Source organism: Actinoplanes sp. NPDC049118 (assembly GCF_040648555.1).
Taxonomy (GTDB): domain Bacteria; phylum Actinomycetota; class Actinomycetes; order Mycobacteriales; family Micromonosporaceae; genus Actinoplanes.
Genome location: NZ_JBEZDY010000001.1, coordinates 76,601 through 188,553, shown reverse-complemented (window position 1 = coordinate 188,553; position 111,953 = coordinate 76,601). Strand labels below are relative to the sequence as shown.

The 111,953-nt window shown below is 72.1% G+C and carries 99 protein-coding genes and 1 pseudogene; 48 read left to right on the top strand and 52 right to left on the bottom strand.

Features of this window, described 5'->3' with window-relative positions; genetic code table 11:
• Positions 1-72: 72 nt before the first annotated feature.
• The 3 genes from AB0B58_RS00810 to AB0B58_RS00800 all read right to left on the bottom strand — a co-directional run bounded on the left by AB0B58_RS00810 (position 73) and on the right by AB0B58_RS00800 (position 3,524).
• Positions 73-783: a YcnI family protein gene (locus AB0B58_RS00810; protein WP_360215219.1), complete on the bottom strand. Its 711-nt coding sequence runs from the start codon at positions 781-783 to the stop codon at positions 73-75.
• Positions 784-1,562: 779 nt separating this feature from the next.
• The gene (locus AB0B58_RS00805) at positions 1,563-2,357 is read right to left on the bottom strand and encodes a L,D-transpeptidase (RefSeq protein WP_360215216.1); all 795 of its coding nucleotides are present in this window, start codon (positions 2,355-2,357) and stop codon (positions 1,563-1,565) included.
• A 156-nt stretch (positions 2,358-2,513) separates the two neighbouring features.
• Complete coding sequence (locus AB0B58_RS00800) at positions 2,514-3,524, bottom strand: LacI family DNA-binding transcriptional regulator (protein ID WP_360215213.1); 1,011 nt, start codon at positions 3,522-3,524, stop codon at positions 2,514-2,516.
• Between the two features lie 122 nt (positions 3,525-3,646).
• Here AB0B58_RS00800 and AB0B58_RS00795 point away from each other — a divergent pair, with 122 nt between their 5' ends.
• From AB0B58_RS00795 to AB0B58_RS00775, 5 genes and pseudogenes are all read left to right on the top strand, one after another.
• A complete protein-coding gene (locus tag AB0B58_RS00795; RefSeq protein ID WP_360215210.1) occupies positions 3,647-4,813 on the top strand; it encodes a Gfo/Idh/MocA family oxidoreductase in 1,167 nt (388 codons plus the stop codon).
• 20 nt (positions 4,814-4,833) lie between these two features.
• Positions 4,834-5,838 carry a sugar phosphate isomerase/epimerase gene (locus AB0B58_RS00790; protein WP_360215207.1) on the top strand — a complete coding sequence of 335 codons (1,005 nt, stop codon included), beginning with the start codon at positions 4,834-4,836 and terminating at the stop codon, positions 5,836-5,838.
• Between the two features lie 19 nt (positions 5,839-5,857).
• Positions 5,858-6,067, top strand: a pseudogene (locus AB0B58_RS00785) (Gfo/Idh/MocA family oxidoreductase); the annotation flags it as partial.
• A gap of 37 nt (positions 6,068-6,104) precedes the next feature.
• Positions 6,105-6,842, top strand: coding sequence for a Gfo/Idh/MocA family oxidoreductase (locus AB0B58_RS00780; protein ID WP_360215204.1), 738 nt, complete (start codon positions 6,105-6,107; stop codon positions 6,840-6,842).
• Positions 6,843-7,421: 579 nt separating this feature from the next.
• A complete protein-coding gene (locus tag AB0B58_RS00775; RefSeq protein WP_360215201.1) occupies positions 7,422-8,960 on the top strand; it encodes an OmpA family protein in 1,539 nt (512 codons plus the stop codon).
• A gap of 46 nt (positions 8,961-9,006) precedes the next feature.
• Here the strand turns inward: AB0B58_RS00775 and AB0B58_RS00770 are convergent, their stop codons facing one another.
• The 11 genes from AB0B58_RS00770 to iolC all read right to left on the bottom strand — a co-directional run bounded on the left by AB0B58_RS00770 (position 9,007) and on the right by iolC (position 20,879).
• Positions 9,007-9,870, bottom strand: coding sequence for a sugar phosphate isomerase/epimerase (locus AB0B58_RS00770; protein ID WP_360215198.1), 864 nt, complete (start codon positions 9,868-9,870; stop codon positions 9,007-9,009).
• Positions 9,867-10,895, bottom strand: coding sequence for a Gfo/Idh/MocA family oxidoreductase (locus AB0B58_RS00765; protein WP_360215195.1), 1,029 nt, complete (start codon positions 10,893-10,895; stop codon positions 9,867-9,869). Before AB0B58_RS00765 ends, AB0B58_RS00770 begins: the two co-directional genes overlap by 4 nt.
• A complete protein-coding gene (locus AB0B58_RS00760) occupies positions 10,892-11,800 on the bottom strand; it encodes a TIM barrel protein (protein ID WP_360215192.1) in 909 nt (302 codons plus the stop codon). Before AB0B58_RS00760 ends, AB0B58_RS00765 begins: the two co-directional genes overlap by 4 nt.
• On the bottom strand, positions 11,797-12,663 hold the full coding sequence (locus tag AB0B58_RS00755) for an ATP-binding cassette domain-containing protein (RefSeq protein WP_360215189.1): 867 nt from the start codon (positions 12,661-12,663) through the stop codon (positions 11,797-11,799). Before AB0B58_RS00755 ends, AB0B58_RS00760 begins: the two co-directional genes overlap by 4 nt.
• Entirely contained in the window at positions 12,660-13,715 is a 1,056-nt protein-coding gene (locus AB0B58_RS00750; protein ID WP_360215186.1) for an ABC transporter permease, read from the bottom strand. The genes AB0B58_RS00755 and AB0B58_RS00750 overlap by 4 nt, the downstream gene beginning before the upstream one ends.
• Positions 13,716-13,778: 63 nt before the next feature.
• Positions 13,779-14,756, bottom strand: coding sequence for a substrate-binding domain-containing protein (locus tag AB0B58_RS00745; protein ID WP_360215183.1), 978 nt, complete (start codon positions 14,754-14,756; stop codon positions 13,779-13,781).
• Between the two features lie 64 nt (positions 14,757-14,820).
• A complete protein-coding gene (locus tag AB0B58_RS00740; RefSeq protein WP_360215180.1) occupies positions 14,821-16,317 on the bottom strand; it encodes a CoA-acylating methylmalonate-semialdehyde dehydrogenase in 1,497 nt (498 codons plus the stop codon).
• Between the two features lie 12 nt (positions 16,318-16,329).
• Complete coding sequence (gene iolD, locus AB0B58_RS00735; protein WP_360215177.1) at positions 16,330-18,189, bottom strand: 3D-(3,5/4)-trihydroxycyclohexane-1,2-dione acylhydrolase (decyclizing); 1,860 nt, start codon at positions 18,187-18,189, stop codon at positions 16,330-16,332.
• The gene (gene iolB / locus AB0B58_RS00730) at positions 18,186-19,061 is read right to left on the bottom strand and encodes a 5-deoxy-glucuronate isomerase (RefSeq protein ID WP_360215174.1); all 876 of its coding nucleotides are present in this window, start codon (positions 19,059-19,061) and stop codon (positions 18,186-18,188) included. The genes iolD and iolB overlap by 4 nt, the downstream gene beginning before the upstream one ends.
• The gene (locus tag AB0B58_RS00725) at positions 19,058-19,927 is read right to left on the bottom strand and encodes an aldolase (protein ID WP_360215171.1); all 870 of its coding nucleotides are present in this window, start codon (positions 19,925-19,927) and stop codon (positions 19,058-19,060) included. The genes iolB and AB0B58_RS00725 overlap by 4 nt, the downstream gene beginning before the upstream one ends.
• A complete protein-coding gene (iolC, locus tag AB0B58_RS00720) occupies positions 19,920-20,879 on the bottom strand; it encodes a 5-dehydro-2-deoxygluconokinase (RefSeq protein WP_360215168.1) in 960 nt (319 codons plus the stop codon). Before iolC ends, AB0B58_RS00725 begins: the two co-directional genes overlap by 8 nt.
• Positions 20,880-21,122: 243 nt before the next feature.
• Here iolC and AB0B58_RS00715 point away from each other — a divergent pair, with 243 nt between their 5' ends.
• Positions 21,123-21,854 (top strand): GntR family transcriptional regulator, encoded by a 732-nt coding sequence (locus AB0B58_RS00715; protein WP_360215165.1) that lies wholly within the window; start codon positions 21,123-21,125, stop codon positions 21,852-21,854.
• 423 nt (positions 21,855-22,277) lie between these two features.
• Complete coding sequence (locus tag AB0B58_RS00710; RefSeq protein ID WP_360215162.1) at positions 22,278-23,099, top strand: hypothetical protein; 822 nt, start codon at positions 22,278-22,280, stop codon at positions 23,097-23,099.
• Between the two features lie 34 nt (positions 23,100-23,133).
• Here the strand turns inward: AB0B58_RS00710 and AB0B58_RS00705 are convergent, their stop codons facing one another.
• Positions 23,134-23,757, bottom strand: coding sequence for a hypothetical protein (locus tag AB0B58_RS00705; RefSeq protein ID WP_360215159.1), 624 nt, complete (start codon positions 23,755-23,757; stop codon positions 23,134-23,136).
• 82 nt (positions 23,758-23,839) lie between these two features.
• Here AB0B58_RS00705 and AB0B58_RS00700 point away from each other — a divergent pair, with 82 nt between their 5' ends.
• Positions 23,840-24,430 (top strand): HAD family phosphatase, encoded by a 591-nt coding sequence (locus AB0B58_RS00700; protein WP_360215156.1) that lies wholly within the window; start codon positions 23,840-23,842, stop codon positions 24,428-24,430.
• A gap of 64 nt (positions 24,431-24,494) precedes the next feature.
• Here AB0B58_RS00700 and AB0B58_RS00695 read toward each other — a convergent pair whose 3' ends face one another.
• The 3 genes from AB0B58_RS00695 to AB0B58_RS00685 are packed head-to-tail and all read right to left on the bottom strand — an operon-like array spanning position 24,495 to position 27,252.
• The gene (locus AB0B58_RS00695; protein WP_360215153.1) at positions 24,495-25,082 is read right to left on the bottom strand and encodes a GNAT family N-acetyltransferase; all 588 of its coding nucleotides are present in this window, start codon (positions 25,080-25,082) and stop codon (positions 24,495-24,497) included.
• Positions 25,079-26,584, bottom strand: a complete 1,506-nt coding sequence (locus AB0B58_RS00690) for an APC family permease (RefSeq protein ID WP_360215150.1) — start codon at positions 26,582-26,584, stop codon at positions 25,079-25,081. The genes AB0B58_RS00695 and AB0B58_RS00690 overlap by 4 nt, the downstream gene beginning before the upstream one ends.
• A 20-nt stretch (positions 26,585-26,604) precedes the next feature.
• Positions 26,605-27,252: a GPP34 family phosphoprotein gene (locus AB0B58_RS00685; protein ID WP_360215147.1), complete on the bottom strand. Its 648-nt coding sequence runs from the start codon at positions 27,250-27,252 to the stop codon at positions 26,605-26,607.
• Between the two features lie 336 nt (positions 27,253-27,588).
• Here AB0B58_RS00685 and AB0B58_RS00680 point away from each other — a divergent pair, with 336 nt between their 5' ends.
• The 4 genes from AB0B58_RS00680 to AB0B58_RS00665 all read left to right on the top strand — a co-directional run bounded on the left by AB0B58_RS00680 (position 27,589) and on the right by AB0B58_RS00665 (position 32,070).
• A complete protein-coding gene (locus AB0B58_RS00680) occupies positions 27,589-28,884 on the top strand; it encodes a DUF1800 family protein (RefSeq protein ID WP_360215144.1) in 1,296 nt (431 codons plus the stop codon).
• Between the two features lie 14 nt (positions 28,885-28,898).
• Positions 28,899-30,122 (top strand): DUF1501 domain-containing protein, encoded by a 1,224-nt coding sequence (locus AB0B58_RS00675; RefSeq protein WP_360215141.1) that lies wholly within the window; start codon positions 28,899-28,901, stop codon positions 30,120-30,122.
• A 70-nt stretch (positions 30,123-30,192) separates the two neighbouring features.
• On the top strand, positions 30,193-30,954 hold the full coding sequence (locus tag AB0B58_RS00670; protein ID WP_360216206.1) for a class III extradiol ring-cleavage dioxygenase: 762 nt from the start codon (positions 30,193-30,195) through the stop codon (positions 30,952-30,954).
• A 117-nt stretch (positions 30,955-31,071) separates the two neighbouring features.
• Positions 31,072-32,070 (top strand): TerC/Alx family metal homeostasis membrane protein, encoded by a 999-nt coding sequence (locus tag AB0B58_RS00665; protein ID WP_360215138.1) that lies wholly within the window; start codon positions 31,072-31,074, stop codon positions 32,068-32,070.
• Positions 32,071-32,128: 58 nt separating this feature from the next.
• On the opposite strand, the gene AB0B58_RS00660 is transcribed toward AB0B58_RS00665, so the two are convergent.
• The 4 genes from AB0B58_RS00660 to AB0B58_RS00645 all read right to left on the bottom strand — a co-directional run bounded on the left by AB0B58_RS00660 (position 32,129) and on the right by AB0B58_RS00645 (position 38,668).
• Entirely contained in the window at positions 32,129-32,374 is a 246-nt protein-coding gene (locus AB0B58_RS00660; protein WP_360215135.1) for a hypothetical protein, read from the bottom strand.
• A gap of 256 nt (positions 32,375-32,630) precedes the next feature.
• Positions 32,631-34,856, bottom strand: coding sequence for a M4 family metallopeptidase (locus tag AB0B58_RS00655; RefSeq protein WP_360215132.1), 2,226 nt, complete (start codon positions 34,854-34,856; stop codon positions 32,631-32,633).
• Between the two features lie 89 nt (positions 34,857-34,945).
• Entirely contained in the window at positions 34,946-37,732 is a 2,787-nt protein-coding gene (locus AB0B58_RS00650; protein WP_360215129.1) for a LuxR family transcriptional regulator, read from the bottom strand.
• Positions 37,733-38,149: 417 nt separating this feature from the next.
• A complete protein-coding gene (locus AB0B58_RS00645) occupies positions 38,150-38,668 on the bottom strand; it encodes a hypothetical protein (RefSeq protein ID WP_360215126.1) in 519 nt (172 codons plus the stop codon).
• A 225-nt stretch (positions 38,669-38,893) separates the two neighbouring features.
• Between AB0B58_RS00645 and AB0B58_RS00640 the strand changes: the two genes are divergently transcribed.
• The 9 genes from AB0B58_RS00640 (at position 38,894) to AB0B58_RS00600 (ending at position 48,561) form a co-directional block, all read left to right on the top strand.
• Positions 38,894-39,883 carry a LacI family DNA-binding transcriptional regulator gene (locus AB0B58_RS00640; RefSeq protein ID WP_360215123.1) on the top strand — a complete coding sequence of 330 codons (990 nt, stop codon included), beginning with the start codon at positions 38,894-38,896 and terminating at the stop codon, positions 39,881-39,883.
• Between the two features lie 27 nt (positions 39,884-39,910).
• A complete protein-coding gene (locus AB0B58_RS00635) occupies positions 39,911-41,125 on the top strand; it encodes an extracellular solute-binding protein (RefSeq protein ID WP_360215120.1) in 1,215 nt (404 codons plus the stop codon).
• Positions 41,122-42,192: an ABC transporter ATP-binding protein gene (locus tag AB0B58_RS00630; RefSeq protein ID WP_360215117.1), complete on the top strand. Its 1,071-nt coding sequence runs from the start codon at positions 41,122-41,124 to the stop codon at positions 42,190-42,192. The genes AB0B58_RS00635 and AB0B58_RS00630 overlap by 4 nt, the downstream gene beginning before the upstream one ends.
• Positions 42,189-43,082, top strand: a complete 894-nt coding sequence (locus AB0B58_RS00625) for an ABC transporter permease subunit (RefSeq protein ID WP_360215114.1) — start codon at positions 42,189-42,191, stop codon at positions 43,080-43,082. Before AB0B58_RS00630 ends, AB0B58_RS00625 begins: the two co-directional genes overlap by 4 nt.
• Positions 43,082-43,921, top strand: coding sequence for an ABC transporter permease subunit (locus AB0B58_RS00620; protein ID WP_360215111.1), 840 nt, complete (start codon positions 43,082-43,084; stop codon positions 43,919-43,921). Before AB0B58_RS00625 ends, AB0B58_RS00620 begins: the two co-directional genes overlap by 1 nt.
• A gap of 1 nt (position 43,922) precedes the next feature.
• Positions 43,923-45,131 carry a D-mannonate dehydratase ManD gene (manD, locus tag AB0B58_RS00615; protein WP_360216203.1) on the top strand — a complete coding sequence of 403 codons (1,209 nt, stop codon included), beginning with the start codon at positions 43,923-43,925 and terminating at the stop codon, positions 45,129-45,131.
• A 97-nt stretch (positions 45,132-45,228) separates the two neighbouring features.
• A complete protein-coding gene (locus AB0B58_RS00610; RefSeq protein ID WP_360215108.1) occupies positions 45,229-46,839 on the top strand; it encodes a methyl-accepting chemotaxis protein in 1,611 nt (536 codons plus the stop codon).
• 500 nt (positions 46,840-47,339) lie between these two features.
• Positions 47,340-47,843, top strand: a complete 504-nt coding sequence (locus AB0B58_RS00605; protein WP_360215105.1) for a sigma-70 family RNA polymerase sigma factor — start codon at positions 47,340-47,342, stop codon at positions 47,841-47,843.
• A 1-nt stretch (position 47,844) separates the two neighbouring features.
• Complete coding sequence (locus AB0B58_RS00600) at positions 47,845-48,561, top strand: hypothetical protein (RefSeq protein ID WP_360215103.1); 717 nt, start codon at positions 47,845-47,847, stop codon at positions 48,559-48,561.
• Positions 48,562-48,631: 70 nt separating this feature from the next.
• Here AB0B58_RS00600 and AB0B58_RS00595 read toward each other — a convergent pair whose 3' ends face one another.
• The gene (locus AB0B58_RS00595) at positions 48,632-49,405 is read right to left on the bottom strand and encodes a maleylpyruvate isomerase family mycothiol-dependent enzyme (protein WP_360215100.1); all 774 of its coding nucleotides are present in this window, start codon (positions 49,403-49,405) and stop codon (positions 48,632-48,634) included.
• A 369-nt stretch (positions 49,406-49,774) separates the two neighbouring features.
• On the opposite strand from AB0B58_RS00595, the gene AB0B58_RS00590 reads away from it, so the two are divergent.
• Positions 49,775-50,419, top strand: a complete 645-nt coding sequence (locus tag AB0B58_RS00590) for a DUF1062 domain-containing protein (protein WP_360215097.1) — start codon at positions 49,775-49,777, stop codon at positions 50,417-50,419.
• 95 nt (positions 50,420-50,514) lie between these two features.
• On the opposite strand, the gene AB0B58_RS00585 is transcribed toward AB0B58_RS00590, so the two are convergent.
• The 4 genes from AB0B58_RS00585 to AB0B58_RS00570 all read right to left on the bottom strand — a co-directional run bounded on the left by AB0B58_RS00585 (position 50,515) and on the right by AB0B58_RS00570 (position 54,771).
• Positions 50,515-51,078, bottom strand: a complete 564-nt coding sequence (locus AB0B58_RS00585) for a histidine phosphatase family protein (RefSeq protein ID WP_360215094.1) — start codon at positions 51,076-51,078, stop codon at positions 50,515-50,517.
• Between the two features lie 35 nt (positions 51,079-51,113).
• Positions 51,114-51,725, bottom strand: a complete 612-nt coding sequence (locus tag AB0B58_RS00580) for an FMN reductase (protein WP_360215091.1) — start codon at positions 51,723-51,725, stop codon at positions 51,114-51,116.
• Positions 51,722-52,834, bottom strand: coding sequence for an LLM class flavin-dependent oxidoreductase (locus AB0B58_RS00575; RefSeq protein WP_360215088.1), 1,113 nt, complete (start codon positions 52,832-52,834; stop codon positions 51,722-51,724). Before AB0B58_RS00575 ends, AB0B58_RS00580 begins: the two co-directional genes overlap by 4 nt.
• A gap of 110 nt (positions 52,835-52,944) precedes the next feature.
• On the bottom strand, positions 52,945-54,771 hold the full coding sequence (locus AB0B58_RS00570) for a glycoside hydrolase family 76 protein (protein WP_360215085.1): 1,827 nt from the start codon (positions 54,769-54,771) through the stop codon (positions 52,945-52,947).
• Between the two features lie 157 nt (positions 54,772-54,928).
• Between AB0B58_RS00570 and AB0B58_RS00565 the strand changes: the two genes are divergently transcribed.
• On the top strand, positions 54,929-55,891 hold the full coding sequence (locus AB0B58_RS00565) for a hypothetical protein (RefSeq protein ID WP_360215082.1): 963 nt from the start codon (positions 54,929-54,931) through the stop codon (positions 55,889-55,891).
• 8 nt (positions 55,892-55,899) lie between these two features.
• Here the strand turns inward: AB0B58_RS00565 and AB0B58_RS00560 are convergent, their stop codons facing one another.
• From AB0B58_RS00560 to AB0B58_RS00545, 4 genes are all read right to left on the bottom strand, one after another.
• On the bottom strand, positions 55,900-56,853 hold the full coding sequence (locus AB0B58_RS00560) for an FAD-dependent oxidoreductase (protein WP_360215079.1): 954 nt from the start codon (positions 56,851-56,853) through the stop codon (positions 55,900-55,902).
• A gap of 56 nt (positions 56,854-56,909) precedes the next feature.
• A complete protein-coding gene (locus AB0B58_RS00555; protein WP_360215076.1) occupies positions 56,910-58,766 on the bottom strand; it encodes an SCO2524 family protein in 1,857 nt (618 codons plus the stop codon).
• Between the two features lie 2 nt (positions 58,767-58,768).
• Positions 58,769-59,572, bottom strand: coding sequence for an SCO2525 family SAM-dependent methyltransferase (locus tag AB0B58_RS00550; protein ID WP_360215073.1), 804 nt, complete (start codon positions 59,570-59,572; stop codon positions 58,769-58,771).
• Positions 59,573-59,776: 204 nt separating this feature from the next.
• Positions 59,777-61,135 (bottom strand): carbohydrate-binding protein, encoded by a 1,359-nt coding sequence (locus AB0B58_RS00545; protein ID WP_360215070.1) that lies wholly within the window; start codon positions 61,133-61,135, stop codon positions 59,777-59,779.
• A gap of 348 nt (positions 61,136-61,483) precedes the next feature.
• On the opposite strand from AB0B58_RS00545, the gene AB0B58_RS00540 reads away from it, so the two are divergent.
• The 4 genes from AB0B58_RS00540 to AB0B58_RS00525 are packed head-to-tail and all read left to right on the top strand — an operon-like array spanning position 61,484 to position 66,011.
• The gene (locus AB0B58_RS00540) at positions 61,484-62,257 is read left to right on the top strand and encodes an SCO2525 family SAM-dependent methyltransferase (protein ID WP_360215067.1); all 774 of its coding nucleotides are present in this window, start codon (positions 61,484-61,486) and stop codon (positions 62,255-62,257) included.
• Positions 62,258-62,290: 33 nt separating this feature from the next.
• A complete protein-coding gene (locus AB0B58_RS00535) occupies positions 62,291-64,138 on the top strand; it encodes an SCO2524 family protein (RefSeq protein ID WP_360215064.1) in 1,848 nt (615 codons plus the stop codon).
• Positions 64,139-64,140: 2 nt separating this feature from the next.
• Entirely contained in the window at positions 64,141-65,058 is a 918-nt protein-coding gene (locus tag AB0B58_RS00530; protein WP_360215061.1) for an SCO2523 family variant P-loop protein, read from the top strand.
• Complete coding sequence (locus AB0B58_RS00525) at positions 65,055-66,011, top strand: SCO2522 family protein (protein WP_360215058.1); 957 nt, start codon at positions 65,055-65,057, stop codon at positions 66,009-66,011. The genes AB0B58_RS00530 and AB0B58_RS00525 overlap by 4 nt, the downstream gene beginning before the upstream one ends.
• Here AB0B58_RS00525 and AB0B58_RS00520 read toward each other — a convergent pair.
• Positions 65,996-66,262, bottom strand: a complete 267-nt coding sequence (locus AB0B58_RS00520) for a hypothetical protein (RefSeq protein WP_360215055.1) — start codon at positions 66,260-66,262, stop codon at positions 65,996-65,998. The genes AB0B58_RS00525 and AB0B58_RS00520 overlap by 16 nt on opposite strands.
• 108 nt (positions 66,263-66,370) lie before the next feature.
• On the bottom strand, positions 66,371-67,303 hold the full coding sequence (locus AB0B58_RS00515) for an SCO2521 family protein (protein ID WP_360215052.1): 933 nt from the start codon (positions 67,301-67,303) through the stop codon (positions 66,371-66,373).
• Positions 67,304-67,418: 115 nt separating this feature from the next.
• Between AB0B58_RS00515 and AB0B58_RS00510 the strand changes: the two genes are divergently transcribed.
• Entirely contained in the window at positions 67,419-68,372 is a 954-nt protein-coding gene (locus tag AB0B58_RS00510; RefSeq protein ID WP_360215049.1) for an FAD-dependent oxidoreductase, read from the top strand.
• A gap of 112 nt (positions 68,373-68,484) precedes the next feature.
• Entirely contained in the window at positions 68,485-69,360 is an 876-nt protein-coding gene (locus tag AB0B58_RS00505) for an SCO6745 family protein (RefSeq protein ID WP_360215046.1), read from the top strand.
• 7 nt (positions 69,361-69,367) lie between these two features.
• Here the strand turns inward: AB0B58_RS00505 and AB0B58_RS00500 are convergent, their stop codons facing one another.
• From AB0B58_RS00500 to AB0B58_RS00490, 3 genes are all read right to left on the bottom strand, one after another.
• Positions 69,368-70,462 carry a winged helix DNA-binding domain-containing protein gene (locus tag AB0B58_RS00500; protein WP_360215043.1) on the bottom strand — a complete coding sequence of 365 codons (1,095 nt, stop codon included), beginning with the start codon at positions 70,460-70,462 and terminating at the stop codon, positions 69,368-69,370.
• Positions 70,463-70,535: 73 nt separating this feature from the next.
• Positions 70,536-72,167 (bottom strand): glucose-6-phosphate isomerase, encoded by a 1,632-nt coding sequence (pgi, locus tag AB0B58_RS00495; RefSeq protein ID WP_360215040.1) that lies wholly within the window; start codon positions 72,165-72,167, stop codon positions 70,536-70,538.
• Between the two features lie 79 nt (positions 72,168-72,246).
• Positions 72,247-72,621, bottom strand: a complete 375-nt coding sequence (locus AB0B58_RS00490) for a DoxX family protein (protein ID WP_360215037.1) — start codon at positions 72,619-72,621, stop codon at positions 72,247-72,249.
• Positions 72,622-72,721: 100 nt separating this feature from the next.
• Between AB0B58_RS00490 and AB0B58_RS00485 the strand changes: the two genes are divergently transcribed.
• Positions 72,722-73,183, top strand: coding sequence for a MarR family transcriptional regulator (locus tag AB0B58_RS00485; RefSeq protein WP_360215034.1), 462 nt, complete (start codon positions 72,722-72,724; stop codon positions 73,181-73,183).
• Between the two features lie 25 nt (positions 73,184-73,208).
• Here AB0B58_RS00485 and AB0B58_RS00480 read toward each other — a convergent pair whose 3' ends face one another.
• Complete coding sequence (locus tag AB0B58_RS00480) at positions 73,209-74,867, bottom strand: FAD-binding dehydrogenase (protein ID WP_360215031.1); 1,659 nt, start codon at positions 74,865-74,867, stop codon at positions 73,209-73,211.
• A gap of 83 nt (positions 74,868-74,950) precedes the next feature.
• On the opposite strand from AB0B58_RS00480, the gene AB0B58_RS00475 reads away from it, so the two are divergent.
• On the top strand, positions 74,951-76,111 hold the full coding sequence (locus AB0B58_RS00475) for a helix-turn-helix domain-containing protein (protein ID WP_360215028.1): 1,161 nt from the start codon (positions 74,951-74,953) through the stop codon (positions 76,109-76,111).
• Here AB0B58_RS00475 and AB0B58_RS00470 read toward each other — a convergent pair.
• Positions 76,108-76,818 (bottom strand): DUF1775 domain-containing protein, encoded by a 711-nt coding sequence (locus tag AB0B58_RS00470; protein ID WP_360215025.1) that lies wholly within the window; start codon positions 76,816-76,818, stop codon positions 76,108-76,110. The genes AB0B58_RS00475 and AB0B58_RS00470 overlap by 4 nt on opposite strands.
• Positions 76,819-76,906: 88 nt before the next feature.
• The gene (locus AB0B58_RS00465) at positions 76,907-78,814 is read right to left on the bottom strand and encodes a discoidin domain-containing protein (RefSeq protein WP_360215022.1); all 1,908 of its coding nucleotides are present in this window, start codon (positions 78,812-78,814) and stop codon (positions 76,907-76,909) included.
• 121 nt (positions 78,815-78,935) lie between these two features.
• Between AB0B58_RS00465 and AB0B58_RS00460 the strand changes: the two genes are divergently transcribed.
• The 3 genes from AB0B58_RS00460 (at position 78,936) to AB0B58_RS00450 (ending at position 84,128) form a co-directional block, all read left to right on the top strand.
• Positions 78,936-79,982 (top strand): substrate-binding domain-containing protein, encoded by a 1,047-nt coding sequence (locus AB0B58_RS00460; protein ID WP_360215019.1) that lies wholly within the window; start codon positions 78,936-78,938, stop codon positions 79,980-79,982.
• The gene (locus tag AB0B58_RS00455; RefSeq protein WP_360215016.1) at positions 79,979-81,022 is read left to right on the top strand and encodes a Gfo/Idh/MocA family oxidoreductase; all 1,044 of its coding nucleotides are present in this window, start codon (positions 79,979-79,981) and stop codon (positions 81,020-81,022) included. Before AB0B58_RS00460 ends, AB0B58_RS00455 begins: the two co-directional genes overlap by 4 nt.
• Before the next feature lie 91 nt (positions 81,023-81,113).
• On the top strand, positions 81,114-84,128 hold the full coding sequence (locus AB0B58_RS00450) for a bifunctional diguanylate cyclase/phosphodiesterase (protein WP_360215013.1): 3,015 nt from the start codon (positions 81,114-81,116) through the stop codon (positions 84,126-84,128).
• Positions 84,129-84,732: 604 nt separating this feature from the next.
• On the opposite strand, the gene AB0B58_RS00445 is transcribed toward AB0B58_RS00450, so the two are convergent.
• Positions 84,733-84,954, bottom strand: a complete 222-nt coding sequence (locus AB0B58_RS00445) for a hypothetical protein (RefSeq protein ID WP_360215010.1) — start codon at positions 84,952-84,954, stop codon at positions 84,733-84,735.
• A gap of 649 nt (positions 84,955-85,603) precedes the next feature.
• Here AB0B58_RS00445 and AB0B58_RS00440 point away from each other — a divergent pair.
• Genes AB0B58_RS00440 through AB0B58_RS00430 form a run of 3 tightly spaced genes read left to right on the top strand, consistent with a single transcriptional unit; the run spans position 85,604 to position 88,584 of the window.
• On the top strand, positions 85,604-86,587 hold the full coding sequence (locus AB0B58_RS00440) for a hypothetical protein (RefSeq protein WP_360215007.1): 984 nt from the start codon (positions 85,604-85,606) through the stop codon (positions 86,585-86,587).
• Positions 86,584-87,123 carry an ATP-binding protein gene (locus AB0B58_RS00435; RefSeq protein WP_360215004.1) on the top strand — a complete coding sequence of 180 codons (540 nt, stop codon included), beginning with the start codon at positions 86,584-86,586 and terminating at the stop codon, positions 87,121-87,123. The genes AB0B58_RS00440 and AB0B58_RS00435 overlap by 4 nt, the downstream gene beginning before the upstream one ends.
• Before the next feature lie 18 nt (positions 87,124-87,141).
• Complete coding sequence (locus AB0B58_RS00430) at positions 87,142-88,584, top strand: ASCH domain-containing protein (RefSeq protein ID WP_360215001.1); 1,443 nt, start codon at positions 87,142-87,144, stop codon at positions 88,582-88,584.
• Between the two features lie 320 nt (positions 88,585-88,904).
• On the opposite strand, the gene AB0B58_RS00425 is transcribed toward AB0B58_RS00430, so the two are convergent.
• The gene (locus AB0B58_RS00425; RefSeq protein WP_360214998.1) at positions 88,905-89,375 is read right to left on the bottom strand and encodes a hypothetical protein; all 471 of its coding nucleotides are present in this window, start codon (positions 89,373-89,375) and stop codon (positions 88,905-88,907) included.
• A gap of 26 nt (positions 89,376-89,401) precedes the next feature.
• Between AB0B58_RS00425 and AB0B58_RS00420 the strand changes: the two genes are divergently transcribed.
• A complete protein-coding gene (locus tag AB0B58_RS00420) occupies positions 89,402-90,073 on the top strand; it encodes a GNAT family N-acetyltransferase (protein WP_360214995.1) in 672 nt (223 codons plus the stop codon).
• On the opposite strand, the gene AB0B58_RS00415 is transcribed toward AB0B58_RS00420, so the two are convergent.
• The gene (locus tag AB0B58_RS00415; protein ID WP_360214992.1) at positions 90,070-90,381 is read right to left on the bottom strand and encodes an acyl-CoA dehydrogenase family protein; all 312 of its coding nucleotides are present in this window, start codon (positions 90,379-90,381) and stop codon (positions 90,070-90,072) included. The two genes, AB0B58_RS00420 and AB0B58_RS00415, sit on opposite strands and share 4 nt — an antisense overlap.
• 198 nt (positions 90,382-90,579) lie before the next feature.
• Here AB0B58_RS00415 and AB0B58_RS00410 point away from each other — a divergent pair, with 198 nt between their 5' ends.
• Genes AB0B58_RS00410 through AB0B58_RS00400 form a run of 3 tightly spaced genes read left to right on the top strand, consistent with a single transcriptional unit; the run spans position 90,580 to position 93,382 of the window.
• Entirely contained in the window at positions 90,580-91,599 is a 1,020-nt protein-coding gene (locus tag AB0B58_RS00410; RefSeq protein WP_360216200.1) for a permease, read from the top strand.
• Positions 91,596-92,306 (top strand): TIGR03943 family putative permease subunit, encoded by a 711-nt coding sequence (locus tag AB0B58_RS00405; protein ID WP_360214989.1) that lies wholly within the window; start codon positions 91,596-91,598, stop codon positions 92,304-92,306. Before AB0B58_RS00410 ends, AB0B58_RS00405 begins: the two co-directional genes overlap by 4 nt.
• Complete coding sequence (locus AB0B58_RS00400; RefSeq protein WP_360214986.1) at positions 92,303-93,382, top strand: hypothetical protein; 1,080 nt, start codon at positions 92,303-92,305, stop codon at positions 93,380-93,382. Before AB0B58_RS00405 ends, AB0B58_RS00400 begins: the two co-directional genes overlap by 4 nt.
• A 25-nt stretch (positions 93,383-93,407) precedes the next feature.
• Here AB0B58_RS00400 and AB0B58_RS00395 read toward each other — a convergent pair whose 3' ends face one another.
• Complete coding sequence (locus AB0B58_RS00395) at positions 93,408-95,504, bottom strand: PhoX family phosphatase (RefSeq protein ID WP_360214983.1); 2,097 nt, start codon at positions 95,502-95,504, stop codon at positions 93,408-93,410.
• 158 nt (positions 95,505-95,662) lie between these two features.
• On the opposite strand from AB0B58_RS00395, the gene AB0B58_RS00390 reads away from it, so the two are divergent.
• Positions 95,663-96,181 carry a SigE family RNA polymerase sigma factor gene (locus AB0B58_RS00390; protein WP_360214980.1) on the top strand — a complete coding sequence of 173 codons (519 nt, stop codon included), beginning with the start codon at positions 95,663-95,665 and terminating at the stop codon, positions 96,179-96,181.
• Entirely contained in the window at positions 96,178-97,458 is a 1,281-nt protein-coding gene (locus AB0B58_RS00385) for a hypothetical protein (protein ID WP_360214977.1), read from the top strand. The genes AB0B58_RS00390 and AB0B58_RS00385 overlap by 4 nt, the downstream gene beginning before the upstream one ends.
• A gap of 14 nt (positions 97,459-97,472) precedes the next feature.
• On the opposite strand, the gene AB0B58_RS00380 is transcribed toward AB0B58_RS00385, so the two are convergent.
• Positions 97,473-98,402 carry an FAD-dependent oxidoreductase gene (locus tag AB0B58_RS00380; protein ID WP_360214974.1) on the bottom strand — a complete coding sequence of 310 codons (930 nt, stop codon included), beginning with the start codon at positions 98,400-98,402 and terminating at the stop codon, positions 97,473-97,475.
• A gap of 77 nt (positions 98,403-98,479) precedes the next feature.
• Here AB0B58_RS00380 and AB0B58_RS00375 point away from each other — a divergent pair, with 77 nt between their 5' ends.
• Together AB0B58_RS00375 and AB0B58_RS00370 are read left to right on the top strand one after the other, a co-directional pair.
• Positions 98,480-98,770 (top strand): YiaA/YiaB family inner membrane protein, encoded by a 291-nt coding sequence (locus AB0B58_RS00375; protein WP_360214971.1) that lies wholly within the window; start codon positions 98,480-98,482, stop codon positions 98,768-98,770.
• Between the two features lie 84 nt (positions 98,771-98,854).
• Positions 98,855-100,516: a DEAD/DEAH box helicase gene (locus AB0B58_RS00370; RefSeq protein ID WP_360214968.1), complete on the top strand. Its 1,662-nt coding sequence runs from the start codon at positions 98,855-98,857 to the stop codon at positions 100,514-100,516.
• On the opposite strand, the gene AB0B58_RS00365 is transcribed toward AB0B58_RS00370, so the two are convergent.
• A complete protein-coding gene (locus tag AB0B58_RS00365; protein ID WP_360214965.1) occupies positions 100,504-100,914 on the bottom strand; it encodes a DUF1810 domain-containing protein in 411 nt (136 codons plus the stop codon). The genes AB0B58_RS00370 and AB0B58_RS00365 overlap by 13 nt on opposite strands.
• Before the next feature lie 37 nt (positions 100,915-100,951).
• The gene (gene glgX, locus AB0B58_RS00360; protein WP_360214962.1) at positions 100,952-103,060 is read right to left on the bottom strand and encodes a glycogen debranching protein GlgX; all 2,109 of its coding nucleotides are present in this window, start codon (positions 103,058-103,060) and stop codon (positions 100,952-100,954) included.
• A gap of 130 nt (positions 103,061-103,190) precedes the next feature.
• Here glgX and AB0B58_RS00355 point away from each other — a divergent pair, with 130 nt between their 5' ends.
• Both AB0B58_RS00355 and AB0B58_RS00350 read left to right on the top strand, forming a co-directional pair.
• Entirely contained in the window at positions 103,191-103,526 is a 336-nt protein-coding gene (locus AB0B58_RS00355) for a metalloregulator ArsR/SmtB family transcription factor (protein WP_360214959.1), read from the top strand.
• The gene (locus AB0B58_RS00350) at positions 103,523-103,984 is read left to right on the top strand and encodes an SRPBCC domain-containing protein (RefSeq protein ID WP_360214956.1); all 462 of its coding nucleotides are present in this window, start codon (positions 103,523-103,525) and stop codon (positions 103,982-103,984) included. Before AB0B58_RS00355 ends, AB0B58_RS00350 begins: the two co-directional genes overlap by 4 nt.
• A 22-nt stretch (positions 103,985-104,006) precedes the next feature.
• Here the strand turns inward: AB0B58_RS00350 and fliQ are convergent, their stop codons facing one another.
• From fliQ to AB0B58_RS00335, 3 genes are all read right to left on the bottom strand, one after another.
• On the bottom strand, positions 104,007-104,276 hold the full coding sequence (gene fliQ, locus AB0B58_RS00345) for a flagellar biosynthesis protein FliQ (protein ID WP_360214953.1): 270 nt from the start codon (positions 104,274-104,276) through the stop codon (positions 104,007-104,009).
• A 98-nt stretch (positions 104,277-104,374) separates the two neighbouring features.
• A complete protein-coding gene (locus AB0B58_RS00340) occupies positions 104,375-105,103 on the bottom strand; it encodes a hypothetical protein (protein ID WP_360214950.1) in 729 nt (242 codons plus the stop codon).
• Entirely contained in the window at positions 105,096-105,659 is a 564-nt protein-coding gene (locus tag AB0B58_RS00335; RefSeq protein WP_360216197.1) for an RNA polymerase sigma factor, read from the bottom strand. The genes AB0B58_RS00340 and AB0B58_RS00335 overlap by 8 nt, the downstream gene beginning before the upstream one ends.
• 112 nt (positions 105,660-105,771) lie before the next feature.
• On the opposite strand from AB0B58_RS00335, the gene AB0B58_RS00330 reads away from it, so the two are divergent.
• Positions 105,772-106,983 (top strand): hypothetical protein, encoded by a 1,212-nt coding sequence (locus tag AB0B58_RS00330; RefSeq protein ID WP_360214947.1) that lies wholly within the window; start codon positions 105,772-105,774, stop codon positions 106,981-106,983.
• Positions 106,984-107,003: 20 nt separating this feature from the next.
• Here the strand turns inward: AB0B58_RS00330 and AB0B58_RS00325 are convergent, their stop codons facing one another.
• From AB0B58_RS00325 to AB0B58_RS00315, 3 genes are all read right to left on the bottom strand, one after another.
• Positions 107,004-108,959, bottom strand: coding sequence for a GGDEF domain-containing protein (locus tag AB0B58_RS00325; RefSeq protein WP_360214944.1), 1,956 nt, complete (start codon positions 108,957-108,959; stop codon positions 107,004-107,006).
• 212 nt (positions 108,960-109,171) lie between these two features.
• On the bottom strand, positions 109,172-110,845 hold the full coding sequence (locus AB0B58_RS00320) for a cellulase family glycosylhydrolase (RefSeq protein WP_360214941.1): 1,674 nt from the start codon (positions 110,843-110,845) through the stop codon (positions 109,172-109,174).
• A gap of 90 nt (positions 110,846-110,935) precedes the next feature.
• Positions 110,936-111,337, bottom strand: coding sequence for an NUDIX domain-containing protein (locus AB0B58_RS00315; RefSeq protein WP_360214938.1), 402 nt, complete (start codon positions 111,335-111,337; stop codon positions 110,936-110,938).
• Positions 111,338-111,953 lie beyond the last annotated feature (616 nt).

Here is a 111,953-nt window from a genome sequence, read left to right as displayed (position 1 = left end):
GGGCGCGCGGGTAATCCCGGCGGGCGCTGCCGCCGCGTCGCGGCAGCGCCCGCCGGGTTACCCGATCGTCGCCTACTCCGCCTTCGCCGCGCCGGCAGCGCTCCGGCGGTAAGCGAGCAGGCCGAGCACCAGGGCGGCCAGGCCGAGCGCGATGCCGACCACCCCGACCCAGGTCCCGTTGCCGTCGGCCTCGGCCTCCGCGGGGGCGGGCGCCTCGGCGGGCGCACCCGCGGCGGCGTGCGTGTCGGTGCCCGCGGTGAGCTTCAGAACGGGCGCGGGCTTCTCCGGCTCGGTGCCGTCGGTGGTGGGCTCGTCGATCCAGCGCACCACGGTGCCGTCGGAGTAGGTCTGCAGCGCCTTGAAGACCACCTGCGGCACCTGCGGCAGCGGCCCGAGCGAGACGTCGAACTCCTGGAACTGCCCGGGCTTGATCGCGGCGTCCCCGGTCGCGGTCCAGGTGATCTTCGAGACGGCCTCGTTGAGCTGCGTACCGTGCGCCTCGATGGGCTTGGCCAGCTTCGCCTTCTCGGCCACCATGGTCCACCCGGCCACCGGCTTGAGCGACACCGACGCGAACGGGGTGTCGATAGGCAGGTTGACCTCGACCTTGACGGTGTTGGTGTCGTCGCTCTCGTTCGGTACCCGGAAAGTGACCTTGGTGTGGCCGCCCTGAACGGCCGTGTTCGGATTCACCGTGACGTGCGCGGCCGCGGGCCCCGCGAGGGCGAGCGTGAACGCGGCGACCATCCCGGCCACCACGGCCGAACGCTTCAACAGGGACATCGAAAACCTTCCAGATCAAACCCGGCCGGGGCGCCGGGCACGGTCATTGGTCGCTGCCCGTCCCACAAAAGTTCCAGCCATTCCGGTACGGCCCCAGCGCCCGGTGAGCGGCGTCCGCTCCACCGCGACGAGGCCGAACCGCGAGCCAACCACGCGGCGAGCCACCCACGCGCCCAGCCTGAGCGCCGCCAGCCAACCACGCCCCGCCGGGCCACCAGTCCCGCAGGGCCACGAGCCTCCCGCGCACCCTCAGCCACGCAGCGCCGCCGCGAGCCACCCACGCCCCGGCCGCCCGCGCCGCGGAACCGCCCACGCACCCATCCACACAGGGCCGCGGGGCCATCCACGCCGCGGCTACCCACACCCGACCATCCACGCCCCGCAGCCACCCACGCGCCCATCCACGCAGGGCCCAGGCCACCCCACGCCCCAGCCACCCACGCCGCGGAACCGCCCACGCACCCATCCACGCAGTGCCGCGGGCCACCCGGCCCCCGGAGCCACTCACGCCCATCCACGCAGGTCCGCGAGCCACCCGAGCCCTCGGCCACCCGCGCCGCGGAACCGCCCACGCCGCCAGCCGCCCGCGCCGCAGAGCCACCCACCGCCCATCCGCGCAGGTCCGCGAGCACTCACGCCCCCAGCCACCCGCGCTGCGGAGCCACCACCCCCAGCCACGCAGCGCCGCGACGACCGCGTCCCCAGCCGGCCCGCGCCGCGGAGCCAACCCGCCCCGATCCACCCGCGCCGCGGACCGGCCGGGCGTGGCGCCAGGCCGCTCAGTCGACGACCGTTACGGGGGTTCCCGGGGTGATGTGGCGCAACAGCTGGCGCTGGCCCGCCGGCGGCATCCGGATGCACCCGTTGGAGATGCTGCGGCCGAACGCGTCCTCGCTGCGCCAGCCGTGCACCCCGGTGTGCGCGCCACGCAGGGACCAGGCGACCGCGTCCCGGTCCTCGGGCACCGACCCGAGAACCAGGGCGTCCAGCCCGGCGTAGGCGCCGCCGCGGGTGCCCGTCGCGCCCAGCACGAAGGTGCGCCCCAGCGGGGTGGGCGTCGCGGCCGCGCCCGTGGCGACGGTCCAGCTCGCCTGCCGCACGCCGTCGCGGAACCAGGTCAGCTCGTGCGCTCTGCGCCGCACCACCAGATGGTCGCGCAGCGTCCGGGCGGACCATCCGTGCGGCGGCAGCCAGCCCATCCGCCGGTTCGCCGTGGGCATCAGCACCGCCACCCAGCCGGATCGCCGCGAGACGACCGGCAAAACCACCTCCAGCCCGCTGATCTCCGGCGGGAGGATGGCCCGCGGCCGGCCGCCGGGGGCGTCGTAGACGACGACCTTCCCGGCGGGATGCACGCCCGTGTCGGACAGCCGGCCGGTGTCCGCCGGCAGGCCCCGCGGCCCCGTCACGTAGTCGATCACCGGCAGCCCGGGCGGCGCTGGCGCGGCCGGCGGAATCTCGAGAACCGCGGGGCGCGCCGGTACACGCTTCCAGACCGCGGCGGACGGTAACGACACCGGCACCGCCACGACGGACGCGGCGAGAACGGTCAGACAGGCCCACGTCCAGCGCATCCGCAACACGCTAGTGACGGCGGGCGCGCCAACCCGCCCGACTTCACCCGCCGTTACCGGATTGAAGGAATTCCGGCGGTTGACGTGCGGTATGCACCATCCCGCGCGTACCCGGGAGTTCCGCCGCCCGGCGGCGCGGCGGTGCACGCCGGCCCGTCACGACGGGGCCACGGGGGACGCCCGAGCGGTGCTTCCGCGCACGACCAGGCGCGGGTTGAGCACCACCTCCATGCGCTGGCTCCGGCCCTCGTCCAGCCGCTGCACCGCGGCGAGCACCGCGTGCTCGGCCTGGGCCGCCGGGTCCTGGTTGACCGTCGTCAGGTCGATGTGTGCGAGGCGCGCGAGCGTGCTGTCGTCGTACCCGATGACTGAGATCTGCCCGGGCACGTCCAGGCCGGCGCGCAGGAACGCGTCCATGAGGCCGACGGCGCAGCGGTCGTTGGAGGCCACGACGGCCGACGGCCGGTCGTGGCCGGCCGCGAGCAGGCGGCCCGCGCGCATCCCGCCCTCCTCGGTGTGGTCGCCGGGCACGATCCTGATCTCGTCGGCGAGTCCCGCGCGGCGCATGCCGTCGCGGTATCCGCGCCGCCGCGCGGCGGACACGACACCGCGGCCGCCGTCGACGAACGCGATGCGCCGGTGACCGAGACCGATCAGATGACTGAGCGCCTCAGACACCCCGATGTGATCGGCCGAACGGACCACGTCGACGTCGCCGACCGCGACGCGACGGCCGATCGACACCACCGGGACCTGCGCGGCGAGCGCGGCGAGCCGCTGATCCGCGGCGTCCGGGCCGAGCAAGAGCATTGCCTCGCAGCGGAAGTCGAGCAGCGTCTCCACCGCCCGGTCCTCATCGCGGTGCCGGGTGAGCGTGGAGAGCACCACCTCGTAGCCGATCCGGTCGGCCTCGGCCTGGATCTCCTCCACCAGCTCGGCGTGGAAGGCGCTGCGGATGTCGAGCATGACGCCGAGCAGGTGCCGGCGTCTGCGGGCCAGCAGACTCGCCGTGCGGTCGGCACGGTAACCCAGCTCGGCGGCCGCCTCGAGCACGCGGCGGCGGGTCTCCGCACTCGGGCCCGGCGCGCCGCGCAGCACCAGCGAGACCGACGCGGTGGAGACGCCGACGCGTGCGGCCACGTCATCGAGCCGGGGTCTTTGATCCACTACAGAACCTCCGCCGACACCCTTGACACAAAACGAGATCGACTCGGATAGTACTCGAAGTTAAAGCGCTTTAAAAACCCCCGACCGCAACTCCGCTCCCCCACAGCCGGAGGTCCTCGCACATGGCACATCCGTCCCTCGGCGTAGCCGTCATCGGTGCCGGCATGGTCGGCCGCGCCCACGCCAACGCCTACCGAAACGCCGCCACCGTCTTCGAGGCGGGCCCGGCGCCGCGCCTCGTCGCCATCGCCGACGTGCACGAGCCCTTCGCGGCCGACGCCGCCCGGCGCTACGGCTACTCCCGCGCCGAGACCGACTGGCGCGCCGTCATCGACGCGCCCGACATCGACGCTGTCAGCGTCGCCGTCGCCAACAGCCTGCACCGCGAGATCGTCGAGGCGGCGCTGGCGGCCGGCAAGCACGTCCTCTGCGAGAAGCCGCTCGCACCGAGCGTCGGCGACGCGCAGGCCATGGTCGACGCCGCCGCGGCCACCGACCGCGTCGCCGCGGTCGGCTTCACCTTCCGCCGCTCCCCCGCCGTCAACGCCATCCGCGAGCAGGTCCTGCACGGCGGGCTCGGCCGGGTGCGACACATCGTCGGCAACTACTGGACCGACTACGGATTCGACCCCCAGCGCCCGATGAGCTGGCGCTACCTGGGCGGGCCGGGCTCCGGCGTGCTCGCCGACATCGGCAGCCACCTGGTCGACCTCGCCGAGTTCTTCTGCGGCCCGACCACCGGGGTGCAGGGCACCTCGCTCAGCACGCTGATCACCTCCCGGCCGAAGCCGCTCGGGGTGGCCGTCGGACACTCCGGCGGCGTCAAGATCAGCGACGAGCGGGTCCCGGTGGAGAACGAGGACATCTGCACGTTCACCGCGACGTACGGCGGCGGCACGCTCGGCACGTTCTCGCTGTCCCGGGTGGCGTTCGGGCACGCCAACTCGCTGCGCCTCGACCTGTTCTGCGAGAACGGGACCGCGTCGTTCGACCTGACCCGGCCGGCCGAGTTCAGCATCATCGACGGCGGCCCCGGGCAGGCCGTCAACGGTGCCCGGCAGGTCTACATCGGACCGTGGCACCCGTACATCTCGCGCGGACTGCCCATGGATTTCCCCACCGTCGGCCACGGGCAGAACGACTTCTTCCTGTTCCAGGCCCGCGCCTTCCTCGACCAGATCGCCGGGATCGAGCAGATCCCGCCGTGCCCCGACCTGGCGCACGGGCTGCACAACCTGCGCGTTCTCGACGCGATCGTGTCCGCCACCGACAAGCCCGTCCACTTCTGAACCCGGAAAGGCATAGCCGCATGAAGCTCGGCGCCTACACCGCGTGCCTGCATGACCGTTCCCTCGACGAGACCCTCAAGATCCTCGGTGAGCTGGGCCTGACCAGCGCGGAGATCAACGCGGGCGGCTTCGTGCCCGCGCCGCACCTGCCGATCGACGACATCCTGGCCGGCGCCGGCGCCCGCGAGGAATACCTCGGCCGCTTCGCCCAGGCCGGCATCACCCTGACCGGCCTGAACGTCAACGGCAACCCGCTCAACCCGGACCCCCGGGTCGGCCCGCGCCACGCCGCCGACCTGCACCGCGCCATCGACGTCGCGGCCGCGCTCGGCGTGAAGCGGATCGTGGCGATGTCCGGCCTGCCCGCCGCGCACTCCGGCAGCACCGCCGCGAACTGGATCGTCAACCCGTGGGACAGCCAGTACCTCGACATCCTCGACTACCAGTGGCAGCAGGTGGCGATCCCGTTCTGGAAGGACGTCGACGTCCGCGCGGCGGCGGCCGACGTCAAGATCTGCATCGAGATGCACCCGCAGAACCTCGTCTTCAACCCGCCGACCCTGCAACGCCTCGTCGAACAGACCAACGCCACCCACGTCGGGGCCGAGCTGGACCCCAGCCACCTCTTCTGGCAGGGCATGGACCCGGTCGCCTGCGTGGAACACCTGGGCGACCTGGTCTTCCACGCGGCCGCCAAGGACACCCGCATCAACCCCGACAACGTCAAGCTGTACGGCGTGCTGGACGACCGGTTCACGCGCACGCCTGCCGACGCGAACCCGGTGAACCTCGGCGGCGCCAACACCCTCAACCGGTGGCCGCGGGACCCGGCGTGGGAGTTCGTTGCGGTCGGTCGCGGGCACGGCGTCGAGGACTTCTGGGTTCCGTTCCTGCAGGCCCTGCACGCCGTCGATCCCGACATGGCGGTCAACATCGAGCACGAGGACCAGGAGTTCGACCAGGTCGAGGGCCTGCGCCTCGCCGCGGAGAACCTGCTGGCGGCCGGCGCGAAGGCCGGGATCTGACCATGGCGGGAGCGTGACCATGGCTCGGTTCCGCTGGGGTCTGCTGTCGACCGCCACGATCGGCCGCACCGTCGTCGCGGCCAACCCCGGCACGTTCGCCGCGGTCGCCAGCCGCGACACTGCGAAGGCGGCGGCGTTCGCCGCATCGACGGGAATCGCCGCCGCCTTCGGCTCCTATGAGGAGTTGCTGGCCACGGACCGGATCGACGCGGTCTACGTCGCCCTCCCCAACGCACTGCACGCCGAGTGGACGATCAAGGCCCTGCGTGCCGGCAAACACGTCCTTTTGCGAGAAGCCGCTCACCGCCACCCGGGCCGACGCCGTCCGCTGCTTCGACGCCGCCGCCGCGGCGGGCCGGATCCTGACCGAGGGCTTCATGTGGCGCCTGCACCCCCAGACGACCCTGGCCCGCGAACTCGTCGACGGCGGCACGATCGGCCGCATCGCCCACATCCGCACTGCCCTGCGCAACACGGCCGGCCCGGGCGACATCCGCCGCTCGGTGCCGCTGGCCGGCGGCGCCCTCGCCGACCTGGGCGGCTACTGCACGAGCGCGATCCGGCTCTTCGGCGGCGAGCCGGACCGGGTGACCGCGGAAGCGGTCTTCGACGGCGTCGACGTGCGATTCTCCGCACTCATCCGGCTGCCCGGCGGGGCGCTGGCCACCTTCGACACGGCCCTGGACCTCCCGCGAGCCGACGAACTCGAGCTGATCGGCACGGAGGGATCACTGCGGATCCCGGACCCGTGGATCTGCCGCAACGGTCACCCGGAGCTGACCCGCAAGGGCGTGACCGAACAGATCCCGGTCGACCCGGCCGGTCAACACGCCCTCACGGGATCGGAAGCGGACCCCTACCGAATCGAATTCGAAACCGTGTCAGCGGCGATCACCGGCGGGCCGCCGCTGACGTTCGCCCGCGAGGATGCGATAGCCCAGGCAACCACCTGCGAAGCCCTGATGTACGCGGCAACCTCCGGCCTACCGGTAACCCTCCGATAAGCACCCCAGCCCACCCGACCCGACCGCACAGCCCGAACCGAACAGCCCGAGCCACCCGAGCCAGGCGGCGCCGGCCGGGCAGCCGACCGGGCAGCGCCGATCGGGCAGGCTGGGCGACCGGAGCTGAGCAGCCGTTCGGCCATGCTGGCCCGGGTAAGGCGACACATGCCGAGCGAGGCCGCGCAGCCGAGCAGGCCAAGCGCCCGGGCACGCCCGGGCAGACCGGGCACGCCACCGGGCCGGGCACGCCGAACGCCGAACGCCGGACGCCGGGCAGGCCAAGCGGGCCGGGCCCGCCAAGCAGGCCGGACACGTCGGGCAGGCCAGGCACGCCGGGCAGGCCAGGCACGCCGGGCACGCCAGACACGCCAGGAACGCCGGGCAGGCCCGGCAGGCCGGACACGCCGGGCACGCCAGACACGCCAGGAACGCCGGGCACGCCGAGCACGCCGGGCAGGCCGAGCACGCCGGGCAGGCCGAGCACGCCGAGCACGCCGGGCAGGCCGGGAAGACGGGTCCGAGCGGGCTGGTGAGCGCCGCTTAAGCTGGCGCGAGTTGGCGGCGGCGGTGGGAGGTTACGTGCGGCGTGTACTCGCGGTGGTCACCGCTGGGCTGGTGATGCTGGCCGCCGCCGGGTGCACCGACGATCCGGCCACGCCCCCAACCGGTGGCGACAAACCCTCCCCGAGCGGGCCGCCGAGCGCCGCTCCGCCCGCCGGTCCCGTGCAGACGCGGTCCGTCGACGCCGCCGGTGATCTGCTTCGGATGAGCGTCGGACCGCTGATCCGGTCCGGGGACACGGTGGTCCTGACAATCGGGACGACCCTCGACAGGGCCGCGAGCGGGGCCGGGGGCGCCGCCGTGGTCAGTAAACACTTCTCGACGATTCTCTCCACGTCGTTCGATGCGCCGCGGCTCGTTGACGAGGCCGGGCGCCGGGTCTACCTGGTCTCGGAGACGCGGGCCGGCGACGGTTGCGTATGCACCGGACTGTTACTGATCAGGCCGGGTGAGTCCCGGCCGATGCAGGCCGCGTTCCGCGGGGTGCCGGCCGGCGTGGACCGGCTCTCCGTGATGCTGCCCTACGCGGGCGTGTTCACCGATGTGCCCGTCGTCGCCGGGGCCGTGCCCGCGCCGCCCGCCGAGCGTGACGGCGCCAACCGGGTGCAGAGGCCCCTTGACCTGGCCGATGCCGCCGCTTCGCAGGCGGCGGCGCTCGACGCGTACACGGAGAGGCTGGATGTCGGGCTTCGTACCCGGCGCTCGGCTGAGCGGGTGGACATCAATCTGGACACCGACGTGCTGTTCCGGCTCGACAGCGCGAGGCTCACGCCCGGCGCCACGAAGACCATCGACGCGGCGGTCGCCGATCTGGCGGCCGCGGGGGCCGGGCCGCTGACGGTCACCGGGCATACCGACAGCAGTGGGTCCGCCGCGCACAACCAGGTCCTTTCGCAGCAACGGGCGCGGGTGGTTGCCGACGCTCTGCGCGGCCGGCTGCCGGACGGCGACTGGCCCAAGACCGTCGCGGCCCGGGGCGAGACCGAGCCGACCGTGCCCAATGACTCGGCGGCCAACCGCGCGCTGAACCGCCGGGTCACCATCACCTTCCGCGAGCGGGGCACAGCGCCGGGGCCGCGGGGGACGCCGGTCGCTCTTCCCGAGACCAAGGGTGAGCAGGGCAGCGCGCCGGACGGGGTCGAGGTCGCGCTGCCACTCAACCGCGGCACGATCCGGTTCGTGCCCGGGGCGGCGACGGTTCGGGGGCCGTTCCTGCTGGTGAATCTCACGGCCCGCAACACCGGGGAACGCAAGGCGACGATCCTCGACCTCCTCGGCCAGGGCGTCTTCACGGTCCGCGACGAGTTCGATCCTTACGCACCGTACGGCGCGGCGGGGGTCCGGCTGCTGGTGGGCGACACCGCGTCGTACGGTCTCGACTACGAGATCAGGCCGGGCAGCCACCGTTGCCTCTGCGACCGACTGCTCAACCAGCCGATCCCGCCGCAGAGCGAACAGGTCCTGTCCCTGTGGTTCCCGGCGCCGCCGGCCGGCACCCGGACCGTCACCATCGACGTGCCCGACCGCCTCCGCATCACCGGCGTCCCGATCACCTGACCGGGGGCCGACGTCGCGGGCGCCCCAGGGCCGGGACGCCCGAGGCTCACGCCGTGGCGTACTTGGACAGGTACTGGTCGACCTGGGCGAGGTTGAAGCGGGAGCTCTCCTCGGCCCGTTCCTCCCAGGCGAAGACGCAGACGGTCGCGATGCCGTCGAATCCCGTCTCGGCCAGCGTGCGGAAGAACAGGTCCCACTCCACCTCGCCCTGGCCGATGTCCAGGTGCTGATGGACGCGGACCGTCGAGCCCGGCGGGTTCACGATGTATCGCAGGCCCGATGAGCCCCGGTGGTCGAAGCTGTCCGCGATGTGTACGTGGGTCAGCAGCGGCCCCGCGTGGCGCATCACCGCCGCCAGGTCACCGCCCTGGTGGAAGGTGTGCGGCGCGCAGTAGAGGAACGTCACCAGCGGTGAGTTGATCCCCTTGACCAGGTTCACCGCGGCGACGCCGTCCTCGACGAAGTCGTCCGGGTGTGGTTCCAGGACCAGCCGGACCCCCTCGCGCTCGAAGATCGGCAGCAGCTCCTCCAGCGATCTCCAGAACTGGGCCTCGCTCGCCGCCGGCGCCTTTGGGCGGCCGTTGAACTCGGAGTTCATCACGTCCACGCCGAGGTCCACGGTGATCTCGATGGCTCGTTTCCAGTATCGGACGGCCGCCTGGCGTTCGTCCTCGTCGGGGCCCGACCACTTGTAGAGGGGCAGCACCGACGCCACCGAGACCTCGGCCGCGGCCAGCTCGCGCCGCAACGCCGCCACGTCCGCCGAGGACGCGCGCGGGTGCAGGAAGAACGGCATGAAGTCGTCCCGCGGCGACAGCTCGATGTGGCGGTAGCCCAGGTCGGCGACGACCCGCGGCAGGGAGAGCAGCGGCACCCGGCGCAGCATGTACGGATCCAGCGCGATCCTCACCGCGGCGCCCCCGCTCCGGCGTCGTACAGCGCGGGCCGGGGCGCGAGCGTCACCGGTACGCGGGCGCCGGTGCGCAACGCCTCGACCCCGGAGTCGGAGACCACCGCCGCGGCGTAGCCGTCCCAGGCGCTCGGGCCCTGCGGTGCTCCCCCGAGCGCTATCGAGTCGATCCACTCCTGGAGCTCCACGTCGTACGCGAGCAGGAAGCGCTCCCGCCAGTCCACCGGCACCGGCGTCGCCGCCTGCCCGGCGCTGCGGACCAGCACCGGGCTGAGGTCGCCGAGGGCCGCCGTGCCGTCCTCGCCGACGACCTCGCCGCGGATGTCGTAGCCGTACCGGATGTTGACGGAGATCTCGACGTCGACGAGCGCGCCGCCGGCCATCTCAAGGATCAGCAGGAGCGGGTCCTGCAGCGGGCCGCCGTTGCGGCTCTTGCGCGGGATCAGCACCCGGGCGGCGGTGATCTCCTCGCCGAACATCCAGCGCACCATGTCGATCTCGTGAACCGCGGTGTCGGTGATCGCGCTCTCCTTCTCGTAGAAGGACGGGACGTCGGCGTTGCGGTGCGCGCAGTGCATCATCAGCGGCGTGCCGATCCGGCCGCTGTCGACCACCCGCTTGAGCGCCCGGTACGCCGCGTCGTACCGGCGCATGTAGCCGACCTGCACCAGCCGCCGGCCCGCCGCGACCTCGGCCTCGACGATGCGCCGGCAGGCGTCCTGGGTCGTGGCCAGCGGCTTCTCGCAGAAGACCGGCTTGCCGGCCGCGACGGACGCACACACGTACTGCTCGTGGGTCGGCCCCCACGAGCAGACGACGACCGCGTCGACCGCCGGGTCGGCGATCAGTTCCTCGCCGGTGGCGTGCAGCACGGCGCCGGGCAGGCCCTCGGCGACCTTCTTGGCCGTCTCCACGTCGACGTCGGTGACGGCGGCGACCGTCACCCCCGCCAGCACCGTGGTCATCCGCCGGATGTGGTCCCGGCCGATCATGCCGGTGCCGATCACCCCCACCCGCAGCGTCATGACGTCCCTCCGACTCCGGCGGCGCGGAGATAGGCGTACGTGCGGGCCGCGATCGGCGCCGGCACGTCGAACCCGACGGGGTACATGTCCTGTTCGACGATCACGAAGGTGTCCGTTCCTCTCTCCTCGAGCGCGCGGACCACCGACGGGATGTCCGGGACTCCGGCCGGGGGCTCGCAGCTCGCGCCGAGCGCCACCGCCTGGCCGAAGGCGAGGTCCTCGGCCCGCGCCCTGGCCACGATCTCCGGATCCATCTGCTTGATGTGCAGGTAGCCGATCCGGTCCGGGTGGTCGGCGATCAACCGTGCCGCGTCACCGCCGGCGTAGGCGAGGTGCCCGGTGTCCAGGCAGATCGACACGTACGCGGGGTCCGTGTCGGCGAGCAGCCGGTCGATCTGCGGCCGGGTCTCGACGTAGCTGTCGGCGTGGTGGTGGAACTGCATGCGCACCCCGTAGTCCTCGGCCAGCATGCGGCCGAGGTCGTTGGTGGAGCGCACCAGGGTCTTCCACCCGTCGTCGTCGAGGACGCCGGCCTCCAGGTAGTCGCCGGTGGTGTCGTCGCGGAAGCCCGGCACCGGCACGAAGACCAGGTCCCGGGCGCCCATGGCGGCGGTCAGCTCGGCCACCGCCCGGGTGCGTTCCTGGATCTCCGGGTACGCGTCCGAGCGGTGCAGGCCGCTGTAGCCGTGCATGGTGCCAGCCGAGACCCGCAGTTCCCGGGACGCGAGCTCGTCGCGCAGGCGGGCCGGGTCGGTCGGCAGATATCCGTACGGGCCCAGCTCCAGCCACCGGTAGCCGACGCCGGCGAGTTCGTCGAGGAACCGCTGCCACGGCGTCTGCCGCGGATCGTCGGCGAACCAGACGCCCCACGAGTCGGGGCAGCTGCCGAGCCGCAACTGCGTCACGGCGTCTTCCCCGTGATCCCGAGATCGTGCACTTCGTCCTCCAGCATCTTCGCCGCGGCCGCCGACACCGCGCCGTCCTGTGCGCTGAGCTCGTGGCTGAGCTCCTCGAGCTCGGCGCCGCCGGCCATCAGGGCGGTCAGCTCGTCGCGGGTGATCTCGTTCTTGCGGTAGTAGCCGAGCGTCCGGCCGCGCTTGAGCAGCAGGAACCGGTCGCCGACCGGGAACGCGTGGTGCGGGTTGTGCGTGATGAAGATGACGCCGAGGCCCCGCTCGCGGGCCTGGAGGATGTATTTGAGGACCACACCGGACTGTTTGACGCCGAGCGCGGCGGTGGGCTCGTCGAGGATCAGCACCTTGGCGCCGAAGTAGACGGCCCGGCTGATCGCGACGCACTGGCGTTCGCCGCCGGAGAGGGTGCCGATCGGCTGCTCGACGTCGCGCAGGTCGATGCCCATGTCGAGCAGTTCCTTCTTGGCGGTCCGCCGCATGAACGCGATGTCCATGCCCAGCCGCTTGCGGACCTCGTTGCCGAGGAAGAAGTTGCGCCAGACCGGCATCAGCGGGACCACGGCGAGGTCCTGGTAGACCGTGGCGATGCCGAGCTCGAGCGCCTCGCGCGGCGAGTTGAAGTGGACCTCGTTGCCGGCGACCTCGTAGGTGCCGGACGTGTGCTGGTGCAGACCCGCGATGATCTTGATAAGGGTGGACTTGCCGGCGCCGTTGTCGCCGAGCACGCAGGTCACCTCGGACGCGCCGACCTCCAGGTCGATGCCGCTGAGCGCGTTGATGTTGCCGTAGTTCTTGCCCGCGCCGGTGAGCTTGACCAGCGGCGTGGCGGTCTCGGCCTTCGTCTCGGTTGTCATAGCCTGGTCTCCGCCCGTTGCCGGATGTACACGTTGAGCAGGGTCGCGCCCAGCAGCATCGCGCCGAGGAAGAACTTGAACCAGTCGGCCTCCCAGCCGGCCAGCACGATGCCCTGCTCGGTCATGCCGAAGATGAAGGCGCCGATGGCGGCGCCGACGGCCGAGCCGTACCCGCCGGTGAGCAGGCAGCCGCCGACGACCGCCGCGATGATGTAGAGGAACTCGTTGCCGGGGCCCTGGCCGGACTGCACGGTGTTGAACGAGAACAGGATGTGCATGCCGGTGAACCAGCAGACGAACGACACCGTCATGAACAGGCCGATCTTGACCTTCTTCACGGGTACGCCCACCGCACGCGCGCTGGCGTCGGCTCCGCCGACGGCGAAGATCCAGTTCCCGGTACGGGTGCGCAGCAGCACCCAGGTCGCCACGGCGACGAAGACGGCCCACCAGAACAGCGTGATCCGCAGGTTCATCCCGCCGATCACGACGTCCGAGGCGAAGAACGCGTGCGCGCTGTCGAACCCGTCGATGTCGGAGATGTCCTTGGTCGCCACGCCGCCGGAAACGATCTTGGTGACGGCCAGGTTGAGGCCGGTGAGCATGAAGAACGTGGCCAGGGTGACCAGGAAGCTGGGCAGTCGCGTCTTCACCAGCAGATAGCCGTTGAGCAGCCCGATGCCGAGCGCCACGACCAGCGAGACCAGCACGCCGACCCAGACGTTCACGCTGAGCTGGTACGCGGTCATGGACGCGACAAGCGAGGCGGTGATGACCGAGACGCCGGCCGACAGGTCGAACTCGCCGCCGATCATCAGCAGTGCCACGCCGACCGCGGGAATGCCGTACAGGGAGCTCTGGTAGAGGACGGTCGCCAGCGAGGGCGCCTCGCGGAACGGCGGCGCGACGACGAAGAACAACACGTAGATGACGACCGCGCCCGCCAGCGCACCGACCTCGGGTCTGGCCATCAGCCGCCCGAGCATCGATTTCCGTGCGAGCCGTTCGTCGGTCGAGGGCGCCGGGGGCGGCGCCACCAGGGTCTGACTCATCCGAATCTCCTACGTGGGGGGTGGCGGGGCCGCCGGGTCGCGCCCGGAGGCCCCGCCGGCGAGCTAGCGGGTGCCCGCCTTGGCGTACTTGCTCACGGCGGCGATGTTGCTCTTGTCGATGAAGGCCGGTCCGGTCAGGACCTCTTTCCCACCGCCCAGCACGTTGCCGTTGCGGATGTAGAAGGCCGCCGCGTCGACGGACATGTAGCCCTGCAGGTACGGCTGCTGGTCGACCGCCCAGGCGATCTCACCGGACTCGATCTTGCCGACGAGCTCGGAGTTGGTGTCGAACGTGACGATCGTCGTCTTGCTGTTCGAGGCCTGCTTGGCCTGCAGCGCAGTCAGTGCGAACGGCGCCCCGAGGGTGATGACGTGGGTGATCGCCGGGTCCTGGCGCAGCTTCGACTCGAGCGTCGAGCGTACGGAGGTCAGGTCCGTGCCGTTGACGTTGATGTTCTCGACCTCACCGCCGAAGCCGGCCTTCACGCCGTTGCAGCGCGCCTCGAGCTGCGACTGGCCCTGTGCCTGGATCACGCACAGCACCTTGCCCGCGCTCTCCTGCTTGAGCCGGACGCCGGCCGCGTTGCCCGCGATGCCCTCGTCCTGGCCGAAGTACATGACGGCGCCCCACTCCTGGAACGCCTCCCGGCCGGCATTGAAGCCGATGACCGGGATGCCGGCGGCGACGGCCTTCTGGATCGAGGCCTTGAGCGCGTCGGGCGCCGGCACGGAGACCAGCAGCGCGTCGGGCTTGGAGTTGACCGCGTTCTCGATAAGCGTCGCCTGGCGGGTCGGGTCGCCGTCGTTGGAGTACGTGTACTCGACGTTGTCGTTGGCGGCCGCGGCGTCGGCGCCCTTGCGGATGATGTCGAAGAAGGTGTCGCCGGCCGGTGCGTGCGTCACCATGGCCATCTTCAGCCGGGGGCCGGCCGCGGTGTTGGTGCCGCCGCCGCCCGAGTTCTTCTCCTCCTCCTGCGCGCCACCCTGGCTGCTGCAGGCGGTGGCGGCCACCGCCAGGCAGGCGACTAGCGCGATGCTCACTGTTCGAACGGATCTGTACATTGCTGCCTCCGGTTGGGGGACGGTGCGAAGGACTGCGAAGGGGTCAGGTAGCGGTCGGGAAGTGCATGCTGGCGCCGTGCGCGGACTCGACGTGCGGCCAGCGTGAGGTGACGACCTTGCCGCGGGTGTAGAACGAGACGCCCTCAGGGCCGTGAATGTGCTTGTCGCCGAAAAGGGAGTCCTTCCAGCCGCCGAAGGAGTAGTAGGCCATCGGCACCGGGACCGGGACGTTGATCCCGATCATGCCGACGCGGACCCCGCGCTGGAACCGTCGCGCGGCCTCCCCGCTGTTGGTGAACAGGGCCGTGCCGTTGCCGTACGGGTTGGCGTTGATCAGGTCGATCGCGGCCTCGACGCTGTCGCTGCGCACCACCGAGAGCACCGGCCCGAAGATCTCCTCGGTGTAGACGTCCATCGAGGTCTGCACCTGGTCGATGACGGTCGGCCCGACGAAGAAGCCGTCGGAGAATCCGGGCACCTCGAGGCCGCGGCCATCGACCAGCACCTTGGCGCCCTGCCGCTCGCCGGAGCCGATGAGGCCCTCGATGCGGTCGCGGGCCTCGGCCGTGACCACCGGGCCCATCTCGCTCTTCGGATCGCGGCCCGAGCCGACCACGACCTCGTTCGCCTTGCGGGTCAGGATGTCCGTCAGCGGGTCACCGGCGGTGCCGACCACGACGGCCGCGGAGATCGCCATGCAGCGCTCGCCGGCCGAGCCGAAGGCGGCCGCCGCGAGGTGGTTCGCGGCGTAGTCCAGGTCGGCGTCCGGCAGGACGACCGCGTGGTTCTTGGCCCCGCCGAGGGCCTGCACCCGCTTGCCCGCGGCGGAGGCCTTGCCGTGCAGGTAGCGGGCGATCGGCGTGGAGCCGACGAACGAGACCGCCGCGACGTCGGGGTGCTCCAGCAGCGCGTCGACCGCGACCTTGTCGCCGTGCACCACGTTGAAGACCCCGTCCGGCAGGCCGGCGCGGCGCCAGAGGTCCGCGATGAAGTTCGAGGCCGACGGGTCGCGCTCGCTGGGCTTGAGCACGAACGTGTTGCCGCAGGCGATCGCCACCGGGTACATCCACATCGGAACCATCACCGGGAAGTTGAACGGGGTGATGCCGGCGCAGACGCCGAGCGGCTCGCGGAAGCTGAACACGTCCACGCCGGTCGAGGCCTGGTCCGAGTATTCGCCCTTGAGCAGCTGCGGGATGCCGCAGGCGAACTCGACGACCTCGAGGCCGCGCTGCACCTCGCCCGCGGCGTCGCTGAGCACCTTGCCGTGCTCGTCCGAGACGAGCTCGGCGAGCCGGCCGACGTTGGCGTTGACCAGCTCCCGGAAGTTGAACATGATCTTCGTCCGGGCGCTGAGCGACGCCTGGCTCCAGGTCGTGAAGGCCGCCTTGGCCGCCGCGACGGCCGCGTCCACGTCGGCGGGCTCGGCCAGCACCACCTCGTGCTGCCGCTGCCCGGTCGCGGGGTTGTAGACCGCGGCGCGGCGGGTCGCGGCCCCGGCGGTGATACGGCCGCCGATACAGTGCTCGATGGTTGTCAACTCGGGTCCCTTCTAGAGGTACGGCCGCTGGCCCTGCTTGGCCACGTCGTACGCGGTGCGCGCGGCGCGGGTGCTCTCGAGCTCGGAGACCTCGGAGACGGGCACGTCCCACCAGCTCTCGCTCGACGGCACCGGGGAGAGCGGGTCGGTCTCGATGTGCACCACCGTGAGCCGGTCGGCCTCCCGGGCCCGCTTGAGGCCCTCGGTCAGGTCCGCGATCGTGCGGCACCGGATGACGTTCGCGCCGAGGCTCTCGGCGTTGGCCGCCAGGTCGACCGGCAGCCGGGCGCCGTCGTAGTCGTCGTGGGCGCCGCGGTAGCGGTAGCTGGTGCCGAAGCGCTGCGAGCCGAGCGACTCCGACAGCGCGCCGATGGAGGCGAAGCCGTGGTTCTGCACCAGGACCACGACGAGCTTGATTCCCTCGGCGACGGCGGTGACGATCTCCTGCGCCATCATCAGGTACGAGCCGTCGCCGACCAGCGCGTACACCTCGCGGTCCGGGTCGGCCAGCTTGATGCCGAGCGCGCCGGCGATCTCGAAGCCCATGCAGGAGTAGCCGTACTCCACGTGGTACTGCTTCGGGTCCCGGGCCCGCCAGAGCAGCTGCAGGTCCCCGGGCATGCTGCCGGCCGCCTGCACCACGACGTCGCGCTCGCCGCAGGCGTCGTTGACCGCGCCGATGACCTCGCTCTGCGCCGGCAGCGGGCCGTGCCCGAGGTGGTAGGCCTCGTCGACCCTCCGCTGCCAGGCGGCGACGTCGCCGGCGAAGGCGACGTCCGCGACGTGGCCGTCGAGCGCCGTGGTGAGGGCGGCCAGCGCCGCCCGCGCGTCCGCCACCAGCGGCACCGCCGACTGCTTGGCGGCGTCGAAGGAGGCGATGTTGACGTTGACGAAGCGGACGGCGGGGTTCGCGAAGGCCGTCCGCGAGGCGGTGGTGAAGTCGCTGTACCGCGTGCCGACGCCGATGATCACGTCCGCCTCCCGGGCCAGCCGGTTGGCGACCGGCGTGCCGGTCGAGCCGACCCCGCCGACCGAGTTCGGGTGGTCCCAGCTCAGCGCGCCCTTGCCGGCCTGGGTGTCGGCGACCGGGATCCCCGTGGCCCGGGCGAGGGCGTCCAGCTCCGCGGAGGCCCGCGAATAGATGACCCCGCCGCCGGCGATGATCAGCGGCCGCCGGGCCGAGCGGATGACCTCGGCGGCCCGCGCGACCGCGACCGGCTCCGGCACCGGGCGGGCCACGTGCCACACCCGCCGGGCGAACAGCGCGTCCGGGAAGTCGAAGGCCTCCGCCTGTACGTCCTGCGGCAGGCAGAGCGTGACCGCGCCCGTCTCGACCGGATCGGTGAGCACCCGCATCGCGGCCAGCAGCGCCGACGGCAGCTGCTCGGGCCGCCAGACCCGGTCGAAGAAGCGCGACAGCGGCCGGAACGCGTCGTTGACGGACACGTCGTAGGAGCGCGGATCCTCCAGCTCCTGCAGCACCGGGGAGGCGGCCCGGGTGGCGAAGACGTCGCTCGGCAGCAGCAGGACCGGGATCCGGTTCACGGTGGCGAGGGCCGCGCCGGTCAGCATGTTGGTGGAGCCGGGCCCGATCGAGGCGGTGCAGGCCATCGTGGACAGCCGGTCGCGCATCCGGGCGTAGCCGACCGCCGCGTGCACCATGGCCTGCTCGTTGCGGGCGAGGTGATAGGGCAGGCCCGGGCCGTCCCGGCCGGTCCGCTGCGCCTGCAGCAGGGCCTGGCCGACGCCGGCGACGTTGCCGTGGCCGAAGATGCCGAAGCAGCCCGCGACCGTGCGCTGCTCCACGCCGTCGCGCTCGGTCCACTGATTGGCCAGGAACCTGACGAGGGCCTGGGCGACAGTGAGCCTCACGTGCGCCTCCTTTCCGTTGTCGAGGTGAGCGGCAGCCGGGGGTCCGGCTCCTGGTGGCTCCAGGAGCCGCGGACCCAGGCGTGCTCCGGGTCGTCGGAGAAGAGCCACCGGCGCTCCCCCGCTCCCGCCATGACGTTGAGGTAGTAGAGGTCGTAGCCGGGTGCGGCCATCGACGGGCCGTGCCAGCCGTACGGGATCAGCACGACGTCGCCGCTGCGCACCTCGGCGCAGACGTCGATGGGGTGGTCCGGGTGCCCGTACACGCGCTGGTAGCCGACGCCGGGCGCGCCCACCGGCGAGGCGGCGACCTCGAAGTAGTAGATCTCCTCGAGCGCGTTCTCCTCCTCGCCCGGCGTGTCGTGCTTGTGCGGCGGGTACGACGACCAGTTGCCGCCGGGGGTGAGCACCTCGACCGCGATCAGGCGGTCGGCCTCGAACGACTCCGGCGTGCAGAAGTTGTTGACCTGGCGGCTGGCCTGGCCCGCGCCGCGCAGCTCGACCGGCACCGCGTCGGCCGGCCCGTAGCGGAACGGCAGCCGCCGCTCGGCGCGGGCGGCGGGCAGCGCGAACCGCCCGCCGTTGGGGGTACGCACGACGACGGACGAGTCGGGCGGCAGGTAGGCGAAGTCGGTGACCCGGGAGAAGACCGAACGCCGCCCGGTCAGGGTGACCCGCTCGTCGTCGCAGGTGACGTCGCAGCCGCCGGCCAGCGGCAGGACGATCATCTCCTCGTCCCCGGTGTGGAAGGTGGCCCGGGTGCCGATGGCCAGGTCCAGGATCCGCAGCCCGCTGAAGCCCCAGCCGGCGCTCTCCGGCGTCACCACCGTCTCGAACGGCCGGGATCCGGCCGTTCCCCTGCGCAGATGCGTCATAGCAGGCTCACCGCCCGGTCGACCGCCGACGCGACGTCCCCGCCCGGCGGGTAGAGCAGGCTGCGCCCGATCACCAGGCCCTGCACGGTCGGCAGGACCAGGGCCTTGCCCCACTGCACGTACGCGGCGTCGGCGTCGTCGGACACCTCGCCGCCGAGGATCAGCGCGGGCAGCGTCGTGGCGGCCATGACCCGTTCCATCTCGTCGACCACGGGCACCTTGAGCCACGTGTACGCCGAGGTCGTGCCGAGCCCCGCGGCGACGGTCATCGCCCGGATCATCGAGTCGGCGGTGAGTTCGTTGCGGACCCGGCCGTCGAAGCGGTGCGAGATGAAGGGCTCGACCATCGCCATCAGCCCGTGCGCGGCGAGGTCGCCGACGGCCCGCCCGCAGCTCTCCAGCGTGGCCACGGTGCCGGCGTCGTCCGGGTCGATGCGCAGCAGCATCTTGCCTCCGGAGAACCCGGCCGCGGCGAGGCTGTCGCCGTCGTACGCGGTGAACCGGTCGTCCAGCTCGAAGCTGGTGCCGGCGAGGCCGCCCCGGTTCATCGACCCGATGACGACCTTGTCGTCGAGCGCGCCGAGCAGCAGCAGATCCTCGAGGATGTCCGGCGTGCCGAGCACGCCGTTGACACCCGGCCGCCCGAGCGCGGTGCAGATGCGCCGCAGCAGGTCGGCGCGGTTGCCCATGGCCAGCGGGTCGGAACCGGCGCGCAGCGCGCCGCGGGCCGGGTGGTCGGCGGCGATGATCATCATCCGGCCGTGCTCGCCGCGCCACGAGGTGGGCCGGCGGCGCCGGGCCGCGGCGGCCGCGATCGCGCCGGGCCGGTCGGCGCGGGCGGCGACGAGTTCTCCGACGTCAAGCACGGGCGCTCGCACCGCCGATCAGGTCGCGGACCTCGGACTCGGTGGGCATGGCGTCGGCGCAGGAGAGCCGGGTGGCGACGATGGCGCCGGCGGCGTTGCAGAAGCGCATGGTCGTCTCGGTGTCCCAGCCGGCGAGCAGGCCGTGGCAGAGGGCACCGCCGAACGCGTCGCCCGCGCCGAGCCCGTTGACCACCTCGACCGCGACGGGCGGCACCTGGACCTCCTCCTTGCCGTGGTCGCCCGAGGCGAGCACGCCGAGCGGCCCCTGCTTCACGACAGCGAGGCCGACGCCGGCGTCGTGCAACGCCCGGGCCGCGCCGCGCGGCTCGCGGACACCGACCGCGGTCTCGCACTCGTCGAGGTTGCCGACGGCGACGTCCACGTAGGGCAGGGCCTGCCGCACCCAGTGCCGGGCCTCCTCCCGCGACTCCCAGAACATCGGGCGGTAGTCGAGGTCGAGGACGGTGATGCCGGCGCCGTCGCGGGCCCGCAGCGCGGCGAGGGTCGCCTCCCGCGAGGGCGACTGGCACAGGCCGGTGCCGGTGACCCAGAAGACCTCCGCGGCGCGGATCGCCTCGAGATCCAGTTCGGACTCGTCGATCTCCAGGTCCGGCGCCTTGGGGAAGCGGTAGAAGTAGAGCGGGAAGTCGTCCGGGGGAAAGATCTCGCAGAACGTCACCGGGGTCGGCAGCGAGGCGACGGGCGCGACGAAGCGGTCGTCCACGTTGAAGCCGCGCAGCGCGTCGTGGATGAACTCGCCGAACGGGTCGGCGCCGGTGCGGCTGATGACGGCGCTGCGGCGCCCGTACCGGGCGGCGGCGACGGCGACGTTGGTGGGGCTGCCGCCGAGGAATTTCGCGAACGTCCGGACCTCGCGCAGCGACACTCCGACCTGTTGTGGGTACAGGTCGACGCCGATACGTCCCATGGTCAGTACCTCGTCTGCGGGCATGCGCCCCCCAAGCGGTAGACAGATGGACGGTACGGGAGATTTCGGGCGCGGTGGCGCCGCGCATGCCGTGCTGGTTACGGCGCGGTGAAACGGATCCTGCGGCCGGGGGTGGGGGGCCGGCTCGGCTATCTCGGTTCGTTTCGATGTAATAACGTGGGGGCTTCCACGTCAATAGTTTGTCATGACAAACTGAAAAACCTAGGGGGTCCCGTGGCACCTGATCTCTCCCCTCCGCGTAGTCCGGTGCGCCCCGTCGAGGTCGACCGGACCAGCCCCGTGCCCCTCTACTTCCAGGTGGCGAGCCGTCTGCAGGAGCTCATCGAGCGTGGTGAGATCGGCGTCGGCGCCCGCATCGAGAACGAGGTCGACCTCGCCGAACGCCTGGGCGTCTCCCGGCCGACCACCCGCCGCGCGATCCAGTACCTGGTGGAACGCGGCATGCTTGTGCGCAAGCGCGGCGTCGGCACCCAGGTGGTGCACCCCAAGGTCCGCCGCCCGGTGGAACTGTCCAGCCTGTACGACGACCTGGTCAGCTCGGACCGCGAACCGCGGACCGAGGTCCTCGACCTGCGGGTGATTCCGGCACCAGCCGATGCCGCGGTGGCGCTCGGGCTGGAGCCGGGCACGGCGGTCACGTGGATCGAGCGGCTGCGCTACGCCGGCGGCGAGCCGCTCGCGCTGATGCACAACGCGATCCCGGTGGACCTGATCGAGCTCGAGAGGCAGGACCTGGCCACGCACGGCCTCTACGAGTTGCTGCGCCGCGCGGGCTTCGTGCCGCGCATCGCTACCCAGGTCATCGGCGCCCGGTCGGCTAACACGGCGGAGGCGCGGACCCTGCGGGAGAAGCGCGGGGCGTCGCTGCTGACCATGACGCGGACGGCGTGGGATGTGAGCGGCCGGGCGTTGGAGTACGGGTCCCATCTGTACCGGGCCAGCCGGTACAGCTTCGAGCTCAATCTTTCGGCGGGGTAGCTCAGTTTGGTTGCGCTGGGACGGTTGGGAGCCTGTTGCGGCCGCGTTTGGTTGCTCGCCGCTGGAGGCGTGGTCGGGCTGGGCGTGCACCTTGGGGTGGGGGGGTCTGGCTTCCGCGCGGTGGGTGCGGTGGGGGATTCTGTCGGGCAGGCCGGGGTGGGTGGTGGGTCAGGCAAACCGACCGCGCCGGTTGCTGTTCCTTCTACTTGCCGGCCGGTCTGGCGGCCTGCCCGTCCACGGCACTCGTCATCGCGTCGATGGCGGCCATCTGGACGGTCACGTCCTCACCAGGCGGACGGTAGGCGGTGATCAACATCTTCGCCTCCCCCAGCCCAGCCGACCTCACATCCAAACGGGGGATGGGTCCGCGCCAGAACCGGACAGGGGCGACGACGGGTCGTGGCGTGTGTTGAACTGGGTGGCGTGCTGATACGTCCCGCAGAGCTGGCGGCGATCCGTGCCGGCGATGTCGACGTGGCGTTCCGCCGGTGGGAACGGCCTCGGGTCAGGGTCGGCACCCGGATGCGTACCGCGGTCGGACTGGTCGAGGTCACGTCCGTCGACCGCGTGCCCGTGAGTTCGCTGACCGCCGCGGACGCCCGCCGGGCGGGCGCGGCGTCGCTGGCCGCGCTCCGCCACGGGCTGGACCGCCTTCATTGCGACCGGCCGGTGTATCGGATCGGGCTACGGTACGCGGGCGTCGACCCGCGGCACGCGCTGCGGGAGGCGGTACCCGACGCTGCGGAGATCGACGCGATCGTCGCGTGGCTCGACCGGCTCGACCGTGCCTCGCCGACCGGGCCGTGGACCCGGGCGACGCTCCTGCTGATCGACGAACTGCCGGCCACCCGGGCACCCGACCTCGCACAACGGATGGGGCGAGACACCCCGTCGTTCAAACAGAACGTGCGCAAGCTCAAGGAGCGCGGCCTGACCGAATCGCTCGACATCGGGTACCGGCTGTCGGCGCGTGGCGCCGCCGTCCTGGACCACGAGGGTCATCCCCGGTCGGCCCGGGGTCGGCCGGTACCGGAGCCGGGCATCCCGCTGCCACACCTCGGCGCTGCCGCGACACGTGCGCTCACCGCGCACGGCGTCGTCCGGCTCGAACAGGTGGCCAGACTCAGTGAGAGCGACGTGCTGGCGCTACATGGAGTCGGGCCTTACGCCCTTCGCCACCTGCGAACGGCGATGGACGCGGCCGGGCTGTCCTTCCGTGACGATCCCGGCGCCTCGCGCACGTAGCCGCGAGGAGCGGGACGACACCATGCGCTCGGCTCTACCGAGGGGTGCCGTCCCATCGCCAGGACGCGAGGCGTTCGCGGCCCGGCAGCGTGGCCCGGCCGGTCGCCCAGAGCAGCGTCGGCCAGGGGTCCGTTTCGGTCGGAGCGTCCGGGAAGAGGCGGGCCAGCACGCGCCGGCACAGCTCCGGCGGCGGCGCCCATTCGAGGTCGAGCCCGTCGGCGACGTCCCGCAGGTGCACGAGGGTCTCCACGACGCCCATGGCCGCGAACCCCTCAGCGTCCGCGGCACCGAAGACGTGGTGGGCGCGGACCTCGGGCGGGGTCACCTCGACCATGGCGGCGAGCAGGGCGCCCGCGGCCTCGAGCACCTGCAGCAGCCCGGCGTTGCCGTCCTCGGGCACCGCCCAGATGGTGAGTGCGGGTCCGCCGGGCCGCCGGTAGGCCCAGCCGAACGGGACGGGCCCCTCGAGGGACGGCCGCCTCGGCCCGAGCTGTCCGGCGTAGAAGAACAGGTCGTCGGCGATGTGTTCGACGGTCTCCCAGCAGTCCCAGGCGAGATCGCCGGCCGGCACCCGCCAGTCTCGCTCGGCTGCCGCAGCCAGCACGTCCGCCGCGAGATTGACGGCGTCCCGCACGTCGGCGGCTGTCACCCGGTCCATGCGCCGATGTTAGTGGCCGGGTCCGGCCGGCGGGTCGCGGGCCCGGCGACGGTTCAGTACCCCGCCGGGTAGCCTGCGCCGCGTGCGACTACCCATACCGCCGGGTGATTTCCGGGCCTACCTGTTCGACTGCGACGGCACGATCGCCGACTCCATGCCGGCGCACTACCGAGCCTGGACGCAGGCGCTTGGCGAATGGGGGTGCACCTTTCCCGAGGAGCTCTTCTACCTCTGGGGCGGCCGCACGGTCGATGAGATCATCGAGGATCTGAACCGTCGCACCGGGTTGGCCATGCCCGTCGCGGCCGTGGCAGCTCGCCGCGAAGCGCTGTTCCAACAGAGTTTGGCGGAGATCAAGGCGGTTCCGGGGGTGCTCGCCCACATTCACGAGGCCTATCGGCGGGTGCCGTTCGCCGTGGTTTCGGGCAGCACCCGGGCCTCGGTGACCGCCTCGCTCACCGCGCTCGACCTTCTCGGCCGCTTCCCCGTGCTGGTCTGCGCCGGTGACTACGCCAGACCGAAGCCGGACCCGGAGGCATACCTGCTCGCCGCGCGGCTGCTCGGCACGGCACCGCAGGCATGCCTCGTGTTCGAAGACACCGAGCTGGGGATTCAGGCGGCCACGGCGGCCGGCATGGCATCGGTACGCGTGCCTCCGCCCTGGCTGCGCTGACCGCGCCGCATCGCCGGGTCGACGGGTGCGGCCCGGGAGCCGGGCCGCACCCGAACCTCAGCGATCAGGCGCGCCACATGCGGTAGAACGGGGTGTTGTCCGGCAGCCTGATGTCGAACGGGACCATCTCGGTGTAGCCGTGCCGGCGGTACAGCCGGATGTTGGCCTCGTTCGTCGCCTCCAGGTAGGCCGGGGTGCGGCCCAGATCCTCGTGGGTGCTGTCCATCAGGGCGCTGCCGAGGCCGTGGCTCTGCCGCGCCGGGTGTACCGCGAGGAAGGCCAGGTGCCAGTGCGGGTCCGCCGGATGGTGCTTGTCGAAGATCTCGTCGAGGGCCTGGAAGTTGGGCAGCCACTCCCCGGCCAGCTCGGCCAGGCGCTCGTCGTAGCCGGAGATCTCCGGCAGCTCCCGGGTTCGGTCGAACCAGACCGCGGCGGCGGCCAGGCCGCCCTCCGGGTCGTCGATCACGTCGACCTTGCCGCAGAGCGGCGCGTGCACGGTCAGCATCGTGAAGAAGTCGCCCATCACCCGCAGCCGGGCCGCCGGATCCGGTACCAGGGAGGCGTTCTGCTCCAGGTGGTCGAAGGAGAGCGCGATGAGCGCGCCCACCGCGGGCAGCTCGGCCTCGGTCGCGGCTCGGACGGTCGGCGTCACTTCTGTGCCTCCGTTGCGGAGTCGCGGAAGGAGACACCGGTCGAGGCGCTGCGCGCGCCCATGCCGATGCCGTGGTAGATCGTGGGCCGGCCGCGGCGCAGGATCAGCGCCCAGACGATGCCCGCCAGGGCCAGGACCCCGTACGCGAGCGGTACCGCCCACGTCGGCGTCGAGCCCGGCTCGACACCGAAGAGGACGGCGATGTTCGTCAGCGCCAGGTACGTCATCACCAGCAGCAGCACCGTGCCGAGCACCGGGGCGCCGAGGCGGTGCCAGAGGTCCTCACCCTCGCGGTGGCGGGCGAAGTAGCCGACGACCGCGGCGGACGTGACGGTGATGAGCAGCAGCACGCCGATGCCGCCGGTCGTTCCGCCCCAGAAGAAGAGCTGGACCAGCGGGTCCCAGCCGGCGATCGCGTACACCAGGATCACGATCAGGCCGAACGCGGACTGCGCGAGCGAGCCGTTCTTCGGCGCGCCGGTTCCGGGCACCGTGCGGCCGAAGGCCCGCGGCAGGACGCCCTCGCGGCCCAGCGAGAACGTGTACCGGGCGATGATGTTGTGGAACGAGATCATCGCGGCGATCAGCGAGGTCAGGAACAGGGCGTGGCCCAGGTGCAGGGCCGTGCTGCCGAGGTGTTCCGACGCCAGGTTGAAGAAGAGCTCGGGGCCCTCGGCCGTGGCCCGCTCGACGGCCCGGCCGCCGGTCGCGGAGATCATCGCCCAGGACGAGAACGCGTAGAGCACGGCGATCAGCGCGATCGCGATGTACGTCGCCCGCGGCACCGTGCGACGCGGGTCGCGGGACTCCTCGCTGAAGACGACGGACTGTTCGAAGCCGACGAATCCGGTGACGGCCATGACGAGCAGCGCGCCCGCGCCGGCACCGACCAGGCTGCTCGGGTCGAGCGCGGCGGACGAGGGCGCGAAGTCCGCGGTGAACAGGTCGACGACACTGAAGACGACGACGAGCACGATCTCGGCGACCAGCAGGGTGGCGAGCACCTTGCCGTTGACGGCGACGTCGAGCACGCCGAGCACGGCGACCAGCGCCCACGCGACCAGGGCGATGACCCACCACTGGATCTCGACGCCGAACCAGTCGGCGAACAGCGGCGACGCGATGGCGCCGAAACCGCCGTACGAGGCCACCTGGAAGCTGTTGTACGCGAGCAGCGCGACCCACGCGGCGCCGACGCCGAACGGCCGCCCGATGCCGCGGGCGACGTACGCGTAGAAGGCACCCGCGTTGGCGATGTGCCGCGCCATGGCGACGTAGCCGACCGCGAAGACGGCGAGCACGATCGCGACGGCGAGGAAGGCGATGGAGATGGCGGTCAGCCCGGTGACGGCGAGTCCGGTGGGCACGACGCCCGCGACGACGGTGAGGGGCGCCGCCGCGGACATCACGAAGAAGACGACGGCGGGGACGCCCAGCCGGTCACGGGCCAGGGCGGTCGAGAGCTGGCTGGGTCTGGCGGGTTTTGTGGAGGTGGTGGACACGGGGGTCTCCAAAGGGGGTGTCAGGCGCGGCGGGCCATCACGGCGTCGCCGACTGCGGCCTCTGCGTGGCCGATGAGGTGCTGCAGCATGGCCGGCAACCGCCGGCGCAGCTGGTCGAACAGGTGCTCGCGCTCGTTCGCCTCGAGCGTGACGAGCACGTGCTGGTCGAGGCCGGTGGCGAGAACCAGCCCGGTCAGCACGAGATCAGGGCGGTCGAGCAGCTCACCGCGGCTGGTGGCGATGCGGATGCGGGTGCCGGGCCAGCCGGCGACGGACATGTCGGTCGGCACGAACCGGACCTTGGTGCCGAGCAGGCCACGCTTCTCCTGGCGCCGCACGTGCCCGGCGCGGGCGAGCCGGCGCTCGACCAGCTCGGTGGCGACGCCGGTGGCCAGGAAGGAGATCCACTCCCGGACCAGCCGGTGGTGGCTCTCGCGCAGCAGCTGCTCGAGGACCGCGGAGGTGGCCGGTTCGGCGGTGGGCCGGTCGTCGATGACGGTCAGCTTGGCGTCCTGCACGTCGAGGCGGCGCCAGAGGACGAGCTCGGCGAGCAGGCCGGCGGCGAGGCCGAGGCCGAGGGTCGCCGGGCTGAGCAGGCACCGGCCGCGGGCCGAGTCGTGGGCGGCGAGGTAGAGATCGTCGGCGAGCGGCAGCTGGCTTGACGCCACTCGAAAGTCTCCTTCCCCCGTGCGCGGGCATGGTTGAGTCACCGCGGATCGTGATGACCGGCGGTGACGGCTGCCACATGGGCGTGGCGGAATCGCCGCTGACCGTCACGGTGAGCGGCGCCCGCGCAACCCCGCGTAGCTTGCCAGCGCCTCGCACGCGGCGCAATGTCCAGAGTGGCCGGACCTTGGATGCATCCTGGACAAACGCCCTGAGCTGCTGTTTCTCCATCAACAGAATCGACAGAGTTAACACGGTCGTCACGGGGACGGTCCCCCGAACCCGAGCTGAACGCCGTCCTTACCGAACGCTTACACGCCGGCCCTAGCGTCGCCGCCATGACAGACCGCGCCACGGTGTCCCACCTGCTCCGCCGGCTCACGTTCGGACCGACGGCCGCCGAGGTCGACGCGGCCGAGCGGGCCGGCGTCGAGCCGACGCTGACCGGCGTCCTCGCCGCCGTCGGTCGCACCGCCGACCCGCCGGACCTGGGCGCCGACCCGGCCGGCGCCCTGCCGAAGGGCGCGAGCCGCGAGCAACGGCAGCAGGCCCGGCAGCGCTCGCGCGCCCAGGTCGCCACCGCGACGCGGTGGTGGCTGACCCGGATGGCCACGGAGCCCGGCGCCGCGGAGAAGCTCGCCTTCTTCTGGCACGGCCACTGGGCGACCTCGGTACGCAAGGTCCGCTCCGCCCCTTTGATGCTGGCCCAGCAGCAGACCTTCCGGCGCTACGGCGGCGGCGCGACGGCACCGCTGGTCCGCGCGATGCTGCGCGACCCCGCGCTGATCCTGTGGCTGGACGGGCAGCGCAACACCCGCCGGGCGCCGAACGAGAACCTCGCCCGGGAGCTGATGGAGCTGTTCACCCTCGGCGTCGGCGAATACACCGAGAACGACGTCAAGGCGGGTGCGCGGGTGCTCACCGGCTGGCAGGTCGACCGGGTGACCGGCACCGCGAGGGTGCTGCCCCGCCGCCACGACGACGCGGCGGTCACCCTGCTGGGCAGGACGGGTCGCCTCGACGTCGACTCGTACGCGGACCTGCTCGTGCGGCATCCGGCGCACGCGCCGTTCCTGGCGGGGCGCCTCTGGATCCGCTACGGCTCGGGAACGGCACCGGCGCCGGCGGTCTCGGCCCGGCTGGCCGCGGCGGGCACGGCCGGCACCACCGCGATGCTGCGCGCCCTCGCCGCCGATTCCGCGTTCGCGGCCACCGCCGGGCAACTGGTGAAGCAGCCGGTGGAGTGGATGGTCGGCGCGATCCGGCAGCTCGGCATCGGGCTCGACGGGTTGCCGGAGAGCGGGTGGAGACAGATCCTCGCGGGCCTGCGCGCGCTGGGCCAGGTGCCCTTCCTGCCGCCGAGCGTCGGCGGCTGGCCGGTCGGGGCCGCCTGGCTGACGACGTCGTCCACGCAGGCCCGCCTGAAGCACGGTCAGGCGCTGACGGCGCTGGCCCCGGCGGCGGTCGAGGAGCTGGGCGACGTGGCGCAGGGCGACCGGCTCGAGGCGCTGGCCCGGCTGTTCGTCATCGACGGGTGGACCGGACGGACCGCCGCCGTGCTGCGGGGCGCGGCCGGCGATCCGCGGCGGCTACTGGCACTGGGCCTGGCCACCCCCGAGTACGCGGTCCACTGAGGAGAGAGGCGAACATGGACACGATCACGCGGCGCAGATTCCTGACCGCAGGTGGCGTCGTCGCCGCCGGCGCGCTGGCGGCCGGCGCCACGGCGTACGGCCTGCGCGACATCCTCGCCACGGCGGGACGGCGCGAGCCCGGCAGGATCCTGGTGCTGGTCACCCTGTACGGCGGCAACGACGGCCTCAACACCGTCATCCCGTACGCGGATCCGGCCTATGCCGCGGCCCGGCCCGGCCTCGCCTACGAAGAGGGGCAGGTGCTCGCGCTGGAGGACGGGTTCGGGCTCAACCCCGGCCTCAGGGGCCTGCACCGGCTGTACGGCGAGGACCGCCTGGCTGTCGTGCGCGGCGTCGGCTATCCGAGACCGGACCGCAGCCACTTCCGTTCCATGGACATCTGGCAGACCGCCTCCCCCGAGCGCCCCGGCACCACCGGCTGGCTCGGCCGCTGGCTCGACACCGCGGGCCGCGACCCGCGCCTGGCGGTCTCGTTCGAGCCGGTCCTGCCGCCGCTGCTGGCCGGCGCCACCAGCGCGGGCGCGACCGTGCCCGGCGGCGCCCTGCCCCTGCCGAAGGGCGTGACGGTGCCGGTCCTCGACGGATTCGGCACCGCGTCGGCCGGGGAGTCCCCCGCGCAGGCGAGGGCGGCCGCCTGCTTCGCCGACCTGGTACGCGTGCAGGGCCTGATGACCGACGTCGCCGCGCAGGACGAGGAGGAGGACGGCGCGGAGGGCGAGGCGACCGCCACCGGCGGGCAGGCGGCCCCGCTGGACCGGCAGCTCGCCCTGGTGGCGCGCTGCGTCGAGGCCGGGGCAGCCACCCGGGTCTACTCGGTGTCGCGGGGCGGATTCGACCTGCACGCCGACGAGAAGACCGCCCACGAGGCGCTGCTGACCCGGCTCGACAAGGCGCTCGCCGGGTTCGCGGACCGGATGGCCGGCACCGCCGCCGGCCGTGACGTGGTGGTCGCCGTCTACTCGGAGTTCGGCCGGCGGGTCAGGGCCAACGCCTCGGACGGCACCGACCACGGCACGGCCTCGTCGGTGTTCCTGCTCGGCGCGGGGATCAAGGGCGGCCTGTACGGCGAGGCGCCGAGCCTCACCGACCTCGACGACGGCGACCTGCGGCACACGACCGACTTCCGCGACGTGTACGCGATGCTGCTGGCGGACGTGCTCGGCGCCGACCCGGGGCGGATCCTCGACGGCTGGTCCGGCCGGTTCGATTTTAGTTGACGATTCAAATAAACCGGCGTACCGTTGGCCCGGTAGTTGAAGCATCAACCTGGAGGCGACCGTGAGCACCATGCCCGCCCTCTTCCTCAGCCACGGCGCACCACCGCTGGTCGACGACCCGGCCTGGGTCGCCCAGCTCAAGGAGCTGGCCGCCGGCCTGCCCCGGCCGAAGGCGATCCTGATGGCCTCGGCGCACTGGGAGTCGGCGCCGCTGATGCTCGGCGCCACCGAGACCGTGCCGCTCGTCTACGACTTCGGCGGCTTCGCCCGCCGCTACTACCAGGTGCTCTACCCGGCGCCCGGCGCGCCCGCCCTGGCCGCGCGCGTCGAGAAGCTGATGCCCGACCACGAGCGCGTCACCCGGACCGACCGCGGCCTGGACCACGGCGCCTACGTGCCGCTGACGGTCATGTATCCGGACGCGGACATCCCAGTGCTGCAGATGTCGCTGCCCACCCTCGAACCCGACCGCCTGCTGGAGATCGGCCGGCGGCTGGCCCCGCTGCGCGACGAGGGCGTGCTCATCGTCGGCTCCGGCTTCACCACACACGGGCTGCCGTTCCTGCGCGACTTCCGCACCGACGCGGAGGCGCCGGGCTGGTCGCGCGAGTTCGACGCCTGGGCGGCCGAGACCCTCGCCCGCGGCGCGGTCGACGAGCTCGCCGACTTCCGCGACCGGGCGCCCGGCATGCCGTACGCGCACCCGACGATCGAGCACATGGCGCCGATGTTCCTCACGCTCGGCGCCTCCGCCGACCCGGGGCAGAGCCCCGACCAGCCGATCGACGGCTTCTGGATGGGCCTGTCCAAGCGCTCGTTCCAGGTCGCCTGACTTGTACGGCCCGGGTGTGAAATCCGGGGTCTTTCAGGATTCTCCCAGCGCAGGCAGGGAATCTTGTGGGTACATCCCGCCGATTCCCCGCACCAGACGCCCGGAGGTCCCGTCCACATGCTGGAGGTCACCGCGCTCGGCTGGACGCTGACCATCGCGGTCATCGTCGCCCTGCTCGCCCTCGACCTGACCCTCGGAGTGCTGCGACCGCACGCCGTCGGTTTCCGTGAAGCCACCGCCTGGTCGGTCTTCTACATCGGCGTCGCCATCGCGTTCGGCGTCGTGTTCGGCTCCGTCGCGGGCTGGGACTACGGCACCGAGTACTTCGCCGGCTACATCGTCGAGAAGAGCCTGTCGGTCGACAACCTCTTCGTCTTCGTGATCATCATGAGCACGTTCGCCGTGCCGGAGAAGTACCAGCAGGAGGTCCTGACCTTCGGCATCATCATCGCGCTGGTGCTGCGGGTCATCTTCATCGCGCTCGGCGCCACGCTGCTGTCGCTCTTCTCGTTCATGTTCCTGATCTTCGGCCTGATCCTGATCTACACCGCGGTGCAGCTCTTCCGGCACCGCGACGAGGACCCCGATCCCGACAACGCCGTGGTCCGGGCCAGCAAGCGGCTCTTCCCGGTCACCGACGACTTCGTCGGCGGCAAGTTCTTCACGAAGATCGACGGCAAGCGGACCGCGACGCCGCTGTTCATCACGCTGATCGCGATCGGCAGCGCCGACCTGCTCTTCGCGCTCGATTCGATCCCCGCGGTGTTCGGCGTGACGGAAGAGGTGTTCATCGTCTTCACCGCGAACGCGTTCGCGCTGCTCGGCCTGCGTGCGCTCTTCTTCCTCGTGAAGGGCCTGCTGGACCGGCTGGTCTACCTCTCGACCGGACTGTCGATCATCCTGGCGTTCATCGGCGTCAAGCTGGTGCTGCACTGGGCGCACTCCGACATCAGCACCTCGGTGCCGGAGATCAGCACGCCGGTCTCGCTCCTGGTCATCCTCGTGGTGCTCGTCGTCACGACCGTGGCCAGCCTGATCAAGGTGCGCCGGGATCCCGACACGGTCGCACACGCCGGCAGTCTGCGCGCCCGCGAGGACAAGCACCCGGAGCAGTGACACACGGAACGGCCCCGGCGACGCTGCCGGGGCCGTTCCGGGTACGGGTGCGGGACCGTCAGCCGCGGTAGCTGCCGACGAGGGTGCCCGCGCGCTGCCGCTCGTGGTCCTGCCGGTTGAGGATCTCGCGGATCTCCCGCGTCTCCTCGCGGGTGTACCGGCCCAGGATGAGGTCGAGCTCCGCACGCTCGGCCGGGGTCCGGAAGGCCGCGAGCTCGGCGCCGAGCCGGCGCCGGGCGGCCCGCTCGGTGCGACGGTCCGCCAGGTTCACGCGGATGTCGCGCAGCTTGGTCCTGAAGTTCATGATCTATCTCCTCACAGGAAGTGACGACGAAAGCCTCATCGCTTCCTGTGACAACCATCCACTCCCACGGCTTCAACACCAAGACAAGCAGGTAAAACTCTCGATACCGGAGTGACCCGGGCCACCGGATCACTGTATCGGTGGTCACTCTGCGTCGCCTATGTCCTGGTCAGACGATCGCGTACGGCGGCCGTGTCTCCGGACACAGCACAGGCCCGCGGCGAGCGCCACGGGCCTGCGCTGCGTCACTTCGACGTCAGAGGGTCAACGTCCAGGTGTTGATGTAGCCGGTGTCGATGCTGTAGACGTCGCGGACCTGCAGCTTCCACGCGCCGTCGCCCGCCTCGGAGGAGACGTTCGTCGTGTACGTCGTGTTGACGTTGTCGGCGCTGTCCGAGCTGCTGCTGTTCTTCAGCCGGTACGAGGAGCCGTCCGGGGCCACCAGGTCGACGACCAGGTCACCGCGGTAGGTGTGCACGATGTTGACCGCGACCGTCGACGTCGAGGACGCGTTGCGCCCGCAGCCGCTGATCGTGATCGTGCTCGTGACGGCGGCGCCCGCGTCCGGGATGGACACGTCAGTGCCGTTGGTGCCGCTGCAGCTTCCGATGGGCCCGCCGGTGACGGTCAGCGTGTACGTGGCCGTGCGGGTCGCGGAGCCCGTGCCCGTGACGGTGACGGTGTAGGTGCCCGACGGGGTCGCCGTCGTGGTGGCGATCGTCAGGGTCGACGACGAACCGGAGGTCACCGAGGCCGGGCTGAACGAGGCGGTGGCCCCGGTCGGCAGGCCGGAGGCGCTCAGCGCGACGGTCTGCGCCGAGCCCGCGGTGGTGGCGGTGCCGATCGTCGTGGTGACCGACGATCCGGCCGCGACGCTGCCCGACGTCGGCGACGCCGAGACGGAGAAGTCGTTGCCCGGGTTGTCGGTGCAGGTGGCCTCCCCGGTCTGCGCCGGGACGCTGATCGCATTCCAGGCCGCCTTGACGACGTTGAACTCGGCGCAGCTCGGCGCGTAGAGGTTCTTCGCCGCGGCGAGGCTGGCGGTGCGGACGTTGGCGTAGCGCCACGTCGAGGTCTTCGACTGCATCGCGTTGTAGTAGATCTCGCCGGCCTTGCGGATGCCGATACCGGTCACCGACGAGGAGTTGCAGGTCGGGCTGGCCGGCTTGCCGGCCGGGGCGGAGCCCTCTGCGGTGAGGTAGAACCAGTGGTTGAGTGGTCCGGCGGCGGCGTGCACCTCGGTCGAGGGGATCGAGGTCGACCAGCAGTTCGGGTCGCCGGCCAGGGACGGGTTGTACATGTAGCGGATCGGCCCGTCGCCGACCAGGTCGACCTCCTCGCCGACCTCGTAGTCGGGCGGGTCGAGGGGGCTGTTGGCGTAGGCCTCGGTCAGGGCGCCGAAGATGTCGCCGGTGGCCTCGTTGATGCCGCCGTTCTCGTTGCCGCTGCCGGCGCCGCCGGGGGTGGTCTGGAAGACCGCGTGGCCCATCTCGTGTCCGACGACGTCGATCGGGGTGGCCTGGCGGGTGTTGGCCTGGTTGTGGCCGAAGTTGACGTAGGAGCCGTTCCAGTAGGCGTTGACGTCGGCAAGCCCGACCCGGATCGGCGGGTTGTTGCCGTTGCCGAGGATGCCGTTGCGGTTGAACCAGCCCGAGAACATGTCGACCTCGCGCTGGGCGCCCCAGAGCGCGTCGACACACGCGGTCTCCAGATTCGTACCCGAACCCGTGCCCCACGCGTCGTCGGTACCGGTGTAGGCGGAGCCGTTCTGGCCGCCGCACCGCAGACCCGGCCGGGTCGTGTCGGTCATGGAGTACGAGGTGCCGGAGCCCGACGTGTTGATGGTGACGTTGCCGTAGTAGTAGCCGTTGCCGGTGCCCTCACGCACGTAGTCGACCTGGTCGAGCACGGCGCCGGTGGCGGCGTCGACGAAGATGTGCAGGTTGCTCGGCTTGTTCTGCGCCGACCGGCCCTCGACGACCACCTCGTAGGCGAGCTTCGGCGTGCCCCAGGCGAGGACCTTGAGGACCGGCGCCGACGCGCTGTCCACCTTGGCCAGCTGCGCCGCGGCCGTTGTGGCCGCCTGCGCCTCGGTGATCTTCGCCTTGGTGCCCACCGAGATCTCGGCGGTCTGCGCGACCGCGGTGCCCTTGACGGCGCCGGCGGCGTCCGTCGTGACCACCACGTCGCCGCCGACCACCGGCAGGCCCTCGAAGGACCGCGCGTAGGTCACGTACTGCAGGCCACGCGTGCCCTGCACGACGCCGGTGCGCTTGAGGGCGTCGCCGTCCGAGCGGTGCAGCACGCCCTCGGCGGCGGCGCTGTCGACGAGCCGGTCGGCGGAGGAGGCGGCCAGGGCCGCGGGGGCGGGTGCGGGGCTCGGGGCCTGCTGCGGTCCGGCCGTGGCTGGCGAGGCCGCCAGCGCCAGCGCCGCCCCGGTGGCCAGGGCCACCGAGGCTGTGATGAGCTTCTTACGTCCCACGTCGGTACTCCTTTTCTCGACCCGGTCAGGGCGAGACCTGGGCTCGGTGTCCCGGGGTCGGGAGGCACCAGGCTGACTTTGCTGTGACGCTATGCATCGATGACCGTCACCGAATCAGGGAAAACCCTTGTCACTGCGGGGTCCGGCGCCGGCAGGCGGGACGAGAGCTGGGTGCGCGAGCGTACGCCGAGCTTGCGGTAGACCCGGGTGAGCGTCGCCTCGACCGTCTTGACGCTCAGGTACAGCCGGCTGGCGATCTCCCGGTTGCTGGCGCCGTCGCGGACCAGCCCGGCGATGCGCGCCTCGGTGGAGGTGAGCCCGAAGTCGGCCGGCTGCGCCGAGGTGCCCTCCGTGCGGGCCAGGGCGCGCTCGGTCTGCTCGGTCCACGGCCTGGCATCGGCGGCGATGAAGATCGCCAGCGCGGCGTCGATGGCCACCCGGGCGGCCGCGTACCGGCGCCGGCGCCGCTCGGCACCGCCCTGCACGAGCAGCGCGTGCGCCTGCTCGATCGGCTGGTGCAGCTCGGCGAAGTACCGCGCCGCCGCGGCGGACAGCTGCACCGCGGAGTCGGCGTGCCCGCTCTCCGAGAGCACCACGGCGGTGGCCCTGTCCAGATAGCCGTTGACGCCCTGCGCGACGCCCAGGCGCCGGGCGGCCGAGCGGGCCTCGGCCAGGGTCTCGGCGGCCTCCGCGTGCTCGCCGAGCGCGGCCAGCCCGCCGGCCAGATCGCCGTGCCAGCGCACGATCATCGGATCGGTCGTGCCTCCCTGCAGGTCACGCAGCCGGCGCAGGGCGGCCACCCCGGCGCGGGTCTCGCCGGCGCGCAGCTCGGCCTGGCCCAGGGCATGCAGGTTGCGCCGCAGGTAGAGGCTGTCGCCCTCCTGCTCGGAGGCGCGCACCCCGCGACGGGCGTACCCCGCCGCCGTGGCGAGGCTGCCACCGGTCAGCTCGGCGACCGCGGCCGTGTACCAGGTCGGACCGGGGCTCAGCCCGGCCTGCTGCGCCGCGGCGACGGCGCGGTGGGCGTACCGGAGGGCATCCCGGCAGCGACCCGCCCGGGTGGCCACCTCGGAGAGGCTGCGCAGCACCTCGACCAGGGCCTCGCCAGCCCGGTCGCGCTCGGCGACGGCAAGCAGCGTGAGCAGCTCGGCCCGCGCCTCGTCGAGCCGGTCGTCCATCATGGCGAACCGCGCCGCCAGATAGCGCGGACCCATGTGCAGCCAGCCCGGCGCCTGCGGCGCGGGCAGCGCGAGAGCCCGGGCGAGGGTCTGCGTCCACCGCGACTCGCCGCGGATCCGCTGCACCTGGGCGAGCGCGCTCAGCGCCATCGCCTCGGTGCCGAGATCCCCGGCGCGCAACGCGGCGGCGGCGGACTCGACCGCGCAGGTCGCCGCGGTGCCCGGATCGCCCGCGAGCATCGCGGCCCAGGTCTGCCGCAGGCGCACGGGCGCGACCAGCGCGACGTCGTCGCCGGCCTCGTTGAGCGCGGCGGCGAACATCTCGCCCATGTCGGCGAGCGCCTGCCCGGCCAGGTCGATCAGCACCAGCCGGGCGGTGACCCGGTGCCGCGCCGGCGCGTCCGTGGTGGCGAGCACCGCCTCGGCGGCGCGCCCGGCCAGCGCGGGCGCCCCGGCCGTCGCGGCGGTGACGGCGGCGGTGACGAGCCAGTCGAACCGCTCGGTGGCCAGGCTGCGCGGACACCGGTCGGCGGCGAGAAGGTAGAGCTCGGCGGCCGTACGCCCGTCGCCGCGGCCCAGCGCGCGCTCGGCGGCGGCGACCAGATCCCGGGCCACGTCGGCGTCGGGCCGGCCACTGCGCAGCGCCCGGTGCCGCACGCCGTCGGTCTCGTCGAGCGCCGCGTTGGCCAGCGCGTCGTGCACCCCGGCGCGCCGCGCCGCCCCCGCGTCCTCGGACAGCACGGCGGCCAGGGCGGGCGGCGTGAACCGGACCGCCTCGCCGTCGACCTCGACCACCCCCGCCGCCGCGGCGGCCCGCAGGTCCCGGTCGGCGTCCTCGTGCCCGGCACGGACCAGCACCGTCAGCGTCGGCTCCGTGGCGAGCGCGGCGACGAGCAGCGTCCCCGCCACCGCCGGCGGCAGGGCGTCGATCCGCCGCCGCAACAGGGCGCGGGCCGGCTCCGGCAGCGCCGCCGGGCGCCAGGCCGGACCGGGCGCGACGGCGGCACCCAACTCCAACGCGAGGAACGGGTTGCCGCCGCTGGCGCCGTGCAGCCGGGAGGCCGTGCGGCAGGGCAGCCCCCGCGCCTCCAGCAGGGCGGTCAGGGCGTCGGCGTCCAGCGGCGGCACGAGCAGGTCGGCGACCGGCGCCGGACAGAGCCGGGCGGCCCGGTAACGCCCCGCCTCGTCGGGGAACCGCTGCGCGGCGACGACCCGCACCCGCGGGCCCGGCCGCCGGCGCATGGCGAAGCCGATCAGCTCGGCGGACTCGGCGTCGAGCCACTGCACGTCGTCGACGACCAGCAACACACACCGGCTGCGGGCGCAGTGCGCGAGCAGCCCCGGCAGCACCAGCCGGCGGGCCAGCGCGGGAGCGCCGGCGCGCGGGGCGGTGCCGTGCCGCAGCACGGCGAGGGCGGCCCGGTGCGCGGGCGGCAGCGCGGCGAGTGCATCGTCCGGCAACTGCGCGACGAGGTCGGCCACGCCCGCGTACGGAAGGCGGCGCTCGGCCGGCGCGGGCCGCAGCCGCACGACCAGCTCTCCCCGCACGGCGGCGGTGGCGGCGACGGCGTCGAGCAGGGCGGTCTTGCCGATGCCCTCGGGCCCGTGCAGTGCGACCCCGCCCCCGGCGGCCAGCCGGGCCTCGACGGCCGCGAGGAGGGACGCCCTGCCGAACAGGGCGGTCGCGCCGGACTGCACGCGGGTATCCAGGGCCGTCTCCCCAGCTAGGCCGTAACGAGCGACCTCAGCCTAGGAAGCACAGCACTTCCCCATCAATGCTTGCGCATGTGTCAATTCTTGCTCTTCGTCACATCCATTGCCTCCGCATCCCTGAAGCGCCACCCCAGCAGACACAACGGAAACCGCCTGCCCACGCCCGCCATCCTCCAAGGTCCACCACCACGCCGGATCCCTCCGAAGACCGACAGCTCCGCCTCCCGGTTCACCACCACGGCACATGTTGCGGACAAGCGACGAGCCCCGCACCCCGCCCCAGGGCTTCCATCGTGATGGCAGACGTTGCGGGAGAGCGGCACACCACTGTCCAAGTGGCACGACTACGCCGGGGTTCTGGTGACCGTGGTCGCGGTGACGGTGCCGTCGTGCCGGCCGCGCTCAGGGCCGGGGCGGCGGGTTCTGCACGTTGTTCCAGCGGTCGGCCCGCTGGTCGTCGGGGCGGCCGGCCTGCTGCCGGCGCCGGCAGGCGACCAGGTGGCTGGCCAGGATCGCCGGCGGTCCGCCCCGGACGCAGACGTCGGCACCCGCGGTCAGCACCCCGGCCACGAGCTCGCTGGCGGCGGCGTCGTCGACCAGGGCGACGATCCGGGTCCGGGCGGGCAGCGCGGCCCGCGCGGCGCCGACGTCCTTGACCGTCGCACCGCTGACGACGACGATCTCGGCGTCCCGCGCCTCGATCAGGTCGCCGGGGTTGCGCAGCGACCAGCCGAGCGGCAGATGCTCGGCGAGCCCGGCGACCCGGCCCTGATACCCGAGCACGGCGACGACCGGCCTGCTCCGCCGGGCGTTCAGGTCCGGCAGCGGCACGGCCGTGGAATTCGGCATGAACGTACGATTCGTCTCGTTGAGGTTCAGCTGCAGCAGCATCTCCGCGTCCCCCAGGTCCTCGTCGGCCACGTACCCACCCTTCGCCATCAGGCTTGGGCGCCCATGAGCGCCACCTGTGTGTCTGTTGTCAGTGCGCCGGGTCAGGTACGGGCGGACCGGTGCCGTTCCGCAAACGATTTCAGGCGCATCGGGAAACGTCACAGCCAATCAACCATCATCTATTGACAACCGTCCGCAATGGATTTCACACTCTCCGCAGCACGCCGGGTCCCCCTTGACGTCGCGGAGGCATCGATGGCGGTAACGATCAAGGACGTCGCCCGGGCGGCCGGGGTGTCGCCGTCCACGGTGTGCCGCGCGCTGTCGACGCCGAGCCTGGTCCGCGACGAGACGTGCGAGCGGGTCCGGCGCTCGGCGGCCGAGCTCGGCTACTCCCCCAACCGGGCGGCCCGCGGGCTGATCACGGGGCGCACCGCCAACCTCGGACTCATCGTGCCGGATCTCGGTAACCCCTTCTTCCCCGGCGTCGTCAAGGGCATCCAGGCCCGGGCCCGCGAGGCCGACTACGCCGTGTTCCTCGCCGACACCGACGAGGACCCGGCCGCCGAGACCCAGCTGGTGCGCACGCTCGCCAAGCAGGTCGACGGCCTGGTGCTGTGCTCACCGCGGATGAGCGAGCAGGAGCTGCGCGGCTTCGCGGCGGAGACCCCGCTGGTGATGCTGAACCGCCGCGTCGGCCGCCTCCCGGCGATCACCTTCGCCAACGTCGACGGCATGCGGCAGGCCGTCACCCACCTGACCGCCCTCGGCCACCGGCGGATCGCGTACGTCGCCGGGCCGCGGACGTCGTGGTCCAACCGCGAACGCGTACGTGGGCTGCGGGCCGCCACCGCGGCGGCCGGCGCCGGCCTCGTCGAGATCGGCCCGGTCCTGCCACAGTTCGACGGCGGGGTGGCCGCCGCCGACCCGGTGCTCGCCGCCGGCGTCACCGCCGTCATCGCCTACAACGACGTCATCGCGCTGGGCCTGCTCAGCCGCTTCAACGCGCGCGGGATCGCCGTGCCCGCCGAGATCAGCGTGATCGGCTTCGACGACATACCCATGGCGGCGATGGTGCACCCCTCGCTCACCACCGTCGGACTGCCCATGGAGAGCTGCGGGCGGGCCGGCGTCGACCTGCTGCTGGGACTGCTGCAGGACCCCGACCGGTTCGGCGCCACCCGCCGCGAGCTGGGCACGCAGCTGATGGTCCGCGGCTCGACAGCGGCGCCGCCGAACGCCTGAGACTCATCTCCTCGAGAAAGGTCGCCCATGCCGACACCCGCCCGCAGACGCGTCGCCACCGCCGCGACCGCGGCACTGCTGCTGCTCACCGCCTGCAGCGCACCCGACTCCGGCGGATCCGCCCTGGACACCGACGGCGAGGTTCCCGCCAAGCCCGGCAAGGCGGTGACCCTGAACATCCTCGACGTCGCCGGCAACCTGCAGCTCACCCAGCCCATGATCGACGACTTCGTGAGCAGGAACTCCGGCGTGATCAGCAAGGTGACGTACTCGAAGTCGCCGGCGCCGGAGCTGGTCGGCAAGGTCAAGGCACAGCAGAACGCCGGACGGGTCGACATCGACCTCGTGCTGACCGGTGTCGACGGGCTCTCCGCCGGCATCGAGCAGGGCCTGTGGAACCCGCTGCTGACCCGGTACGGCGACCGGCTTCCCGGCGTACGCGATTATCTGCCCGGCGCCGCGGCCATGCAGCGGCTGGCCGGGGACTCCGGGGTGACCGTCACCTACTATCCGTCCGGCCCGCTGATCGAGTTCCTGCCCGCGAAGGTCCCGAATCCGCCGCGGACGGCGGCCGAACTGCTCGCCTACGCCAAGGCCAACCCCGGCGCCGTGCAGTACGCGCGGCCGTCGAACTCCGGGCCGGGCCGCACGTTCCTGATGGGCCTGCCCTACCTGCTCGGCGACTCCGATCCCAAGGACCCGACCGGCGGCTGGACCAAGACCTGGGCCTACCTGTCCGAGCTGAACAAGTACGTCACCCTCTACCCGTCCAGCACGGGCGAGACGATGAAGAACCTGGCCAACGGCTCGGCGAAGATCATCGCCTCGACGACCGGCTGGGACATCAACCCGCGGGTGCTCGGCACCGTGCCGAAGGAGGCGGCGATCGGCACCCTCGAGGGCTTCCACTGGGTGACCGACGCGCACTACGCCGTCGTGCCCAAGGGGGTCTCGACCGACAAGCAGGCGGCGATCCTGCTGCTGCTCGCGCACATGCTCACCAAGGAGCAGCAGGCCAAGGCGTACGACAAGGGCTACTTCTACCCGGGCCCGGCGGTCAAGGACGTCGACCTGTCCATGGCGCCGCCGGAGAGCCGCGCGGCCATCGAGGAGTTCGGCCGGCCCGAGTACACCGCCCTGATCGCCGGCAACCCGCTCGAGGTGCCGCTCGGCTCGAAGGAACTGGTCGCCGCCTTCGACCGGTGGGACCGCGAGATCGGCGGGGCAAAGGTCTCGAAGTGAGGGACGCGTTCGAGACGCTGCGCCTGGACGGCGTCAGCCGCAGCTTCGGCGGTCACGAGGCGCTCGCCGGGCTGGACCTGACGATCAAGCGGGGCGAGTTCATCGCGCTGCTCGGCCCGTCGGGTTGCGGCAAGTCGACGGCGCTGAACTGCCTGGCCGGGCTGCTGCCGCTGACCCGCGGCAGCATCTGGAAGGACGAGGCACGGCTCGACGTGCTGCCGCCGGAGCGGCGCGGCTTCGGCATGGTGTTCCAGAACTACGCGCTCTTCCCGCACCTGTCGGTGCGCCACAACGTCGCCTTCGGCCTGCAGATGCGCCGGGTGCCCCGGGCCGAGCTCCGCCGCCGGGTGGACGAGGCGCTGCGCCTGGTGCACCTGGAGGACCAGGCCGGGAAGCTGCCCGGCCGGCTCTCCGGCGGGCAGCAGCAGCGGGTGGCCATCGCCCGGGCGGTCGTGCTCGAGCCGTCGCTGGTGCTGATGGACGAGCCGCTGTCCAACCTCGACGCGAAGCTGCGGCTGGAGATGCGCACGGAGATCCGCCGGCTGCACCAGTCGCTCGGGCTGACCACCGTCTACGTCACGCACGACCAGGAGGAGGCGCTGTCGCTCGCCGATCGCCTCGTTGTGTTGCGTGCGGGCCGGGTACAGCAGATCGGCACGCCGGAGCAGCTGCACACCGAGCCGGCCAACTGGCACGTCGCCGACTTCATGGGCTACCGCAACCTGCTGCCGCTGCGCGCCGGGCCGCGCCGCGGCGCCGGCATCGTCGTAGAGCTCGAGGGCCGGGAACTCGTCGGCACGCCGGTGGACGGCCCCGCGCCGGGCAGCGAGGTGATCGCCGGGATCCGCCCGGAGGACCTGCGGATCGGCCCGGCCGGCGGCACGGGGGTGCCGGCCGTGGTCGAAGTGGTCGAATACCAGGGTCGCGAAGTTGCGGTCGAGGCACTCACCGCGGGCGGCGTCTCGCTCAATCTCCGGTCGGCCGACCGGCCGGCGGTCGGCGACCGGATCACCGTCACCGTCGATCCCCGGCGGCTGCTCGTCTTTCCCGCCGGGGATCCGCGATGACCGCGGCCGCCGCCCGGCCCGCGCTGCGGCACCGGCTCGCCGAGCGGGGCATCGACCGGCAGTTGCTCCTGCTGCTCCCGGCGGCCCTGTTCGTGCTCACCCTGTTCATCTACCCCTTCCTGTACGGCCTGGGCCTGTCGTTCCAGCCGGTGAGGGGTGGGGTGCTCGGGGCGTACCGGGAGTTCTTCACCGACGCGTACCTGCGGGACACCATCGCGACGACGTTGCGGGTGTCGTTGCCGGCGGCGCTGCTCAACGTGCTCGCGTCGGTGCCGATCGCGTACCGGATGCGCGGCCGGTTCCGCGGCCGGCGGCTGCTGACGACCGTGCTGGTCGTGCCGATCACCCTCGGCACCGTGCTGACCGCGCAGGGCCTGCTGAACTTCCTCGGCCCGACCGGCTGGTTCAACCGGACCCTGCTGAGCGCCGGGCTCGTGGACGCGCCCGTGCGCCTCACCAACAACTACTGGGGCGTCTTCCTCTCACTGATCATCACCGGCTTCCCGTTCGCGTTCCTGCTGGTGCTGTCGTACCTGTCTGGCATCGATCCCAGCCTGGAACGGGCGGCGGCGACCCTCGGCGCCGGGGCGTGGCAGCGCTTCCGGCGGATCACGCTGCCGCTGCTGGCGCCCGGGCTGGCCACCACCTTCTGCCTGACGTTCGTGCTGGCGTTCAGCGTGTTCCCGTCGGCGGTGCTGGTCGGCGACCCGTCCGGCACCACCCGGGTGATGTCCATCGCCGCGTACGACGCCGCGTACGTCCGCTACGACTACCCGCTCGCCGCCGCGGTCGCGGTGCTGATGGGCCTGGTGGAGCTGCTGGTCATCGCGGCGGTGCTCGGTTGGCGCGCGCTGCTCTACACCGGATCCACGGCGGGAGGCAGAGGCTGATGGCCGCCCGGCGCAGGATCGTGGCCACCCCGGCGGCCTGGCTGATCTGGGGCGTGGTGATCGCGTTCTTCATCAACCTGGCCGGGGTGATCGGCTCGGTGGTCGTGAGCTCGTTCGGCACCCGGTGGTTCGACACCTGGCTGCCGGCCGGCTGGACCACCCGGTGGTACGGGCAGTCCTGGGATGAGTTCACCCTGCTGCCGGTGCTGATCGTGACGCTCGAGGTGTCGGCGCTGGTGGTCGGAATCTCCCTGCTGATCGGCGTGCCGGCGGCGTACGTGCTGGCCCGGCGGGCGTTCCCCGGCCGGCGGCTGCTGTATCTCCTGTTCCTGCTGCCCATCCTGATGCCGCCGATCACCTACGGCATCCCGCTGGCGACGGTGCTCTACAAGTACGGCTTCGCCGGCAACCTCTCCGGGGTGGTGCTGGCGAACCTGGTGCCGTCGGTGCCGTTCGTGATCCTGACCATGACGCCGTTCATCGAGCAGATCGACCCGGCCATCGAGCGGGCGGCACGGATGTGCGGGGCCGGCACCCGGCAGGTCTTCACCCGGATCCTGGCGCCGCTGCTGGTGCCCGGCATCCTCGCCGCATCCATCCTGGTGCTGGTACGGACCGTCGGCATGTTCGAGCTGACCTTCCTCACCGCGGGCCCGGACTCGCAGACGCTTGTCGTCGCCCTCTACTACTCGATGTCCGCGGCCGGCATCCGCGCGCAGCAGTCCATCGACGCGATGGCGGTGATCTACACGTCGATGATGCTGGTGCTGCTCGTGCTGGCCCTGCGCTTCGTCAATCCGACCCAGTTGGTCGCCCGGGTACGCGAGGACGGTGACTGACGTGCGGATCGCCGCCGCGCGGGTGATCGTGACGTGCCCGGGCCGCAACTTCGTGACGCTGAAGATCGTCACCGACGAGGGCGTGACCGGCGTCGGCGACGCCACCCTGAACGGCCGGGAGCGGGCCGTCGCCGCGTACCTCGCCGAGCACGTCGTGCCCGTGCTGCTCGGCCGGGACCCGGCCCGGATCGAGGACACCTGGCAGGCGCTGTACAAGGGCGCGTACTGGCGGCGCGGTCCGGTGACGATGAGCGCCATCGCGGCCGTGGACACCGCGCTGTGGGACATCAAGGGCAAGGTTGCAGGTCTGCCGGTTTACCAGCTGCTCGGCGGCCGGTCCCGCGACGGCGTGACCGTGTATGGACACGCCGCCGCCGAGTCCGTCGACGACCTGCTGACCGACGTGGCCCGCCTGACCGCCGCGGGATACCGGGCCGTGCGCGTGCAGGCCGGCGTGCCCGGCCTGCCCACCACGTACGGGGTGAGCGCCGACCCGCGCACCTACGAGCCGGCCGGATCGGCGCTGCCCGCCGAGGCGGTGTGGTCGACGCCGCGCTACCTGGCGCACGTGCCCCCGGTCCTCGCGCGGGTCCGCGCCGAGTTCGGCCCCGAGCTGCGCCTGCTGCACGACGTGCACCACCGGCTCACCCCGATCGAGGCCGCCGCGCTGGGCCGCGACCTCGAGCCGTACCGGCTGACCTGGCTGGAGGACCCGGTCCCGGCGGAGTTGCAGGAGGGCTTCCGGCTGATCCGGCAGCACACCACCACGCCGCTGGCCGTCGGGGAGGTCTTCAACAGCATCTGGGACTGCCGGCGGCTGATCACCGAGCAGCTGATCGACTACATCCGGACCAGCGTCGTGCACGCCGGCGGGATCAGCCACCTGCGCCGCATCTTCGACCTGGCGAACCTCTACCACGTGCGCAGCGGCTCGCACGGTGCCACGGACCTGTCGCCGGTGTGCCTGGCCGCCGCGCTGCACGTCGACCTCAGCATCCCGAACTTCGGGCTGCAGGAGTACATGCCGCACACCGCCGAGACCGACGCGGTGTTCCCGCACGGCTACCGCTTCGCCGACGGCTACCTGCACCCCTCGGAGGAGCCCGGCCTGGGCGTCGACATCGACGAGGAGCTGGCCGTCCGCTACCCGTACCGGCCCGCGGCCCTTCCGGTGAACCGCCTCGAGGACGGCACGCTGCACAGCTGGTGACGGTTCTCCCATCAGCCGGGACGTTCGGCGTCTCAACTGCCGGTACCCGGTGCCGATGGACCCACTGCCACAAGGGCACATTGGGGGTACCTCGTTCATGTTGGGTCGTCTGCGGGTAGGAGCACGCCTCGCCGTTGCCTTCAGCCTGCTCATCGGGTTGCTCGCCGTCACCGCCGGTGCCGGCTGGTGGGGCATGCGGACCCAGGACCAGGTGGAACGGGAGATCGCCGACCTCACCGTGACCCGCGAGGCCGTGCTGCGGTTCATGTACAACGTGGGCGAGATCACCGGCTGGCAGGGCCTGGTGGTCGCCGACGCCGGCGTCATCGGCGGCCGGGCCGCCACCGCACCGACCTCCTACAACCGCGACGGCCTGCTGAAGTCCAAGACGACGCTGACCGAGGCCCTGGACGCCCTCGACGCGGCGCCGCTCCCGGCGGACGAGCGCGCCACCGCGGCGCCCCTGCGGGGAATCTGGGACGACTTCTTCCGCGCCGACGACGAGATCGTCGCGCTGCTGCGCAAGGACACCATGCCGGCGCGGGCCGCCGCACTGGACATGATCAACGAGGGTGCCTCCGGCGAGGCCTACGTGCAGACGATCGAGATCACCGACCGGCTGCAGCAGGCCAGCGCGGCCCGGGGCGCCGCACTGCGCGCCGACATGGAGGCCGCCCGGCGCACCAGCACCATCGCCCTGGCCGGCACGCTTGGCGCGGCGGTGCTGCTGGCGCTCTTCGCCGGCGTGGCGGTCAGCCGCTCCATCGTGCGGCCCCTGCGCACCGTGATGGACACCCTCGCCCAGCTCGCGGACGGTGATCTCCGGGCCCGGGTCGGCCTGCGCCGCCGGGACGAGCTCGGTGAGCTCGCGGCCGCCGTCGACCGCAGCACCTCGGCGCTGCAGGCGGCGATGCGGCAGGTGCTCTCCGGCGCGGGCGCGGTCGGCGACGTGTCCGGCCAGCTGTCCACCGTCGCGGAGCGCATGGCGAGCTCGGCGGAGCGGGCGCGCCGGCGCGCCACGGAGGTGTCCGCCGAGGCCGACAACGTGCTGGACAACCTGCGGACCGTCGTCGCGGGCAGCGGCGAGGTCAGCAGCGCCATCGCGCGGATGGCCACGAGCGCCGACGCCGCGGCGCAGGTCGCCGGCGAGGCGGTCGCCACCGCCGAGGACACCGGCCAGACGATCGGCCGGCTCGGCACCTCGTCCACCGAGATCAGCAACATCGTGCAGCTGATCAACGGCATCGCCGGGCAGACCAACCTGCTGGCGCTCAACGCCACCATCGAGGCGGCCCGCGCCGGCGAGCAGGGCAAGGGCTTCGCGGTGGTCGCCGGCGAGGTGAAGGACCTCGCGCAGGAGACCGCCCGGGCCACCGGCGACATCACCGAGAAGGTCCGGGCCATCCAGGCCGACACCGACTCGGCCGTGCACGCGATCAACACCATCAGCGACGTCGTCCGCCGCATCGACGGCTTCCAGGAGACCGTCGCCACGGCCATCGAGGAGCAGACCGTCGCCTCGGCGAACATCAACGTCAGCCTCGATCAGGCGGCCGGCAGCGGCGAGCGCATCGCCGACGCCATCACCCACCTCGCGAAGACCACCGACGAGACCGCCCGCGACGTGGAGTCGGCCGGCGCCGCCGCCACCGAACTCGCCGGTGCCAGCCGCGCCCTGCACACCGCCATCGCCGAGTTCAGAATCTGATAGAACGCCGTGCACCGCATCGGCACCGCGGGCGTGGCCTGTCCGCGTCGGTAGTGGCTGATTCGGTCGCGGCCGGTAACGCGGCCGGATCGGTCGTCTGTACGACCTCGCGCCGGTCCCGGCCGGGGACATCGTCGGCCCGTTGCAGCATCGCGGTCGCCGTCCGCGGCCTGGTCGCGAACCCCACCTCGGCGCCGAGGCCGGCTTGCCGGCAGTGGGCACGGTCGTCGATCCAAGACCGACGCAGACACGAATCCCGGGTCGATCAACGCGTGGCAGGTCCAGCGGCTCTCGGCGCCCCGAGCCGCACTCGGCAGACCGGCGCCCTTCGTGAGGAATCCAGTGCCGTCGATCCCAAGGCGACGACCCCTGTGCGCACTTGCGTGGTACGCGAAGCGCGCCTCCTCGCGGTCCGCGATGCCTACGGCGGTGAACGATGCCAGGGGGTTCTGCGTCGTAGCACTGAAGGACGACGGGAGGGAACGCCGATGAGGCAGCCGGTGCGAGGATCGCAGGAGGACGACCCGCCGCGGGAGGAAGACGTAGGACGAATCCGCGCCGTGCTGATCATGGGCGGTGTCCCGTGGCAGGACCTGGACGACGCGGTGCAGCAGGTCCGCCTGAAGCTCCTGGAGCGCTCGTCGGCCGAGACGATCGACAATCCGGCCGCCTGGACCGCCGTCGTCGCGTCACGGATCGCCGTCGACTGGCACCGCGGCCGGCGGCGCACCGAACAGCTGCGCCACCGGATCATGGCACTGCGAGCTCCCGGCGTCGCCGAGACGCCGCCCGACCGGGACCGCGATCTCGCGCTGGTGGTGGCCGGTGAGCTCGACGAGCTTCCGGCGGACCAGCGCCAACTGCTGGTGCTGCGGTTCTACACCGATCTGACCGTGCCGCAGATCGCGGCGGTGCTCGGTGTCGCACAGGGAACGGTGAAGAGCCGGCTGCACAACGCGATCGCTCAGCTGCGGGTCAGGTTGAGCGCGAAGGGACTGGTGTGAGATGTCGCAGGTCAAGCACGGTGGCGCGACGCCGCCGGACGACGCACTGATGTACGCCATCACCGGCGAGCAGCCGCCCGGCTCGTTGGCGCGCACCGAGGAGATGGCCGAGGCGACGGCGACCGTCAGCGCGCTACGGCAGGGGCTGGCAGCGCTCGGCGCGGAACTGGCCGCGGCCACGCCCGAGCCGGCGGCAGACTCGCGCCCGGCCCCGAACGCCCCGGCCCCGGCGGGTCGCCGGCCGGCCGGGTCGTCGGCCAAACGGATCTGGGCACGCCCGTGGGCGCTCTCCGCCGCCACGGGGGTGGTGGCCGTCGCGCTGGCCGGCGGCTACGCGCTGAACATGTCCGATCCGGGCGACACGTCGGACAGCCGGAGCCTCCCCGGCGCGGTGGCGTGCGCCGAGACCATCGCCGTCGGAAACGTGACGTCGGTGAGCAGGCAGGGCGACCGGTTCGCGGTGACGCTCGACGCGCAGCGGTACCTGAAGCCGGAGAACGGGCCGGCGATCCTCTCGGTCGGCGATGCACAGCTGCCCCTCGGCGGATCGAGCACCGCGCCGGCCGAGGGCGACCGGGTCCTGGTGGTGGTCCACGACGCGGCGAAGGGCAATGTCGATCTCTTCACCGGTGCGGACATCGCCTCGGAGCTGGGTTGGATGGAGAAGGCACTGCCCGACTCCCGCTCGATCGACCCCACGGACTGCAAGGGTGAGTGAGCACCGGCGGCGCGGGCGGCGGACGCTGCGGCCTCACGGGCGGTGATCAGGTCAAGGAGGCGGTCGCGCCCTACACCTCGGGCTCCCAGGCGATCAGCTGGTCGAAGATGCCCCGGTCGCCATCCAGCCGCAGCAAGTCCATCGAAATGCGGCCGTAGCAGAACATGACCAGCTCATTGGCCGTGCCCCAGGCGGAGACATCGGCCGCCTCCGGCCCCTCGCCGGCGGAGCCGGGCAGGCGGGCGGCCCGGGCACCGTCGGCGGACAGCCAGAGCCGCCAGGAACGGCCCTCGGTGGCGTGGTAGTCGATGACCGCGGGCTTGTGCGGCCACGCGGCCGTCGTCGCGACGCAGGTGGTCAGGAACTCGTCGACACCGTCGAGGGCCACCTCGTCCGGCAGCGGCTGCGGGGCGCCCACGGCGACCTGGGCGTCATAGGTGTGCACGGCGACCTGCTGGAGCTGGTGCCGGGCGACGGCACCGCTGGTCTGCGGCGACTGCGACGGACCCCACCACGTCCAGCAACCACGGTCGGGGCCCGCCTCCCGCAGCGAGGCCAGCAGCTCGCCCGTCGACGCGGCGAACCAGGCCAGCAGGGCCACACGCTCCTGGGGCACCACCGGGGCGGGCACGGCCGCGGGAGCGTCGGCGGGCCCCGCGGCCACGGTGGCGGCCCACTTGCGCCGGCCCTCGCCCAGGTGCTGCACCAGATCGAACAACGTCCACTCCGGGCAGGTCGGCACCCGCACGTCGAGGCTGGGCGCGGACGCCACCGCCGCCCGGAAAGCGGTCGATCGTTCGTCCATCAGCCGCAACAGGTCGGCGAACTCCAGAGTCTCTTCCACCGCGGCTTTGTACCACCCCCGTCCGACAACCGACAGCGGATTTCACCGCCGCGGCGGCCGCCGAGAAAATCCGTTGCCCGGCGGCCCGCTGGTTGAGCATGCTCACGCGCATGGATCAGTGACCAGTGGCGCACGCGCGGAAGCAAGACGGGTTCGAGTCCACTCCCCGTCTCTGTCCGCCGTGCCACTCGAAGCCCGCACCGGTGACCGGCGCGGGCTTCCTTCACGCGACGTGATCTGCGACGTCGCGCCGGCCGGCGTGCTCCCACCGAGACGCCGGCCGTACGCCACTGGATCCGGGAGGCACCCCCACGGCGCGTCATCGCGCTGCCGGGAGCCTCCCCCGTAAACCCTGGAATCGCCGAAGCCATGAACAGTTCCCGCGACATCCGCGTGCCGGCCGACGGCCGCGGACCCGGCATCGATCGGAAAGCGCTGTGGGTGGTCACCGAGCTCGGGCTGCCCACCATCCTCAAGGCCTGCGTGTCATGCAGGTCCATCCGTCACCATCCCACCGGGAAGATCCGGGTCAACGCGAACCACAAGCTGCTCGATGTGTGGCTGCTGATCGGCTGCGCACTATGCGGCCGCACGTCGAAGATCCCCGTCCACGAGCGCATCAACGTGCGGGCACTGGAGAACGAGCGGCTGCTGATGTTCGAGAACAACGATCCGGCCATGGTGCGACGACTCACCATGGACGCGACCCTCGCCCGCAGGGCCGCCTACCAGCTCGACTGGACCGGCACCTGGCGGCTGGACACCGACATACCGTTCTACGACCTCCGGCGCGAGGACGCCGCGCCACTCGAGGTCATCATCAGGTTCGAGCTCCCGGCACCCATCCGGGTCGAGAAGCTGCTCACCACCGGGTTCGGCCTGAGCCGTCCCGCTGTTAGGGGCATGGTCGACTCCGGGCGCATCCGCCTGCCCCTGTCCATCGACGCCAAGGCCCGCGAGGACTTCACCTTCATCGTCGTCACCGCACCACCGCCTTCACCCGGGCTGCCATGAGGAGTCGCTCAGCAGCGCGGGCCATGCGCCGCTGAGCGACCCATCCGGCCCGCGGCCTCTGGCGTCACTGGCCGCGCCCGGTGGACTCAGGCGCCCTAGGCGTTCCAGGCGTCGATGACCTCGTTGCCGTGCTCGAAGCCGAGCGTGGACAGGGTCGCGGTGCCGAGCTTGAGCAGGCCGCCACCGCTCGCGGGCAGGCCGATCCAGCGGGCGCCGGCCACTCGCAGCGAGTGGCCGTGTGCGATCAGGGCGACGTCGCCGCCGTCCAGGAACGTCCGGGCCCGGGCGAGCGCCCGGTCGACGCGGGTGGCGACCTCCTCCGGGGACTCGCCGCCGGGGGCGCCGTCGGTCCACAGGGACCAGCCGGGGCGGGTCTCGTGGATGGTGGCGCTGGTGATGCCCTCGTACTCGCCGTAGTTCCACTCGGCGAGGTCCTCGGTGGTCTCCGTGACGGTGAGCCCGGCCAGCTCGGCGGTGCGCAGCGCCCGCCTGCGCGGGCTGGAGATCACGGCCGCGAACGACCGGCCGGCGAGCCGTTCGCCCGCGGCCCGCGCCTGCCGCTCGCCGTCCCCGGTCAGGTCCAGATCCGTGTACGAGGTGTGCCGCCCGGCCGCGCTCCACTCTGTCTGGCCGTGCCGGATGAGCACGATCTCCCCCATGACGCCCCCTTTCGCCCCCGTGTAGTTCTACCGTGTCAGCCAGCCAGCAGGTCCTCGAACGGCGTGGTCAGCACAAAGGGGTCCACGACGGTGGCGGGCTCGCGGCGGTCGATCTCACGGGCGAGTTCGCCGGCCGCGCGTTGGATCCGGCCGCGCAGCTGGCCCTCGGACTCGTCGCCGCCCCAGTCCTGCGTGGCCGCGAATACCGAGGTCGGCACGGTGACCGCCCGCAGGTACGCGAACAGCGGCCGCAGGGCGTGGTCCAGCGCCAGCGAGTGCCGGGCCGTACCGCCGGTCGCCGCGATCAGCACCGGCTTGTCGGCGACGGCGTCCTTGCCGAGGACGTCGAAGAACGACTTGAACAGCCCGCTGTAGGACGCGTTGAAGACCGGGGTCACCGCGATCAGCGCGTCGGCGGCCTCGACGGCGTCGAGCGCCTCCTTGAGCGGGGCCGGCGGGAAGCCGGTCAGCATGTGGTTCATCAGGTCGTGTGCGAGGTCGCGCAGCTCGACCACCTGGACGGTCAGCCGTACGCCGAGGCCGGCCGCCGCGCCGACCGCTGCCGCGGACAGCCGGTCCGCGAGCAGGCGGGTGGACGACGGCAGGCTCAGGCCCGCCGTGACGACGACGAGGGTGCGCTGCCTCATGCCTGCACCGCCGCGTTCTCCTGGTCGGCCGCCTGCTCCCGGGCCGCGGCGAGCAGGGACGCGTGGGTCGGCGCCTCGGGGACGTGCGCGGGCCGCAGCGCCGCGAACTCGCGGCGCAGCACCGGGACGACCTCCTCGCCGAGCAGGTCGAGCTGCTCGAGCACCGTCTTGAGCGGCAGGCCGGCGTGGTCCATCAGGAACAGCTGGCGCTGGTAGTCGCCGACGTAGTCGCGGAAGCCCAGGGTGCGGTCGATGACCTGCTGCGGGCTGCCGACGGTCAGCGGGGTCTCGCGGCTGAAGTCCTCCAGCGAGGGGCCGTGCCCGTACACGGGTGCGTTGTCGAAGTACGGGCGGAACTCCTTCACGGCGTCCTGCGAGTTCCTGCGCATGAAGACCTGTCCGCCGAGGCCGACGATCGCCTGGTCCGCGCCGCCGTGGCCGTAGTGCGCGTAGCGCTCGCGGTACAGCTCGACCATCCGCTGGGTGTGCGAGGCCGGCCAGAAGATGTGGTTGGCGAAGAAGCCGTCGCCGTAGAAGGCGGCCTGCTCGGCGATCTCGGGGCTGCGGATCGAGCCGTGCCAGACGAACGGCGGTATCCCGTCGAGCGGGCGCGGGGTCGAGGTGAACGACTGCAGCGGCGTGCGGTACTTGCCCGTCCAGTCGACGGTGTGCTCGCGCCACAGGCGGTGCAGCAACGCGTAGTTCTCGATCGCCAGGGGGATGCCGGCGCGGATGTCCTTGCCGAACCACGGGTAGACCGGTCCGGTGTTGCCCCGGCCCATCATCAGGTCGACGCGGCCGTCGGCGAGATGCTGGAGCATCGCGTAGTCCTCGGCGATCTTGACCGGGTCGTTGGTCGTGATCAGCGTCGTGGACGTCGAGAGCAGCAGCCGCTCGGTCTGCGCGGCGATGTAGCCGAGCATCGTGGTGGGCGAGGACGGCACGAAGGGCTCGTTGTGGTGCTCGCCCATCGCGAAGACGTCGAGGCCGACCTCCTCCGCCTTCCTGGCGATCGCCACCATCGCCTTGATCCGCATCTGCTCGGTCGGCGCCCGCCCGTTGACAGGGTCGGGCGTGACGTCGCCCACGGTGAAGATCCCGAACTGCATGTCCGCTCCTGAGCTCCGGCCGGGCTTGAGCATCCCGGACTGACCCGCACAACGTCTTTGACTCGTCAACTATTTCATAGTCAGAGAGTTGCCGTGAAGCGAGGTCCGGATCACAGCGCGGCGATAAGCGCACCCAGGCCCGAGGCCTGGGTGCGCCAGTCGCGGGCATTCGGGTATCCCGCGGGCGACTGCCCGTTCCAGCGCTGCCCGATCCGGTTGAGCGGGTCCCGGTCGGCGACCCAGATGCTGTCCGCCTGGGTACGGGCGTACGAACGGTAGCCCGCCGCGCCCGTGGCGTCGGCGAGATCGCCCAGGTATCGCATGAAGATGCCCTTGAACTGCTTGCCGTTGTCGTCGCAGGTGGTCGTCGGCGAGTCGCAGGACTCGGTGAGGATGCCGTTGCGGGTGAGCACCGGGCTAGCCATGGCGGCGTCCGCCAGCCGCCGCGACGCGGCGAGCACGGAGGCGTTGCCGGTGGCCCGCCACACCTCGAGCGAGGCGCCGATGGCCAGCCCCTGGTTGTAGGTGTGCACGGTCTGCCCGTTGTTCGCGCAGTTGCCGTTCAGGCCGTCGTTGACCAGCCCGGAGCCGTTGATCATGCCGCTGGCGGCGAACCAGTTCCAACCGGTCGTCGCCCGGTTGAGCCAGGTGGTGTCGCCCGGGAGCCGGTTGTGCAGCGCGGCGGCGAGGCGGATGTAGAGGCCGGCGGTCACCGCGTTCTTGTACGTGCGCTCGCGGTCCCACCACACTCCCCCGCCGCAGGTGGAGGTGTCCCAGAAGCCGTGCACGTAGTTCGCGATCGTCACCGCCTCGTCCCGGAACCTCGCCTCGCCGGTCAGGTCGTACGCCCGCACCCAGGCGATGCCCCACCAGGCCGCGTCGTCGATCGCCCGGCTGATGAAGTGGCCCTCGATCGGGTCGCTGCTCTTCACCCCGGCCGGGAACGCGACCCTGTTCACCTCGAAGGTACGGTCCACGATCCACCGGTAGTCGGTGCGGCCGGTGCGCTTCATCCAGTCCATGAGGGTCGTGACGGCCACCGCCGAGTTCCACCAGCTCGACGGCCACCACGCCGTGTCCGGCCGGTACGCCCACATCAGCGCGTCAGCCGCCGCTGCCGCCCGGTCGTTCGCGGGCCGGGCCCAGGCCGTGCACGCGCCGTTGGCGCCGGTGACCGCCCGGCCGCAGGCGCGCAGCGCGCCGCCGTACAGCAGGGATCCGGGTTCGCGGGCCGCGAAGAGTGCGGTGCGCGCGGAGCTCGCGCCCGCCGGGGTGGCGGTGCGGCCGAGCGAGGATCCGCCGGGCCAGCTCGCGCCCTCGTTCCACGACCGGTCGAGCCAGATCTCGTCCCCGGCGGCGCCGTTGCCGATGGTCGCCCAGGCCATGCCGCGGCCGTCGATGTGCAGGGCGATGGTCCGCCCGCTCAGCGTGGCCGGTCCGACGGGCTGGGTGTCGCCGGAGTTGCCGCCCTCGCCGTCGCAGGCCACGTCGCAGGCCCGCGGGCGCACCCAGTCGGTGCACTGGATGCCGGCCGCGTCGCCGCAGGCCCGGATCATGCCGCGCCGGTGGCCCGCCGGGTCGGCGAGGTTGTACATGAGCGTGCGGGTACCGGTCCAGGTGCCGGGGATGCTCGCCTTGCCGAGCAGCCCGTCCCAGGTGGCGCCGCCGTCCCAGGTCCGGTCCAGCCAGACGGCGTCGCCGGGGGTGCCGAGGTCGATGCTGCCCCAGGCCATCGCGTCGGCGGCGGAGAGATGCAGGGAGATCCGGCGCCCGTTCTGGATCCGGTCCGGCACGGGGAACGCGTCCTGGCGTGCGGTCGACGGGTCCCGGGTGTCGCAGGAGACCGCGCAGACGACCGGGGCGGCGGCGACGGCGGGCGCCGGGACGGACAGCCACGTGAGTGCGAGGGCGACGACGGTGAGGGCGGCTCGCTTCATGCGCGGTGCCTCCAGTTCTCTCTCTTAAATATTGACAACCGTCGACACATTTCGGCAAGGCTTGTTAACAGCTCACCCGCTCCCATTGCGCTGGTTGCGCCCATGCCCTCAGATTGACGTAGAGCACTCAATTGAACTCACTGAGTAAGGAGCGCGGGTGGATCTAAGAGTCAAGATCGTCGTCACGGGGGTCGCCGGCGGGCTCACCTATCTGCTGACGAACGCCACCGGCCAGCCGGAGATCTGGCAGCTCACGATGTCGGTGTTCGTCGGTGGCATCGTCCTGGTGGTCCAGGTCCTGATCGACACCGACCTCCGCGTCCACCGGCTCGAGAGTGAACTGACGGCGCACGCCGATCGGGTCGAGAGTGAACTGACGGCGCATGCCAAGCGGGTCGAGGACAACGTCGACAACCGGTTCGCCGCCGTCAACGAGGCCACCGCCCTGTACGGCCGGGTGGAGGCCACCGCGCTGCGCCCCGACCTGATGACGCGCGTCGTCACCGCGCTCGCGAACATCAATCCGGAGGCCGAACTCCAGCGCAGCTTCGCCGACCATGAGATCGCCCGGATGGCCGAGTTGTTCGAGGGGCTGAAGTACGGCTGGGCGCTCTACGAGGGCGAGGACCGCGACTGGCTCCTGGGACTGACCGCCTGCGTCAAGGAGTCGGTGGACGCGACGAGCATGACGACCTTCGACAAGCCTCGCGGCTACGTCGACGAGGGTCAGTTCTGGGCCAGCGACCTCGGTCAGCGCTATCTCGACAGCCAGCACCGCGCGATCGACCGCGGCGTGCGGATCCGGCGCCTGTTCCTGCTGGACGACGGGGCCGCGGCGGACAAGGACAAGATCGACGCCTTGATCGAGCCGCACCAGAAGATCGGGGTGCAGACCCGCATCCTGGCCAAGTCCTCCCTGGACTTCCTGCTGCAGACCAACCTGGTGGACTTCGTCCTGTTCGACCACCAGATCAGCTACGAACTCGTTGCCGCCTCGACGCTCGGCAACGAGTTCCGGCCGGTCATCGCCAAAGTCACCCTGGTGGCGGGGAAGCCAAGCCTGATGGAGCGCCGCAACCGCTTCGACAAGATGTGGGCGAGCGCGCAGCCGGCACCCTGATGCCGAGGTCAGACGAGTTCGTCCACAAGCATGGCCACGTCGTCGGCGCAGCCCCAGGACAGGCTCACCCCGGAGCCCGCATGGCCGTAGTTGTGGACCACGTGCCGGCGGGAGCCTCGCGGCTCGATCTCGAGCCGCACCTCCGGGCGGACGGGCCGGCTGCCGACCCGGTAGCCCAGAATCTTCGCCTTGGCGACCTCGGGGAAGACGCTGATGCAGCGATTCCGGATGCCGGCCGCTATCCCGCGGTCCAGCACCGGCTCGACACATCCCTCGGTCGCGTTGCCACCGAGCACCAGGACCCGGCCCTGCGGCAGCAGATACGTCGTTTCCCGCAGATCATCGGTGTGCTCGACGAAGAACTCGCGGATGCCCGGATTCCGGACCAGGACGAGGTGCCCGCAGACGGACGTGACCCTGTCATCGGGCACCAGCTCGCGCGCGGCGGACCCGGCGCAGTTGACCACCACGGAGGCCGTGGCGAAGGCCTCGTCCAGGGTGCGCAGCCTGCCGTATTCGACCTTGCCGCCCGCCGCCTTCAGCCGCTTCAGGAGATAGGCCAGATAGACCGGCATGTCGATGAGCGGCGCCATGTAACGCCAGCCGGTCGCGAAGCCGTCGGGCAGCTCCGGAGCCTTGCACTCGCGGTAGCTCATCTCCCAACAGCGCTCCGGCAGCGGAATCGGGTCCCGGGAGGCCTCCGTCCCGTCGACCAGCTTGACCCCGGCGACACCGTCGAGGTTCTCGAAGACCTCGTGCGTCCGCCGGCTCCACCGCTTCATGTCCGGATGGTGGGCGTGCATCGGATCCCACATCGCCCCCGCCGCGGCCGAGGTGCTCCGCGCCGGGCCCCGGGCCGTCCTGACGCGGACCCGGAGACCGCGCTCGGCCAGGCGGACGCCCGTGGTCAAGCCCGATACACCGGCACCGACAATCAACACATCGGTTCTGGCCGTCGACATGTACCGAGACTAGTCGCGTGCACCGACGGTGCGGGCGGCCCGAAGGGATGAACTGTTCACCGCCCGGCGGCCTCCTCGGCGGCCGCCCGCGCCGAGGAGAACTTGTGCAGCTTCATCAGTGCCTCGCCGGCGACCGCGACCGCGACGCCCGGGGTATGGGAGAGCACCGAGCGGGCCAGCTTCAGCTCGGCGGCGATCGCGTCGAGCTCGTCACGGAGTCCTGACCCGCGCCGGCCGGGGCCGCTGTAGTACTCCGTGTGCAGCATCTGGTCGGCCTCGATGAGCATGGCCGCGGCGGTCCGGGCGAGCTCAGGGCTCGGCCGGGGCGGCTCGCTGACGACCGGCCCCGCGCTGATCAGCGCGTCGATCATGCGCCTGGTGTGGTACCACGACACCTCGCTCTGCCAGGGCAGGCCCGGGATCTCGGGAAAGGCGGGCCCCGGTTGATCCCAGAGACCGCGGACCTCGCCGTTCTCGATCCGGCGGGCCCGCATGTGTTGCCAGATCTGGTCGGACAGGTCCAGGACGCGGTCGCGGGTGTCGCCGGCATCGAAGTGACCGGCCAGGCGCAGGGTCCGGACCAGCAGCAACGGCGCGATGTCGGACACGGTCCAGGCGAGCTGCGGCTCGCCGTGCGCCTCGCTGCCGCGCAGCGGCTCGCGAACGCCGGGATGATGCGCCGCGACTATGGCCAGATCATCCGTCGTCGCCCGCTCCGTGATCCGGCTCCGGTTGGCGAGCCGGGCGAAGAGGTCGCCGATCCGGGTGAGGTCGGCGTCCGCGGCCGGCTGCCTGACCCGCTCCTGCACGAACATTCCGCTGACCAGCGCGCTGTAGTACTCGAACTGCAGTCCGTCGGTCGTCTGCCACGGCACGTCCTCCACGGGCCATCGCTTCCCCCTGCCGAACGTGGCCATGCGCGCCCAGAACGCGTGGGTCAGCCGATAGCGCAGCTGCAGCGCGTCGGCGAGGCGCACCTGATGGCGGTCGAGCAGGTTGGGCAGCTGGGTGCGACCGGAGAACAATTCCGCGATCGCCTCCAGCGCTATGGCCGTGAAGTACAGGTACGGCGCCCTCTCCGCCACCCCGGCGCGCTGGCCACCCGAGTCGCCGACCCGTGGCGCGCCGTCGACGACGCCCCACGACCAGCCGCACTCGAAGAGGTCCTCGGAGTGCGTCAGCGCGCGGCTCTCCGCGGCGCCGGGGCCGATGGTGATCTCCTGAAGGAACCGGGTGTGCATCGTTCTCCGCGTCTCCCGCAGCTCGTCGGCCACGACCCTGCGTGGTCGCCCGTCCTGGCCGACCCGACGGAGCTGCCGGTCACCGAACTCGCTGTCCGGCGGGAAGGCATGGACGGTGAAGCTGCGCAGCAGCCCGACCATGGCGCCCGTGAGCCGCCGCTGGGCCCGGGCCTCCAGGTCGTCGGCCTGCCGGCGGAGACTGTCGCGGGTGAGCGCCGGGCGCAGGGCCCGGACGAACCTCAGCGCCGCCAGGGCCAGGGTCACGGAGATCGCGTAGGAGTCGACCACCTCGGTCTCACGTTGCTGGTCCGTGACGGGCCGGGTCGGGTCCGCGGCCACGACGAAGCGGCCGCCGCCGGCGAAGATCGGCGTGCCGTCGGGCGCGGCGTAGGTGTACAGGTAGTCGAGCAGGGCCCGGACCAGGATCTGCGGAATCTCCAGCCTGGAGCCGAACCGTGCCAGCGCCTCCGCGACGTCGTCGGCCGTCCGGTCGGGGTCGTCGAGGGACAGGAAGGGGATCTTAGTTGCGGGACTCAGTAGACACAGCAGCTGCTCGGCGTCGCTTATCGAGTTCCGGCCGCCGCGCCCGCCCCAGCGCCACTCGCCGCCGGCGGAGAGCCGGGCGATCGCCTCCCACGCGTCGAGGATCTCCTGTCGGGGTCGGATCAGCATCGTTACGGCGCTTCCCGCCTCCGACCCGCGCGGCCGGTGGCCACGATCATGCCGTCATAGCCCTCGCGCAGGTCCTTGCTCTCGACCACCCGCACGGACAGGTCGTGCGCGATCGGCAGCAGGCAGGCGGTGACGTCGTCCTCCTCGACCGAACAGGAGGGGAACCTCCGGCCGCCGACCTCGTAGCCGGACGAGTCGCGCATGAACGCCGCACCGAAGAGGGCGCGGTGCCGCAGGGACTCGACGAATGCGGTGGTCGCCTTGACGAACTCACTCACGCTCGGCGTGATGGACTCGGCCACGAAGAACATCGTGCCCAGGTCGTACGACGCCGGCTCGAGGTCGCTGATGTTGCCCTCGACCACCGCGGTCCGGTGATGGAGCACCTCGAAGGGCCGTGCCACGGTCCGGTAGGCGGGCGGGCCGGTGGCCATGGCGTCCCAGAACGACTGCCACGACGCCGACGGGGACCGCAACTCCTCGCGGAGCCACTTGCTGTTCGAGGCGGCACGTTCGTAGAGGGTCACCTCGGCGGCGAACGGCAGCATCGCCAGGGCCGGGTAGAGGTTGGCGCCGGTGCCGACGTCGATCGCCCTGGCCCGGTGCAGCTGCGGGCACTCGCTGGCGAAGAAGTCGGTGACCATCTCGATGATCTGCCGGTCGTCGTCGCGCAGCGTGCTGTAGTTGTGGTCGAAGTAGTCCTTGGTGTCGAACAACTCCCAGTCGATGGCGGCGTTTCCCGGCAGCGACAGGTCACGGGCTGCTCCGCCGGGCCGGTCGACGCGCAGCGGGGAGCCGTCTGCCACAGCAGGTTCCTCCAGGTCGGACGAATCGACGTCGACAGTCAAGTCACACCGCGAGGTGCCGCCAGAATGTCGTCCCTCGAGGAACCCATTCCCGCCTCCGACGACTATACCGCCAGGGCTTTCCTCCCAATTCCGCCGATTTCACGGCCGGACGCGGAACGGCCCGCCGCCGCCCGGGGACGCGGGCGACGGCGGGCCGGTCGATCAGCGGCCCTGCAGGCCCTTCACGTTGTCGCCGAAGGTCCAGCCGCGCGAGCCGTCCCAGTTCGCCGACCAGGTCATCAGGCCCTTGAGGCTGCCGTTGAAGCTGTTCCAGGACTGCGAGACCAGCGACGGCGCCATGTAGCCGCCGCCCGCGCCGGACTGCGCCGGCAGGCCCGGTACCTGCTTGTCGTACGGGACCCGGATCGTCGTGCCCTGGATGACCAGACCGCTGTTGAGGCAGGTGGTCTGCGCGACGAAGCCCTGCACCGTGCCCGCCGAGTACGAGTCACCGGAGCAGCCGTACATCGAGCCGTTGTAGTACTGCATGTTCAACCACCAGAGGCGGCCGTTGTCCGCGTACTTCTTGATGATCGGCAGGTAGGAGCCCCAGATCGAGCCGTAGGTGACGCTGCCGCCGGTGACGTACGCGGTCTCCGGCGCCATGGTCAGGCCGAAGTTCGACGGCATCTGTGCGAGTACGCCGTCGATGATCCGGATCAGGTTGGACTGCGACGCCGACAGGGTGTTGATGTTGCCGCTGCCGGTCAGGCCGGTCTCGATGTCGATGTCGATGCCGTCGAAGTTGTACTGCCTGAGGATCGGCACGATCGTCGCGACGAAGCGGTCGGCGACCGTGCTGGAGCTCAGGTCGATGCCGGCCGCCGCGCCCCCGATGGACATCAGCAGCGTCGCACCCGCCGCCTTCGCCGCGCACATCTCGGCCGGCGTGGACACCTTCACGGTGGCGTCCATGCCGTTCTCCCACAGCACCGTGCCGTCGGAGCGGATCACCGGGAACGCCGCGTTGATGACGTTGTAGCCGTGCTGCTTCAGGCGGCTGTCGTTGATCGGCACCCAGCCGAAGCCGGGGTGCACCCCGTTGCTCGAGCCGTCCCAGTTCTCCCAGTATCCGACGAGGACCTTGCCGGCCGGCCTCGACTTGACGGCGCAGGTGTCGCCGCCCGGCGGGCTCGTGGGAGGCGTGGTCGGCGGGGTGGTCGGCGGAGTCGTCGGCGGGGTGGTCGGCGGGGTGGTCGGCGGAGTCGTCGGTGGCGTGGTGCCGCCGGTGCACGTGCCGAGGTCGCGCCAGAGTGACGGCGTCGCGGCGGGATTCCATCCGGCACCGGCGTACGCCGTATGAGTGACCAGAGCGGAGTAGAGCTTGCCGCCGTACGTCACCTGGGTGCCGACTGTGTAGGTGTTGCCCTCGGCCCAGGCGGGCGCGGTGCAGGCGACGGCGGCCGCCCGCAGCGGTACGCCGGACACCGCGGCCATGCCGTTCGGCGCGAAGGCCACGGCGGTCGCCACGGTCACCGCGGCGCCCGCCACCAGTGCTGACACGGTACGTCGTCTTCTCATGGCCGCTCCCTGACGCATCGATGACCATCCCGGTCACCCACATCTTCACGTTCGCGTAAAGAAATATCAAGGGTTGTTAACAGATCCGCTTCGATTGACCCCGGACGCCCGGCATGCTTCTGTGCTGTCGTTCGTCGCACAGGCGTGCTCGTATGAGGGACGAGACGAGAATCGGCGCGTTGCAGCAGACTGCGGAGGAACATCGTTCTGCACAGCGCGTCCCGGAGAGCCGTGAATGCGTTGGCGCAGGACACCAGAATCCTGCGAGAGCCCCAGCCCCCAACCCGGCTGAAGTAGCGTTTCGGGGTCCCACTACCGCGACAGCCACCAGCCGCCGGAGGAAGTCCCGTGACCCGACCCGAACCGTGGCTCGACTCCGCGATGGACATCGCGCAGCGGGTAGGCAACGCCGACTTCGACTGGGACGCCTTCGACTCGGCGGCATACTTCGAGCACAACTACGGCACCATGCGCGGCGACGACGAGCGGATCATCGAGATCGTCGCCGACTTCTTCCAGACCTACCGCCGGACACATTCCGCACGCGCGATCGACGTCGGCGCCGGTGCCAACCTCTACCCGGCGCTGACCATGCTGCCGCTCGCCGCCGAGGTGATCCTCTACGAGCGCGCGTTCACCAACCGCCAGTGGCTCAATGCCCAGATCGAGAGGCCCCACGCGTCGTGGTGGCAGTTCTGGTCGCACATGAACGCGGGACGCTCGGCATATCAGCCGATCAAGGAACCGTTCGATCTGCTCAGCCGGCGGGCGCGAGTGGTCAAGGGCAACATCTTCAGCCTCCAACCCGGCCAGTTCGACATCGGCACCATGTTCTTCGTCGCGGAGTCCATCACCACCCGCAACGACGAGTTCGTCCGCGCCACCCAGTCCTTCGTGAACTCGCTGGTGCCCAGGGGTTCCTTCGCCGCGGCCTTCATGCGCGACTCCTCCGGCTACCGGGTCGGCGGCCGCAGCTTCCCCGCCTGCTCGGTGGACGAACGCGACGTCCGGCAGGCGCTGCTTCCGGTCGCCACCGATGTCAGAATTCAGACAGTCGACAGCAAGGACCTCCGCGACGGCTACTGCGGGATGATTGTGGCCACCGGACACAAGAGGACGTGACAGACCCACGGACGGGTAGGTGACGGCACACCGATGCAGATCCAGCCACGTCAACAGCTCCTCGACATCTGGCGGGCGACGGCGCGTCTCTCCTATGTCGACGGCTCGTGGCGGTTCGGCGGCCGCGACGGCGCCAACTCGATCAGCGACGCCGAGCAGCTGCTCTGCCTGATGGCGCCGGCGACCGAGATCCCGATCTTCCGGCTGGACAACCCGGACGCCGCCAACCGGGACGTGCTCGACGCGCTCGGTGCGCTCGGCGACGACATCCAGGTGCCGCAGCGGCTGCTGGAGGCGCTCACCGCGTACCTCAAGCGGTACACCGCGCCGGACGGCACGCCGAGCTTCGCCGGCGGCACCTACTTCCGCCCCGAGCTCGAGGGCGAGGAGGTCAAGACCGCCCAGCAGGAGCTGGACGTCGTCGACTCGTTCGCCGTCTCCGTCACGCTGATGCTCGCCGTCGTCGGCTTCACCAGGATCCTCCGCCAGGTCGTCACCCGGCCGCGGCTGCTCGATCAGGTCGACGAGCTCGAGGAACGGGCCAACCAGCGGCTCACCGCCGCGATGGTCGGCCTGCTGCGCAGCTTCTCCGTCAACGTCTTCTCCGCCGACGAGCCCTACGGCAGGGAGCTGATCCGCACGGTCAACCAGGAGCGCCGCCCGTCCCGGCAGGTCGTCGACGAGCTCCGCGAGGCGCTGCGCGAGATCAACGCCCGGCTTCGCGACGACGTCACCATCGGCTCCGGCGCCGCCGAGGGCAGCGAGCTCGACCTGCCCAACCGGCTCTTCGAGTGCGGCTGGAGCTGGGGGCTGGTCACCGACGCGCCCGAGATCGAGACATCCGCCGACATCGGCGCGCAGCGCCCCGGCCTGGCACAGAACGCGCCCTACCTGTACTTCACCACCGTGGCCCTCGAGGCCATCCAGGCGCTGTCGTCAGAGCGCACCCGGCTGCTCGGCCTGCTCGACGAGGCTCAGCTCAAGCTCGCCCAGGCGCTGCAGCTGCGCTTCGAACTGACCCGGTCCTACTGGGCGACCGTCGCCACCTTCGGCTCCGGCCGGTGGCCGCTGGAGGACCTGCCCTGGCGCACCACCGACGGCGTCGAGTTCGACTACTTCAGCCTGCTGGTCAGCGGCATGGTCGTGCGGAACATGGTGGCCGTGCGGGCGTCCGGCGCGGACCTGGCCCGGGTGGCCGGCGTGCTGGACGAACTGGCGAACCGCAGCCGCATCACCCGCCGCCCCACCCCGCGGGAGCCGGCGCTGAACGTGCACCATCCTGGCCTGTGCTTCCCGCTCGAGGGCAGCGAGAACGTCGGCGGTACGCGCCTGGGCTGGACGGTCGCGGACATCTCGCCGCTGCTGCTCAGGCGCACCCTAAACCTGGCCGGCCTGCTGTCGGACGGCGCCGCCCGCAGCCGGCTGCTCGACCTCTCCGACGACCTGTGGAGACACCTGCAGCAGCGGGTGATCCTCGACGGCACCGCGCGCGGCGTCTGGGACCAGCCGGCGGGCGCCTTCCCACAGGTCGACGCGAGGTTCGCCGAGCCGTCCTGGTACTACACGAAGCGGGTGGTCGACTGCCTCGTCACCGCCGCCCGGGTGATCAACGAGCCGCCGGTGCGCAGCGAACTACTCGCCCGGGTCGCCGCGGAGCTGCTGAACGAGGCCGCACACCTCTACGACCGAGAACGGCTCAACGGCTCCACCTACAGCGGCCAGACGCTGCGGGAGGAGCTCACGCGGATCGGCGTGGAGCTGGAACGGGCCCGGACGGTGCACCGGGAGCGCCCCGGCGTCGCGGTCGCCGTGACCGAGGACGTGCTGCGCAGGCTCGACCGCCTGTCCGCCGCCCGCCGCGCCGACAGCGGACTGAGCTAGCCATGATCGTCTTTGCGACCTCCGACAAGGGTGGCACCGGACGCTCCGTCACCAGCAGCAACGTGGCCTACCGCCACGCCCTGCAGGGCGGCGACTGCTGCTACCTGGACTTCGACTTCGGCTCGCCCACCTCCGGCGCGATCTTCGAACTCTCGGACGCGTTCGCCGGGGTGACCGAAGGCGGCCTGCACAGCCACCTGACGGACGGCGCCGCCGAGCCCCGCCGCATCGACATCTGGGCCGAGTCGGAGCGCGACGTGCTACGCGGGCGACCACAGGGCGCCGGCCGCCTGGCGTTGTACCCGGGCGACCGGGGCGGCGGCGAGTTCCGGTCGTCCCCCGAGATCGTCGAGCGCTGCGTCGACCTGCTGCTGCGCGCCGACGAGGAGTTCAACCTCGTCATCGTGGACCTCAGCGCCGGCCGCTCGTACGCCACGGAGATCGTGCTCGCCGCCACCGCCGCCACCGCGCTGCGCGGCGTGGTGGCGCGCTGGCTGGTGTTCCACCGCTGGACCCGGCAGCACATCCTCGCGGCAAGCGGCCTCGTCAACGGCAGGCACGGCATCCTGGAGACCGCCACCGGGCTCGGCCATGATCCGGCGGCGATGCGGGACGCCATCCGCTTCGTGCGCACCGCCGTCCTGGATCCGGCCTCCCCCGGCCAGGCCGGCCTGCGCCCCGAGCAGCTCGCCTGGCTCGGCGTCTGCAACGAGCGGCTGCAGGAGCTGGCGAGCCGGCAGCGGGCCGGGCGCACCAGCGTGCTGGCCGAGATCCCCCTCGATCCGGTGCTGCAGTGGCAGGAGCAGCTGCTCTCCAACGACGACGTGTGGCTGCACCGCACGGCCAACCAGCGCACGGTCGACGCGTTCGACGATCTCGCGAAGAAGATCGTGGACGACTCCGCCTGGATCGGGCTGTGAACGCCCACCCCGGGGTGTTCACGGAGGACAGCGCCACGCCGGTGGTGCGGCGGGTGGCCCTGTCCCATCTCTCGATCGAGCTCGGCCACCTCTACATGGACGACTTCCGCGCCGGCGGGGAACGGCTGCGCGAGCATTTCCGGCGGGTGCTGCCCTGGGTGCGGACCGCGGAGCAGGCCTGCGCCGACGAGGTGCACCGGGGCCGGCCGCGGATCAGCACCTGCTTCCTCGTCGACGACTACTTCACCCGGTTCGGCACACCGGCCGAGGTCGTCCGCGCCCTGGTCAGCGCCGCGCAGGACGCCGGCCTGACGATCGACTACGTGGCCCGGGAATCGGGGTGTGCGAGCGCCGACGGCGTCGACCTGGCGACCCTGGTGCGCCAGCACCTGGTGGCCGAGCCGCCCGAGGGCGACAACGGCGGCCGGCCCGCGACGGCGGTCAGCGGCTGGCTGAGCAACGGCCAACGCGGTGGCCCCGGCCCGGCGGCCGCGATGGCGGCGCCGCGCCCCTGGCAGCCGCCGCGGCAGAGCGCCGTGCAGAACCACTCGATCTTCGTTGACATCGAGCTGTGGAACGGCCCCGACGGCGGGGTGCTCTGGTCCTGCCCGTTCCTCGCGGCCGTCTGGCAGCTGCAGCGTCTCGGCCTGATCCGGCATCTCGGTGAGCCGGTCGCCGAGCCACGCCCGGGCAGCGCGGACGACCTGGCCGACGACTGGGACCGGATGCCCGCGGTGGTTCGGCTCAATCCCCGGGCGGCGCCCTTCCGCGCGTACCGCACCTTCTCGGCGCTCGACGCGCGCTTCCTGCCGATCGAGCTGGCCGTGCGCACCATCCTGGGCCAGGTCGCGGTCGATGCCGCCGTCGCGGCGCAGGTGCGCGAGCGGGCCGAGGGCGAGGGGCTCACCCTGCCGGACGAGGTGGTCGACCGGATCCGCTACGCGTTCCTGTGAGGCGGCGGCTCGTGCGTGCCGCCGACGGCGCGGGAGACCTCCCACAGCTCGCGGAAGAGCCGCGCGCGCTCCTTGACCCGCGAGTCGGTCAACACCAGGCGGGTCTCGGCGATCTGGGCGCGCTGCGGGTCGGCGGTGGTCGGGTTCGTCTCGTACGTGAGGGTGTCGTCGAAGACGATCATGTCGCGCACCTGGACCTGTTGCGGCGGCGGCACGGCGCCGCGGTCGAGCAGCCGGACCTCGATGCTCATCCGGCGCTGCTCCTCGCAGGCCTGCCGCACCGCCGGGTCGTCCGCCGGCGGCCACCGGGGGCAACGCCCTTCGCACGAGACTCGACGGCTGCGCCGCCGCGGCGGGCATCAGCTCGCCCTGGATGCCGCGAGCGAGGCCACCGCGCCGACCGACAGCTGGTCGCGGATCCGGTGCACGACGCTGTCCCACTGCCGGGTGAATCCCGGCCGCGCCTCGAGCGCCCTCCAGATCTCGTCGGTGAGCGCGACGCCGCGCGCGCCCGGCATCCACAGGTGCAGCAGATAGTCGATGGCGGGAAGCAGGCGGGTCAGGGCCTGCTCGCGCGGGAGGACGCCGATGGCGCTCTTGTCGGTGATCTCCAGCAGGCTGCTCAGCAGCCAGTCGTGCAAGGCGACGTCCTCGCACGCGGCGGCCAGCTCCCCGGCCGTTCCGAACGGGACGGTCAGCCGAAGCGTCCGCAGGTCCCCGCCGCGAACCGAGAAGCCGACGCGGACCGCGCCGGACGCCTCCACGGAGGCCACCCAGCGCAGCCGGGTCCGCGCCGAGCGGAGCCGCACCGTGCCGCCGCGAGGCACGGAGCGCTGCACCCGGTCGGCCACCCGCCCGGCCATCGCGGCGAGGTCCAGGCTCGCACCGGACGCCTCCACCCCGGTCAGAGCGACAGCGAGCTCGTCCCAGCCGACCCGGCTCAGCGTCTCGATGACCCCGGGACGCGCCAGGTAGTGCGACCACGGCCGCCGCGCGCCGCCCTCGCCGTGGGCGAAGGTCGCATAGGCCGAGCCCTGCAGGATGTGCCCGCCGGTGATCGCCGCCCGCTGCAGCGCCGTGCCGACCCCCCGTACCTGGCGGGTGGAGCCGGCCGTACCCAGTCTGCAGTCGACACCGACCGGGATCTGAGGCGAGCGTACGTGGGCGATCGGCCGCGTCGAGACCAGCACCGGTTCACCGACGACCAGGTCGACGAGGCGCCGCGCCCGGCCGGGCTCGACGGGATCGCTACCACGAAGGAACGCGGTCTGTACCTCGCCGGCGATCAACATCGTCCCTCCTCCGTGGCCGCCGGGAGCGACCGCCGGCCTGTCGATTGCACCGCACCGCATGCGCGACCGCAATACGTGGTGCTCTTGGGTGACGACCCTGAGTTAGGGTGTGGAAGTGAGCCCGGCGCGATGGGACGTGCTGCTGATCGGCGCCGGCGTATCGGGCCTGACCACTGCCGTCCGGCTCGCCGAGGAGGGAGTGCGCGTCCTGGTCCGGGCGCGCGGCAGACCCGAGCAGACCACCTCGGCGGCAGCCGGCGCGATCTGGGATCCCATCTGCGCCACCCACCCGCTGGTGCCACAGTGGAGCAGCCGCGCCTACGACGTGTTCCGCGAGATGGTGCGGGCGGGCCGCCCGGAGGTGAGCCTGGTGCACGGCATCGAGGCCTCCCGGACGCCGATCCCGTCGCCGCGCTGGGCGCACGACCTGCCCGGCTTCCGCGAGTGCGACCCCGGCGAGCTCCCGCCCGGCTTCGGCAGCGGCTGGCGCTACACCGCGCCGATCATCGACATGCCGCCCTACCTCGGCTACCTGGAACGGCGGCTGCTCGCGGCCGGCGGGGCGCTGGAGATCGCCGAGGTGCACACCCTGGACGGTGCGCCGGCGCCGGTCGTGGTGAACTGCAGCGGGATCGGCGCCCGGCAGTTGGTGCCCGACCCCGAGGTGGCACCCGTCCGCGGGCAGCTGGTGGCCGTCCGCAATCCCGGGGTCACCGAGTTCTTCGCCGAGCACACCGCCCAGCTCGACGAGCTGACCTACCTGCTGCCGCAGGGTAGGACCCTGCTGCTGGGCGGCAGCGAGGAGAAGGGCCGGTTCGATCCGGAGCCCGACCTCGCCGTGGCCGAGGGGATCATCGAGCGCTGCGCCGGCATAGTGCCCGCGATCGCCACCGCGCGGGTGCTCGGGCACCGCACCGGGATCCGCCCCGACCGCCCCCGGATCCGGCTGGAGCAGGAGAACCGCGACGGCCGGCACGTGGTGCACAACTACGGGCACGGCGGCGCGGGAGTCAGCCTCTCCTGGGGCTGCGCCGACAGCGTCCTCGAGCTCGTCCGAGACCTGATCTGAGCCCGCTTCACCAGGGTCGTGGCCCGTCCGTCCCTACCGATTCGTTGCTTTCGTCCGGCCAGGGGCGTCAAATGGTGATGAGATGCATCGTTATCGATCGACGGAGGACGGGATGGCAGAGCTCGATCAGCGTCCGGCGCGAGCCGTTGAACCGGCGCTGGCCCGCACGGCTTGGCGGACCGCCGAGCCCATCCACGGCATGATCTACTTCGCGCCGGAGGCCCACCGGCGGTATGCCGCGCTCGGATTGCGCGACCGGATGGGCTACTTCGCCTCCCGGGCCGCAGCGTTCGGGCCGGTCGGCGCGGAGACCGTCATCGCCACGTTCTTCAACTTCAACCCCGCGCTGGTACGGGCCGCGATTCCGGAGGCGTGGCGGATCGCCGCACCGGAGGACATCCTGCGGACCCGTTTCGAGGCGGCCGACGCCGCGCTGCGGCGGGCCTGCGGACCGGATCTGCTCGCCTCGCCCGAGATGGCCGAGGCGGCGGGCCTGGCCAGGCGGGCGGCCGAGTCGGCGAGCGGGCACCCCCAGGGGCGTCCCCTGTTCGCGGCGACCTCGGCACTGCCGTGGCCGGACGAGCCGCACCTGGTGCTATGGCATGCGCAGACGCTGCTCCGCGAGTACCGCGGCGACGGCCACGTCGCCGCCCTGCTCCTCTCGGGACGCTCCGGGATCGAGGCACTCGTCATGCACGCGGCCACGGGCAGGGTCGCGGCCGAGGTCCTGCGGCGGACCCGCGGCTGGAGCCCGGCCGAGTGGGACACCGCCGTCGATCAGCTGCGTTCCGGCGGGCTGCTCGAGGCCGGCGACGAGCCGGCGCTGACCGAGACCGGCCTGGCGCAGCGGCAGTGGGTCGAGGACCGGACCGACCTGCTGGCCGCGCCGGCGTACGCGGTGCTGGGCAACGCCGGCTGTACGCGGCTCGCGGAACTCGCCGAGCGGATCAGCCGCGCGGTGATCGAGGCCGGCCTGCTGAAGATCTAGGTGTGCCTCAGGGCCAGCGGACCTGCGCCGGCAGCCCGAGGAACGTCGCGTAGGGCTGCAACGCCCGCTCCGCCCGCGCGCGGTCGGCCGGTTTCAGGGGCACCAGCGGGGTCACGTCGATGGTCACCGCCTTCCTGCCGAGGGTGCGCTTCCAGGTGCCGACCACCCGCCCGCCGCGCACGATCGTGGACTGGAACACCCCGTTGCCGCCCGGGACGACCGCCTGCAGGTGTGCGTCGTCCATCATCAGGGAGCGGTCCTTGTAGCCCAGCATGTATTCGTCGAAGCCCGGCAGCGCCGCCCATTGCCCGGCCGGTAGCGCCGCCCCGCCGCCCAGCAGCTCCGGTGTGGCCAGCATCTCGGCGCCGTCGACCCGGACCGTCGTCAGGCGCTCGCCCGCCGCCGCGACGCCCGCCTTCACGTCCGTCATCGTGAGCCCGGTCCAGCGCGCCAGATCCGCCCTGGTGGCCGGGCCGTGGCTGCGGAAGAAGCGGTGCGCGATGATGGACAGCGCCTCCTCGCGCGACGGCCTGTTCGGCTCCGGCACCCACTCGTCCAGCAGCACGAACGTCTGCTCCTTGCCGACGTGTGGCGCGATGCAGGTGACGCCCTTCTGCGCCGCGTACCACAGCAGGTGGTAGCCCATCTGGCCGACGAGCTCGACGCCCGCGTCGGCGAGGGCGGCCAGGCACTCGGCGCGGGTGAGGCGGCGTCCCTGAAGGACGGTGGCGAGGACCTCGACGCCGCGCTCGGCCTCCCGCTCGTCCAGGCCGATGGTCGCGCGGCGCTTCGCCGCGCCCGCCAGGGCCCGCACGCCGGTCAGGTCGAGCATCCAGTGCGCGTCGGCGGGCGGGACCAGGTGCACGGTGCCGCGCATCGGCCAGGTGCGGATCGCCTCGCGGCGCTCCAGCGCCGCGTTCACGTCGTCGAGGGTGAACGCGGGCAGCCGCACGCCCAGGGACCACTGGCCGCTCGCCATGTCCTGCGCCTGCATCGCGCCGAACCACTGCACGACGCCCGCCACGGAGTCCGGGCCGTCGCCGGCCGTCAGCAGCAGGCTGCGCATCCGCAGGGCGAGCGCCTGCGAGCTCGTCAAGTCCACGACGGCAGCCTATGCCGGGGCACCGACAAGAAACGGGGTGGCCCGCACGGGCCACCCCGTTGCCGCCTGACGGTCAGCGGCCGCGCTGCGCGCGGTACCGGGCGATCAGGGCGTCCGTCGACGAGTCGTTCGACCCGGCCGGCGCCTCGGCGGCGGTCAGCAGCGGTGCCAGCTGGTTGGCCATGACCTTGCCGAGCTCGACACCCCACTGGTCGAACGGGTTGATCTCCCAGATCACGCCCTGCGTGAACGTGATGTGCTCGTACAGGGCGATGAGCTGGCCCAGCACGCCCGGGGTGAGCTTCTCGGACAGGATCGTGGTGGTCGGGTGGTTGCCCGGCATCACCTTGTGCGGCACGATCTCGGCCGCCACGCCCTCGGCCGCGATCTGCTCGGCCGTGCGGCCGAAGGCGAGCGCACCGGTCTGCGCGAAGAAGTTCGACATGAACAGGTCGTGCATCTCGCCGGTGTCGTGGTTGGGCACGCTGAAGCCGATGAAGTCCGCCGGGATCAGCTTCGTGCCCTGGTGGATCAGCTGGTAGAAGGCGTGCTGGCCGTTGGTGCCCGGCTCGCCCCAGAAGACCTCGCCGGTCTGGTAGTCCACGGCCGCGCCGTCCAGGCGCACCTGCTTGCCGTTGCTCTCCATGGTGAGCTGCTGAAGGTAGGCGGCGAAGCGGTGCAGGTACTGCGAGTAGGGCAGCACCGCGTGCGACTGCGCGCCGAGGAACGTGTCGTACCAGACGTTCAGCAGGCCCATCAGGACCGGGACGTTCCGTTCCAGCGGCGCGGTGCGGTAGTGCTCGTCGACGGCGTGGTAGCCCGCCAGCAGCTCGCCGAAGCGCTCCCGGCCGATCGCCAGCATCACCGAGAGACCGACAGCGGAGGGCAGCGAGTAGCGGCCGCCGACCCAGTCCCAGAAGCCGAACATGTTCTCGGTGTCGATGCCGAAGTCGGCGACCCGCTGCGCGTTCGTGCTGACCGCGACGAAGTGCCGGGCCACCGCGGAGGGGTCGCCGCCCAGCCCGGCGAGCAGCCAGTTGCGCGCCTCGGTCGCGTTGGTCAGCGTCTCCTGGGTACCGAACGTCTTCGAGACGACCACGAACAGCGTCGACGCCGGGTCGAGGTCGTGGGTCTTCTCGTACAGGTCGGTGGGGTCGATGTTGGAGATGAAGCGGCACTCGAGGCCGGCGTCCGCGTACGCCTTGAGCGCCTCGTACGCCATCACCGGCCCGAGGTCGGACCCGCCGATGCCGATGTTGACGACGGTCCTGATGCGCTCCCCGGTGGCGCCCAGCCAGTCGCCGGAGCGGACCCGGTCGGTGAAGGCACCCATCCGGTCGAGGACCTCGTGCACATCGTGGACGATGTCCTGCCCGTCGACCACGAGGACGGCGTCGCGCGGCAGCCGCAGCGCGGTGTGCAGCACCGCGCGGTCCTCGGTGACGTTGATGTGCTCGCCCGAGAACATCGCCTCGATGCGCTCGCGCAGCCGCGCCTTCTCCGCGAGGGCGAGCAGGGCGGCGAGCACCTCGTCGGTGACCAGGTTCTTGCTGTAGTCCACGTAGAGGTCCGCCACCCCGGCGGTGAGCCGCTCGCCGCGCCGTGGATCGCTGTCGAACAGCTCGCGCAGGTGCACGCCCGAGAACTTCTCGGCGTGCCCCTGCACGGCCTGCCACTCGGCGCTGTCGGAAACGTGCTCGCTCATGCCATACCCTCCGCTTACCTGAAGTCTCGGGTTCATCGTGGCACGGATCGGATCCGCCCGCCGCGAACTGGGTGCCTCCTCAGAACGCGTACGGTCCGAAGCGGCCCCACGCCACGAAGAGCGCCAGCAGCAACAGCACGATGCCGGGCGCGATGCCGTTCGTCTCGCCGCGGCGGATGTGGACGATGGTCGCGCCGACCATCATCAGCACCAGACCGGTGGCGGCCAGCGGGACCAGGATCGGGGCGATGCCGAGCGCGGCGGGCAGGATCAGGCCGATCGCGGCGAGCACCTCGAGGGCGCCGATGGCACGCACCGCACCCATCGGGAAGTCTTCGACGAAGCCCATGCCCGCACCGAGCAGGTCCTCGCGGCTGCGGACGAGCTTCATACCGCCGGCCAGTAGGAAGGCCGCGGCCAGCAGGCCGGCGACGATCCAGAGCGCGATGTTCATGGGTACGACCTCCAGAGAGTTGAACGTTCCAGTGAAAGGTAGGCTTCCCGTATTGAATGGTCAACTGAATGTGACATGAACGTTCAGCTAGAATCGGCCCGTGAGCGACGAGGTGAACTGGCTCGACGAGAAGCAGCTCCAGTCCTGGATGCGCTTCGCGGCCCTGCTGGTGGTCCTGCCGGGCGAGCTCGACGGCGAGATGCAGCGCAAGGCCGGGATGACACAGTTCGAGTACGCCGTGCTGGCCGGGCTCTCCGAGTCGCCGGGCCGCACCATGCGGATCAGCGCGCTCGCCCGGTTCGCGCAGGGCTCGCTCTCCCGGATCTCGCACCTGGTCAAGCGGCTGGAGAAGCGCGGCTGGGTCCGCCGCGAGCTGGACCGCGCCGACGGCCGCTACACCAACGCGATCCTCACCGACGAGGGCTACGCCAAGGTCGTCGCGACCGCGCCCGGTCACGTCGACGACGTCCGGCGCCTGGTCGTCGACGTGCTGACGCCGGCGCAGCTGCGCCAGCTCGGCGAGATCAGCGACCGCATCCTGCGCGGCATGGGCGGCTGCTGAGCGCGGCAGCCCATGCCGCGGGCCGTCAGCCGAGTGCGGCCGCGGCGCTGCGGCCGGCGACCCGGCCGGAGAAGAGGCACCCGCCCAGGAAGGTGCCCTCCAGCGAGTTGTAGCCGTGCATGCCGCCGCCGCCGAACCCGGCGACCTCGCCGGCCGCGTAGACGCCGGGAAGGGGCTCGCCGGAGGGCGTGAGCACCCGGGCGGAGAGGTCGGTGTGCAGGCCGCCGAGGGTCTTGCGGGTGAGGATGTTCAGGCGCACGGCGATCAGGGGGCCGGCGGCGGGGTCGAGCAGGCGGTGCGGCGTGGCGACCCGGATCAGCTTGTCGCCCCGGTACCGGCGTGCCCCGTGGATGGCCGTGACCTGGGCGTCCTTGCTGAACGGGTTGGTCATCTCGCGGTCGCGGGCCTCGATCGTCCGGCGTACCAGGTCGAGGTCGAGGTCCGGGCCACCCTCCTGCGCGGCCAGCTTGTTCATGCCGGCCACCAGCTCGGGCAGGGTGGGCGCCACGACGAAGTCGGTGCCGTTGCGCTTGAACGCCTCCACCGGCGGCGTCGCGCCGGGCCGGACGCGGCCCAGCACCTGCCGGATGCTCTTGTTCGTCAGGTCGGGGTTCTGTTCGGAGCCCGACAGGGCGAACTCCTTCTCGATGATCTTCTGGGTGAGCACGAACCAGCTGTAGTCGTACCCGGTCGCCATCAGGTGCTTGAGCGTGCCCAGCGTGTCGAAGCCGGGGAAGAGTGGCGCCGGCAGCCGCCGGCCGGTGGCGTCCAGCCACAGCGACGACGGGCCGGGCAGGATCCGGATGCCGTGGCCGGGCCAGATCGGGTCCCAGTTGCGCAGGCCCTCGGTGTAGTGCCACATCCGGTCCGGGTTGATGATCTGCCCACCGGCCGCCTCGGTGATGCCGAGCATCCGGCCGTCGACGTGTGCGGGCACGCCGGAGACCATCCGCTTCGGCGGTGCGCCCAGGCGCGCCGGCCAGGCCGCCCGGACCAGGTCGTGGTCGCCGCCGATGCCGCCCGAGGTGACGATCACCGCCTGCGCCGCGTACGAGAAGTCGCCGGTCTCCTCCCGCGAGCTGGACTCGCCGCGGCGGGCGCCGCTGGCCGCCAGGGTGCGGCCCCGCACCCCCGTGACCACGCCGCCGGTCTTGACCAGGCCGTCGACGCGGTGCCGGAAGCCGAAGGTCACCAGGCCGTTCTCGGCCGCGGCGCGGACCCGCCGCTCGAACGGTTCGACCAGGCCGGGTCCGGTGCCCCAGGTCAGATGGAAGCGCGGCACGGAGTTGCCGTGTCCGTCCGCCGCGCCGCCGCCGCGCTCGGCCCAGCCGACCACCGGGAACAGCCGGTGCCCCATGGCCCGCAGCCAGGCCCGCTTCTCGCCGGCCGCGAAGTTCACGTAGGCCTCCGCCCACCGGCGTGGCCAGTGGTCCTCGTCGCGGTCGAAGCCGGCGCTGCCGAGCCAGTCCTGCCAGGCGAGATCGAGGCTGTCGCGCACGCCCATCCGGCGCTGCTCGGGCGTGTCGACCAGGAATAGCCCCCCGAACGACCAGAACGCCTGACCGCCGAGGCTCTGCTCGGGCTCCTGGTCGAGCAGCAGCACCCTTCGTCCCGCGTCGGCCAGCTCGGCCGTCGCCGCCAGCCCGGCCAGTCCCGCGCCCACCACGATCACATCTGCGTCCATGCCCCCACGCTAGGCACCGTCATGCCAACATAGTGGTCCCCCGGCGCTTAGGTTCGCCGCAGATTTATCACCGAGGTGACAACGTGCACTTCTCCGCGCTGGAGCCCCGCCTCGCCTCGCTGCCGGCGGACGTCGGCGAGCAGGTCCGGGCCGTCCGGGGCGAGCTGCGCGACCGGGTGCTGCGGACCATCCAGGCGGCCATGGGCGCCCAGGGCCGGCCGCTGAGCGGCGGGCAGGGGCGGGGGCTCGCCCTCGGGGTGCGTACCGCCGTCGACGCGTTCGCGGGGGCGGTGGCCGAGCCCGGCGCCGACCTGGCGCCGACCCGGGACGTGTTCGTCCGGCTCGGCCGCACCGAGTACCGCGAGGGGCACACCGTCGACGCCCTGCGCTCGATCCTCATGCTCGGCGGGCGCGACATCTGGGCGTACCTGGTCGATCGGGAGCTGCCGCCGGACGTGCTCTACGTGCTCGCGTCGGCGCTGTTCGGTTTCACCGACATGCTGGCCGGGGCCGCCGCCGAGGGGTACCTGGACGAGCAGCGCCGGCACGCCCGGGACTGGGACACCACCCGCCGCCGGCTGATCACCCTGCTGGTGCAGCCGAATCCCGGCGTCGCCGCGATCCGGGCCGCGGCGGCCGCCGCCCGCTGGCCGCTGCCGGAGTCCGTCGCGGTGGTCAGCGTCGAGGGAACCGACGGCGAGCACGTGGCCCGGCTCGCCGGCAGCGGCTCCATCGCCACGGTCATCGACGACGCCACCCGGCTGGTCGTGCCGGAGCCGGGCACCCCCGGGCGGCTCGCGCACCTGGCCTCGGTGCTGGCGGGGCGGCGATCGGCGATCGGGCCGTCGGTGGAGCTGGCCGCGGCCCGGCTGTCGTTCCGGCTGTCGCGGCGCGCGCTGCTGCTGCAGCAGGACGGCGTGCTACCCGCGGAGGCGCCGCTGCGCTGCGACGAGCACCTGGTCACGCTGATCACCGCCTGGGAGCCGGGGCTCGGCGACCGGCTGGCGGCGCGCCACCTCGCGCCGCTCGGCGCGGCGGAGCGGGACGTGCTCGGTCCGACGCTGCTGGCGTGGCTGCGGGCGCAGGGGCAGGTCATCCCGGCCGCCGCGGCCCTGCACGCGCACCCGCAGACCGTGCGGTACCGCATGCGCAAGATCCGGCGCCTGTTCGGCGCCGCCCTCGACGACCCGGACTCGCGGCTGGCGCTGCAACTCGCCCTGCGGCACCGGCTCGGGCCGGGCTAGCCGTCGCCGCGGCGCGAGGCGGAGTTGCGGTGCAGGTACCTCCACCCGAATGCGATGCCCCCGACCAGCACGATGGCGAAGACGGCCCACATCCACCAGATCCACACCGGCGACGGGCCGTCGGCGGGCTCCGTCGGCGCGGGCTCGAACATCTCCGGTGGCGACGCCGCGCCGGAGATCACCGGGGCGGCGGAGGAAGGCTCCACGGTGGCGCCCGAGGCGGCCGCCGGGGCGGGCGCCAGGATGAGCAGCGGCGCCGGGTTCTCCGGCTCGGCCGCGCCCTCCTGAGGGATCTCGATCCAGCGGGACACCTCGCCGTCCGCGTAGGTCTCCAGGGTCTTGAACGCCAGCCGGGTCTCGCCGTCCGGGAGCTTCGCGACCATGACGCTCCACTCGGCGTCGCGGTCCGGGGCGAGCGGCTCGCCGCCGACCGTGAAGCCGTCGGAGGTCGTCGCGAACTTCCAGCCGGCGGGCACCTTCACCGGGGTCACGGCGCCCGGTGCGATGCCCGCGGGCAGCACCACCCGCTCGTTCGCGATGCCCGACGGGTTCTCGGCCTCGCCGTGGAAGATCAGCGTCACGTTCCGCGCGCCGGCCTGTTTCTTGTCCGCGCTGACCTCGACGTGGGCGGCCGCGGGCGCGGCGAGCGCGAGGACGCCGAGCGCGGCGAGGGCACCGATCGTCGTCAACCGGGATCTGTTACGCACGCCGCGCACCACCTTCACCACAGAGGAGACATTCCCCCCACAATCTCCCATCATCGGGGGAAAGTTTCCGCGATATGCCGGGGCAGGCTCACCGGTAGATGCGCAGATCCGCGATGCTCCACCAGCTCCCGCTGCTGCCGGTCGACGTGACGCGCAGGAAGCGGGCCCGGGTGGGCGGCACGTCGACGTTGGTCAGCTGGCCGGTGCCCTCGCCCCGGGCCAGGGTGCGCCAGCCGGTGCCGTCGGTGCTGGCGGAGAGCGTCCACCCGCGGGCGTAGTCGCCGGTGTGGCCGCCGCTGTCGATCGCCACTCGGCGCAGCCATCGGGTCGCGCCAAGGTCGACCCGCAGGTATTGCCCCGGTTCCTGCGGCGCGCCGCTGGACCAGCGGGTGGAGCCGTCGCCGTCGACCGCGGCCGCCGGGGTCTCGCCCGCCGGCGAGGCGGTGGCGGTCGCGCCCTCGATCGGCACGAGGTCCAGGTCCGGGTCCAGGCCGCGCGGCCAGGTGAAGGTGGCCAGGGCGCCGCCCGGGAGCGTGTAGGAGAACGAGCGGTCGCCGACGGCCACCGCGAAGGTGCGCGGGTCGTCGTTCTCGTTGTGCACCACCAGGGCGGTGGAGCCGTCCGGGTTGCGGAACGCCACGTCCATGATCTGGCCGTTCCAGCCGGTGGTGCCGAACGACGTGCTGGCGACGCGGTACGCACCCGGCTTCACGAACTTCGCCAGGTGCCCGATCGTGAAGTACTCGGCGTCGCGGGTGACCGAGCCGTCGGCCTGCAGGGTCAGCAGGCCGGTGCAGGTGCCGCAGCCGCCCAGGTGCGGGCCGCCGGTGCTGTCCAGGGCGATGTTCCAGTTCACGATGGACTTCGCCCAGTTGCGGGTGGTGCCGATGGCAAGGGTCCGGGCGTGCCAGGTGAGCGTGCCCCGGAAGATCTGCTCGGGGGTGTCGTTCTCGCCGTGCGAGCCGGAGCACTCGGTGAACCAGATGCCCTTGTCCGGGTACGCCTCGTGCAGCGCGGTCTGGGCGCTCGGTTCGCCCGAGTAGCAGTGGTAGGCGGTGCCGGCGAGCCACCTGCCGGCCGGCGAGTCCAGCAGCCGATACGGGTAGTCGGTCTCCGGATCCTCGCCCGGCGGGGTGGTGGCGACGTCGCCCGGGTGCGTGGCCCAGTTGTGGTCGTAGCCGAGGATCCGGGTGCGCGGGCTGGCCCGGCGCAGCAGCGGGCCGAGCGCCTCGATGACCTTCGCCGCCTGAGCGACGGGCACCGCGGCGCCCGGATAGCCGCCGTCGTGCCGGTTCTGCGGCTCGTTCTGGACCGTCAGGTAGTCGATCGGCACCCCGGCCTTCGCGTACTCCTGCACGTACCGGACCAGGTAGCGGGCGTAGGCGTCGTAGATACGCGGTTCGTCCTTCAGGTGCCCGCCGATCAGCGAGCCGCTCGTCTTCATCCACGCCGGGGGGCTCCACGGCGTACCCATGATCGTCAGTTGCGGGTTGAGCTCCCGCGCCCGGCGCAGCAGCGGCAGGATCTGGGCCCGGTCGTGCGCGATGCTGAAGTGCCGCAGCGCGAAGTCGGTCTCGCCGGCCGGCACGTCGTCGTAGCTGTAGTGCGCGGACGTCGCGGTGAAGTCGGAGGAGCCGACCGGCTGGCGCAGGAAGCTGACGCCGATGCCGTCGCGCGGGTCGAACAGCGAACGCATCGCCCGGTCGCGCGCGGCGGGGTCGAGGCGGTGGAGCACGCTCGCGGCCGAGTCGGTCAGCGACGCGCCGAAGCCGTCCATGCGCTGGTAGCGGGTGCCGGGATCGACGGTGATGGTGGTCTCGGCGCTGCCGCCGCGGGCGAACGTCGCGGGAGCCCGCTCGTGCAGCTGCTCGGCCCGGTCCGTGGTGGTCACCCAGACCCGGGCCTGCGGCGCGCGGCCGCCGTGCGCCTGCGCGGGTGCCGTCGTCAGGATCAGTAGGGCGGCGCCGGCCGCCGCACCGAATGCTCGCCGTCTCATGGGCCTGCTCCCTGTCCGCCGCCGTGTAACAAATGGAACAAGAGTTTTCGTTTCCATCGACAGGAAACAATCTCGAAACCCCTCTGTCAAGACCTCGAGCACGTCGGTACGCTGTGGAAACATGAAACAAGGCGATGTAACAAATTCGGGGCGCAACACCGTCCGGGACGTCGCCGCCGCGGCGGGCGTGTCCATCGCCACCGTCTCGCGCGTGCTGAACGGCCGCGGCAACGTCGCCCCCGAGACCCGCGAGCTGGTGGAGAGCACCGTGGCCCGGCTGCGCGGCCCCGGGCCGAGACCCCGCGGCCCGGCCCGGCCGATTGCGGGCTCGGTCTTCGTGCGCTGCCCGTACGTGCTGACGGACTACTTCGGCGTGATCGTCTCCTCCATCGCCGAGACCCTGCTGCTGTACGGGCGCCCGCTCGTGCTCGACGCCGGGGAGTCCGCACAGCGCTCCCCCGTGCTGCCGAGGCTGCCCGGCCGCTCGGGCCTGGCGGGCGCGGTCCTGATCCTGCCGCCGGAGCCCGCGGCCGACATCGAGGCGCTGCGCACCCACCGGTTCCCGTTCGTCGTGGTCGATCCCCGGCTACCGCCGCCGCGCGACGTCGTCGCCGTGTCCGCCGCGCACGCCGCCGGTGCGCGCAGCCTCACCGCGCACCTCACCGGGCTCGGCCACCGGCGGATCGGGGTGGTGGCGGGCCCGCGCGAGTGGCTGGCCAGCGACGCCCGGCTGGCCGGGCACAACGCCGCCCTGGCCGACGCGGGGGTCCTGAGCGCACCCGGCCTGATCCGGCACGTCGAGCCGACCGTCGAGTGGGGGCGGCGCGCCGCCGGCGAGCTGCTCGACCTGCCCGAACGCCCCACCGCCCTGGTCGGCTTCAACGACAAGGCCGCCGTCGGCGCGCTGCAGGCGGCCGGCGCCCGGGGACTGCGGGTGCCGCACGACGTCTCGGTCGCGGGCTTCGACGACATCGACCTGAGCCGGGCCACCACCCCTATGCTCACCACCGTGCGCCAGCCCCTCGCGGAGCTCGGCCGGATGGCGGTGTCCCTGCTGGCCCGCCTGCTGGAACGCCACGAACTGGAGGCGCTGCACGTCGAGCTCGCCACCGAGCTGGTGGTGCGGGACTCCACCGGGGCCGTCGCCGCGGATATGGTGCGCCGGTGACCTCGTTCGCGGTGGTGGGCGCCGGCTGGCGCGCCGAGATGTTCTGGCGGATCGCCGCCGGCATCCCCCTGGAATGCGTGGGCGCTGTGGTGCGCGGCCCGCGCGACCTGCCGGTGCCGACGTTCGCCTCGCTGGCCGAGTGCGTGGAGCGGGCGGCGCCGGACTTCGTGGTGATCGCCGTGCCGTGGCAGGCGGGGCCCGCGTTGATCGTCGAGGCGGTCGAGCGCGGCCTGCCGGTGCTGGCCGAGACTCCCCCCGCGCCGGACGTCGCGGGCCTGCGGGAGCTGTGGGCCGCCGTCGGCGGGTCCGGGCTGGTGCAGGTCGCCGAGCAGTACCTGCTGATGCCCTCGCACGCCGCCCGCCTCGCGGCCGTGCGCTCCGGCCTCATCGGCGTCGCCACCCAGGTGCAGGTCTCCTCGACACACCAGTACCACGCGGTCTCGCTGATCCGCGGGATGCTCGGGGCCGGGCGCGGGCCGGCGAGCGTGCGAGCGAGCCGCACCACGGCGCCGCTGGTCGACCCGCTGACCCGCGACGGCTGGACCGACGACCACGACCCGAGGCCCGCGACCACGACCGTCGCCACCCTCGACTTCGGCGACGGGCGCTCGGGGCTCTACGACTTCACCGACAACCAGTGGCACAACCAGCTGCGCTTCCGCCGCCTGCTGGTCCGCGGCAGCCACGGCGAACTGCGCGACGACGAGGTGGTCCGACTCCCCGCGCCCCGCACGGTGGTGCGCACCGCGCTGGTACGCCGCCAGACGGGCTACGACCTGGACCTGGACGGCTTCGACACCGACACGATCACGCTCGGCGGCGAGGTGCTCTACCGCAACCCGTACCCGGGGCGCCGGTGGAGCGACGAGGAGATCGCCATAGCGACGCTGCTCGACGCCACCGCCGCCTGGGTCCGCGGTGCCGCCACGGCGCCGTACCCGCTGGCCGACGGCGCACAGGACCACCTGCTCGCGCTCGCGATCGAGGAGGCCGCCGACACCGACCGCACCGTCACCACCGGCACCGAGCCCTGGGCGTAATCCGGTTGCGAAGGGCCGCCCGCGTTCAGCGTGGGTGACGACACACCGATCGGAGAGGTGGACAGGCCGCCGTCTTCCGATCGGAGCCCGAATGACCACGCGACCCGCTCGCGCGTGCTTCACGGCGTGGATGGCCGTGCTGACCGCCGCCACCTACGCCTGGCCGCAGTGGCACGCCTTCACGTGGGCCCTGATCGGGCTCTCCGGCGCCGCGGCGATCGTCGTCGGCGTCCGGGTGAACCGGCCCGCCCGCCGCCTGCCGTGGTATCTGATCGCGGTCACCCTGGTGCTCTTCGTCGCCGCCGACACCGTCCGCTACGCAAACGCCGCGCTGGGCCTGGTCACGTCCTTCCCGGGCCTGTCCGACGTGCTCTACCTGCTGGGCTACTCCCTGCTCGCGGCCGGGCTGACGATCTTCATCCGGGTCCGCTCGGGCGGCGCGAACAGGGCCGCGCTGCTCGACGCGCTCGTGCCGACGGTGGGCCTCGGGCTGCTCGCCTGGATCTACCTGATCGCGCCTTACACGCTGGTCACCGACCTGGCGCTGCACGAGAAGGCATTCGCCGTCGGGTACCCGCTCGGCGACGCCCTGGCACTCGCCCTGATGCTGCGCCTGCTCACCGCCCCGGGCCGCAAGCCGCTCGCGGTACACCTGCTGTCCGTGAGCATCGTCGGCGTGCTGGTCTCCGACGTCGTCTACGGCATGGCCCGCCTCGACGGCGACTGGGCCTTCGGCGGCCCGGTCGTCCTGGGTCTGATCGTCTTCTACGCCACCGCCGGCTATGCCGCGCTGCACCCGTCGATGATCCAGCTCACCGACGCCGCGCCCGGCACGGGCACCGTCGAGACCGGCGGCCGCCGCCTGTTCCTCATGACCGTCGCCGCGCTGATCGCCCCGGCCGTCCTGCTCACCCAGCACCTCAACGGCGGCGTCGTCAACGCGCCCGTCATCGCGGCCGTCTCCGCGCTGATGTTCCTGCTGGTGATGGGCCGCGTCGGCGGGCTGCTCGCCGACCAGCGTCAGACCAACCTGCGCGAGAGCGCCCTGCGCCGCGCCAATGCCGCGCTCTCGGCCGCGACGACCGAGGACGACATCGTGACGGCGATCCGGACCGCGATCGGCGAGTTGATGCCGGCCGGCCGGCGCTACCGCCTGACCTTCGGCGAGCCGGCACCGATCGAGCACGCGGCGGCGGCCGAGGTGGGCATCAGCCTGGTGCCCGCGCCCGGGTACGGCTCCAACCACGCCCTGCGCGCCGGGATGGTCCTACCCGGCAGCCCGCCGCGGCTGGGCTCGGTCCACCTGGCCGCGCCGGCGCCCGTCCTGCGCGCCGTGATGCCCGCCGTCCAGTCGCTGTTCGATCAGATCACCATGGTGGTCGAGCGGATCGACATGGCCGGCGAGATCAGCCGGCGCGACGGCGAGACCTACTTCCGCACCCTGATCCAGAGCGCGTCCGACGTCATCCTGATCGTCGGCGACGACGACCGGATCCGGTACGCGAGCCCGTCCGCGACCACCGTCTTCGGCTGGACCGAGCTGCAGGGCCGGCCGCTGGCCGGCCTGATCGCCGACACCCACCACCCGGCCCTGTCCGACGCGCTGGCCCGGGCCCGCTCGGGCCACGGCGAGTCCGAGGCCGACCTCACCGCGGTCTGCGCCGACCGGAGGCTGCGCCAGGTCGAGTGCGCCAGCCGGGACCTGCGCGACGACCCGACCGTCGCCGGCCTCGTGCTGACCGTCCGGGACGTCACCGAGCGCCGCGGGCTCGAGAACGACCTGGCCCATCAGGCCTTCCACGACGGGCTCACCGGGCTCGCCAACCGGGTGCTGTTCCGCGACCGCCTCGAGCAGTCGTTCGCCCGCTCCGAGCAGGAGGCGGGCAAGATCGGCGTGCTCTTCGTCGACCTCGACGACTTCAAGGAGGTCAACGACACCCTCGGGCACGCCGTCGGCGACCAGTTGCTGATCGTCATCGGCCAGCGGATCACGCACGCCATCGGAGCCTCGAACACGGCGGCCCGGATGGGCGGCGACGAGTTCGCCATCCTCATCGAGGACGCCACCGACCCGGCCGTGGCCGAGGAGGTCGCCGAGCGCATCGTCGTCGCGCTGTCCGAACCCGTCGAGGTGAGCGACGGCATGGGCGGCACACACCTGCTCAACGGTGCGGCCAGCGTCGGCGTGGCGACCAGCCACGACGCGACCAGCCCGACCGAGCTGCAGCGCCACGCCGACCTCGCCCTCTACCTGGCCAAGGGCGTCGGCAAGGGCACCTGGCAGCGCTACCGCACCGAACTGCACACCGAGATGGTCGAGCGGCTCGCGCTGCGCACCTCGCTGCTCGAGGCGATCGACGCCGAGCAGTTCGTGCTGCAGTACCAGCCGATCGTCGACCTGCGCACCCGCGCCGCCGTCGGCGTCGAGTCGCTGGTGCGCTGGCAACACCCCGAGCGCGGCTCGCTCAGCCCGGCACACTTCATCGAGCTCGCCGAGGAGAGCGGCGCCGTCGTCCGCCTCGGCGCCTGGGTGCTGCGCGAGGCGCTGCAGCAGTTCGCCTCCTGGCGCGCCGCGGACCCGGACCTCGCGCTGGGCTACGTCAGCGTCAACGTCTCCGCCCGGCAGTTCCGCCAGCCCGGCTTCGTCGACCAGGTCCGCCGGGCCCTCGACGACGCCGGCGCCCGGCCCGAATGGCTGCTGCTGGAGATCACCGAGAGCCTGGTGCTGCGCGACGCCGACCAGGTCTGGGCCGACCTGCGGGCGCTGCGCGCGCTCGGCGTGCGGATCGCGATCGACGACTTCGGCACCGGCTACTCGTCCCTGAGCTACCTGCGGCACATGCCGGTCGACGTGTTGAAGATCGACAAGTCCTTCATCGACGACATCCTGGCCAGCAGGCAGCAGCGCGCCCTGGTCGACGCGATCGTCACGCTGGCGCAGAACCTGGACCTGGCGGTCGTGGCCGAGGGCGTCGAGGACGGCGCGCAGCGGGCGCTGCTCGAGCGGATGGGCTGCCCGTACGGGCAGGGCTACCTGTTCTCCGAGCCCGTCTGGCCGGCCGAGGTCCCGGCGCTGCTCGGCCGCCCGGTGGCCGTCGCGGCCTGAAGGCGGCGCAACCCCACCGCGCCGGCATTCGGGAGCGTCGAGCCGGGGCCGCCGCACGGCGGTTCCGCACGGCGGTTCCGCACGGCGGTTCCGCACGGCGGTTCCGCACGGCGGTTCCGCACGGCGGTTCCGCACGGCGGTTCCGCACGGCGGCCGGTCCGGACCTGCCGGCTGGACGGCGCGTCATCGCCCCGGGTCAGGCCGAGCAGGTCGGTGGCGAGGCCGGCCAGTATGCCGAGGACGCGCGCAGGGCTTACGGAGCTGGGTGCCCGCAGGGCGCGCAGGAAAGACCACGGGTGGCGGGCCCCGGAAGTCCGCCGACGACAAGATCGGCGACCGATCCTGCAGGCGGCCCGGTGTCGAGGCCGTTCGGGGCGGCAGGCTGGCGGCCCAACCGGGCCCGATGTCGCCGAGGTGGGCCGCTTCCTGGACGTCAACCAGATCGCCATGAAGGACGACAAGGACGCGGTCGTCGTGGCCCTGTTCAATCTTTGCTACGACGACTTCCGCGCCGCGGACTACCGACAAACCCCGGCACCCGCGGGGGCTCCGACGGCCGAGCCCTCTCCCCGGCACGGAGAGGGCTCACCGATCGAGGTTCGCGTCAGACGTGCTGGGTGGTCGTCGTACCCGGGTGCCGGGCTGCGGTGGCCGCGGTGACGAACCGGCCGGTGCCGGCGCCGCGGTTGACGGTCTGGCTGTTCCTCGTGCCGCGTCCGACGCGTTCGGTCGTCGTGGTCCGCGGCGACCGGGCCGCGGTGCGGCCGCTGACGAACCGACCGGTGCTCGCGCTACGGGACACGCTGCGGGAACCGCCTCGAGCCATGTGGATCATCTCCTTCGGTGGTTGCGGTCTCGGTTGAACCGCTCTTGCCGTAGTGGCCACGGTCTCGTTGGCGAGTTCCTCGGCGACGTCGGGCCGGCTGAGTGACTCGGGGGCGGCTCGGGCAGGCCGGCGCCGCGCTCACGGCACTTGCCGAAGATGGCGCCCTTGCGGATCCAGACCACCGTCACGGCGTACCCGTAGCGGGCCAGCTCGGTGGCGAACAAGTCGTAGTCGCGGCCCGTGAAGCCAGACCGGCTCAGCCAGTCGACCAGGTCGGCGTCCTGGCGAGGCGTTCCCGACGGATAGAGCGCGGACGGTTTCGTCCAGGTCGTGGTCTTCGCGGGTGTCGGCGAAATCGGCGAGCCAGGAGGCGGGGACAGCGACGTCGCGGCGGGTCGGTTCCCGTGGTAGTCCCGATCCCGCCACACCGTCCGTCGGCTCGTCGGCTTCCGAGTGCATGGCGCCTTTCTCGGTGCGGTGCGTCCGTTGAAGGACTCACCGGACGTCCTCTCCTGTGTGCGGCCGCGCCGATTACCCGCCACTCTCCTTTCCAAGATTTTTAACCGCGACTGGGCATTTTCTGGGCATATCTACTGGGCATTTTCTGGGCATCTCTGGTTGACTGGTAGGTGGAACCCGAGGAGGTCCCATGTCGATCGCCCCTCATCTCGCCGAGACGCCCGACGACGTTCACGAGGCGATGATCGCCGCGTTGCGCCTGCTGCTGCGTCCTGGCCTGCCCTTCGCTCCCGAGCTTGTCGACGATGTGTTGCTCGAGCTGCCCGGTGTCCGGGCGCGGGCGACGAACCCGGATGACCGTGATTCTCGAGCGGCCGCGTTCGAGGGTCTGCTGCGCTGGTGCCTGGCCCGCTTCGGCGACGAGTCCCTAACCGACGCGGTTCGCGCCCTGTTCGGGATCCGGCCGGGGGTGAGCGGGACGACGCTGACCCAGCGGCGCGAGATCGCCTCGGCGGCGTCCGGACACGAGGTGCACCACTTCCGCAAACGGATCGAGCCGCGCCTGCTCGGCCAGCTGGCCTGGGCGCTGCGCCGCGACAGCGACGAGTACACGATGACCCGGGCGGTCGCCCCGCCGCTGGCGCCAGCGTCGGCCCGCCCACGGATGCCCGCCGACCCGTTCGCATGGGAGTCCGCCGAACACGCCGAGCTGCTGTCACGGCTGTGGAGCGGCGTCTACCTGTTGCGCGCCGAGCTGCTCGGCCTGGCCCGGGCGCGCAGTATGCGCGCCGAACCCGCCGCCCTGGTCACCGCGGCGTGCACGGCGCTGCGCCGGTACGCGCAACTGCTCGCCCTCGCACAGCGCTACCGGGCCGCGTACGGCGACGTCCTGCTGCACGCCGATACCGGCCTCACCCCGGATGGGCTGGCCAACCTCGCCGGCTGGACCCCGACACTCGAGCCAGTCCACCGTCAGGCGCTGGCCGACGCCGCCGACACGACGACGGAACTGGCATTTCTGGCCGCCGTACCCGGCGACGTGACCGCCCACTGGTGCGAGGCTCTGACCGGCTTCAACCCGGGCACCGCCAGCGGCATGACCCCCGAAACCCCCCTGATCCACGCCACCGATCCGAGTAGGAGTGAAACCGAACCCATGAGGAGCACATCGTGACCGCGCAGCGGTACGTCATCACCGGCGGGCCGTCCGCTGGCAAGGAGGCCGTGTTCGCCGAATTGGACGACCGCGGGCTGCCCATCACCGAGGGCGAACCGGCGAGAGAGATCTACCGCATCCACCGCGCCCGCCTCGGACGCCACCTCGAAGTCGCCGACCGGCGGGCGTACTCCCGCGAGGTGCTGGAGGCGTTCATCACCGAGTACCGCGGCCACGTCGACGGCCTGCACTTCTACAACCGAGGCATCCCCGACGGCGACGGCTGGGACCGGGCGTTCGGCCTGGAGCCCTACCCGGAGCTGCGGGCGGCCACCGACAAGTTCCGCTACGACGGGGTGTTCATCCTCGACCCACTCGACGACTTCAACAGCGAGGACGACCTGGTCTGGGCCAAGGAACGCGAGATCGTCCGCGTCCACCAGCTGATCATCCAGGGCTACTACGACGCCGGCTACTCGCCGATCTTCGTGCCGGCCAACGACGCCGGCGCCCGCGTCGACTTCATCCTCGCCAACGTGCCCACCGCCATGTAGAGCTGGAGGACCCGCGCAGTGACCACTCCCGGAATCGAGCTCGTCAGCCCGAACAACGTCACCGCCAACGCCATGCTCCGCGCCGTCGACATGATCCGCCCACGCCTGCAGGCGACCCGCCCCGAGCGGGTCGCCCTGACGGTCGGCACGCAGATCAACGGAGCGCCGCACCTGGGCACCAGCTTGGTACAGACCGCCGCGTTCCTGCTCGCCAAGGCGATCCGCCGCACCTTTAACGTCGACGCGGTGGTCCGTTTCGGCGCGCTCGACAACGCCCCGCACGACATCCGGCTCGACCCGGAAACCCTGCACTCGTACCAGCAGACCTACTTCCACGCGCTGGGCAAGACGCAGATCGGGGAGCTGATCGAGCGCTACTACCGGGCGTTCTTCGACTCCCTCGCCGACGCGACCGGCGTCGACTACGAAGTCGAGACCTACACCGAGCAGCAGGAACAACCAGCGTTCCGGGCCGAATTCCTGCACACCCTCGACCGCCTCGAAACCATCCGGTGGCCGCTCGCCCCGTCGCACGGCGTGGTGCACATCCGAATCCCGTGCCTGCAGTGCGGCTGGGCCGAGAAACGCGCCGAACGGACCAAGGTCGTCGTGCACCGGCGCATGGACGCCACGTTCGCCGCCGTCTGCACCGACCACGGCCCGTACGAGGTGAACGTCGCCGCCGACGGCGGCGGCTACCTCGACCTGGCCACCCTGTACCGCAACCTCGTCAAGGAACGCGTCCTGGCCCGCGACCCGGTCACCCTGTCGGTCATGGTCAAGGGCGGCGACTGGGCGTTCGGATGCCAGCTCGTCGACGAAGCCCACCAGCAACTCGGCGGCCTGCTCGCCCCACCACGGATCTTCACCCCGATGGTGCTCACCGACACCGGCGCGAAGCTGTCCAAGAGCCTCATCCGCGAAGGCCGCGTCGCCCTGCCGCCCGGTACCCAGCCGTGGATGCTCGACAGCACCGCCTGGACCGGCGGCGTCGACGACTATGTCGACACCCTCGTCTGGCTGGTGTCGAAGTTCCTGTCCGACCCGAAGCACTTCTACCGCAGCTACACCACCCAGGAGCTGAACCGGATCATGACCGCGCACCCCGTCACCGAAGCCCCGCCGCGGGCCCGGGAGATGAACCTCTACCGCCGCTACTTCGACCTACTCGCAGCCGGCCGCAAGACCATCGAGGTCCGCGTCCAGTACCCGAACCTGCGCAACCTCGCCGCAGGCCAGCTCATACGGTTCGTCTGCGGCCGTGACGAGGCCCTTACCAAGGTCAAACGAGTAGCCCGGTACGAGTCGTTCGAGCAGATGCTCGACGCCGAAGGGCCGTCCAAGGTCAACCCCGACAGTCCGAAGCACCAGCAACTCGCCAACATCCGCCGAATCTACGGCCCCGAGAAGGAAGCCCTCGGCGTACTCGCCATCGAGGTCGAGCTGATCCCCCGGCCCTGATCTCTCCGCAGACCTCGGCATATGCGCCAGTCCGCCCCGCTGAGGGCGACTGGCCATTTCCTGGCAAGCCGGCAAGTTCCGCCAGCCCGGCTTCGTCGACCAGGTCCGCCGCGCCCTCGACGACGCCGGCGCCCGGTCCGAATGGCTGCTGCTGGGGATCACCGAGAACCTGGTCCTGCGCGACGCTGACCAGGTCTGGGTCGGCCTGAGGGCGGCCCGTGCTGGGGCAGGGCTACCTGTTCTCCGAGCCCGTCTGGCCGGCCGAGATCCCGGCGCTGCTCGGCCGCCCGGTGGCCGTCGCGGCCTGACGGGTGCCGTGCTCAGGTGGCCTTCACCGGCAGCCGGGAGCTCAGAAAACGCAGGTACTCCTCGTAGTTCAGCGGATTGCCGTCGAGCCGGGGCCGCCGCACGGCGGTTCCGCGCAGCGGCCGGTCCGTACCCGGACGGCTCGACAGCGCGCCCTCGCCCCGGGTCAGGCCGGGCACGGCGGCGGCGAGCTCGGGAACCAGCCGGACCGGCAGGTCACCCGTCACGGTCCAGGCGGCGCCGCTCTCCTCGGAGCCCGTCACGTCGGCGCCGAGGCCGGCCAGCTTGCCCAGGACGGCGCTCAGGGTGGCCGCCGGGACCTCGAGCTCGAACGCCGCGCAGGGCTCGCAGATCCGGGTGCCCGCCGCCCGCAGGGCGCGCAGGAAGACCACGGGTGCCAGGCCCCGGAAGTCCGCCGCCGACGAGACCGGCGACCGGGCCCGCCACCGAATTACGGCGCGGGCGGCATAACCGGCTCGCCGCACGCCGGCGGCCCTGAAACAATCCCGGCGTGCAGATCCTGGACAACCCGGCTTGGGCCGCGCTGACCGGTCCGCAGGCGGCCTTCGCCGACCGGTACGGCCGCAGCGCCCGCTTCCCCGCCGACGTCAGCATGTTCGCAGCCCTTGAGGATCCCGCCGACCCGGGCGCGTGGCATGACCTGGGCACCCTGGCCGGCCCCGGCGGCGAGGCGCTGGTGGCGGCGCCGACGCTGACGCCGCCGCCCGGCTGGACCTGGACCGGCGGGGTGCCCGGCGTGCAGCTCGTCGCGGCGTCCGTGGCGGCGGCGCCGGACCCGGAGGCGGTGGTGCTGACCGACGCCGACGTGCCGGAGATCCTCGACCTGGTCGAGCGCACCAGGCCCGGCCCCTTCCGCAAGCGGACCACCCACCTCGGCACCTACCTCGGCATCCGCCGCGACGGCGCGCTGATCGCGATGGCCGGCGAGCGGATGCGACTGCCCGGCTACACCGAGATCTCCGCGGTCTGCACCGACCCGGCCTTCCGCGGCGCGGGCCTGGCCTCGCGGCTGATCCGGGCCGTGTCAGCCGGCATCCAGGAGGGCGGCGCGGTGCCCTTCCTGCACACCGCCGCGCAGAACACGGGCGCGATCCGCCTCTACGAGCAGTTGGGCTTCGTCCTGCGCACCGACATCGAGTTCGCCTCCTACCGTATTCCCTAAAGCTGGCCGTGGTTCGGCGGCTGTACGCCGGCCAGCTCCCAGGCCGCCAGGTGGTGGTACTTCCAGTCCGCCGGGTCGTGGACGCTGTGCGTGCGGGCGTTGCGCCAGTGCCGGTCCAGGTCGTACTTCGCCGCCGTCGAGCTCGTGCCGCACATCGCGAACAGCTCCGACGCGGTCTCGACCGCGACCTCGCCGGCGAAGGCCTTGGCGCCCGCGTCCCGGTCGCGCCGGACGACGCCGGGGGCGAGCGCCGCGGCGACCCGGGCGGCGGCGGCGAGGGCGGCTTCGTGCGAGGCGATGGCGGTCACGGGCAGATCTTAGGGGCCGGTGCCGGGCGCGGGTCGGCGACACACATTGTCAGATGTGCATATATGCATATGTGCAGCTCACCATGGATAACTCACCCGTTAGCGGAGCGGTGGAGAACCGGCGGTACCCGGTAGGGTGGGCCGCGCCCGCCGACCGCACCGCGACCCGGAGTGACCCCCTTGACCGCAACCGACGGCATGACCGACCGCCTCGGCACCCGTCCGGAGGCCGATCCCGAGTCCACCGCCGCGCCGCAGCCCCCGCCACGGGGGCGCCGGTTCGGCTCCGTGGAACTGCTCGCCGTCCTGTTGGTGCTGCTCGTCGTCGTCCGTGACCCGCTCGCCGCGCTGATCTCCGATCCGCGGCTGCAGACCTGGACGACGGTCTTCGTCTCGGTGCTGGTGCAGGCGGTGCCGTTCCTGGTCTTCGGCGTCGTGCTCTCCGCGGTCATCGCCGTCTTCGTGCCGCGCTCGTTCTGGGCGAGGGCACTGCCGAAGCACCCCGCGCTCGCGGTGCCCGCCGCGGGGCTGGCCGGGGTGGTACTGCCCGGCTGCGAGTGCGGCAGCGTGCCCATCGCCGGATCGCTGATCCGCCGGGGCGTCACCCCGGCGGCCGCGCTCGCGTTCCTGCTGGCCGCGCCCGCCATCAACCCGATCGTGCTGACCGCCACCGCGGTCGCCTTCCCGGGCAACCCCGAGATGGTCGTCGCCCGCGCCGGAGCCAGCCTGGTCGTCGCCGTGGCCATGGGCTGGCTCTGGCTGCGGCTGGGCAAGACCGAGTGGATCAAAATGCCGCCCCGGCCGCACGAGGACGGCTCCCGGCTGAAGGCGTTCGTCGCCGCCTGCCGGCACGACGTGATGCACGCGGGCGGCTTCCTGGTGCTCGGCGCGGCGGCGGCCGCCACGATCAACGTGGTCGTCCCGGAGGCCTGGCTGCAGCGCGTGGCCGACAACCCGGTCCTGTCGATCATCGCGCTGGCGGTGCTCGCCGTGCTGCTGTCGATCTGCAGCGAGGCGGACGCGTTCGTCGCCGCGTCGCTGTCGCAGTTCTCGCTCACCTCGCGGCTGGTCTTCCTGGTGGTCGGGCCGATGGTCGACCTCAAACTGATCGCCATGCAGACCGGCGTCTTCGGCCGCCGGTTCGCGATCCGCTTCGCGCCCGCGACGTTCGCGGCGGCGGTCCTGGTCGGCGCCGGCGTCGGGGCGGTGCTGCTGTGAACCGGCAGGCCCAGGCCGTGATCATGTTGCTCTTCGGTGGCGCCGTCCTCAAGGCGAGCCTCTCCGACCTCTACCTGCGCTACGTCAAGGAGGCCCTGCAGCCGTTCCTGATCGGCGCGGGGATCCTGCTGGTCGCCGCCGCGGTCCTGACCCTCTGGTACGACCTGCGGGGCGGAGGCGACCAGCACGACGGGCACGGGCACCACCACGAGCCGCGGGTCGGCTGGCTGCTCCTGCTCCCGGTGCTCGGCCTGCTGCTGGTGGCGCCGCCCGCGCTGGGCTCGTACGCGGCCGGCCAGTCGGGCACGGTGCTCACCGCGCCGGGCTCGGACTCCGACTACCCCGCCCTGCCGGCCGGCGACCCGGTCGACGTCGGACTGCTCGACTACGCGTCCCGGGCCGTCTTCGACGGCGGCCGCAGCCTGACCGGCCGCACCGTGCGGCTGACCGGCTTCGTGACCCCGGGCCCGGACGGCGAGCCGATGCTGGCCCGCATGGTGGTGTCCTGCTGCGCCGCCGACGGCCGGCCGATCAAGGTCGGCCTCGACGGCGACACCCGGGTCACCGCCGCGCCCGACACCTGGGTGCAGGTCGTCGGCGCCTGGACCAGCCGGGTCGCCAAGGACCCGGTCAACCAGGCCGAGGTCCCGTATCTCCAGGTCACCGGCTGGCAGGAGATCACCGCACCGAAGCAGCAGTACGAGTGAGGGCCGCCCGCGGTATCGCCGGGACGGCGGTCGCGCTCGCCGCCGGAGCCGCGCTGCTCGCTTTCACCCCGGACGACGAGCAGGCCGCGCCGCCGACTGGGCCCGTACCGCTCGCCACGGCGTGGCCCGGCGCGCAGCGGGCCGACATCGCCGGAAACCTGGGCGACGGGCCGATCTTCGCGCCGGGCGTCTTCCTCGACGCCCGCACCGGCGTCGGTACCGCGCCGACCCCGGACGGGACCGCGGTACGCCTGCTGGTGCGCAACGCGGACGGCTCCATCCGCGAACTGCGCCGCCGCCCGCTCGGGTCGAACCCGGAGTTCGGCAACCTCACCGTCGACGGCGAGGACCTGGCCTGGACCGAGTCCGCCGACGGCGTGCCGGTGGAGATCTGGACGGCCAGGACCACCGGCGGCCCGGCCCGGCGGCTGACCACCGACACCGGCAACGCGCTGTTCTTCGGCTCCCAGTGGGACCTGGTGATCGCCGACGGCGAGGTGCACTGGGCCGCGGCCGCCCCCGAGGGCGAGAAAGTCACCGAGATCCGTTCGGTCGCGCTGGCCGGCGGTGCGGTCCGCAGCCGCGAGGAGCCCGGCATCTGGGCGCTGTCGGCCTGGCCGTGGCTGGCCGAGAACGGCGGCGAGGACCGCTCCGGGACGACCCGGCTGCGCAACCTGGCGGCCAACCGCGACACCCGGGTGCGGACCACCGGTGCCGAGTTGGCGACCTGTGGCCCGCTCTGGTGCCGGGTGCAGGTGATGACCGGCGACGGCCAGGCCCGCATCGACGTGATGCACCCGGACGGCTCGGCCCGGCAGCGCATCGCCGGCGGGTCGGCGAGCGCGGCCATCGCCGACGTGGCGGTGCTGGACCGCTTCGAGATCCTCTCCGAGCCCGGCCCGGACTCCGACCTGAACGGCAACGCGGGGCTGCTGGTCTACGACATCGCGGCGGCGCGCACGGTCGGCATCGGCGCGGCCGTGAACGGAGCGTTCAGCCGCAACGGCGTGCTGTGGTGGGCCACCGGCGACCAGGACACGCTGGTCTGGCACACCGTCGACCTGCGTACGGTGTAGCTCGCCCGCGCCGGGCAGCCCCGGCTCAGCTGCCGATCGCGCCGCCGTCCACGCGCCAGGTCACCACGACCGCCGGCTTGGCGAAGTCGCCGTCCGGCCACGTCGAGGCCGGATCGTCCAGCGTCGCGCCGGTGATCTCGCCGGGGTGCTGCACGGCGACGAAGACCGAGCGGTCGTCGCCGGTGATCAACGGGCCGCACGTCTCCGCGCCCGGCGGCACGGTGAGGAACTGCTTGAGGTGGCCGCGCTCCGAACCCTCGATCGCGGTGGCGAACAGGCCGTCGTTGGCGCCGAGTGCGTTGCCGTCGGTGGAGATCCACAGGTTGCCCGCGCTGTCGAACGCCACGTTGTCCGGACACGAGATCGGCGACACCGCCGCCTTGTCGTAACCCGCGAAGTAGGTCGACGGGTCGGCCGGGTCGCCGCAGACGATCGGCAGCGACCAGGTGAACGACTCCGCCGTGTTGTCGCCGCGGTCCTCGACCAGCTCGAAGATGTGCCCGTGCCGGTTGGCGTTGCGCGGATTCGCCTCGTCCGCGCCGGCGAAGGTGCCGACGCCGCGGTTGGTGTTGTTGGTCATCGCCGCATACACCTTGCCGGTCAGCAGGCTCGGCTGCACGTCCTCCGGCCGGTCCATCTTGGTGGCACCGACGGCGTCCCCGGCGAGCCGCGCGAAGGTCAGCACCTCCACCGCGGACATCCCCGGCACGTACGAGCGCTCCCCCGACACCAGCCGGATCCACCGCCCGGTGCCGTCGAAGGCGCCGTCGGACGGCAGCCGGCCCGAGCCGTCGATCTCGGACGCCGGACTGTCGCCGGTGACCTTGGCGACGTACAGCGTGCCGGACTCCAGCAGCGTCAGATTGTGCCGGCGTGCCGAGGCCGACCCGCCGGGCCGGAACTCCCGGTCGGAGACGAACTTGTACAGGTAGTCGAAGCGCTCGTCGTCGCCCATGTACGCGACGACGCGGCCGTTGCGGGCCACGATGACGTTGGCGCCCTCGTGCTTGAAACGCCCCAGCGCGGTGTGCTTACGCGGCCGCGAACCGGGCTCGAAGGGGTCGACCTCGACGATCCAGCCGAAGCGGTGCGCCTCGTTCGGGTGCAGGGCCAGGTCGAACCGCGGCTGCGCCCGGTCCCAGCGCCGCGAGCCGCTCGGCACCCGGACCGTCGTGGAGATCCCGTACCGCGCCAGCTTCGGCTTGAGCTCGGCCGGTGCCGCGTCCCCGCCGACGAAGTACTGGTTGAAGTTCTCCTCGCCCGACAACACCGTGCCCCACGGCGTGACCCCACCCGAGCAGTTGTTCAACGTACCGATCGGGGTGGTGCCCCTCGGATCCGCCGCCGTACGCAGCAGGCCCGCCCCAGCGGCCGGCCCGGTGAACCGGAACGGCGTGTCCAGCATGGTGATCCGCCGGTTGTACGGCCGGTGCCGGCCGCCGACCGGTCGCCACTGCCCCGTGCCGCCGACCCGCTCCAACTCCACCACGGACATCCCGTGCGCGGCCATGGCCACCCGGACCTGCTCGACCGTGAGCGCCTCCTGGCTGGTGAAGCCCGGGAACATCAGCTCCTCGTTGGTGTACTCGTGGTTCGCCACCAGCAGCGCGCGCCGCCCGTCGCGGCCCAGCGGCAGCACGCCGATGAAGTCGTTGTTGTAGCCGAACTGCGCCGACTGCCGCTGCGCCGTCTGGCGGCGCACGTCGAGGCCGGGCACGCCGGGCAGGATCGGATCGCCCCAGCGGATCACCACGGTCGAGTCGTAGCCGTTCGGCACGATCAGGCTGTCGAGCTCGTTCGGCGGGATCGGCTTGAACGTCAGGGCGCCCGCGCGGCCGGGGGCGTCCGGCGGCGGCACGGCCTCCGCGGTGGCGGCCTCGACACCGACGGCGTCCGCCGGTGCGGCCGCGGTGGCGCCGAAGCCGAGCACGAGCGCGCCGACGGCGCCGGCGCGCACGACGCCGCGCCGCGTCAGCGCGGTGTTGACCACATCACCGAGGTACGGGTTGGCGGACTCGTTCGGCACCGGATGGTCGCAGGCGTTGCCGCAGCGGTACAGGCAGGTCTTCGCGTCACGGCCACGGTGTCCCAGGATCGGAAGCAGGCGGGGTTCTTCGGTCACCGGACTGATCTCCTCACAAGGCGTCGTTGCATCGTGGTGGATCGATGACCTGACGTTAATTCACCGTTACGAAAAGTGCCCGTACCAAAAAGTCTCATGGGCCGTACAACCAGACCGAACGAATCCCCGTCTACCTTCTGACCAGGGACGGGGGCGGGATGGACGACGAAAGCGACACGGAGTATCTGGCGTACGTAAAGGGGCGGGTGGCCGCCCTCCGCAGGTTCGCCTACCTGCTGTGCGGGGACGGCCACCAGGCGGACGACCTGGTGCAGGAGACCTTCACCAAGCTGTACGCGCGCTGGCCGCGGATCTCCCGGGCCGAGAACGTCGACGCGTACGTGCACACGATGATCGTGCGCTCGTTCCTGGACGAGAAGCGGCGCGGGTGGTGGCGGGTCGGGCTGTTCGCCTCGGCACCCGAACGGCCGGCCTCGGAGCAGGCCGGCGTCGAGGAGCGCACCGTGGTGCGGGCCGCGCTCTCCCAGGTTCCACCGCGCCAGCAGGCCGTTCTCGTGTTGCGTTTCCTCTGCGACAAGCCGGTCGACGAGGTGGCCCGGATTCTCGGCTGCTCGGCAGGCACGGTGAAGAGCCAGACCTCGCACGGCCTGAACGCGTTGCGCCGGATCCTCGGCGACCGGATTCCCGTCACCGACGGCGAAGGAGTGCGGCGATGAACGAGGAAGAGTACGGCCGGCTGCTGCTGCGGCCGCTGGACGCGGAGCCGGACACACCGAGCCGGGTGGATTTCGCGAAGGCTGTGCGGGACGGCCGGCGCGGACGCCGGTGGCGGGTCTGGTCGGTGGGGGCCGGGGTCACCGCGGTGATCGCTGCCGCCACGGCGGGCGGGGTGCTGGCGGCCGGACCGACCGGCGACAAGGCGATGCCGATGCCGGCGCCGACACCGGTGCCCTCGTCGTCGTTCCAGGTCGACCCGCCGCTGACGCCGTCGACTCCCCCGGTGCCGTCCGGCTATGCGAAGCCACCCGGCCCGGTGATGCGGCCGGAGCCGACCGGGTCGTCCGGCCTTGCGCTACCGCGCGACCCGGCGCTGCCGTCCTCCTGCACGGCCGAGGGCCTGCCGACGAGGAAGGCCAGGTCGTCCGACGTCACCGGCGGGGATCCCACCGGCAGATACCTGGTCGGCAGGACGGAGCCGGTCGCGGGCGGCGAGATGGACGTTCTGGTGTGGCGCGACGGTGACCTGATCGATCGGATCAAGCAGTCCGGCGCACCGGCAACCATGAGCGACATCAACGGATCGGGCCTCGCCGTCGGCGGCACGGACGGATACGCACCCCGGCCGTACTTCTACCGCGACGGGCAGGTGCGGCGGTTGCCCGGCGGCGGGCGTGCGGTCGCCGTCAACGAAGCGGGGACGATCGCCGGTGAATACGAGTTCGCCGCCCGGAGCCGCCCGCAACGCTGGTCCTCGACGACGGCCGAACCGGAGTTGATGCCCCTGATCGACGGGGCGACCGACGGCGAGGCCCTGGACATGAACGAGGACGGGACGATCCTCGTCACGCTCCGCAGCGTCGTCATGGCGGACCAGACCTACCTGTGGTTCGCCGACGGATCGATCCAGAAGGTCTCGTCGCCGACCGCGGACCCGGCGAAACGGCAGTGGTTCGAACCGAGGGGCTTCCACTACGGCTGGATCTACGGCGAGATGGTGTTCTCCAGCCCGACGGGCGATTCCTCCGACCGGCAGGTCTATCGGTACGAACCGGCGAGCGGCACGTGGCAGACGGTGGACGACCCGACCGGAACCGGGCAGCTTCCCGGTTTCGGTTTCGCGCACAGCCAGGCGTCGATCATCATCGGCAGGACTGCCCACGTCCTGCCGCGGCCGTCGGCTAAGTGGGGCGTCGTACTGAACGTGGTCAGTGAGGACGGGCGGATCGTGGCGGGGGTATCGGACAGCCAGGCGACGATATGGCGCTGCGAGTGAGGACCTACCCGTCGTCACAGCGCCAGCGCGGCAACGTCGTCGGCGCAGCCCCAGCAGAGCGTCATGCCGGCGCCGCCGTGCCCGTACGCGTGCACGACCGTCCCGGCGGGCCACTTCTCGGCCTCGACGCGCGGCCCGCCGCGGCGCACCGGGCGCAGCCCGGCCTCCTCCCCCACGATCGGCGCGCCCGCCAGCTCCGGCACCAGCGCCACGCACCGCTCCAGGATCGCGTCGCGGATGGCGGGGTCCGGCGTGGTGTTCCAGTTGTTCGCCTGCCAGGTGCCGCCGAGGACGACGTCCCGGCTGCGCGGGTGCACGTAGGTGCCCGGTTCGCCCTGATCGCGCACCGAGACGATGATTCCGGGGTTGGCGACGCGCACGATCTGCCCGCGGGCCGGGAAGACCTCGGGGTCGCCGCAGAGGGCGCCGGCCGCGAGGCCGGTGGCGTTGACCACCACGGGCGCCTCGACCAGGGCCTCCTCAAGCCGGTCGACGCGGCGGCGCACCACCCGGGCGCCGGCGGCGACCAGCCGGTCCCGCAGCCAGGGCAGGTAGACGCCCATCTCGACAAGCGGCGCCTGGAAGCGGATCTCGCGGGTCCAGGGCGGGTCGATCGGTAGGTATCGCACGCCGCGGGCGGCGGGCGCCCACCACGGCTCGCCGGTGGCGCCGTCGCGTTCGAGGTTGCGGGTCTCGCGGACGAGCACCCCGGGCACCCGGGCGAACGCGTGCCGGCGGAACTGGTCGTAGGTGGCCGCGGCCCAGGCCAGGACGCGGGGCTCGAACAGTGTCCGGGAGGGGTACCAGACCGCCGCGGCGACCGCCGAGACGGTCTGCTCGGGCCCGGTCTGCGTCCAGACGGTCACGTCCGCGCCCCGCTCGCGCAGCCGCGTCGCCGCCGTCAGCCCGATGATCCCGCCGCCCACCACGATCACGTCAGCCATGCCCGTAATCCTGTCGTAACCGGGCACTGAGTACCCGCACTCAGTCGGACCTATGACCGGCCGGACCAGACTGCGACATGGACACCACACCGCAGCCGAGAACCACCACCGCCTTCTACGTGCAGGCAATCGCCTCGTTCGGCATCTCGCTCACCGCGGTCGCCGCGGGGATCCTGTACCTGCCGGTCGGCACCTGGATCCGTGCCTTCCTCGCCGTCGGCCTGCTCTACGTCGTGACGTCCGCCTTCACCCTGGCCAAGTGCGTCCGGGACATGCAGGACGCCGGAACGGTCGTGCGCCGCGTCGACCAGGCCCGGCTGGACAAGCTGCTGGCCGACCACGACCCGTTCAAGGTCCCGGCCGGCTGAGGCGAAACGGCGGCCTCGTATCCTTCTTGTCGTTGATGCCGGACACCACCGTGACCGGCGCACCAAGGATCCGGAGCAGAGAAAATGAGCGAGCACCTGTTCGCGGACGCGACAGGCTTCGCCGGTCTGGCGCTCCGGCCCGAGCTGCTGAAGGCATTGACCAGCCTGGGCTACGAGGAGCCGACGCCGATCCAGCGTGAGGCGATCCCGCCGCTACTGGCGGGCAACGACCTTCTCGGCCAGGCCGCGACCGGCACCGGCAAGACCGCGGCCTTCGCGCTGCCACTGCTGCACCGGCTCGAGGCGGACGCGAAGGGCGGCCCGGCCGCCCTGGTGCTGGTGCCGACCCGCGAGCTTGCCGAGCAGGTGTCGCAGGCGGTGCACCGCTACGGCCGTGACCTGGGCGTACGCGTCCTGCCGGTCTACGGCGGCCAGCCGATCGGGCGGCAGTTGCAGGCGCTGCAGCGCGGCGTCGACGTCGTCGTCGGCACGCCGGGCCGGGTGCTGGACCACATCAGCCGCGAGACGCTGGACCTGGGCGACGTGCGCACGGTCGTGCTCGACGAGGCCGACGAGATGCTCGACATGGGCTTCGCCGAGGACATCGAGGCGATCCTGGCCGAGACCCCGCAGACCCGGCAGACGGTGCTCTTCTCCGCGACGATGCCGCCGCGCATCGACGGCATCGCCCGCCGGCACCTGAAGGACCCGGTCCGGATCCAGATGGGCCGGGAGGAGTCGGCGCCGGGCGAGATCCCCCTGGTACGGCAGAGCGCGTACGTCGTGGCCCGCGCGCACAAGTCGGCCGCGCTCGGCCGGGTGCTGGACGTGGAGGCACCCACCGCGGCGATCGTCTTCTGCCGCACCCGCGAGGAGGTCGACCAGGTCACCGAGACCCTCAACGGGCGCGGCTACCGGGCCGAGGCGCTGCACGGCGGCATGAGCCAGGACCAGCGGGACCGGGTCATGGGCCGGCTGCGCGCCGGCAGCACCGAGCTGCTGGTGGCGACCGACGTGGCCGCCCGCGGCCTCGACGTCGAGCAGTTGACGCACGTCGTCAACTACAACGTCCCGTCCGCGCCGGAGGCCTACGTGCACCGCATCGGCCGGGTCGGCCGGGCGGGCCGGGAGGGCGCCGCGATCACCCTGGTCGAGCCGCGCGAGCAGCGCATGCTCAAGGCGATCGAACGGCTGACCCGCCAGCGGATCACGGTGGAGCGGGTGCCGACCGTCACCGACCTGCGGGCCCGCCGCCTGGAGCTGACCCGCTCGGCGCTGGAGAGCAGCCTGCAGTCCGACGACCTGGACCGCTTCCGGGTCGTGATCGAGTCACTGACCAGCGAGTTCGACATCGAGACCGTGGCGCTGGCCGCGGTGAAGCTGGCGCACGAGGCGGCCGGCGGTGACGTCGACGAGGAGGAGATCCCGTCGGTGGCGCGGCCGCCGCGCGAGCCGGACCGCGAGGGCAGGCGGCCCGAGCGCCGCGGCGGCCCCTCCGGCGCGGGGGTGGCGCGGCTGTTCTTCGGCATCGGCCGGCGGGCCGGGCTGCGCCCGCAGGACCTGGTCGGCGCGATCGCCGGCGAGTCGGGGCTCAGCGCCCGCGATATCGGCGCGATCCAGATTACCGACCGCTTCTCGCTGGTCGAGGTGCCGGAGGCGGCCGCCGACATGGTGATCGCCGCGCTGCAGAAGGCCACGATCCGGGGCCGCAAGCCGGGCGTACGCCGGGAGCGTCACAACCGCTGAATCGTCTCCGGGTCGTCCTCGCCGGCGTAGTAGCGGTCCAGGACGGCCCGGAACACGGCCGGGTCGTCCGCCGCGCCGGCGAACAGGGTCATGGACGACCGCAGCTTCAGGTCGTCCGGGTAGCCGAGGATCTGCCCGGCCGTGCGCCCCTCGACCCCGAGCAGGGCCTGCGCGCTCTCGATCAGCCGGGCACCGAGCACCGGATGGGCGAGATACTCCCGCGCCTCGTCGAGGTCCGCGATCGCGTAGCGCCGCGCGGTCGCGCTGGAGCCGAGGCCGGCGATCTGCGGGAACACGAACCACATCCAGTGGCTGCGCTTGGCGCCGGCCCGCAGTTCGGCGAGGGCCCGGTCGTAGACGCCCTCCTGCGCGGCGACGAAACGTGACAGGTCGGTCATCGAAGCACCGTAGCCGAACCGGGCCCGGGCGCGCCGCTCAATAGCGGCAGCGCAGCACGACCATCGTGTGGCCGCCGACGTCCAGCCTGCCGCCGGCCTTGGTGGTGCGCTTTCGGGCCAGCAGCAGCGGGTCGCCCGTGTGCACGACCGGCTCCCAGGTGCGCCCGTACGACCGGGGCGGCAGCGTGAACGTCACCGGGTCGGCCAGCGGGTTGAACAGCACCAGGAAGCAGTCGTCCCTGATCGGCTCGCCCAGCGCGTCGCGTTCCGGTATGCCGTGGCCGTTGAGGAACACGGTCATCGTCATGCCGGACCGGGCCGTCCAGTCCTCGCCGGTCATCGGCTCGCCGTCGCGGCGCAGCCAGGCGATGTCCGGGATCTTCGCGTCCGCCACCGGGTCGCCGGTGAAGAAGCGCCTGCGGCGGAAGATCGGGTGCTCGGCGCGCAGCCTGGTCAGCCGGGCGGTGAACAGGGTCAGCACGTCGTGGTGGCGGGCGTCCTCCCAGTCGATCCAGCTCAGCTCGCTGTCATGGGCGTACACGTTGTTGTTGCCCTGCTGGGTGCGGCTCAGCTCGTCGCCGTGGGCGATCATCGGAACGCCCTGCGACAGCAGGAGCGTGGCGAGGAAGTTGCGCTTCTGCCGCTCGCGCAGCGCGGTCACGTCCGAGTCCTCGGTGGGTCCCTCCACGCCGCCGTTCCAGGACCGGTTGTGGCTCTCGCCGTCCCGGTTCTGTTCGCCGTTGGCCTCGTTGTGCTTCTCGTTGTACGAGACCAGGTCGTTGAGCGTGAAGCCGTCGTGCGCGGTCACGAAGTTGATCGAGGCGATCGGGCGGCGGCCGTCGATCTCGTACAGGTCGGACGAGCCGGTGAAGCGGGAGGCGAACTCGCCGAGGCTGGCCGGCTCGCCGCGCCAGAAGTCGCGCACGGTGTCGCGGTACTTGCCGTTCCACTCCGTCCACAGTGGCGGGAAGCCGCCGACCTGGTAGCCGCCGTCGCCGACGTCCCACGGCTCGGCGATCAGCTTGACCTGCGACACGATCGGATCCTGGTTGACCAGGTCGAAGAACGCGGCCAGCCGGTTCACCTCGTGGAACTCGCGGGCCAGCGCGGAGGCGAGGTCGAAGCGGAAGCCGTCGACGTGCATGTCGGTGACCCAGTAGCGCAGCGAATCCATGATCAGCCGCAGCGACTCGTGGTGGCGCGCGTTGAGGCTGTTCCCGGTGCCGGTGGTGTCGTAGTAGTACTGCTTGTCGCCGTCGACGAGCCGGTAGTACGCGGGATTGTCGATGCCGCGGAACGACAGGGTCGGCCCGAGGTGGTTGCCCTCGGCGGTGTGGTTGTAGACGACGTCGAGGATGACCTCGATGCCGGCCGCGTGCAGCGCCTTCACCATCGACCTGAACTCCTGCACCTGGCCGCCGCGGCCGCCGAACGACGCGTAGTCGTTGTGCGGCGCGAAGAAGCCGATGGTGTTGTAGCCCCAGTAGTTCGACAGGCCGCGCTCGATCAGGCCGCTGTCGTGCACGAACTGGTGCACCGGCATCAGCTCGACCGCCGTCACCCCGAGCTCCTTGAAATGCTTGATCATCACCGGGTGCGCCAGGCCGGAGTAGGTGCCGCGCACGTCCTCGGGAATTCCGGGGTGCCGCGCGGTCATGCCCTTTACGTGCGCCTCGTAGATCACCGTCTGGTGGAACGGGATGCGCAGCGGCCGGTCGTTGGCCCAGTCGAAGAACGGATTGATCACCACCGAGCGCATCGCGTACGGCGCGGAGTCGGCGGTGTTCAGGCTCCCCGGTTCACCGAAGTTGTACGAGTAGAGGGCGTTGTTCCACTCGTTGTGCCCCTCGATCGCCTTCGCGTACGGGTCGAGCAGCAGCTTGGCCGGGTTGCACCGCAGCCCCGCCGCCGGGTCGTACGGGCCGTGCACCCGGTAGCCGTACCGCTGGCCGGGAACGACGCGCGGCAGGTAGCCGTGCCAGACCAGGGCCTCGCGTTCCGGCAGGTCGATCCGGGTCTCGATGCCGTCGTCGTCGAACAGGCACAGCTCGACCCGCTCGGCGACCTCGGAGAACAACGCGAAGTTGGTGCCGCCCCCGTCGTAGGTGGCGCCGAGCGGGTACGGGTTCCCGGGCCAGATATTCATGCCGACCATCACACCAGGCCGGAGCCGGATCGGCAGCCCGCGACGGCCGGGGGTTGACAGCGCCGGCACGCGGCGTACTCTCAACCCATCGGTTGGTAAACCAATCGGTTTATAAGCCAGGTGGTTGAGCATGACGACAGCGGACCCGATCAGCGGCGTCTTCGCCGCCCTCGCCGACCCGACCCGCAGGGCGATCCTCGCCCGGCTAGCGCAGGGCGAGGCCACGGTCAACGAGCTCGCCGCGCCGTTCCCGATCAGCGTGCAGGCGGTCTCGAAACACCTGAACGTGCTGGAGAAGGCGGGCCTGATCGTCCGCACCCGCGAGGCGCAGTGGCGGCGATGCCGGATCGAACCGGCGCCGCTGCGTGACATCGCCGGCTGGGTCGCGCAGTACCGGCTCCTGTGGGAGGAGCGCTACGACACGCTCGGCACCTACCTGGACGACCTGCAGAGGGAGCAGCAGTGAACACCATCGCGATCAGCACCCCCAGCCCCACCGAACTGGTCATGAGCCGGACGTTCGACGCACCCCGGGCCCTGGTCTGGGCCGCGCACACCGAGGCCGAGCACCTGCGCCACTGGTGGGGCCGCGGAAACCCGCTGGACGTGACGATCGACTTCCGGGTCGGCGGCACGTGGCGCTTCGTCGAGACGGCGGACGGTACCGAGCACCCGTTCCGCGGCGAGTTCCGCGAGATCTCAGCGCCGGAGACGTTCACCTGGACGTTCGAGTACGAGCCGATGGCCGGCCACGTCGCGGTGGAGACCTTCGTCTTCACCGAGGAGGCGGGCAGGACCACGGTGACCAGCACGACGCGCTTCACGTCGCAGGAGGACCGCGACGGCATGCTCCAGTCGGGCATGGAGCAGGGCGCCAACCAGAGCTACGCGGCGCTGGACGCCTACCTGATCAAGATCAGCTGAGGCGTTCTTCGTGGGTGTCGGTTCAGGAGAGCAGCGTCGGGATCCGCTCGAACAGCTGCGTCGTGTACGTCACCATCTCATGCAACATCCAGTTACCCGACAACAGAATCGCCGCACCGACACCCACCGCCTTCGGCACGAACGACAGCGTCGCCTCCTGAATCTGCGTCACCGACTGGAACAACGAGATCGCAAAACCGATAAGCAACGCGGTCACCAACACCGGCGCACACATCTTCGCCGCAACCGTCATCGCCTGCAGTCCGAGCTCAACGATCATCGTGTCGGTCATGCCAACCCCTTCGGGTCCCCACCACCACCCCGGAGTGCACAACGGGCGCGCCACGGTTGCCGTTCGGTTCGGCCAGGCGAAAAGCCTCAAGTTCGGCCTCAGCGCAGCGAGCCGGCGATCCGCCGGGCCTCCTCCAGCGTCGGGATCCCCTCCAGGCGGTAGGTGACGTCGGCGTCGGCCCAGATCAGGGTCGGCGCCGCCAGCCGGGCCGTCTCGGCGCGCTCGGCGCCGTCGCGGCCGACGTAGGTGACCGGGTGCGGCCCCGGCAGCCAGATGCCGCCGGTGCCCACCTGCACCCACTCCGCGCCGGAGGCCGTCTTGAAGAAGGCCGGCGACGGCGCGCCGTCGAACTGGTCGAACCGGACGGCTCCGCCGCGGAAGGCCATCGTGACCACCCGCGGCGCGCCGCCGGCGTCGGGATCGGCCAGCGTGACCCGCTCGGGTGCGCCCAGCCCGGCGGGCACCCGCACCGGGAACAACGCGACGCGACGGGCCTCCTCGAGGCCCGCTTCGCGCAGCGACGGCAGCGGGCCGGGCGTGGCCGGCAGGCCGCCGGACCCGCCGCCGTCACGCACCTCGATCCCGGCGACCCGCAACAGCCCGCCGACCGCGTCGATCACGGCCGCGCGGGCCGGCGCGACCACCGCGACTGCGCCGACCAGCGCCGCGGCACCGGCCAGGATCCACCGCCGCGCGCGGCGCCGGGCCGGGGCCGGCCGGGTGAGGCGGGCCCGGACCGCGGCCCGCTGGTCCGTTGCCCGCCCCACGTCCAGTTCGGCGCCGAGCGCGCGGAGCTCGGCGACCAGGGCGTCCTCGTGGTCAGGCACCGCGCACCTCCCCCACGGCCAGCCGGCCGCGCAGCCGGGCCAGCGCCCGCGAGGTCCGCGACTTCACGGTCCCCTTCGGCAGCCCCAGCGCCACCGCCGTCTCGGCCTCCGACATGTCCAGCAGGAACCGCAGGATCAGCACCTCGCTGTCGCGGGCGTCGAGGAGCCGGAGCTGGTCGACCAGGTGTTGCCGGCGCTCGTCCGCCAGCACCGTGTCGGCGGGATCGGGTGCGACCCGCTCCGGCGGCTCGTGCGCGGCGGCACGCAGCGCCAGGCCGTCGCGGCGGCGCCGGGAACGGTGCAGGTTGCGGGTCTCGTTGGCGACGATCGCGAGCAGCCAGGGCCGGAATCCCGACTCGCCGCGGTACCGCGAGAGCTGCCGGTACGCCTTCACGAACGCCTCCTGCACCACGTCGTCGGCGTCCGCGCCGGCACCGAGCAGCACCGCGGCCCGGTGCGCGGGCACGGTGTACCGGGCGACCAGGACGTCGTACGCGTCGAGGTCGCCGTCGCGGGCGCGGGTGACCGCCGCCGCATCGTCCAGTTCGGTGACCATGTCCGGCCTCGACACCTCCACGCGGTTGATCCGGTCGCCGACAACCTCATGACACCGCGTACGGCGATGAGGTTCCCGGGAACCGCACCCGGCCGGGCGGTGTCGACAGGGCATGACGACAAGGCGGAACCTTCTCATCATCGCGGGCGGCGCCGCCCTGACGGCCGCGTGCCGCGAGCAGGCGCACGCCGCCGTGTCCGTACCGGACGTGGTGGTGGCCGAGGGCAGCCGGGGCCTGGTCGTGCTCGGTGGCGAACGCCCCCGTGATCTCGGCCGGGAGGCGGTGCTGAGCCCGGACGGCGCGGTGGCCTGCACGGTGACCCGCGACGACGCCGGCGCCCCGGTCCTGCTGCGGCTCGACCCGGCGAAGGGCGGGCCGGACGGACGGGTGCCGCTCGCCCCCGGCTGGGTGCCGCGGGTGATCTCCGCCGACGGCGCGTCGTGCGCGCTGACCCGCACGCCCGCGTCGGCCCGCCCGGCCGGGCGGGAGCGGACCGCGCTGCTGGTCACGACCGGCGTCCGGCAGCGCCGGTACGACCTCGGCGGCGTCGTCGAGCCCGACGCGTTCAGCTCGGACGGCACCGGCCTGTTCGTGCTGGAGTGGCTGCCGCGCCAGGCGCCGGACCGGTACCGGGTGCGGCTGCTCGACCTGGGCTCGGGCGAGCTGCGCCCGCTGTTCACCCGCGACAAGGCGCCGGTGCCCCCGGGCGCCGAGGAGGAGATGCGCGGCGACGGGCGGCAGGCGGTGCTCTCCCCCGGCCGCGACGTGCTCTACACGCTCTACACCCACCAGCCCGGTCACCGGCACACCCGCGACCTGATCGCGGGGCGGCCCGGCGGCGTGCACGCATTCGTGCACGTGCTGCACCTGGCGCAGGGTTGGGCCTACTGCCTGGACCTGCCGCACCCGTTCGGCGAGGGCCCGGCCGCCGGGCACGCCCTCGCGGCGAGCGCGGACGGGCTGAGCCTCGCGGTGGCCGACGTGACGTCGGGTTCGCTGGCGTACGCCGCCACGACCTCGCTGAAGATCGAGCGGGTGGTCACCGCGGCGGCCGGTGGCGACGCGGCGAGCCTGGCGTTCACGCCGGACTCCGGCCGGGTGCTGATCGGGGCGGGCACCGCCGTGACCGCGTACGACCGCGCCGGCACGGTGGCCGCCCGCTGGTCCGTGCCCGCCGGAGTCCGCGGGCTGGCCCTCAACGGCGCCGGCACCCGGGTCTACGCGGGCGGCGCCGGCGAGATCGTCTGGCTCGACGCCGCCTCGGGCGCGCTGCGCGGGCGGGCGCCGGTCGAGGGCCTGACGGCGCTACGCCACGTCAGGTGACCGCGGCGACCGGCGGTCTTTCAGGCACTGCTCAGTTCGTCCTGGGACGGCTCCGGGGCCGTGTCCGCGTGGCGGCGGCGTTTACGGGCGTACAGCTCGGCGTCGGCGTGTGCGTACAGGGCGTCGAAGTCCCCGCCGTGTGCGCCCAGGGTGGCCGTACCGATGCTCGCGGGGGTGCGCTCGGCCAGCGCCGCCCGCAGCCGGTCCGCGGTCGCCGCCGCGGCCGGCGCGTCGGCGGCGGCGAGCAGGACGACGAACTCGTCGCCGCCGAGCCTGCCCACCACATCGGCCGGCTGCACGCCGGCCCGCAGGGTGGCGGCGACCCAGGCGAGCAACTGGTCGCCGGCCGCGTGGCCGTACCGGTCGTTGACCTCCTTGAACCCGTCCAGGTCGAGGATCAGCAGCGAGACGCCGGAGTGGGGGCCGGCGAGCTGGGCGGCGAACCGCTCCTCGAATCCGCGCCGGTTGAGGATGCCCGTCAGCGCATCGAGGCGCGACAGCTCGGTCAGCCGCCGGCGCTGCCGGCCGGCCTCGGCGCCCAGCGACCCGCAGACGACGGCCAGCGCGATGGTGCCGCCGAGATGCACCGCGACGTACCAGGGGTTGGCGGGGGCGCCGAAGACCCCGATGGCGAGGTAGAGGCCGCCGATGAGGCCGAGCAGCGGCACTCCGACCCGGGGCGGGGTGCTCAGCGCGATGAGCGGCATCGGCGCGAGCAGGCCGACCGCCAGCGGGCTGGCCGCGCCGCCGCACAGGGCGATGACGCCCGCGGACAGCACGAACTGGGACAGGCCGTAGCCCGCCATCACCAGGCGCAGCCCGGACAGCCGGCTCAACCGGTCGGCGCCGGCGATGACCGCGGCCGCCAGGAGCCAGATGGCCGCGAGCACCGTGCCCATCCAGAGCCGGTGTGGATGCCCTTCCGCGAAGATCAGGACGTAGCCGAGCCCCACCCCGGAGACCGACATGCCGAGCCGGCCGCCGTCCGCGATCGAACGGCGGCGCCGCTCCCGTCCCGAGACCGCCGGTGCCGCCCGCCGTACGACCGGCACCGGTGCCGGCGCGGCCGGATCGTGCGACGTCGGCCCGGTCTGCCGGGTCAGCTTGTCGGCGTAGACCCGCTCGTCGGCGAGCTGCCGCAACGCCGCGAGGTCGGCCCCGTCGGCGGGATAGCAGGCGTAGCCGAGGCTGGCCGGGGACACCTCGTCGAGGTCGGCGCGCAGCCGATCCACCACCGCGCGGGCGTCGTCGGCGTCGGCGCCGACGAGCACCGCGGCGAACTCGTCCCCGCCGATCCGGCCCACCGCGTCCTGACCGCGGACGCCGTGCGCCAGGGTCCGGCCGGTCCACGCCAGCAGTTCGTCGCCGGCGCGGTGACCGTGGCGGTCGTTGACCTCCTTGAACCGGTCGAGGTCGGCGAGGATCAGGGTGAGCGGCTCGCCGCGGCGCTCCGCGGCGGCGAACTCGGCCGCCAGGCGCTCGTCGAAGCCGCCGCGGTTCAGGCAGCCGGTCAGCGCGTCGATCCGGGAGACCTCGGCCAGCCGCCGGCGCAGCGAGGCCAGCACCATGGTGTGGCGCATGGTCAGGTACGCCACGCCGCCGTAGGTGAGGGCGAAGGCCCAAGCCAGACCGGCCGGTGCGGCGCCGCCGGCCAGTGCCACCGCGGCGTACGCCGCGACGCAGAGCAGCCCCATCGGGACGAAATGGCGCGTCGGCAGCACGGCCGCGAAGAAGACGAGCGAGTACAGCTCCAGCGCCGCGAGGGGGCTCGTCACGCCGCCGTCGAGCAGGGCGAGCGCGGAGGCGCCGAGGAGGGTCACGATCGCGCTGGCGAGCTGGATCGGTACCCGCAGGCGCGACCTTGCCATCGCCGGGGCGGTCGCCAACGTGAGCAGCCCGAGGCCGACCATGCCGGCCGCGACCGCGACCATGAGCCGGCGGTTCGACCCGTCCGGGGTGCCCAGGATGTAGATCATCGCCGAGGCCGGACCCAGGATCGTACGTAGCGCGCCGGCTCTGATTCTGCCCTGGCGCGGGGACGCGGTCCCCTTCGGCACCGAGGGCAACATGCTCGCGGGGACCTCTCTCCAGTCGTGGTCCCCGACCTATCGGCCGCGCCGGGGCCGACCTGAGGCGCGGTTTCGCGCGTCCCGGCGGGGGCCGCCGCCCGCGCCGGGACGCGGGCGCCCTACGACAGCGCGCAGGTGATCGCGGGCGTCACCGCCGGACCGGAGCCGACGAAGCCGAAGCTCGTGCCCGCCCCGGCGCCCAGGGTGCCGTTGTGTGCGACGTTTCGCACGGTCACGGCCGTGCCGGTCGAGCTCAGCACGCCGTTCCACAGCGACGCCACCGACGTTCCGGCCGGGAAGGTCCAAGTCGCGGTCCAGGCGCGGCCCGGGGTCGTACCCGTGTTCCGGATCGTGACCTCGCCCTGGAAGCCGCCCGACCACGCGCTGGTCTGCGTGTACGTGGCGCCGCAGGCGCCGGACGGCGGGACGGACGTGGACGGCGAGGTCGACGGCTCGACGCCGCCGCCGTAGCGGGCCGCCAGGCTGATGCCGGTCGAGCTGCCCGCGCCGCCCAGCGGTACCTGGTGGTCGAGGCTGACGAACCTGCCGCCGTACTGCCACAGGGCCGGCTTGAGCAAGGCGTACTTCTGCTCGTCCCAGGTCTTCCAGTCGTCGAGCAGCAGGCCGCCGGTGTCGCCCGAGTTCGGGTTGAGCACCCAGAACGTCTGGTGCAGGCGCTTCTCCACGATCAGGTCCCGCAGCGCGGTCATCCAGCGGTCCTGCCGGGCGTCCTGGCCGAGCCGGCCGCCCCACTCGCCGACCAGCAGCGGCGCGGTGTTCGAGTCGTGCACGTAGAGCCAGTTCGGCGTCCACACGTCGGCGGTCAGCGACGCCTTGTCGAACGGCTTTGCGAACCACGGCTGCTCGTAGACCAGCGGCCCGTAGTCGTGCGGCGAGTAGACCAGCTGGTCCTGGTTGGCGCCCAGGTCGACCGGGTGGTCCCGGACGCCACGCAGGTTGGCGCCCCACCAGACGTTGTCGTAGGTCTTGCCGTCGGTGGACGACCAGCTCACGCCGTCCTTCGGGTAGACCTCGACACCCTCGCAGAGGATCAGCACGTCCGGGTTGATCGCCAGGATCCGCCGGCCGGCGGTCTGGCAGGTGTTCTTGAAGTTGTCGACGTCGGTCGACGAGTCCCACTTCGCCCGCGGGCTCTCGCCGGGCCGGCCGTGCGGCTCGTTCTTGACGTCCATCGCGACAAGCGTGTCGTTGGTGCGGTAGCGCTGCGCGACCCACTCCCAGGCCTGGTAGAACAGCTCCGGCGTGACCGAACCCTTGTACCAGACCGGATAGACGTGCCCGGAGTTGTCGGCCTCCGCGCTGTGCACGTCGAGCAGGACCTTCATGCCGTACCGCTCGCACAGGGCCAGGAACGCGTCGAAGACCTCGAGGGTGGTCTTCCCGGTGAGCTCGGGGTTCGCGTACGTGTTGACCCCGGACGGCACGGCGGCCTGGCCGGCCTTCCACTCCAGCAGGAGCTGGGTCGAGATGGGCACCCGGACCAGGTTGATGCCGCGATCGGCCATCGACCTGGTGACCTCGGTGAGGTTCGCGGACCAGAGGCCGTGGAAGACCCGCTCGCCGGCGTTGAACCCGAACCAGTTCGCGCCGGTCAGCCAGACCGGGTTGCCGGCCTCGTCGAGGATCTGGTTGCCCTGCACGTGCAGCCAGTCCTTGGCCGGCACGGCGGCCGCGGCCTGCGAGATGCCGGATGTGGCGAACCACAGCAGCGGCGCGGCGAGGACCGCCGCGGCCACGGCGGCGAGCCGCCGTCGACTTCGAGTCGAGAACATGCGTGTATTCCTCCGATGGGTACGTGGGAGCGCTCCCATCGACAGCATGTAACATCGACGAAACCAAATCCAGTCTTTCGAAAACCCTTGCTACAGCATGGCCAGGGTGGGCTCGAGCTGGGAGTGCAGCGGCGACGGAAGCGCGTCCCGGCCGAACCAGCCCAGCTCATCGAACTTGTCCGGCTCCCCGATCTTGACGGCTGCCGGATCGAGGAGCACGGAGAAGACCACGGCGACCCAGTGCGACAGCGGCTCGACCCGGACCACGTTGCGCACGCCGAGCAGGTTGATCTCCAGCGGGGCGGCCCCGTACTCCTCGGCGACCTCCCGCCCAACCGCGGCCTCGAAGGTCTCACCGAACTCCAGTGCCCCGGCACCGGTGTCCCAGGCACCGGGCTCGTCCCGCGCGCCGGCGGACCGCCGCGCCAGCAGGATCTTGCCGCCACCGTCGTGGCAGATGAAAACGCACGAGACACGCGGTTCAGAAGTCACCCGGTGAATTCTGCCCCACCCACGAAGGCAGCCCGGACACCGGATCCACGCGGGCGACCGCGACGACGCCCACCCAAACGCCCGATCCACGCAGGCGACGGCTGGTGCACGCCGACCACCCGGCCGCAGAGCAGCTGCGTGACCGGACCGCTCCCCACTGCCGCCGCTGAACCAGCATGCAGAAGTGTCATCCGGGCACGACACCATTTGATCAGGTGAAGACATAGCCACAGATCCGCGCGGTGATCGGCAGAGCCATGCCACCCCTGTCGCACTCGCGCCCACGGCTCCGAATTCACACGCATGCCGATGAGAATGCTTCCGTCGGGTCGCCAGAAACGTTTGTGTACCCGAGCGACGAGGCGACTTATTCGCCGCAGACTCGGGTGAAGTGTGGTTTCGGAGGGAGCGGACATCTGGCATTCCGATGATTGCTGTGCCGGCTGATTTCGCGGATCGCCGATCGCCCCGTAAGGATTCCGCAGCGCCGCCGGCCTACTAGCGATGATCTTAGGTGCGGTGCGGTGCGGTGCGGTGCGGTGCGGTGCGGTGCGGTGCGGTGCGGTGCGGTGCGGTGCGGTGCGGTGCGGTGCGGTGCGGTGCGGTGCGGTGCGGT

Bases quoted from the DNA above. Each gene is read 5' to 3' on its own strand.
- AB0B58_RS00810 (WP_360215219.1), bottom strand. From the start codon at position 783: ATGTCCCTGTTGAAGCGTTCGGCCGTGGTGGCCGGGATGGTCGCCGCG.
- AB0B58_RS00805 (WP_360215216.1), bottom strand. From the start codon at position 2,357: ATGCGCTGGACGTGGGCCTGTCTGACCGTTCTCGCCGCGTCCGTCGTG.
- AB0B58_RS00795 (WP_360215210.1), top strand. From the start codon at position 3,647: ATGGCACATCCGTCCCTCGGCGTAGCCGTCATCGGTGCCGGCATGGTC.
- AB0B58_RS00790 (WP_360215207.1), top strand. From the start codon at position 4,834: ATGAAGCTCGGCGCCTACACCGCGTGCCTGCATGACCGTTCCCTCGAC.
- AB0B58_RS00765 (WP_360215195.1), bottom strand. From the start codon at position 10,895: ATGACGCTGCGGGTGGGGGTGATCGGCACCGGCATGATCGGCCGGGAC.
- AB0B58_RS00755 (WP_360215189.1), bottom strand. From the start codon at position 12,663: ATGACAACCGAGACGAAGGCCGAGACCGCCACGCCGCTGGTCAAGCTC.
- AB0B58_RS00750 (WP_360215186.1), bottom strand. From the start codon at position 13,715: ATGAGTCAGACCCTGGTGGCGCCGCCCCCGGCGCCCTCGACCGACGAA.
- iolB (WP_360215174.1), bottom strand. From the start codon at position 19,061: ATGACGCATCTGCGCAGGGGAACGGCCGGATCCCGGCCGTTCGAGACG.
- iolC (WP_360215168.1), bottom strand. From the start codon at position 20,879: ATGCCCGCAGACGAGGTACTGACCATGGGACGTATCGGCGTCGACCTG.
- AB0B58_RS00705 (WP_360215159.1), bottom strand. From the start codon at position 23,757: ATGGACCGGGTGACAGCCGCCGACGTGCGGGACGCCGTCAATCTCGCG.
- AB0B58_RS00680 (WP_360215144.1), top strand. From the start codon at position 27,589: ATGACAGACCGCGCCACGGTGTCCCACCTGCTCCGCCGGCTCACGTTC.
- AB0B58_RS00675 (WP_360215141.1), top strand. From the start codon at position 28,899: ATGGACACGATCACGCGGCGCAGATTCCTGACCGCAGGTGGCGTCGTC.
- AB0B58_RS00670 (WP_360216206.1), top strand. From the start codon at position 30,193: ATGCCCGCCCTCTTCCTCAGCCACGGCGCACCACCGCTGGTCGACGAC.
- AB0B58_RS00665 (WP_360215138.1), top strand. From the start codon at position 31,072: ATGCTGGAGGTCACCGCGCTCGGCTGGACGCTGACCATCGCGGTCATC.
- AB0B58_RS00660 (WP_360215135.1), bottom strand. From the start codon at position 32,374: ATGAACTTCAGGACCAAGCTGCGCGACATCCGCGTGAACCTGGCGGAC.
- AB0B58_RS00640 (WP_360215123.1), top strand. From the start codon at position 38,894: ATGGCGGTAACGATCAAGGACGTCGCCCGGGCGGCCGGGGTGTCGCCG.
- AB0B58_RS00635 (WP_360215120.1), top strand. From the start codon at position 39,911: ATGCCGACACCCGCCCGCAGACGCGTCGCCACCGCCGCGACCGCGGCA.
- AB0B58_RS00625 (WP_360215114.1), top strand. From the start codon at position 42,189: ATGACCGCGGCCGCCGCCCGGCCCGCGCTGCGGCACCGGCTCGCCGAG.
- AB0B58_RS00620 (WP_360215111.1), top strand. From the start codon at position 43,082: ATGGCCGCCCGGCGCAGGATCGTGGCCACCCCGGCGGCCTGGCTGATC.
- AB0B58_RS00610 (WP_360215108.1), top strand. From the start codon at position 45,229: ATGTTGGGTCGTCTGCGGGTAGGAGCACGCCTCGCCGTTGCCTTCAGC.
- AB0B58_RS00600 (WP_360215103.1), top strand. From the start codon at position 47,845: ATGTCGCAGGTCAAGCACGGTGGCGCGACGCCGCCGGACGACGCACTG.
- AB0B58_RS00590 (WP_360215097.1), top strand. From the start codon at position 49,775: ATGAACAGTTCCCGCGACATCCGCGTGCCGGCCGACGGCCGCGGACCC.
- AB0B58_RS00585 (WP_360215094.1), bottom strand. From the start codon at position 51,078: ATGGGGGAGATCGTGCTCATCCGGCACGGCCAGACAGAGTGGAGCGCG.
- AB0B58_RS00580 (WP_360215091.1), bottom strand. From the start codon at position 51,725: ATGAGGCAGCGCACCCTCGTCGTCGTCACGGCGGGCCTGAGCCTGCCG.
- AB0B58_RS00575 (WP_360215088.1), bottom strand. From the start codon at position 52,834: ATGCAGTTCGGGATCTTCACCGTGGGCGACGTCACGCCCGACCCTGTC.
- AB0B58_RS00570 (WP_360215085.1), bottom strand. From the start codon at position 54,771: ATGAAGCGAGCCGCCCTCACCGTCGTCGCCCTCGCACTCACGTGGCTG.
- AB0B58_RS00560 (WP_360215079.1), bottom strand. From the start codon at position 56,853: ATGTCGACGGCCAGAACCGATGTGTTGATTGTCGGTGCCGGTGTATCG.
- AB0B58_RS00555 (WP_360215076.1), bottom strand. From the start codon at position 58,766: ATGCTGATCCGACCCCGACAGGAGATCCTCGACGCGTGGGAGGCGATC.
- AB0B58_RS00545 (WP_360215070.1), bottom strand. From the start codon at position 61,135: ATGAGAAGACGACGTACCGTGTCAGCACTGGTGGCGGGCGCCGCGGTG.
- AB0B58_RS00535 (WP_360215064.1), top strand. From the start codon at position 62,291: ATGCAGATCCAGCCACGTCAACAGCTCCTCGACATCTGGCGGGCGACG.
- AB0B58_RS00530 (WP_360215061.1), top strand. From the start codon at position 64,141: ATGATCGTCTTTGCGACCTCCGACAAGGGTGGCACCGGACGCTCCGTC.
- AB0B58_RS00520 (WP_360215055.1), bottom strand. From the start codon at position 66,262: ATGAGCATCGAGGTCCGGCTGCTCGACCGCGGCGCCGTGCCGCCGCCG.
- AB0B58_RS00515 (WP_360215052.1), bottom strand. From the start codon at position 67,303: ATGTTGATCGCCGGCGAGGTACAGACCGCGTTCCTTCGTGGTAGCGAT.
- AB0B58_RS00505 (WP_360215046.1), top strand. From the start codon at position 68,485: ATGGCAGAGCTCGATCAGCGTCCGGCGCGAGCCGTTGAACCGGCGCTG.
- pgi (WP_360215040.1), bottom strand. From the start codon at position 72,167: ATGAGCGAGCACGTTTCCGACAGCGCCGAGTGGCAGGCCGTGCAGGGG.
- AB0B58_RS00490 (WP_360215037.1), bottom strand. From the start codon at position 72,621: ATGAACATCGCGCTCTGGATCGTCGCCGGCCTGCTGGCCGCGGCCTTC.
- AB0B58_RS00480 (WP_360215031.1), bottom strand. From the start codon at position 74,867: ATGGACGCAGATGTGATCGTGGTGGGCGCGGGACTGGCCGGGCTGGCG.
- AB0B58_RS00465 (WP_360215022.1), bottom strand. From the start codon at position 78,814: ATGAGACGGCGAGCATTCGGTGCGGCGGCCGGCGCCGCCCTACTGATC.
- AB0B58_RS00460 (WP_360215019.1), top strand. From the start codon at position 78,936: ATGAAACAAGGCGATGTAACAAATTCGGGGCGCAACACCGTCCGGGAC.
- AB0B58_RS00450 (WP_360215013.1), top strand. From the start codon at position 81,114: ATGACCACGCGACCCGCTCGCGCGTGCTTCACGGCGTGGATGGCCGTG.
- AB0B58_RS00445 (WP_360215010.1), bottom strand. From the start codon at position 84,954: ATGGCTCGAGGCGGTTCCCGCAGCGTGTCCCGTAGCGCGAGCACCGGT.
- AB0B58_RS00440 (WP_360215007.1), top strand. From the start codon at position 85,604: ATGTCGATCGCCCCTCATCTCGCCGAGACGCCCGACGACGTTCACGAG.
- AB0B58_RS00410 (WP_360216200.1), top strand. From the start codon at position 90,580: ATGACCGACCGCCTCGGCACCCGTCCGGAGGCCGATCCCGAGTCCACC.
- AB0B58_RS00390 (WP_360214980.1), top strand. From the start codon at position 95,663: ATGGACGACGAAAGCGACACGGAGTATCTGGCGTACGTAAAGGGGCGG.
- AB0B58_RS00385 (WP_360214977.1), top strand. From the start codon at position 96,178: ATGAACGAGGAAGAGTACGGCCGGCTGCTGCTGCGGCCGCTGGACGCG.
- AB0B58_RS00380 (WP_360214974.1), bottom strand. From the start codon at position 98,402: ATGGCTGACGTGATCGTGGTGGGCGGCGGGATCATCGGGCTGACGGCG.
- AB0B58_RS00375 (WP_360214971.1), top strand. From the start codon at position 98,480: ATGGACACCACACCGCAGCCGAGAACCACCACCGCCTTCTACGTGCAG.
- AB0B58_RS00370 (WP_360214968.1), top strand. From the start codon at position 98,855: ATGAGCGAGCACCTGTTCGCGGACGCGACAGGCTTCGCCGGTCTGGCG.
- AB0B58_RS00365 (WP_360214965.1), bottom strand. From the start codon at position 100,914: ATGACCGACCTGTCACGTTTCGTCGCCGCGCAGGAGGGCGTCTACGAC.
- glgX (WP_360214962.1), bottom strand. From the start codon at position 103,060: ATGAATATCTGGCCCGGGAACCCGTACCCGCTCGGCGCCACCTACGAC.
- AB0B58_RS00355 (WP_360214959.1), top strand. From the start codon at position 103,191: ATGACGACAGCGGACCCGATCAGCGGCGTCTTCGCCGCCCTCGCCGAC.
- fliQ (WP_360214953.1), bottom strand. From the start codon at position 104,276: ATGACCGACACGATGATCGTTGAGCTCGGACTGCAGGCGATGACGGTT.
- AB0B58_RS00335 (WP_360216197.1), bottom strand. From the start codon at position 105,659: ATGGTCACCGAACTGGACGATGCGGCGGCGGTCACCCGCGCCCGCGAC.
- AB0B58_RS00330 (WP_360214947.1), top strand. From the start codon at position 105,772: ATGACGACAAGGCGGAACCTTCTCATCATCGCGGGCGGCGCCGCCCTG.
- AB0B58_RS00325 (WP_360214944.1), bottom strand. From the start codon at position 108,959: ATGATCTACATCCTGGGCACCCCGGACGGGTCGAACCGCCGGCTCATG.
- AB0B58_RS00320 (WP_360214941.1), bottom strand. From the start codon at position 110,845: ATGTTCTCGACTCGAAGTCGACGGCGGCTCGCCGCCGTGGCCGCGGCG.